This is a genomic window from Rhodanobacter sp. T12-5 (assembly GCF_008329435.1).
Classification (GTDB): Bacteria; Pseudomonadota; Gammaproteobacteria; order Xanthomonadales; family Rhodanobacteraceae; genus Rhodanobacter.
The window spans coordinates 112700-206809 of record NZ_NPKN01000009.1 but is presented as its reverse complement, the minus strand read 5'-3'; the positions used below and the strand labels follow the sequence as shown (position 1 = coordinate 206809).

Here is a 94110-nt window from a genome sequence, read left to right as displayed (position 1 = left end):
AGGCACGGTCCGACGTCTTTGACTACATCGAACGCTTCCACAATCCCCGAATGCAACGCAGAATCGAGGTTCGGGATCGGGCCTTCACGGCCTTAACTCAACTGTCCGCGAAAACGGGGTAGAACCCGCATTGGATGGCCAGACGGCTAAAGCATCGAGGAAGGTATCAAGGTCGTCAGTGTTTACCGCCGACAATTCCTTGTCACCGATGAGCGCCACAAAGAGGTTTAGGGTGAAGGTGGTATCGAGTAAGTTCGTGGCACTTCGGTCCTTGGCCTTCATCTGACTGAGGAAGGTTTGTACCCGACCAGACAGAAGGCCCGAAGGCAAGGAAGTTGGTGCGGGAGGCGCCGCCATGGCTGAGAGTTCGACAGCAAGCTCCTTGGCCTTGATGTAATCGACTTCACTGCCATCGGTGGTGATTTTCACACCGTTCGGCAATTCCAGCGTGTAATCACGACCAGAACGAGCACCAGCCAAGGCTGTTTGAAGAAGGTCCTTCGGGTCTGCCATCGGCGACAATCTCGATTGCTGAAATGCCTGCCCAAGAGCATACCCGAGGCGTGCAACGGCCAGCCGTGCAAGGTCTGCCCTTGCACCTCCAAGGCTCCGAACGATGTAACGGCAACCCCATCGGGCGTGCAAATCACTGGGCACGAAAAAGCGGACATAGAGTCCGCTTGGTCGTTGGAGCATTAGCGGTTTTGGCATTTTGATACCTCAAATGATACCCGAAGGGATCAAGTGAGGCCTCAAAATTCCCTTTAAAAACAAAGGGTTTGCCGCGTTTTTGGTGGAGGTGGCGGGAGTCGAACCCGCGTCCGAAGGTGTTAAATGCCCGGATCTACATGCTTAGCCCAACGTTCGATCTCGTTCCGCGACAAGCACGATGGGCAAGGCGCACCGCGGAACCAGCCTGATTGATTTAGCCTAGAACCGCCAGGCGGCAGCGTTCGGCGATCTCATGATAATGACCCTACACCGACGAGCATGAGCACAAGTGGGTTCGGGGCTTACGCCTTAAGCGGCGAGAGCGTAGTTGTCGTCGTTGGCAACTAGAAGTTTGCTGCTGGATTAACGAGGAAAGCTGCCCCCTCGGCATGCACCAAGTCATCTCACTACCCCCGTCGAAGCCAGGACACCCCCGGGGAGAACGATTTGACCAGTCGCAGTATATGGGTCGATGGCTGCAGCAGCAATGTCGCTTGCTGCATTCAGGTCAGGCCGTTCAGCGTCAAGGGGGACATGCGCTGCGCCATGAGTTCGTCATCCTGTCTGCCGACACCATGCGAAACGGCTTCGGACCTCGCAAATCACGACTGCCCGTTGCGCAGACACCGACCCTGCCCTCGTGAAGTGTTGTTCACGTGAGGAAGCAGCGTCTATACTTGCCGACTTAAATCACCCTGTACCCGCCGTACTCGTGGGAAATGATCTCGATGACTCGATTGCAATTGCTTGGCCTGGCTGTGACCACAGCCCTTTTCGCCGCCACCAGCGCTCACGCTGAAGGCGACAAGGCTGCCGGACGCAAACTGATTTATACCTGCGCAGGCTGCCATGGCGTGCCCGGGTACACCAATGCCTATCCGCAATACCCGGTACCGAAGATTGCCGGACAGAACGAGCAGTACATCGTCAACGCGCTGCATGGTTACCAGAGTGGCGATCGCAAGCATCCGACCATGGATGCGCAGGCGCAGAGTCTGTCCGACACGGACATTCAGAACATTGCCGCCTATCTCTCCAGCCTCGCCAAGTAGTTGCCAAGGATTCTCCGCATGAAACGTGTGCTAACCCTGCTTTCATTCGGCGCCGTGCTGGCGGTCGCCTCCACCTCATTGCTGGCCAACGGCAACGTCGAGAACGGCAAGCAGAAGGCGGCAACCTGCTTTGCCTGCCATGGTGTCGACGGCAATTCGGTCGACCCGCAGTATCCGCGCCTCGCCGGCCAGTACAACCTGTACCTGCAGCGCGTGCTGCACGAGTACAAGGATGGTCAGCGCAACAACCCGATCATGAAGGGCATGGTGGCCACCCTGTCCGATCAGGACATCGAGGATGTCTCCGCGTATTTCTCCAGCCTGCCGACCAAACTCGATACGCTGAAGGGTCATATCAGCGGCGAAAAGTGATCCGGCTGCCGCATTGAAAACCAAGGGCCCGCTTCGGCGGGCCCTTGGTTTTTTGCGCGATTCGGACCGGCTTCAGGCAATCGCCGACTTGCCTTCGGCCTTGCTGTAATACGGCTTTTCGCCGCCAGCGTGATCGGTGGCGTCGCGTACCGCGGTGATCTCCGGCACACGCTCGCGCAAGGTTTTTTCCACACCCTGCTTCAACGTCACGTCGACCATGCCGCAACCATGGCAGCCGCCGCCGAACTGAAGCAGTACCGCACCGTCAGCATCGATTTCGAGCAGACTGACCCGCCCGCCGTGCGAGGCCAGTTTCGGATTGATCTCTGCCTCCAGCACGTAACGCACGCGCTCGATCAGGCCCGCTTCCGACCCCGGCACGTCGCCCTTGATCTTCGGCGCGCGGATATTCAGCTGCCCGCCGGTGGCATTCGGCTCGAAGTCGATGCTGGCGTTGTCCAGCCAATCGGCACTGTCGCCGTCGACATGGAAGTCGAAGCCGGCACATTCGATCGTCCATTCCCCGCCGGCCAGGTCGGCCTTTTCGCAGAACTCGAGTTCGCAACTGGCCGCCGGCGTGCCAGCCGAGGTAACCCGCAGGCGGATGCCCAGGTCGTCGATGCCCTGCTGCGAGAGAAGCCGCAGAAAGTGCTGCTGCGCGCGTTCGGAAATGTCGATCATGCCTGCTCCGGTGTCACCATGCGGGTGCCGGCGAGTCTTGCCGGCGAAACAGCACCATTTTAGTCCTGTTTCAAGTTCGATGCGCGCTTTGACTTTTGCGCCCGCAACTTCGACGCTTCATCACTTGCCGCAACCCATGGAGTTTCACGATGAACACGACCGACCTGGCCACCCTGCATTGCCAGCCGCGCAAAGGCAGGGAGCACGCGCTCGATGCCGCACAAATGACCGATTTGCTGCGTCAGCTGCCGGGCTGGCAACTGCGCGACGATGGCACCGCCATCATCAAGGACTTCAAGTTTGCCGACTTCCACCACACGTTGGGCTTCATCAATGCCGTCGGTTTCATGGCCAATCACGAAGACCATCACCCGGACATCGAAGCCGGCTACGGCCATTGCCAACTGCTGTGGTCGACCCACGACGTCGGCGGCCTGTCGCTGAACGATTTCATCTGCGCAGCGCGGGTCGAGGCCCTGCTCGCGCGTTGATCGGATCAGAAGTCGGTGCGCGACTTGTCCCGTGAATAGATCAGTCGCTTGCCCTTGACCGCAAGCACGTCGAGAAAATCCTTCAGGTCATCCGGCAGCGGCGTGGAGAAGCTGTAGGCGCGGTCTTCCAGCTCGAAACTCATGTGCGCTGCGTGCAGGAACAAGCGCTGCAGGCCCATCTCCTTGAAGCGCTTGTTCATTTCCTTGTCGCCGTATTTCGGATCGCCGGCCAGCGGGTGACCGATATGCGCCGCGTGCACGCGGATCTGGTGGGTGCGGCCGGTACCCAGGGTGGCCTGCATCAGGCGCGCGCCGGGATACTGTTCCATCTCGCGAAAAAACGTCAGTGACGGCTTTCCGTTATCGGCCACCCGAACCATCCGCTCGCCGCCCTGCAATACCGACTTCAGCAACGGCGCATTGACGTCGAACTTGGCCTTGGACGGGTGACCCAGCATGAGGCACAGGTATTGTTTGGTGACTTCGCCGGCACGGATCGCCGCCTGCAAGCCGGTGAGGCCGGCGCGAGTCCTGGCAAACACCAGCACGCCACTGGTGTCGCGATCGAGCCTGTGCACCAGCTCGAGGTGTTCTTGCGGTCTTGCGGCGCGAAGCAGTTCGATAGCACCGTGGCTGACACCGCTTCCGCCATGACTGGCCACGCCGGACGGCTTGTCGATGACCAGGAAGTGCTTGTCCTCGAAAATGACCGCATCGGCCACCGAGGCCACCAAGCCACCGGCAGGCGCACGCCCTTCGGGTCGTTCAGCAACCCGAACCGGGGGGATGCGCAAAGTATCACCATCGGCGAGACGCGTATCCGGTTTGGCCCGCTTGCCGTTCACCCGCACCTGACCGGTCCGCAAAAGCCGGTAGATCATGCTCTTGGGAACTCCCTTGAGCAGTGTCACCAGCGCGTTGTCGATGCGCTGGCCATCCCGCTCGGGGCCGATCACGACTTGACGTACACCCTGAGGTGCGCCGGGGGAAGTTGCCGTCTGCATTGAAAAAAACCTGCTTAGATAGGATACTCGACAGGCGCTACATTCTGCCCATCGATGTCTGGATCGGGCCGAGTGCCCGCCCCGTAACGTCGGCGAGGATTGCACTGGTTGCCTTGGGGTGGCCGGTTGCGGCTCCCTTTCATCGTAACGGTTCGGGCTGCCGTTTGTCCGATGCGATGAGGTATCGGGCGGCAAGCGCAGTTGACCGAATCGTCCCGACGCCGGAAACGGTGCCGTTTTTTTGCCGCTTAACCGCAGCGGCGCGATCCCCGGCAGGCCGCCATTTCGGCGCCACCGCGGCACGCGACGCGCGGCCAAGCCGAGGATTACCACCATGAAACGTATGTTGATCAACGCGACTCAGCGTGAAGAGTTGCGCGTGGCCATTGTCGATGGCCAGACCCTGTACGACCTGGACATCGAAATCCCTTCGCGGGAACAGAAAAAGTCCAATATTTACAAGGGCCGAATCACTCGAGTCGAGGCCTCGCTCGAAGCCTGCTTCGTCGAGTACGGCGCTGAACGCCATGGCTTCCTGCCCATCAAGGAAATCTCCCGCGAGTACTTCACTCCGGGGCTCGATCCGCACAAGGCCAACATTCGCGAACTGCTCAAGGAAGGCCAGGAAGTGGTCGTCCAGGTCGAGAAGGAAGAGCGCGGCAACAAGGGCGCTGCCCTGACCACGTTCATCAGCCTGGCTGGCCGCTACATGGTGCTGATGCCGAACAACCCGAAAGCCGGCGGCGTCTCGCGCCGGATCGAGGGCGAGGATCGGCAGGCGCTGAAGGAAGCGCTCGACCACGTCACCGTGCCTGACGACGTCGGCCTGATCGTGCGCACCGCCGGCCTCGGCCGCGACGCCGAAGAACTCCAGTGGGACCTGGACTATCTGTTGCAGCTGTGGAAGTCGATCTCCGAAGCGGCCAGCAAGCAGAAGGCCCCTTTCCTGATCTACCAGGAGTCGAAGCTGTTCATCCGCGCCCTGCGCGACTACCTGCGCAGCGACATCGGGGAAATCCTGATCGACGACGAGCCGCTGTACAACGATGCCCGCGACTTCATGCAACAGGTGATGCCGAACGCGCTGCGCAAGCTCAAGCTTTACCGCGACGACACCCCGCTGTTCACCCGCTACCAGATCGAGACGCAGATCGAGAGCGCGTTCGACCGCCAGGTACGCCTGCCGTCGGGCGGTTCGATCGTGATCGACCAGACCGAAGCGCTGACCGCGATCGACGTCAACTCGTCCAAGGCCACCAAGGGCAGCGACATCGAGGAGACCGCGTTCAACACCAATTGCGAGGCGGCGGTGGAAATCGCCCGCCAGGCGCGCATCCGCGATGCCGGCGGCCTGCTGGTGATCGACTTCATCGACATGGACAGCCCCAAGCACCAGCGTGAAGTGGAAGATCGTCTGAAAGATGCACTGAAGCTCGATCGCGCCCGCGTGCAGATCGGTCGCATCTCGCGCTTCGGCCTGCTCGAGATGTCGCGCCAGCGGCTGCGTCCCAGCCTCGGTGAAGCTACCCAGATCACCTGCCCACGCTGCGAAGGCCACGGCCACATCCGCGGCGTGGAATCGTTGTCGCTGTCCACCCTGCGCCTGATCGAAGAGCACGCGATGAAGGACAACACCGGCCAGGTGCTGGTGCAGGCGCCGTCCAGCGTCGTCAACTTCCTGCTCAACGAGAAGCGTGCCAGCGTGGTCGAGATCGAACTGCGCCACAAGGTGCACGTGATGATCGTGGCCGACGAGAAGCTGGAAACCCCGCACATCGAAATCCAGCGCATCCGCGAAGCGGACATGGGCGAGCACAGCAAGCCCAGCTACGAGCGCCTGACCACGGTGGAAACGGCCGAACTGCCCAAGATGGGCCAGGCGCTCGGCAGCGGCGAGCAGCCGGCCGTCAGCGGCATCGTGCCGTCCAGCCCCGCCCCGTTGCGCGCGGAAGTCGCCGCGCCAGCGGCTCCGACGCCGCCCGTTGCGCGCCGCCAAACGGCGTCAACAGCCACTCCTGTACGCGATGTCCCCCCTACCGGGCTCATCTCACGCCTGCTTGGATGGTTTCGCAGCGCCGAAGCGGCAAGCCCCGCGCAAGCGCCCAAACGCGTCGAAAGCAGCGAAAGCAACGAAAGCAACCGCACCAATCGGCGCGACGAGCGCAGCGCTCGCGGCAACAATGCACGAACCGACTCCTCGCGTCCGGCTCGTCGCGAATCGACGCAACAAAATTCGCAAAAACCGGGCACGCAGCAACCACCGCGAAGCAGCCGCCAACGCAACAACGAAGGTGAACCTCGCCGATCGCCACAGGTCCAGACGCAGGCAGCAAAAGCGGAGCGTCAACCAAAGCCTGCCATCGCCGACGGCAACGCCGCCAAGGCCGAGCGCAAGCCGAACCTGCAACAACCGAAGGCAGAACGTCAGCCACGCGCAACCGTCAACGAGCGCCCGTCGGCTTCGTTGCCAAGTGATGCGTCCAAGGAAGCGGAGCTGCTGATCCAGCCGTTGGCCGAGTCCACGACCCCCGAATCCGAAGACAACACGCTCAACGCCGACGGCAGCCAGTCGCGGCGCCGGCGCGGTCGGCGCGGCGGTCGGCGCCGGCGGCGCCACGATGAAACCGCGTCCGGTGATGCCAGTCTCGACGCCGTGCAGGTGCAGGCGCTCGACGATGAAGACCGTGACGAGGGTGATGGCGATCCAGCCATTGCTGGCAAGCCTGCGAACCAGCGCGGACCGGTAGCTGCGGTGGCAGTGGCCGCGGTCGCGAACACCACGACGGCAGTGGCCATCGATGCTATCGGCGACGATGGCGTGGATGTGGTCAAACCCGAAGTTGCATCGGAATCCCGGGAGTCGACAACCCGCGAGAACACAGGCGAGGCTCCTTCGGCCATTCAGTCGAAGCCGTCGGCCCCCGCTGATGCCGTCAATTCCGCAGCGCCATCGCCCACGTCCTTCAACTTGCCGCCCCTGCCCCCCATCCCGGAACAGGTGAAAGCATCCGTGGAGACCAGCGAGCCGAACGCGATGGGCGTTGCCCCGATGCAAAGCCAGGCCGTCTCGCCTGCACCCGCTCCGGTCCCGGCCTCGCAAGAAACCTCATCGGTCACTGCTGCCAACGCGACAGATCACGCCATTGAACAAGCAGATGCTTCGCCCGCAAATGTGACCGTACATGCGTCGCCGACGACGCCAGCCAGTCCGCTGATGGATGAAGCTGCCCATGACGCACAGTCCTTGTCGGCCCGGCCAATGATCGTTCAGCCGACAGCTCAAACTGTTCCGGCTCCGACGGTACCTGCCGCCGAGCAGGATGACAGCAAGCTCGCGACCACCACCGGTACGATCATCCCCGAAGGCGAAACGGCCTCAGTCGCAAATCCGGGCGCTCCGCTCCCGTCGCCCAAGCAGGGCGATTTGCTGTCCCCGCCGAATCATTCGGGTCCATCGAGTACGTCCACCCCAGACGTCACGAAAAAGTCCGAAACGGCAAACCCGATGGCAAGCGGCCCGGATGGTGACCAGCACGGCGGCACGCACGGCTGATTCATTGCTGTCCCTGTCAGACGAAAAAAAACCGGATGAAAATCCGGTTTTTTTTGCGACTACGAGCACCCTTTTGTCACGGCTGCACTCAAGCACCGACCTGATGATTGGGCGTATCGATCAACCCATGCACAGTCATCAGATGTGCCAGTCCAAGTACGTGTTCCACCCGCAGCTTTTCCATCAGACGTTGCTTGTAGGTCGACACGGTCTTCGGGCTCAGGTTGAGTTGTTCGCCGATGATGGTCAACGGCTTGCCACGCACCAACATCATCGCGACCTCCAGCTCCCGGCTGGACAATACATCGAAAGGTGAGCTGCTGCCGTCGAGCGCAGCCATCGCCAACTGCTGAGCGACCGCCGGTGCCAGATAGCGCCTGCCGTCCGCCACCTGACGCACGGCGGAAATCAACTCTTCGGCAGTGCAACCCTTGGTCAGGTAACCCAGCGCCCCCGCGTCAAGCAGGCGCTTGGGAAAACGTGCGTCATCGACTACCGTCACGATGACGATATGGGTCGAAAGTTTCGAACGGCACACGCGTTCAGTGAGTTCGATTCCACTCATGCCGGGCATGTGCACGTCGACCAGGGCGATATGCGGGGTCAACGTGCGGATCAGTCGCATGCCCTCTTCGGCACTGTCTGCCTCGCCGATGACGCGAATATCCGATTGCTGCTGCAAGATCATCCGAAAACCAGTGCGCACCAGTTCGTGATCGTCGACCAGAACAACATTGATCACTTCAAGCCCCTCCTTGGTTGGGCAGCACGAAAATTAGGCTGCAAAGCCCCTTATTGCAAGCCGTTGTCCGTGCTTCCGTGAGCAACACGACACGATTGCCGCGTTGCGGTTACTCAGGCCGCCAACGCATCCCCGTCTGACGGCGCCGCGTCTTCGGCATAGCGGGCCAATACGATGGGCAGGTCCGGCCCCGGCATCTCCACCCTGATCCCTCGTCCCGAACGATGATATTCATCGCGAGCAAGCTCTCTGGCCAGCGTGATCGCCGGACCCAGTTGCATGTTGCTGAACAAGGTGATGCGGGAGCGACACACGCACCAACCGCCTGTAGGCAACACCTTGAGCGAAATGATCACCATGGCAATCGTTCCATCGAAAGGATAAATTCGGAATGTGCGCGTGCCAGGCCGTTCACAGGCTGACCTCCGCAATGTGCCATGACCGCGGAGGCTGATATGTCGGCCCTCGCCTACACTGGGTGTGCGGAAATACCGGATGTCCTTCTGCGGCGTGAACTCTCGATGTCGATTGCGCCGGAGCGAATCATCAGACACGAAAAAGCCCGCCAGAACGGCAGGCCTTTTTGTCTTTCGGCATTTCAGATTCCCTTCTGAAACCCTTCATTGGTGCCAAGAGGGGCAACAAAAAGCCTTTAACAACGGACCTTTCAGGGCCATATCTTCAATCATACCCCCAAAAATACCCCCAATTTAGCGGTGCTTACCTGCCAGGCACTGCTCGTCCGAAATCTCGAATGATTCCAGCGCGAACCTTGTAGCGAGATACAGGCCAATCACGCCCACCTCAGTGCTGCTGGTAGCACGCATCGCCTCAATCAGGTCTCGGTCGCTGCAACTGAAGCAACCGCACCAGTGCGCACGGCTCACTGAATCACCGGGGTTAATACGCTCGCCCGCCTTCACGCTGTAGCGCCCGTCCAAGTATCTTGTGACGTCTGGTAGTGGGCGAGCGGCACGATCACGTCAGCGCCGTGCATTTCGACCCGCGTCACTAGGCCGGACTCTAGGTGCTCACTCCGGGCAGCGTCCCGCGCATGTCGTATGGCGGCGCCGAGCTGCAGGCCATCGGTTAGCGTTGCGCCCGCTATCAGTACGCACCACTGGCCGAATTGGTTCGGCTTGACGGTATAGAGAATCATGAGCGGCACCCATGCAAGGGAAGTCGTCACGGTCGTCAGCAGGTGCTGACGGCGGGCGTGCATAGGTTGCTGGCGTGGCCGTGGAGATAGAATCAGAGGGAAGCCCGGCGATGTGTAGGCGTTCGCCCCGACCGTGTTAACAAAATAAGGGGCGAACGAATGAAGTACACCTTCATGGCCGCGTGCACGCACCAAATCCAAGTACGGCCATCGGCCAATCGGAATGGTAGTCCATGACATCGTCAATCGGAGAAATAGTGTGGACCCCCGTGCGGCTCGGTTTACGGAGATACCGCTGCGAGTGGGAAGTGAGAGAGTCGGGCGCGATTTTCCTCGCCGGTGCTACCCATCGCGGCCGCCGTGCCACAACCGAGAAACAGCGGGAAAAACTTCTCGTTCGGGGCCTGACGGGAAAATTTGAGCGCGAACTCTTGGACCGGGTGTTAGATGATCCTCAACGCGCAGACTTCTGGCGCAGACAAGCCGAAGTTAAACGGGCGGTGCGCCTCGTGTTCGGATGGCTCATTCTGGCAGCCCTCTTGGCCTCTACCCGGGCCCGATATCCGCTTTGGCACCGCTTGGGGCCGGAGCTCGGGGATGCTGCTTGGTTCGCTACGATGGGCGCGATCGTCCTATTGGCACTCCGTTTGCGGGCCATCACGCTGCGGGCCTTGCGGATCAAGCTGTAATTGACGCAGCAATTGGAGCCCGGCATCGGTTAGGCCTAGCGTCAATCAGCGTCCCGTTGCCGGCGTTTGCGGCACTCCCGGGTATGTCGGCGCCTGTCCCAACCCGGGACATTCATGGATCGCATGTCATCGCCTATGGGCATCTTTTTGCACGATGGCTCTTCCAGTTTGGTGGCCGCATTGATTACGGGCACCGGGGCGTCAGAGCTGCAGGGAGCACGGATGCAGCTAATCGAGCCTAGACACTGGTATATTGCCAAAACTGCGTTTTAACGTGCAATTCACTGTTTGCTGGCCGGGGCATACGTTATGGAAAACAATGGCTTAAAAGTGGTTGGCGTCTCGAAGCTGGCCGACCCAAAACAGGGTGAACTCAGCCTCGGCATCGAGAAACAGATTGAAATTGACGGCGTCGGCATGGGGGTTCTGTCTGACGGCACGCCTTTCCTCACCGGCCGCGGCCTTGCCAGGCTTTGCGGCATCCGCCACTTTGCCCTTCAAGAGCTGACTGGAGAGTGGTTAGACCAGGCCTCCAAACCAAGGGTTACACGGCTCAAGGAAATACTTGCCTCCCGCAATATTGTCTTGCAATCACCATATGTAGAAGTCATTCAAAATGGAGCCGCGGTTTATGCGTACCCAGAGACTTTCTGCCTAGCGCTCCTTGAATATTATTCACTTGATGCCGGCTCGAACGTCAAAGAGCAAGCAAAGCAGAACTATCGCCTGCTCGCCGGCAAGGCATTAAGAGACTTCATTTATAGCCAAGTTGGATACGATCCACGTCAAGACGTTCCTGATGCGTGGCGTCAATTCCATGATCGTGTTTCTCTTACTTATAACTCTGTACCTGCAGGCTATTTCGGCATATTCAAAGAGATGGCCGACATGATTGTGACACTCGGCCAATCAGGCCTGCACATAGACGAAAAATTTGTCCCAGACATTAGTGTTGGCATAAACTGGTCGAAGCATTGGGTGGCAAAGGACCTCAGCACATCGCTCGGGGAAAGGATTAAGTACGAACATAACTATCCGTCCTACTTTCCCCAAGCCATGTCCAATCCTCAAGAGCCGTGGTGTTATCCAGATGCCGCGCTAGGCGAGTTTCGCCGGTGGGTACGCTACGACTATATTGGTGATGGCCGCTTCGCAAAATATCTGGATGGCAAAGTGAAAGAAAGAGCTTTGCCTGCATCCTTCGCACAGCTAGCGATCTCAGCCTACACGGAAGAATAAGAAGAACCAGCACCGGCGGGCTTTGCTATTCCTCAGTCCGCTCTTTTCTATGCCACAGGTGCCTTGATGGGGGAGCCCCGGTCATCGGCTGGCATATATCACTGCAAACCTGTTGGACATGGTCCATGACACGCGGTAGTAAGCTTGCTCAGACTGTATGCCGTGAACCGCAGTGAGTCACTCGCCCCCAATCATCAAAGTGCATGCGCGGGTCAGCCCAAACCTGGCCGCGCGCGCGGATGCGTCCAGAAACTCCCAAAGGGCCGGTCATCCGATCACCTGACATGCTGGGACGGCTGCTGCCCGACTCCTAGCCCAATCGGGCAATACTCGCAGGGCACTCAAACAGTGCCCGTCGCAGATCGCACCGTCTGCCAGTCAAAGCCCACTCGTCCAGGCGGGGTTTATGGCGCGCCCGGTGCCACGCACCGAAAGTCCACCTCGGCACTGGCGCAGCGAACAAAGGGAACTCCATTTTTAGCAGCAGCATCGAGTGTCTCGATTTCCTTTCCTTGCTTGGCGCAAAATGCATTTGCCTCGCGCAGAAGGTCAGCCTTGGCCCCGTCGCCACCCGTGAAGCCGCAGCCCATGCTTTTTTTTGTCAGCATGTAGGCGCCATGCCCCGTGGACACGGGGCCGCCGCTTACGCATGCGCCAAGGCTAAGCGTCGCGACCACTAGAATTGCTCGTTTCATTTCACGCCCTCTGATTCCAATGGCCGTTTGGCTTCTTTTTGCGCGTCTACGCACATGAAATCCACTTCCGTTCGCGGGAAGTTACCCAAAATGTAGGGCGGCTGCGCCTCTTGAGTGCGGGTCACCTGCACGACTTTCGCTTCTTGTGCGCAGTAGGCGTTAGCTTGCCGCACAGCATCGGCCGTGAGCGTGCCCTCACCAGTAAAGCCTGTGGCCGCTTGACGCGTCACCATGTAGGCGTTCGGCCCTATCTTCACCACGCCGGAGTTTTCCGCGCATCCCGCCAATAAAAGCATGCTAAGTGCGAAAGCTATCCGCTTCATCCCTTACCCCTTGTCCGCTCACGTCCGGCGAGCATTTACGGATAGTGCTACTCAGTCGCCCACTTCGTCCAGCCACTCCCGCTGGCCACGCAGTGCCTCAGCGATCGCACGAAACAATGGCCTATGTCCGCCCTTCCATGCATTGCGGCTTGACGCTGCCTTTCCTTCGACCGTTCGCGGGCCGCTGGATCGCTCCCACGGCCTCCATTGCTTGATTGCTGCCGCTTGCTGCTGCCGCCGTTCCGGTGTCCAGCCGTTGCCCATGATCGTGCTCCATTAGTTTGCTTGGCTGATTTTCGATTTCCTCCGCGCGCGCGATGGCTGCGGAATCGTTGTTCACTTGTTGTGGCCCGTGCGCGATGTTGGCTTGCTTGGCGAACACGACAGGCGGGCTTTTGATCGCGGCCAATGTTTCAAGCGTGGCGCGGCATTGGCTTTGCGCGCGAAGGGCGAGCTTCAGATAGGTTTCCGCCGCGCCGATGTACTCGCCCATATTTACCGCGCCGCGTCGCGCCAGCTCGGCAAACATCGTATTGAGTGCGGCAGCCTGCCCTCCCAGCATCGCCTCGATGCGGCCCAGGTCGCCCCCTTTGATCTTGCCTGCATGCTCACTCAGCGAGCTGATAACGTCACCCAGCGAAACATCACTGATTAGACCCTTGGAAAATTGGGTGATGACCATGGCGGCGGGCACGCTGGCGGCGGTTGCCACACCTGCTATTTGCGCCTCGCGTGATTTGGCCGGTTCCGCCGCAACCTGCAAAGTGTTGGACTTCGATGCTACCGCTGGCGGGTTAGGCTTCTTCATGGGGTTTCCTTGTGGAGTGAGTGCCGCACGCGTGCCGCGTGATCGGCCAGTGCATGCCCATGCCAGCGCCGCAGGTGCCCATGCCGGCCGCTGGATTGATCGTGTCCGGAGTGAAGTGCGCGCAGCCCTCACATGTCACGGATGGACGTGGGATGTGGCCGCCTGCCTTGCGCACGAAACACCACGGGCAGCCCAGCGCACGCGGCCAGCCGTCGACCACGGGCAACACCGCCGCAATGTCGGGGTGTATCCAGACCGGGCCGCACTGTTCGCAGTGCATCGCCGCGGTGTCGCCAGCCGGCGCGCGTCCGGCATGACGTCCGGCAGTATCGGCCAGCATCGCCAGATAGCCGGCAAGCTGGAGCGCGTCCAGACTGACGCAGGCGGCAACGTCCAGATCATGCAGCCGGTGAACGTGTGCCGCGTCGATTCCCTCGGCAGCAGCCAGCGCCAGCAGGTGCGCGCGTATCGGTTTCAGTGCATCAGCAACGGGTGCCGATAGCACCGATAGTGCCGTTGGCAAAAAATGACTTTTCACCTCGACCCGTTGCGAATCTTGCGAATCCTGCGAATCGACCGCCCTTTGCCGCCCCTGATTCGCAGGATTCGCGGGATTCGCAGGGGTGCTTGCGCGTTTTCGTAACTCGGCCAGTGCGTTCATTGGTCACTCTCCGCCCGGATGCGCCAGACGCGCGCCCGGTGTTTGCCGTCCAGTTCCGCGCCGCCCTCGATCCATACCGCCCAGCTCGTGGACTCCAATAACTCGGCAGCGGCGTTGAACGCTTCCCCCGTGCGTATCGGGTTCGGGCCATTGCGCAGTGCATCGCTGGAATACAGCAGCGTGCGCCCCGTCTCCCAACACCACGCGCGCAGCAGCTCGGCATGCTTGATCGGTGCCGGTGCGCTGGCCGTGCCCACGATCCGCGCTGCTTCGTCCAAGTGATACATGGCGAGCGCCGTAGCGCGTTCGATAGCATCACGATGGATCACGCCCGCGTCTGGGTTCTCTGCAAGTGTCAGCACGCCCGCGATGCGCGCCACTTGAGAGCCGCCCTTGCTCGCCCATGCATGGATGCCGGCATAGTCGCCGCGCATGGCCTGTTCAATCGCATTCTTGACGTCGACCCAATACGCCATAGCGTCCGCGGCCAGTGTCAGTAACCGCGGCTGCAATTCGTTGCGGGTGCCTTGTCGCAGCGGTGCCGCCACCTCCAGCAGATCGCGCATGCGTTGCCAGTAACGGGCAAGCTCGGGATCGTGGCTCAGGTCGACGTCTTGATATTCGCGGGTGCCGATGGTCGACGCGGGCCACGCCAGCAGGCAGCGCGCAAGGAAGCCTTGCCCGGTCAGCACATCATCGGACAGCACCGACTCGGCAATGATCGGTTGCACCATCAAATGCAGCGCCAGCCGTCGACCGTAGTACTTTGCCGCACCATCGCCCGCGCGCACGCGGTCAAAGCGGCCGTTGTCCCATAACTTGGAAAAGCTCGCTGCGGACTTGGTGCGGTTGTCCCGGTTCATGGCGTGGCCGCCCAGAAAGTCGCCCGCATCGTCATTGAACAAACCGATGCCGGGACGGCCGTATTGATACGCCTTGTGCAGCCCTTCCATCGTCGGCTCGCTCAGCAGCAACCACGGCAGCAATGGCACTTCAGGTGGCGCGCCCAAATCCTGCAACGCCTTGCGGATCGCCTCCGCGCCGTGCCCCTTTTTCGATTGCGTCGCGATTCGTTCCGCCGCTTTCCACGCGCTCATTTCGATTTCATGCGCCACCATCGCCAGCCGCCAAGCCTCTGCCTGTTCGCGTTCAAACTCGACGTGTGCGGACAGTGCCCAATGATCGGCCGCGCTCTTTCGTTCGCCGGATGCACCGATGGATACGTGCCACAAGCTCAGCGGTTCCACGCTGCCTGAGATGGACACGTCCGCATGTGATTGCACCGCCAGCGATGCCGCCGCCAAGATGGATTGACCGCATAGACCGGCTGGCGCTTGCACAACGGCATGGATGCGCCTTGCCGCGTCACCCAGTAGCGAGCCGAGCGCATCTAGCGGGTATTCCAACGCGGGCGGCAGCGGACGGCGTAGCGGCTCCGGTGCGCTGGCGAACGCTTCGCCGCTCCCTTTGATTTCCGATGTTTGTTTTTCAACGCACGCGGCCAACCTCGGCAGCGCCAGCACGTCCGCTGCCGTAGCGTCCGGGTGCACTGCCAGCCAGTTCACGGCGTCGCCCTTGTCGGGCAATCCCAGCGGTTCAACGTCGATAACTTCCACGTCGCAATCCAGCGCGCACAGGATCGCCGCCACTTCGTCGGCATACTTGCTGCCCGGTGCGTCGTGGTCGGGCCACAGAAGGCAGTGACGGCCGCGCAGGGGTGTCCAGTCCGCACCGCTGGCGCTGGCCGCACTGCCGGACGTCGTGGCGAGCATGTTGAGTTTTGTTAAGGTGTCCGCGCACCATTCGCCCTCGACGATCAGCACCAGCGCAGCAGGATCAGCGGCCAACAGCTCGGGCAGGCGATACAGCGGCTTTCCTTCCGCTGGCGTTGGCGGCTCGCCTATCGCGTAGCCGGTGCCATTCCAGCACATCGGCCTAACCCACTTGTCGCCGGTGTCGGGATGCTTGCAGCGGATGCGCCAGTAAACCGGATCGCCGCTGGCGTCGGCATAGACGTGCAAGGCTTGCGGCTTGTATCCCTCGCGCAATGCACCAGCAGCCAGACGCGCCGCCGCTTGTTTCGGGGTCTCGACCTTCAGCACGGCGTTCATGCGCCACCGCCCAGCAGATCGCGCACCGCTGCCCGGAAGTCCAGGCCACGCAAGCGGGAATGGAAGCCGACAAGATCGCCACCGCCGCAACCGGCAAAGCAACGCCAGCCGCCACGCTCGCCAGTGATACAGACGCTCAGGCTTTTGTTGTGATCGTCATGGAAGGGGCAGACGCCTTGCGCCCAGCCGGTGCCGTTCGGCTTGCCCAGCTTGGCGACGTGCTGGCCGTAGTACGCGGCGGGATCGGGCATGCGGTCGCGCCAGTTGCCGGGAATGCGTGCCGGCTTGGCGCTGCCGTACAATGCCGAAAGGGAAGCCACATAAGCCGGGTTGCCCTTGCGCTCGATACTCGCCCCTTGCCTGCCAGCGGGGGCGTTCGTGTTTCTGGGATGCCGGATCATGCCGCGTGCCCCTGTTCGATCAAGGCGCGGATATCTTCAACACGCCACGCGGTGATGCGTTCGCCCAATTTGACGGGCTGCGGGTAGCGGCCGGCTTTGACACCCGCCCACCACGTCGACCGGCAGACGGGGAAGATGGCGGGGATCGCTGGCGCGGTGTCAGTGGCAGGTTTGCCGACAATCGCGGCCAGTCGGATGTAGCCCGTTTCGGGGAGTTTGTGCATTGCGATTTAGCCTCGTCGTTTAGGAACGAGGCAATCATCGGAATGACTGACGCGGCGATGCTGCTATTGCGGTCAGCATCGCTGCTATTGCAGCGGAAGCTATTTCACCTTGCGGCTGTCCATTGCTTCGCGGACTGCTTTCAAGTGTTCGCCGATGGTGCGGCCGGATACTTTCACCCCCTTCGAATCCAACATTGCAGCGACGGTTTCGCCGGCCTTGTTGTGCTGGCTCAGTTCAAGATTCGCGGCATCGGCTAGCGCACCGATTATCACTAGGAGTGTGGTGCGTTGGCGACTGTCCAGTGACATGTCTGGCCGCTCGCGGTCGCGCTCGCGCGCTCGCAACCTCTCATTTTCGAGCAGCAGCTCTACGACGTGATTCGGATCCATACCCGCAGCTCGCTTCACAATTTTCGCGTGTTCATCGGGTGCTGCCAAGCGTGCGCGATCATCGTTGATGCGTGACAGTGCGGACAGTGCTATCTCGGCTTCATCATCGACGTAATTAGCAAAAAAATCGCCGATTTCCAGTCCGTATATTTCCGCCCAATCGCGCGCCTTATCCACGTCCAGCAGCGTTTCGGAAGATACCAGCGCGCCGGTTAGGTCGCGGCGTTCGTTCAATATGGGCAGTTGTCCAGCGTCAATGGATCGAAAGAGCAGAGATTCGATTGCGTCCCGTGCGCGGCACATTGCACCGGTGAGTTTTAGCCGTTCCCAAGAATGCGGATTCGTCGCAGGGGGCTCTAGCTCTTTGTCCGTCGACGGTTCCAAGAATGGCTCAAACTCAGATTCGGGTATTTGCACCCCATTCCACTCACCAAGCTCAAAAGCGAAAATCGTAGCTGCCAGCCGCACGCTGATAACGTGCACAGGCAGAACGCGCTCGCCAACTAGAAAGTCCATCGCGCACACCCCTGCGCCCTTCAAAAGGTGCCGCGCCAGCCGGGGAAGGTGCCCGGTTTTCGGATGGCCGTCCTAGGCGCAGCGTTCAACGGTTGTCGATCAGCTTACCTTGCGATTGATCGCAATTACTTTGCCACCTGCGCGCAGTCCGTCCAGATAGTCGGCCCATGCCTGCATCATGCGGGTACGCTCGTCCAGATATTGCGCCGCGTGCGTGTATGCCTCGCGCACCTTGTTCGACTCGGCATGCGCCAGCTGGCGCTCGATGGCGTCGGCGTTCCAGCCCATTTCGTTTAGCCGGGTTGCGGCCATGCTGCGGAAGCCGTGCCCGGTCATTTCATCGCCGGAATAGCCCAGCCGCCGCAGCGCGGCGTTCACGGTGTTTTCCGACATGGGACGGGATGCCGTGCGCAGGCCGGGAAATACATAGCGATCGCCGCCAGTGAAGGCGTGCAGCTCGCGCAGGATCGCCACGGCCTGACTGGACAGCGGTACAAGGTGCGCGGCCTTCATCTTCATTTTCTCGCCGGGAATGCGCCAGATAGCGCCGTCCAGATCAAACTCGGCCCATTCCGCGTGGCGCAGCTCGCCGGGCCGCACGAAGACCAGCGGCGCCAGTTTCAGCGCGCCCAGCGTCACGGGTTGCCCGGTGAAGCCATCAATAGCCCGCAACAGCTCCCCCATGCGCGCCGGATCGGTCACGGCGGCATGGTGTTTGCCGCTGGGGGGCTTGAGTGCGCCGCGCAGGCTGGCGGTCGGGTCGGTGTTCGTCTTGCCCTCCAGCATGGCGTAGCGGAATACCTGCCCGGCCTTGATCTTGGCACGCTTGGCGCTTTCCAGCCTGCCGCTTTCCTCGACCTTGCGCAGCGCGTCCAGCAACTCGCGCGCCGTAACCTCGGCAATGGGTCGGCTACCGATTTCAGGGAACAGGAAGGTTTCCAGAATCCAGCGGGTCTTGTTGGCCGTCACTTCGGCCACGTCTTGCCGTGCCATCCATTCGCGTGCGACCGCCTCGAAGGTATCGGACGCCACCGCTGCCGCCTCGATCCGTTCGGCCTTGACCGCCTTGCGCACCTCGCCGGGGTCGGTGCCGTTCGCCAGCAGCTTGCGGGCGTCCGTGCAGGCATCGCGGGCAGCGATCAGGGAAACGTCCGGGTACGCGCCTAACGCCAGCAGTTTCTCGCGCCCGGTCAGTCGGTACTTCCAACGCCACAGCTTGGAGCCGGTCGGGTTCACCAGCAGAAACAGCCCGCGACCGTCCGCCATCTTGTACGGCTTGGCGGCTGGCTTGGCCTTGCGGATGGCAACGTCTGACAGGGGCATGATTGGGGGTATCCCTTGCTGGCCGGCAGCGCCTTTGCTGCCCATACCCCCAACTCTACCCCCACTTGTGGGGGTATTCCACTGCACACGGCTGGACGCAATTGGACGCTACGGGCACAAAAAAACCCGCAAGTTGCGGGTTTTGTTGTGTTTTTTGGACTCTATCGGACGTCCTCAAACGGTGTAATGGTGCCAAGAGGAGACCCGATACAATACTTAACTTATTGAGCACAATAGTAATACATTACGCCGAGGCGGTATTTGTACCCACGCTTGTACCCAAAAACGAAGCGCTGCCCAGCGAGCTCGCCTCGGTATCGAAGATCAGGCTACAGGGAAGAATGTGAGTCCGTGTTCGGGCATCGAACCGGCACGGCTTGAGACACGTCCCGCCTCCTGTCCAACCAACGCCCCCACCCCGATAAAAAGCAATAATCGCCCTGCCCTAGCGTCCGAAATCGGCCAAGAGCGGACGTTCGAACAATCGGGTATCGCACTGCTTGGTCTGCCGATGGCATGGGCGCGCATCTACCTGGGCGTGCATTACCCAGGAGACATGGTGGGAGCGTTTGCCGTCTTTGGGTTCGCCACCCTGAGCATCTGGATAGCGGCGACCACCAGATCGCGGAGCAGAGTCAACGCCCCAACAGCTTGACGGACAAGATTCGGCTACCGCTATCCGCAGCAGGATTTCTGTTGCTGGATCGGTGGACACGGCACCGTGCCGTAGGAGCAAAACACGCAGCAGTCACCCACTTTCGGTCGAAGCAGTTCACCGCAACTCACGCAGTCGTAGAAGAACTGGCAGGCATCGGTCGGCATGGTCTCGACGACCTGATGACCGCAATGCGGGCAGGTCAGCGTGCTTTGCAGAATGAGTTCAGTTGTCATGCGTTTCGTCGGAGAAATGGGGTGAAATGTCGGAGAAATCTTCGCGGGCCCCTTTTCTATCGGGGCGATTCAGTGGGCATCCACGGTATCGCTGGCCGTTCGGCAGGACGCGCTGGGTGCTGGCGCAAGCAGATCGCGGATGGATATCGCCACCATCAGCAGCAGACCCGGATAGAGCAGCCATCCGGTGCGATGGCCACTGGCCCGCATCACAAATACCGCCACCAGTACCAGCAGCGGGCCGAGCATACCGAGCGCGGCACGCGGCCACTGTCGATGGCTGAGCCAGCCTAGCGCGTTGGCGAGCAGCGCGATGGCGGCAAACGCCGGCAGCAGGATGCGGATGAACAGGCCTTCATACGGGCTCAGCACGCCCAGCCCGATCACCGCACCGAGGCTGGCCAAGGCGGGAAAGCAATTCACACAGGCCGCCGCCGAGACGACACTGCCAATCAGTCCGGCCTTGTCGGCCAACCGGGTAAGCAGGGACATGGGGTTCTCCTTTCGCGCGGGATGCCGGTGGTCTAAGGTATTCCCGTAGTCAAGTACGGAGTCAAGCTCATGCCATATACGCAGGATACGTTTTCCATCGGCGCCTTCGCCAAGGCAGCCGGGGTCAATGTCGAGACGATCCGCTTCTACCAGCGAAGGCGCCTGGTGGCGGAGCCCGCCCGTCCACCGGGCGGCATTCGTCGCTACGGAAACACGGAGGTAGCACGGGTGAAGTTCGTGAAATCCGCGCAGCGCTTGGGGTTCAGCCTCGATGAGGTGGCGCAGCTGCTGCAGCTGGAGGACGGCACCCATTGCACGGAAGCGGCCGGTCTGGCCGCGCTGCGGTTGGCTGATGTACGCAACCGGCTGGCCGACCTCACGCGGATGGAGACGGCCCTCGCTGCGCTTGTCGAACAATGCGGTGCGCGTCGGCGCAGCATATCCTGCCCGCTGATCGCCTCGTTGCATGCCTGTTGAAGTGGCAGCAAACCATTTCATGGTCGCTCTCCGAAGACGACAACCGCAACATATGCGGCCACGCGCACCATAACGTGCGTGGCTGCACCGCCTTCACGACCACCGGCGGCCCTAAACAGTGGGGGCCAGCGGCGATGGTGTCTGTTAACGGGCCGGATGGATCGCCGTCACCGTGCTGGCCATGCCGGCCGGATGCAGGGTGAATTGAACCTTGTCGCCGACTCTCACCTTCTGCAACAGCGCCGGCGGGTCGGCCTTGAAGGTCATTGTCATCGCCGGCCAGCCGATCGCAGCTATCGCCTCATGCTGTAGCGTGATGGTGCCCTTGGTCGTATCGATCGCCTTGACCACGCCCACGCCCTGCGCGTTAGCGGGTTGGGTGTCGTGCATACCGGCCATGCCCGGCATGTTGGGGTCCATCTGCTGGGCTGCCACGAAGGCGGGAGCGACCAACGGAGTGCAGGCTAAGGCGAGGGTAATGAAGTGCTTCTTCATAAATCAGTTTCCTTGTGGGTTGGTGTGAAAAGCGGTGGTCGTCCGATCGGTCCGACGTAATCGGTGCAAGATCAGCAGACGAAATGCGGCGGGAATGACCAGCATGGACAGCAGGGGTGCCGTGAGCATGCCGCCGATCATCGGTGCAGCAATGCGCTGCATGACTTCCGAGCCGGCACCGTGGCCGAGCAGGATCGGGAACAGACCAGCGAGGATCACGGCAACGGTCATCGCCTTCGGCCGCACGCGCTGCACAGCCCCCTCGCGGATGGCCGCATCAAGTTCATCAACGTCGGCGTGCGGATTCAAGGCAAGTTGGTGATCCCATGCCTGGCGCAGATACAACAGCATCACCACGCCGAATTCAGCGGCGACGCCGGCCAGCGCGATGAAGCCGATGATCGTAGCCACTGATACCGCGTGACCAAGTAGCCAGATCAACCACAGGCCACCGACCAGGGCCAGCGGCACGCTGGCCATGATCAGCAGCGCCTCGCTCACACGCCGGAACACGGCGTAGATCAGAAGAAAAATAATCACCAGCGCGATCGGCACCACCAGTTTGAGTCGTTGCATGGCACTGGCCAGATATTCGAACTGGCCCGACCAGGCCACAGTGGTACCCGGCGGCAATGTGATTTGCTGCGCCACCGCCCGTTGCAGGTTGGCCACCACCGTGCCCAGATCACTGCCGGCCGTATCAACGTAGACATACGTCGCCAACTGGCCGTCCTCGCTTTTCAGCATGGATGGTCCTGCCTCAACGGCGATGTCGGCGATCTGACCCAGCGTGATCTGTGCACCGTTCGCGGCGACGATCGGCAACTGCTGCAGCGCCTGGATCGAATCACGCTCGGCACGTGGGTAGCGCACCACTATGGGGTAGCGTTCGCGTCCCTCGACGGTCTGCCCGATCGGATCACCGCCGACGACGGTCGCGATCAGTTGTTGCACGCGCTGCTGGGTCAGCCCGTAGCGTGCAGCAGCGTCACGGCGGATCGCCACATCGACATAGCGGCCGCTGGTCGGACGCTCGGCAATCGCCGAACTGACACCGGGCACCGTCTTCGCCACTGTTTCGATGCGATCGGCCACGGCCTGCATCGTGGTCAGGTCGGTGCCCAGGACCTTGATGCCAATAGGGCTCTTGATGCCGGTGGACAGCATGTCGATGCGGTTGCGGATCGGTGGTACGAACAGGTTCGTCAGCCCCGGCACTTGCACGGCCTTGTCCAGCTCCGCCTTGATCTTGTCCATGGTCATGCCAGGCCGCCACTGGTCCTTCGGCTTGAAGGTGATGGTGGTCTCGAACATCTCCAGCGGCGCCGGGTCGGTGGCAGTTTCGGCACGTCCCGCCTTGCCGAACACATGTGCGACCTCTGGCACGGTCTTGATCATGCGATCAGTCAACTGCAGCAACTGCGATGCCTTGCCGGCTGACAAACCCGGTAGCGCCGTGGGCATGTACAGCAGCGTCCCTTCGTCCATCGCCGGCATGAACTCGCTGCCGAGTCGGCTCAGTGGAATGAGCGCGGTGAGCAGCAGCAAACCAGCCAACACCAACACCACCTTCGAATGACGCAACACGGCTTCGAGGATCGGCCGATAGCCCCGCATCAAGCCGCGATTGAGCGGGTTGTCGCGTTCGGCACGAATGCGACCACGTACCAGGTAACCCATCAGCACCGGCACCAGCGTCACCGCCAGTCCCGCGGCGGCGGCCATCGCATAGGTCTTGGTGAAGGCCAGCGGTTTGAACAGCTTGCCTTCCTGTCCTTGCAGCGCAAATACCGGCACGAACGACAGCGCGATGATCAGCAGGCTTACGAACAACGCCGGTCCCACTTCGGCAGCGGACTCGGCGATCAGCGACCATCGCTCCGCGCCCAGCGGTTCCCGTCCGTCGTTTGCCTCGCGCCAATGTTCCAGATGTTTGTGCGTGTTCTCGATCATCACGATCGCCGCATCGACCATCGCACCAATCGCGATCGCGATGCCGCCCAGCGACATCAGGTTCGCCGACACGCCTTGCAGGTCCATCACGATGAAAGCGGCCAGTACGCCTAACGGCAGCGTGATGACCGCCACCAGCGCCGAGCGCAGGTGGCCCAGGAACAGCACGCAGACCAGTGCAACCACCAGGAACTCTTCCAGCAGCTTGCTCCAGACGTTCTCCACCGCCGCGTCGATCAGCTGCGAGCGATCATAGGTCGGCACGATCTCGACACCGGGCGGCAGGCTGCGCTTGAGCTCGGCCAGCTTGGCCTTGACCGCGGCAATGGCAGCCTTGGCGTTCTTGCTAGTACGCAGCACGATCACGCCACCGGCGACCTCACCCTGGCCATCCAGTTCGGCGACGCCACGGCGAAACGTCGGACCACGGCGTACTGTGGCCACATCGCGCAGCAGCACCGGCACGCCGCCGACATTGGTGGTGATTGGCACGGTTTCGAAGCCCTCGCGGCTTTTCAGATAACCCTCGCTGCGCACCATCAGCTCCGCCTCGCCTTGCTCGATCACCGAGCCACCGTTGGCGCCGTTGGCGGAGCGGACCGCCTCGACCAACTGCGCCACGGTGATACCGCGCGCTGCCAATGCCTGCGGATCGGGCACGATCTGCCACGCGCGCTCCATGCCACCGATGCTGGCCACCTCCGCGACATCCGGCACCGTCTTCAACTGAAAGCGCAGGAACCAGTCCTGCAATGCGCGCAGTTGGCCGAGGTCGTGCTGGCCGGTGCGATCGACCAGGGCGTATTCGTAGACCCAGCCCAACCCCGTTGCGTCCGGACCCAGCGATGGCGTGACATCGGCGGGCAGACTGCCGCGCACCTGGCTGAGATACTCCAGCACGCGTGAGCGCGCCCAATACAGATCCGTGCTGTCGTCGAACAGCACGTAGACGTAGGAGTCGCCGAAGAACGAATAGCCACGAACGACCTTGGCGCCGGGTACCGACAGCATGGTGGTCGCCAGCGGATAGGTGACCTGATCCTCGACCACCTGTGGCGACTGGCCCGGATAGCTGGTACGGATGATTACCTGGGTGTCCGACAGATCCGGTAATGCGTCGACCGGTGTGTGCAGCGCCGCGAACACACCAGCCAGCGCGAGGACCAGCGCAGCCAACAACACGAAAACGCGATACGTAATCGCGGCACGAATGAGGGCGCCGATCATTGCCCGTCCTCCATGTGCATGCCTGACATCGGTGCACTCGTCGCTGGCGTCGGCCGTGTGACGTCACTGTTCAACCGTTCCAGCGCACCCGACAGACTTGCTTCGGAATCAATCAGGAACTGGCCCGAAACCACGACCTTTTCGCCGCCCGCGAGACCGTTGCGTATTTCGGTGTAGCCCCCGGCCGAACGCCCCGCATGCACGGCGACCGCCTGAAAGTGTCCATCCTTCTCAGCGACGATCACCCGTGTCTGGCTGCCCGTGGCGATCAGCGCGTCATCCGGCACCACCGGCACGGCTTCGCCTTGCGCTGGGTTGAGCTGCACGGTGGCGAACATGCCTGGGCTCAAGGCGCCATCGGGATTGGCGAGCACGATGCGCGCACGCTGTGTGCGCGTCATCGGGTCGATATCCGGTAGCAAGGTCTCCACGGTGCCGTGAAACGCGCGGCCCGGCAGCGCATCCACCGTGACGGTGACCGGCGTGCCGTTTCGCACCGCGCCGGCCGCTGCTTGCGGGAGTGCCGCTTCGATCCACACAGTGGACAGGCCGTTCAAGGTCATCAGCGTCTGGCCCGCACTGACCCGCTGGCCTTCACGCACGTCCAGTGTCGTGACGATGCCGGCCTGCGGCGCATGCAAGGTGATCGCCGCACCTGAGCCATGACGCGACGACTGAATATCTGTGGACGTCAGGCCCAGTACCTGCAGGCGTTCCCGCGAGGCGGCGCGCAAGTCCTTCGCGTCGGCCGACTGCGCCTGCTGAAGCGCACCGTATTCGGCCAGTGCGCTGTTCCATTGCGGAGCCAGTAGCTCAGCCAGGGGCGCGCCGGCGGCGACCGTCGTATACGGCGCACGCACGTCGAGCTTGGCAATGACCGCATCGACCCGCGCACTGACCGTGGTCGCCTGCCGCAAATCCCACGTGACCGTGCCCGGCACCTGGATCGCGGATGCCAATACGCGGCGCTCGACGGTGGCGGTTCTTACACCCAGGTTTTGCACGGTCGCCGGATCGATCCGGACCACATCCTTCGTGGCGCCTTCGTCGGCATATTTGGGCACCATTTGCATGCCCATCGGGGACAACCCCGGTTTGTCGAAGTGCTGCTGAGGCACCATCGTGTCGTACCAGTACAGGACTTTTTTACCGCCACCCTCCGGCGGGGATGCGGCAGTATTGTTTTGCGATTGCGACGACAGTGAATGATGGCGGCCGCCGAGATAGCCGATCAGCAGCAGCACGACCGCGAGCAACGCTGTGGTGAACATCATCAGTGCGCGCTTCATGGCGTCGTCTCCGAAGTGGGTAACAGATAGGCCAGTGCCGCCCAGGCACGGCCGTACTCCGCTTGCATACGGGCATAGTCGGTGTGGTGGGCAATCTCATCGCGGCGGGCATCCAGCAAGGGCTGGATGTCACCGCCTCCGCGATACGCAGCGAGCGCCAAGGCCACGCGGTCATTAGCCAGTGGGAGCAACTCATCGCGGTGCCGACGTACTTGCTGGCCCAGTGATTGCCATTGCGCCCAGGCGGACTGGATGGCCCCGGTCTGCTGACGGCGGGCGTCATCGTGCTCGTCGCGAACCGCATCCAGGTCGGCCGCACGGGCCGAAATGCCCCGATCCTGCCGGTTGCGGGTGAACAGCGGCAGGCTCACGCCGACCTGCAAGGACACCATGTCGGACAAGCCGCGCACACGGGAGCCGTAGCTCAGGCCCACGCTCCATTCGGGATGCTTGTCGGCGCGCGCTTCAGCAAGCGCTGCCTCGGCGGCCTGTTCGCGGGCCGGCCACCCCAGCAGATTGCCCTGACGATCGAGACTGGCCAGCAAGTCTGCTTCGTCATGCGGCAGAACGGCAAAGTCCGGTGCATCAGCCAGCGCTTGGTCGGCCGGTGAACCCAGCCAGCGCGCGAGCTTCGCGCGAGCTTGAGCCTCGCGCGCATTGGCTGCATCAATGCGATTTTCCAAGTCGAGAGAGTTCATGCGAACGGCGAGCACCTCCGCTGCGCTGCCGGTACCGCCACGCAGTCGTGCTTTCGCTATGGCCACGTCTTGCGCCCACGCTTGACGCAAGGACCGCAGCATCATGGCTTCGTGGTGCGCACCCCACGCGGTGATCCAGGCATCGGCCACTTGTTCCTGGATCGACAAGGCGGTCGCCACTTCCGACGACGCAGCTAAATCCGCATTGGCGTTGCCTATGGCCCGTTCGGCCTGACGCTTGCTGCGTGAAGGCAACACCTGGCTGATGCCGATGGTGCGCATGGTCATGGTGTCACCGCCGGCCGTAAGCGCCCCCGGTCCCTGGACATCCAGATTGTCGATTCCAGTGGTGAGCTGCGGATCGGGCAAGGCACCCGCACGGGCGGCTTCCTGCCGAGCCGATTCTGACTGAGCGCGACGTGCATCCAGGACGGGTGCGCGTTCGACCGCCTGATGTAAGGCTGCATCGAGCGTCAGCACGGCGGAGTCATCCGCCCATACCGGGGAAACGAAAAGCAACGCGGCAGCCAGCGGCAACCAACGCGCATATCGCGCCGAAGTGGCGCGAACAGCAAAGAGACGGGGAAACATGTTGAGCTCCAATCGAAAACCAACACACAGCCGTGCGCACACGGCCGATGAACGGCTAACGATCGGGGGCTAAATCAACAGGGAACAGAACCGCAAGGTGGGTGGTGGATCGGGGCGATGCAAGGCGGTGTTTGGCAACGCGACCTGATGAGGTGCGTGCGCGATGGTTCCCAGCAATGAAAGTGATACGGAGGCGAGCGGGAGGGGAGGAACCGTCGGCAGGTTTGCATCATGCGTCGACACGGTATTGCTGGCGCAGTGCTCGGCACACCGTGGGTCCGTGCTCATGTGATGTGAAGTCGGCGCCTTCGCCGTAGAGCTCATATCCATGCCCGCACAATCGCCCGTCATAACGATGTCTGCCGGTACCGTTGGCAACGTGCAGGCGTAGGCGGCCATGGCCAGTTGTTGGAACAACAGGCAAAACAACACAATCCCCGTCCAAAGGACGCGACGACGACGGCTGATATGGAGGCGCTTGAGCATGACGAGGTTATCTTAGCTCAGCTGGAGGTGGGTCCAGTCAAGTGGCAGACATAGGTCAAGTTGTGTCGCCGATTCATTGGTCCCCCGAAGGGCAGAAATGGGTCGGAAGCGGCCGTCCCTTACCCCGATAGCGCAGGGCCCAGCCCTCGGCCGATGTGCTTTTCGCGCCTCGGCGCTGCTGAAGGTTGCCGCTGATTGAACCTGAATGCGATAAGCGGCGTCAGTGAAAATCTCTCGATCGCACGTCTAGCTCGCCGAGCATAGACGTCATGTCGAGCAAGCGCGCGGCCACTAGATGCTGCACGCCGTCGAGCATTTCCCACCTGCCATCGACGCCAAGAAGCTTGGCCTCAAGCAACACCTGGCGTTGTCGATCGGCCACGTCGCGCCACACGATGACGTTGACCAGGCCGTGCTCGTCTTCCATCGTCAGGAACGTGACGCCACTGGCCGTCTGCGGGCGCTGGCGCAAGGTCACTAGGCCAGCCACTCGCGAAAAGCTGTTGTGCCGACGCGTGCGCAGGGTCTTGGAGTCGGTGCACTTGGCCGCGCGCAAGCGATCGCGGATCTGTGCCAGCGGATGCTTGCCCAGCGTGAGGCCCAGCCGAGCGTAGTCGGCCAATGTGTCTTCCGCTTGTGACGGGATGGGCAGAATGACCGCCCCTTCGGCCGGACTGACGTTGCCGAACAGCGGCAGCTGCTTTTCCACACCGGCCACTTCCCAGTGGGCGTGATGGCGGTGGTCGGACAACCCGCGCAAGGCGGCGGCCTGCGCGAGCAGGTCCTGGTGGCGCTTGTCCACCTGCCCACGGGCGCACACGTCCGCGATGTCGCGGAACGGCCGCACCGCTCGGGCGGCCATGATCCGCTTGGCGGCTTCTTCGCCAAAGCCGCGCACTTGGCGCAAGCCCAGACGGATGTCTTCCCCGACCAGCCTGTTGTCCCAATCGCTCCACTGCACATCGACCGGCAGCACGGTGATGCCGTGGCGTCGCGCGTCCTGCACGATTTGCGAAGGCGCGTAGAACCCCATGGGCTGACTGTTGAGCAACGCGCAGGCGAAGGCGGCCGGCTCATGGCATTTCAGCCAGCAGGAGGCATACACGATGCCGGCGAAGCTGGCGGCGTGGCTCTCCGGGAAGCCGTAGGAACCGAAGCCCTTGATCTGCTCGAACAATTGCAGAGCAAACTCGATCGAATAGCCACGCGCGAGCATGCCCTCGGTGATGCGGTCGCGGTGCTTTTCCATCCCGCCTCGGCGTTTCCACGCGGCCATGTCACGCCTCAGCGTGTCGGCTTCTCCAGGCGTGTAGCCGGCGGCGATCATTGCCAGCTTCATGACCTGCTCTTGAAACAGCGGCACGCCCAACGTGCGTTCGAAGACTGATTTCAGTTCTTCGGAGGGATACACCACCGGCTCCTCCTTGCGCCGACGGCGAAGGTAGGGGTGAATCATGTCGCCTTGGATCGGGCCGGGTCGCACGATTGCCACCTGGATCACGAGGTCATAAAAATTCTCAGGCCGATGTCGCGGCAACATCGACATCTGCGCCCGGGACTCGATCTGAAACACGCCCACGGTGTCGGCGCGCTGGATCATTTCGTAGGTCGCCGGATCCTCAGAGGGCAAGGTCGCCATGGAGTAATCCCGGCCGCGCTGGCTTCGCAAGATGTCCAGGCATTTCTGCACACACGTGAGCATCCCCAAAGCCAGGCAATCAACTTTCAAGAGATTCATTGTGTCGAGGTCATCCTTGTCCCACTGGATGATCGTCCGGTCTGGCATGGCCGCATTCTCGACGGGCACCAGCTCGCTCAGCGGCTCATTACAAATGACGAAACCGCCCACGTGCTGGGACAAGTGACGCGGCATGTCCAGGATCTCCGCGGTGAGCTTCATGACGCGTTTGATCACGGCACTGTCCGGGTCGAATCCGCGCTCACGCAAACATTCGTGGAGTGGGGTCACTCCGTCCCACCAGGAAAACACCTTCGCCAACAGGTCCACTTGTTCAGCGGGAAGACCCAGCGCTTTCGCCACGTCGCGGACCGCACTCTTGCCGCGGTAACAGATGACGGTTGCCGCCAGAGCGGCACGCTCTCGGCCATATTTCGTGTAGAGATACTGGATGACTTCTTCGCGCCGTTCGTGCTCGAAGTCGATATCAATGTCCGGCGGCTCGTTGCGCTCCACCGAGATGAAACGCTCGACCAGCAGGTTCATCTTCGCCGGGTCCACCTCCGTCACGCCGAGCACGAAACACACCGACGAATTGGCCGCCGACCCCCGGCCTTGGCAGAGGATGCCGCGGCTTCGCGCAAAGCGAACGATGTCGTGGACCGTCAGAAAATACGGCTCGTAGGACAGCTGAGCAATCAGGGCCAGTTCGTGTTCAAGCTGTTTTCGCACCTTGTCGGGCACACCCTCGGGATAGCGCCAACCCGCGCCTTGCTCCGTGAGCTCACGCAACCAGGTCGCCCCGGTGTGACCTTCGGGCACCAGCTCGCTGGGGTAGTGGTAGCGCAACTCATCGAGGGTGAACGTGCAGCGGGCGGCGATGCGCGTGGTCTCCACCAGCAACGCTTCGGGATAAAGCTTCGTCAGCGCCTCGATTTTCCGCAGATGGCGTTCGCCATTGCGGAAGATCAGCCCACCGGCTTCCGTGATCGGCACGCGGTGGTGGATCGCCGTGAGCGTGTGCTGCAGCGCCAACCGTCGGCGGATGTGCATGTGCACGTCGCCACTCGCAACCAAAGGCAAACCCAGCGACTGCCCCAGGGCGGTCAGTTCGCGTAACCGCCGCGCATCGTTCGGGCCGAGGTGCAGTTCCACCGTGAGCCACGCACGATCGCCGAACGTGTCGTAGATCCACCGCCCATGTTCGCGGTTCGGTTCGCGCTCGGGGATCCAGAGCACCAGTGTGCCGGGCAAGCCATCGCGCACGTCGGCGCGCGTCAGTTTGTAAGTGCCCTTTTCCGAGGCGCGCCTCCCCGTGGTGATCAGACCGCACACGGCGGTGTAGCCGGCCTTGGTTTCGCAGAGCACAACGAACTTCGGCCCATCCTCAAGTTGAAACTCCGCCCCCACGATCAGCGGCACGCCGGCCTCGCGCGACGCTTCCAGTGCGCGCACGATGCCGGCCAGCGAACACTCATCGGTGATCGCCAGCGCCGTATAGCCGCAGGCCTTCGCCCGCTGGAACAGCTCCTTCGCGCTGGATGCGCCCCGGCCAAACGAGAAATTCGAGAGGCAATGGAGTTCGGCGTAGCTCACGCGAACCACCCCTGGATCATCCAGCCGCTCTGCTCGTCCGGTGGGCAGAACGCCCACGCCTGCTGACCCAGCGAGGTCTGGACCACGTAGTAATCCCGGCACACCTCGGCGCCATCCCACCAGCCGGTTTCCAACCGCTCGGGACCGGTCAGGATCATCGGCGCCGGTCCACGTAGCGGGATGGGCCGTTCCAGTAGCCACGTGGGCCGCGGGTGCACTTCCTCGGGGCCTTCGGTCAGCCCTTCCGGGCTTTGCGCCCGTTCGGGCCGCGGGTCGGTCGTGCTGCCGAGCTGATACACGGCATCGTCACCCAGTCTGGCCCGCAAGCGTTCGCGCAGCTGTTCGAACGGCAACGCGTTGGCGGGCCGCTCATCGAACAGGTCGGTGCCCCCGGGCACGAACGCAGGCAGGTCCCGTGCGACCAGGCGCATGCCGAGCACGGGTTCGGTCAGCTGGACCGGTTCCAACCGGCCGCGGGCCAGCTCGAACAGCATGCCGGCGTCGCGCTCGGGCGACAGCAAGCCCACGACCACATCGGTCACCCGGTGCTCGCGGTGTTCCAGGTGCAATACGAAGCGCTGCACGCCGCCATCGCGCCCAGCCAGATACGCGGCCAGGTCGCCCGTCATCCGGCGTAAGGGGAAGATAAGCGAGGCGACGTTTTCCACTTCGTGGGTGAGTTCAATTTTCAGGTCGAACACGTCCGGTGGCCGGTAGGTGTCCAAGCCTGAGGGCAGCGCGCCACTCAGTCGATCCATCGTCGCCAGAAGCTCCGCCCCAAAGCGTCGACGCAGGCCATCGCGGGGCAAGGCCATCAACTGGCCCAGCGTGCGCACGCCCATGCTCGGCAACACCTCACTGGCCCGCTCCGGTAGCCGGGCACGCTGGATCGGCACCGTTCGCAGCGCCCCGCGCAAGGTTTGGTCATCAAGCACCGCTTGCCCGTCGCCGACTCCAGCGAGCACATAAGCGGCATGGGGTGTGGGCGCGGCCGTGATGCGATGGGCAAAACCGAGCGCGGTGAGGTCGGCGCGCAGCAGCCGTTCAAACCGCGGCCACGGGCCGAACAGGCCCATGCTCTTGCTCACTTCCAGGACGATGGCGTGCGGCAGCAGCGACACTTCGCCGCTATACCGATACGCCACTGCGGCCAGGAAGCGGTGCCAGCGATCGACCGCGGCTTGGTCGTAAGGCACCGCTTCGAATTGCGCCAGCAACGCTTGCGCGGCAGCGAGCTTCTGGCCCACGCGCAAGCCGGCTTCACGGGCGGCGGGATTGGCCGAGACGATCGTGCGCGCGTTGGCCGGGCCACTGACCAGCACCAGCGGACCCTCGGTGGGCCGGCGCCGGAGGACTCCGTCCAGCGCCAGGTGTGGCAGCAAAATACAAGCCCAAAGCATCGTGGCGGACCATCAATGCGCGAGCGCGGGGAAAGGGATGGCGTGGCTCGGCACTGCCCCACCGCGACATTTGCGCACCCAAACCTGTCCCGGGGTCGGCTCGACTTCCAGGCGCAGAGCGGCCGGTGAGGCATGGCCGACGTGTTGGCGATCGCGGAACACGATCCCCAGCGCTTTGCCGGTGTCGGCGGCCACCTGCAATCGACGCAGTGCGCGATCATCGGCGTGGTGCGGCCAGAGCAGCACAGCCGTGCAGCTGCCCGACCGCAAGCACTGCTCGGCTGCCCAGAGGGCATCCTTTTCCACGGTGCGCACGATCTGCACACGCCCCATATGCACGCCTGCCTGTCGCCAGCCGGCAACGCATGGCGCATACGGTGGGGCGATCAGCACCACCGGCCGCTTGCCGCCGGTCAGACGTTTGACCGTGGGCAACACCAGGCGCAGCTCACCGGTGCCGTCACTTGCCGACAGCACCTCGGACAGCGAGGCATCCGGCCAGCCACCCGAAGGCAACACAGCATCGAGCTCGGGCCACCCGGTGGGTTGATCGCCTGCCGGAATGGGCGCAGCGCGACCCCGCCAGACCTGCCGAGCGTCGAGCAAGGAAGAGAGGGCCACGACTGCTCCCATCAGCTGCCTCGCAAGAGGCCTGCGAAGAGACCTTCAATGGCAAAGTCTTCGGTCGGATCCACATCGATGGGTTTGAAACCGGGACTGTTGGGCATCAGGCGAATCACATCGCCTTTCCAGTGCAGGCGCTTGATGGTGAATTCGTTGCCCCGTACACGGGCGGCGACGACCTGGCCGTGCCGGGCCACCGGGGTGGCGTGCACCGCCACCAAGTCGCCATCGAGGATGCCTTCGTCGCGCATCGAATCGCCAACCACTTTCACCAGGTAATCCGGCCTCAGTCGAAACAGCGATCGGGACACCCGCAGGCTGCGGTCCACGCGTGCTTCCGAAAACAGCGGTTCACCCGCCGCAATGCGACCAATCAGCGGCAACTCCAACGCGTCCGCGTCCATGGGATCGGACTCACGCACGAGCCGGATGCTGCGGGCGCGGTTCGGTTCGATGGTCAGTCGGCCCTTCGCCTCCAGCGATCGCACGTGTTTGAGCACGGCGCTCACGTTCGCAATGCCCAATGCCTCGCCGATTTCCTCAAGCGTGGGCGCCTGACCATCGCGCTCAATCCGCGCGCGGATGAAAGCGAGGACGTTCGCTTGGCGGCTGGTGATCTGGATCGTCATGGCTCGCATAGTTTCACCAAAATAGGTGAAAGAAAAGAAAGAAAAAAGCCCCTCGGAACCACCCGAAACGGATCAAGGGGTTAGACCGGAAACCGCATCCCGTGTCGAGGGGTGGTTTCAACATCAGCGTCAACCGAACCGATCTCATGACCTGAGATAGGTTCGAGATCAACTGCTTCCGTCCGACGGCGTACTGGCTCGTCACATGTCGTCCGTGAAACTTACCGGTATCTTGTCCGCCAACTCCTGGGGTGGGGAATCCCATGTGCTACAGCGCGCAAATCTGGGCTGACTTCCGAAAATACGAACGCTTCGGCGGCAAGCTCAATATCAAGGAATTCACCAAGCTCGCCGGCTGGACGAAGAAAAAGGGCACCTGGGTGAAGGTCGTGCCGAAGGCCATGCGCCGGGCCATGATCGATGCCACGAGCGGTTTGCTGGACGTCGGCACCATCGAGATGGCTCGCGAGGCTGACGCGGAAGCGATCGCCCTGATCGCTGCCGAGATAGGGGTTCAGGAAGCGCGCCTGGTCGAGGCCAACGCCAAGTTGGCATCCGCCAAACCGACGAAGAAAGCCGAGAACGATCGCCGCGTTGCGACCAACAAGATTGACGCCGGCAAGAAGAAACTCGACGACATGGCCTCGCCCGCGCCGGCTGATGGCATCGACCGGATCTGGCCGGGCTACTTCGCCCCGGTGATGATTCGTGACCCGGATACGGGCGAACGCTCCGTGGTGCCCATGCGCTACCGGTGCCGCTTGCCTGGCTGGACGGAAGCCGACGAGATAGAGAAGCCCGGCACATACAACGCACGGCGAGACAAGCTGTCTACGGTGTGGCGCAAGGTTTTCGGCCACCAACACGGAATCATGGTTATCGACCGATTCTACGAAAGCGTTTACCTCCACAACTTGCAGGGGCGGCAGCTAGTGCCAGGGGAGCGCGAGCAGAGCGTCGAAATCCTGTTCACGCCAGCGACCCGTGAAAATCTCTTTGTGGCCTGTCTGTGGACCTATGTCGAGGCTACCGGCGACGATCCAGGCTTCTACACATTCGCAGCCATCACCGACGATCCGCCCCTGGAAGTCGTCGAGGCAGGTCACGATCGGTGTCCCGTTCCGATCCACGAGGACGACATCGACGCGTGGCTTGACCCGAATCCGAATGACCTCCCAAACCTTTACGCCATCCTCGACCGGCGTGTGCGACCGTTCTATGAGCATCAACTGGCGAAGCTGGAAACCTGATGCTCCGGGACCGCAACCATCGGGAGGGCGCGCTGGGCCAGCCTGGATGTCGCCATCGCCGGCGCCGTGAACGATCACCTAGATGAAGGCGACTTCCGGACGACACGGCGTGCGTCCGTTTGCGCGCGACGATGAAGTTGATCAGTAGTATCGATCGATCATGATCAGCGCATCGGCCTCCTGACCAGCGCGGCCACCGGCTGGAATCGGCCAAGAGCGGTCATTGTGGGATACCCGTGCAGAGACCAGCGAGATAAGGTCCTTCATCAGCAGCTAAAGCCGCCGGCTAATGGTCGTGGCGATGGTGCAGATCCGGGTAGTGCGGGTGGCTGTGGACCATGGGTTCATGCGTATGCGGATGGGTATGCGGTTCCTTGCCATCCCACGGAAAGTCGTGCGTGTGCTCGTGGTGCGCGTCGTGGTAATGGCGATGGTCGTGCGCCATGGCCTTGTGGCGGTGCTGGTGCTCGTGGCGTTCGCTGACGTGCAAACACACGCCCACGCCCATCAACCCGCCAGCCAGCCAGAACGTGAGCGCCGGGTGTTCGGGAAACAGCAGCAGCGAGAGCGCCGCGCCGACGAAGGGTGCCGTCGAGAAGTAGGCGCCGGTGCGCGCCGTGCCGAGTGCGCGCAGCGCGAGCACGAACAGCACTAGGCTGAGGCCGTAGCCGACGAAGCCGAGCAGGCCGGTGGCCAGCAAGGGCCACGCGCCAGGAAACCGGTAGCCCATCGCCAGCGCGACCACCACGTTGATCAGACCGGCCACGCCGCCCTTTATGGCGGCGATCTGCACCGGGTCGCCGCCGGACACCGGCCGGGTCAGGTTGTTGTCGATCGCCCAGCACAGGCAGGCGCCGGCGATCGCCAGCGCGCCCCACGGCACACCGCCGACCGGACGCTGCCACGACAGCAGCACGCTGCCGACGACGATGGCCAGCATGCCCAGCAGCACCCGTCGGTCGACATTTTCGCGAAACACCACCCAGGCCAGCACGGCGGTCAGCACGCTTTCGAGATTCAGCAGCAGCGAAGCAGCCGAGGCCTGCGTATGGGCCAGACCGGTCATCAGCAGGAGCGGACCCAGCACGCCGCCGAACAACACGGCGCCGCCCAACCAGCGCACGTCCTTGCGTGCGAGCGGCGCTTCCGGGGGCGCCTGTCCCCGCAGCCGGCGCAGCAGCAACCACAGCGACAGGCCGATCCCCGACCCGGCGTACAGCAGCCCGGCGAGCAGTACCGGCGGCACGGTGCCCAGCAGGGTTTTCGCCAGCGGGGTACTGAGCCCGAACAGCGCTGCCGCCGCCAGCGCCTGGACGATGCCCCGCCGTTGTCCGCGATCGGGAGAAGTCATCACCGCATGGTACGCATGCGCCGGATAGTGCGCACGCATGCGGCATTGCCAGCTTCGGGGTCACTGCCTGATTGGGCCGTTGGTGGCAAGGGCGGCCTCAGGAGCGCGGCTGCATGATGCGCAGGACCGGGTGCCCGTGCACGTCCTTCAGCGGAAAGTACGCGCGGTGCGTGAGCGGATCGACCGCGACCACGTGCGCGTTGCTGCCCAGCGACGCGCGGCCAAGCTCGCGTACTGCGCGGCCCTTGACCTCGAACAGCGCTACTACGCCGGACTCGCTCGCCACGTAGAGCCAGCCGAGCGCCGGATCGAAGGCCAGCACGTCGGGGGAGTGGCCCAGGGCGAAGGACGCGGTCACGCGGCGGGTCTGCAGGTCCAGCACCAGCAACCGGTCGTTATCCTCGCAGGCGATGAAGGCCAGTCGCGCCGGGGCGTCGATGTAGAGGCCGTGGTTGCCCTTGGCGCCCGGCAGCGCGATGCGCGCGACGATCTTGTCGGTGGCCGGGTCGATCTCGACCAGCTGCGCGCGGGTCTGCACGTTGGCGAAGATGCGCTTGGAGACGGGGTCGAACTGGGTGTTGCCCACCTCGCCACCGAGCGGGATGGTGGCGATCCGCTGGTTGCTGCGCACGTCGATGACCGTATCGCTGCCGCCGTGCTCGTCGGAGACGTAGAGCTTGTGCGCGTCCGGCGCGTAGGCGATGCCGTCGGGGTAATCGCCCGCCGGCATGCGGGCGATGATCTTCAGTGTTTTGCTGTCGATCGCCACGACCTGGTCGTCGCCGGTGGCCGAGGCGTAGACGCGACCGAGTTCGGGAATCGCGAGAACGCCGTGCACGTCGTTGGTCCCGGGAATGTCGGCCAGCACGCGCTGGCGGCGGGTATCGAACGCAGTCACCACACCATCGCCCATGTGGGCCAGGAACAGGACGTGTGTGCCCGGATCGAGACTCGCGTAATCCCAGCGCGTGGCGCCGCCACTCAGCGGTACGTCGGCGACCTTGGACAGCGGCAGCGAGGCGGGCGGGTTGTGGCCGCAGGCCGCCGTGGTTGCCGCCAACAGGGTAACGGCCACGGCCACGAGGGCGGACGAGTGTCTATTCCAACGAAACATCGCCATGCCTCCACTGGATTCCCACGTCAGGATTGCCTGTCGATCGTACTGCCAGCGACATGGTCGAGGGGGTTTTGGCGGACCGGTCGGCCTCGTCCCGCAGCCATCGCATCAGGGAGCGCCCAAAGCCCACCAACCTTCTTGTAGCGTTCACAACACATTCGTAGTATTCGCTACATGGCTGAGTCCTGGCTGATGTTGGTGGCCTCCTTGAGCGGACGCAGTCCGGCGTCGCGCATGCGGCTGTGGCGGGCGCTGAAAGGCGCCGGTGCGGCGGCCCTGCGTGACGGTGTGTACGTGTTGCCCGCCAGCGAGCCGGCTTGGGCGCTGTTCCGCGGACAGGCCGACGAGGTGGGCCGTGCCGGCGGCAATGCCCACCTGGTGCCCTTCACTGCGACGGGGCCGGAACAGGAGGCCGAACTGCGCGCGGCCTTCGATCGCACGCAGGCGTATGCGCCAGGGCTGGAACGCCTCGCCGCACTGCGTGCCGCGTTGCCGCAACTCGCCGAGATCGAAGCGCGCCGCCGGCTGGCAGGCATGCGGCGCGAGCTGGAAGGGATCGCCGCCACCGACTTCTTTGACGGCAGCGCACGCGAGCAGGTGGAAGCGGCGCTGGCCGACGCCGAGCACGCCTTGAACGCACAGTTCGCACCGGACGAACCGCACCCCGTGCAGGCACCGATCCCGCGCCGCAAGGTGGCCGATTACCACGGTCGCCTGTGGGCGACGCGCCGGCACCTGTGGATCGACCGCGTCGCCTCGGCCTGGCTGATCCGCCGCTTCATCGACCCGCAGGCGCGCTTCCTCTGGCTGGCGAAGTCGGCGGATTGTCCGCCGGACGCGCTGGGCTTCGACTTCGACGGCGCGGCCTTCACCCACGTCGGGCCGCGGGTGAGTTTCGAGGTGCTGGCGGCCAGTTTCGGTCTCGACCGCGATCCGCGGATCGCGCGGCTCGGACGGCTGATCGGTTACCTCGACATCGGCGGCGTACCCGTGCCGGACGCCGCCGGCTTCGCCAGTGTCATGACCGGCACCCGCGCCCGCCATGGCGAGGACGACGACGCGTTGCTCGACGACATGTCGATCGTGCTCGACAGCCTCTACGCGGCGTATCCCGAAACCCCAGGAGAGTCCGCATGAATGCTCGTGTTTCGCACACTTTGGCGCGTCCGCTGTGGACGCTGTTGGCCGCCGCGGGTCTGGCGATTGTTGCTGCGCCGACCGTGGCCGCCACGCTCGATACATCTGCCATCGGCAAGGCCGCCGGCGTACCGGCCAAGCGCCCGGACGATGGCGTGGTGAAAATCGGCTGGAGTCGCGCCGACGTGCCGGTCACCGTCGACGGCATGCCGCTAGCGCCGACCGCCGGCTTGGGTTCTTGGGCGGCGTTCACGCCGATGGGCAACCGCGCCATGGTGATGGGCGACACGGTGGTGTTCCAGGACGAGGTGGACGCGGCGATGGATGCCGCCTTCGCGCACGATCTCAAGGTGACCGCGCTGCACAACCATTTCTTCTTCGATCAGCCGAAGGTGTACTTCATGCACATCGCCGGCGAAGGCCAGCCGCAGGCGCTGGCTGCCGACGTCAAGGCGGTGTGGGATGCGATCAAGGCGGTGCGTGCAGCACGGGCCGAACCGGCCGACGGTTTTGGCGGTGCCACGCCCACGGCGGGCAAGCTCAATGCCGACGCCCTGGCGAAGATCGTCGGGCACAAGGCGGAGTCGAATGGCGGCGTGGCCAAGATCACCGTCGGCCGCATGGGTCACATGCACGGCCAGAGCGTCGGCGCCTCGATGGGCCTGACTTCCTGGGCCGCGTTCAGCGGAAGCGACGCGCTGGCCGCCATGGACGGTGACTTCATCATGACCGCGGCCGAGGTGCAGCCGGTGCTGCGCGCGCTGCGCCACGCGGGGGTGCATGTGGTGGCGCTGCACAACCACATGACGGACGACCAGCCGAATTTCTATTTCACCCATTTCTGGGGCAAGGGCAAGGCAACGGCATTGGCGCATGGATTCCGCGCGGCGCTGGATGCGCAGGCCGCTGTCGCGGCGCATTGAACGCGAGGCGCAGCCATGCTCGCGATCCTGGCGTTGGCGCTCACCGACCCGAATGCACGCGCCTTGCCCATCTCCAACATGCTGGTTGCCAAGCTTCGCTGGGACTTTTACCGATGAATGACCAAGCCCACGCTCCGAGCGATCAAACGCTATCGGTTTCGCTGCGCGAAGCTACCCGGGTGTGGGCCAAGATCGGCTTGCTCAGCTTCGGCGGGCCCGCCGGACAGATCGCGCTGATGCATCGCGAACTGGTGGACAAGCGGCGCTGGATCAGCGACGCGCGTTTCCTGCACGCCCTCAACTACTGCATGCTGCTGCCCGGGCCGGAGGCGACCCAGCTGGCGATCTACATCGCCTGGCTGATGCACCGCACGGTCGGCGGACTGATCGCCGGCGTGCTGTTCGTGCTGCCGGGCTTCGTCACCATCCTCGCCTTGAGCATCGTCTACGCGCTCTACGGCCAGGTACCGTTGGTGTTGGCCGTGTTCGTGGGATTGAAGGCCGCCGTGTTGGCGGTGGTGGTGGAGGCGGTCATCCGCATTGGCAGCAAGGCACTCAAAAACCGCACCATGGTGCTGATCGCCCTGGCCGCCTTCGTGGCGATCTTCTTCTTCCACGTGCCATTTCCGCTGATCGTGCTCGGTGCCGGGCTGTGGGGCCTGCTCGGGCGCTGGTGGGCGCCCGCCAGCTTTCCCGCGCCCGCTTCGGCAGCGGCCGATGCCTCGTCGGACTTTCAGATCGACCGCCTGCTCGGCCAAGGGGGGTTGACCCATACGCAGCCATCGGCATTGCGGGCGATCCGCGTCACGCTGATCTGGCTGGTCATCTGGTGGACGCCCGTGCTCGCGGTCATGGCGCTATGGGGCCGGCACAGCGTGCTGGTCAAGGAAGGGTTGTTCTTCAGCCAGACGGCAGTGGTGACCTTCGGCGGCGCCTATGCGGTCCTCGCCTACATCGCGCAACGGGCGGTCGCCACCTTCCACTGGATCACGCCCGGGCAGATGCTCGATGGCCTGTCCCTCGCCGAGACCACGCCGGGTCCGCTGATCATGGTGGTGCAATTCGTTGCCTTCCTGGGCGCCTACTACCATCAGACCGGCATGTCGGCCATGGTCGCGGGTATCGCCGGTTCCGTGCTGACCACCTGGGTGACCTTCGCCCCGTGTTTCCTGTGGATCTTTCTGGGCGCGCCCTACATCGAGGCGCTGCGCAGCAATCGCGCACTGCACGCGGCGTTGTCAGCGGTGACCGCCGCCGTGGTGGGCGTGGTGTTGAACCTGTCGGTCTGGTTCACCCTGCACACGGTCTTCGCCCGGGTGAACGAACGCCCATGGGGCTGGGCGCATCTGGAAGTCCCGGCGTGGGCCACGCTGCAATGGCCCTCCGCGGTAATCGCCGTGGCGGCCATGCTGGCGATGTTGCGCTTCAAGGTGGGTATGGGCCGGGTGCTGCTAGTCAGCGGTCTGGCGGGCATGGCAATCGAATGGTTCGGCATTGCCGCCCCAATGTAACGTTCGCATATCGAGGCGATTGCCGGTTGGAGTAGTACTTCGGAAACGGAAGCACAACAGCTCACATCGAGTCCGCTTTGGGTCGGAAGCGGCCTTCCCCAAACCTGAGTGAGTTCAGCTATCTGTGACGGCCGAGGGCTGGCTCTACATCGCAGTGGTGCTGGACTTGTACTCGCGACGTGCCGTGGGCTGGTCGATGCAGTCGCACATGACGACCGAACTGGTCACCGATGCCCTGATGATGGCGATCTGACGCCGTGGGCGAGCCGATGCGCTGTTGCACCAATTCCGATCAGGGCAGCCAATACACCAGCGATAGGCTTAAGCGCCTGCTCGGCGAACTGGGCATCACCTAAAGCATGAGCCGAGAGGGCAACTGCTGATCAACGCCGCGGCAACACGCACAACGCACGCAGCCACAGGCCCCCCGAAAGGCGATCTGGGCGAACTGCCCTGTGCAGGAAGTGCTGGGTCATTACACGTGAGGCCGCTTTCGCCCGAAGCTGGTCCGAGCATCGGACCCGTTGCGTGGCTCAAGACATTGAATTCAAGGAAGTCGCCTGGCGACGGTTCGACATTTATACCCATACTTGTAGCCATCTTGCGACGACTGGACGGGCCCAAACGAGGGCTCGTTAACGCCTGTAAAGTACTGTTTATGCTTGCATTTAAAAGAGCCACATGGAATTTGTACCCACTATATACGTCCATGTGACCGAAGAAGCGGCTGTGCGGGCCTTGCACACCAGTCGCACCAAACTTCGCCGAGCTATTCTGGGTGGCGCGACACGGTCGCGATCCGGTCGAGGTATTTGGTCACGAGCGCGGGTAAGCGACGGCGGCAGCCTTTAGCAGGCCGGCCTGTCGGGCGTGTTTGCTCTGGGTCAAAAGTAGCGTCGAGCGCCGAAGAGGCGACTTCGTCAATGCTTCGTGTTGTCCGACACCCCTCCTGATAGCGAGCGCCCCGAAGAATTCCCGGTTGAAGGCGTATGTCGGACAGCTCAGAACGATGAAGGATTGACGCAAACAGCCCGCTGCACTTAGCCTATAAGCGCCAGTTCCGCTGGCAGGCCAGCTAAGGTCTAGAGAGGCGGGAAGCCTACTTACGCAAAAGTGACGCAGTCTCCCGATTGCGTAACGCCGACCCCTGTTCGGCTCTTTTGTTAAGGGTATTCACCGCTATGGACACGAAGACTAACGTTCCTGCCTGCCTGCGTCTCGACGAAGAAGATGTGTTCTACCTCTCCGTCGCCCTCGCCTGGTATGAGGCTTTCCCCTCCGCGTTGCGCAAGCACACGCGACTCCATTTTGACCGCTTGCACTACTCTATTCGGTCTGGAGAGATCTCAGCATATGGCTTACTGAGCGCCGCCTACATCGGCTTCGCGCCGCTGCCAACCAGTTACCGCCGTTTCATAACCCATGCAAATCGCATCAACAAGCTGGAACCGCATGCGCAATCCGCGGCATTTCGGAAAAGCGCTGTTGCTCGCGAACACAGTGCGGCCGGCGAGTTTGGATTTCACCGCAATGAGCTCAAACGTCTGCTCGCGCGCGTCAACGAGCTAGCCGAGCACTTCATCGGCATCGCGAATTACGAAAAGACCTTCAACTGTAAGGACCTAATTCTCAAAGATCCGAGCCCCTTCGCACCACCAGACAGCGAAACCTTCGCCGAAGGCCCTCTCTATCTCTGGGATTTGGCCAAAGCCGTGAATGAGCACCAGCTCGCCGGCATGCACTTCGGCACCTTCAATGGCTGGGTCCTGTTCGTTCACCTGGAGGATGGTGTTGTCGCCGGACATGCGATCCATCCGGTCGCCCTCCGCAACGGCGACATGTTTGACAATCCGTTCGGCGACGAGATCTTGTACCGAATGGCGATGGGCTACCCTACTGACTGCATCGGCGTTCCCGACCAAGTGAGCATGGCGGTCGAGGAGCTGGCAAATCGCCGCTTTCCCGGCAACTCGATCAGGCTCGTACCGCCGCCGATGATTCATGCTGGTCTGGCCACGCCCTCGCGGAGCGGGCAGACCGTCCTTCGCCGCCAGTCGACGAAGGACTAACCCATGGACGCTTTGGAGAAGAATGCCCCGTGCGCAGGGGCATCGTCATCGTTCGTGCCATTCGGAGTGCTGTCGGAAGAGGAGCAGATCGATCAGCTCATCAAGCTCTACAACCTCCCGCCCGTACTGGGCAAGTCCAAAGTCCTCTGGGTGACCGGTGACACCAAGCACGACTTCTACGCATGGCAGGACGAGAGCAACGCTGATTTCGATCCAGCCTATCCCAAGGAGATTGGTGGCCGGCGCTCGCAGAGAGCGCCAAGACGCTATTGGACGGTAGATGTCCTGCGTTGGATGGTTCGCCGTGCAAGCCGGGCGAATAGGTGGGAGCAGCTACAGTGAATACTTCCTCCCAGTGCCCCGAGATCCCCTCGTGCGGTGAAGCGCGCTCCGGTGTCCCGGAACCGCGATCCGAGATACCAGCATCCTGCATTCGGCAAAGCGTTCCAGGCGCAGCAGGCGAGCCACCGACAATCGAGCGGCATACCGATGACCCTCACTGTCTCCGTGATGGGGCCCCCCTGGCTTTCGCATCGTACAAGGTAGCTATCGAGTGCTACCCGAGGCTTCTGAACCGCACGCTGGACGAGGCGGCAGTGCTCCAGCGCCTGCGGAAGCTGGCGCCCCAGTCGGCTTTTGAGATCGACTACGTCGCCCGCCAAGTCTTCAAGCTCATCAACCCACGTGGCCATGGCGCCAACAGGGCACGATTCAGCCATGAGACGCTGGGCTGGTTTCGGCAGACGTATCCCGAAGACGCCCATTTGACCGCTGGTATGAGCTTGCTCCTCTGCGCAGCGAAATGGTGGACCTCCGAACAGGGGCGCCGCTCAATCCAACCTCGCGTGAATCCGTTGACCACCTCGCACTTGGATCTGAAACTGAGGTCGTTCGGGTTCCTGTCCGGGGAGCGGCAAGCCATCTGCCGGCTGCTCCGACCTTATCCGCCGAGGAGGTAGGCCTCAACGACCACAACCGCGCCCCAAGAAAGCCGCTCGCTCACGCGAGCGGCTTTTTTTTGGCTGCAGTCATGTCCTCCTCGAGCGCTTCACTGTCGAACGGTCTGCAGCCTTCCATCCGAGCAAGATGCTTTCGGCAAGCGTTGTGTCGTTCCCGAACTTTCGAGGCGCCCCACGTCGGACATCACCTCCTGGTCGCTTTGGCGACTGGCCTTTGCGCAAGTTCCTGCCGAATCCCTCTGGAAGAAGAAAGTCTCCATCGGTCTTGGTGAGGTATCTGATCGCTTCGAGGACTCCCCGCAACATCGACTCATCCATGTAGTGGACAAGGCCAATCGCGTTGTAGCGATACTCATCCTTACGCAGGTAGCAATTGAAACCCGAGGCGAACTGCGGTGATCCGACGCACTGACGGATCCAGTACATCTTGAGCAACTCCGTAAGTTTGTACGATTGAAAATGCTTGTCACCATCGAGAATCGCCATCAGGTGCAGGTGGATACCTCGATCGTACCCGTGCTCGCGTTTGATGATGTAACCGAGAACGTCGGGGACGATACGGTCTTCTCGAAGGTTACGGATGAACTTCTCCACTGCCTGCTCGATCTTGCCCTCCTCTGCGGCCTTCCTCGCCTCGGCCTCGACGTAGAGGTCTGCTCGTAGCACCAACGGACGCGCATGTACCAGGAGGAGGGACACGAAGTACTTACAGCAACTCTCGAAATTTTCGCTCTCCTGACGCTCCAACCGCTCGATACGTTTTTTAAACTTTTGTGAACGACACACGCGCCTGATGACTTTCACCACGTGCGTCAGCGCCCGTCGAGGGTACTCTTCACCCACGAGCAACTCAGAGCTCGTGTTCGTGAAAAACCGCAGCCTAGGCTCCCACTTCCGAGCCAAGTGCACTCCGAGCCTGAGGTAAGGGTGCATCTCTTTTTCCCGGCCCCAAGCCTTCGGCGCACGACCAATACCTCGGATAGCGTGCCACAGTCGCTGCGCTTCCTGGGACATCGTGTACCGCGCCGGGTTGGCAGTACCCCACTGCTTACACGGTGGGGCCTTGCTCTGGGCAACTCTTTTAATCGCCGCCCTCAGGCTACGGAGATAATCCGTTGCCTGCTTATTTTCCCCTACTTCGTAACCGTATTTTTGATCGCCTTGATCGTCGTACCATTCGTGCGGGATCAAGATGCCGGATGAAACCAAGTTGTGAAAACGCTCGCCAACGATGGGATCACTCCCACCCCTAATCGAGACCATGTTTTCATCGGACATATAAACCTCCACGGGGATCCATTTCTGATTAAATAAGGCTTTTAACCATTATATCATTTATTAATATTAGGTTGAATTATAAAAATTATTAATTATCACTTAATTAATATCAAGTTATATTAAGTTCATCTTTTATATAGACTATGAACCGGAATTAATATTGATCAAATCCATGCGAAAATCCATTCGCACACGTGCAACCATGCGGGCGATCAGCGCCATCTAACAGCTCGGATCCATGTTGAGATAGCGCGAAAGACTTCAATAAATCAGGCATATCTGTGCCTATATGAACGCAAACTTCACAGACATGCCGCATAACCACCAATCGCGATGAACTGGCTGTTACAACGAGGTAAATGAATACCACGCAACTCCAGCCAGAGTTCACATTGTTATCTTGACTTTGGTTAGTAGGCGATGACGCGTCATGAGGGTCCATTCATATACGTCAACGACTTACGGTGGATTTGAGCCGTACTCAAAGTCAGCATCCCCCGGATGTCTGTCTTGTGACGCCTTGGCCAGGCGAGGCGCCGCTGCCCGAGATATTGGAGAAGAAATATTTTTCTTTTGTAAGCGTAAAAACCACAGTAAATCAAGAGTTTGCGGCAACAGAGCACCAAAACAAATATATAAATACCCATGATTGGCTGCGTAACACCGTGTTGCCCCTGTCCTTTCAACCTGACTTCGACCTCACGCAACTATTTGGTGTGTAAACATTTTTGGCATAAACGCCGTCACGTCGAAGCCAAACTGACGATTTTTGGTCAGCAAGAAATGAACCAACCATGGCAAGCTCTCCAGCATGCAGGAACCAAACCATTGATAACGCATTAGACGCGCCTGATGGTCCTGCGCACCACGCATTCCTCCAATCGCATAGCGAGACGCGATACGACGTTGCGCTTGGTGACATTCCACTATGGGGAGAAAACAAGTGGTCATGAATATATTCAGCCCCTGGTACAACCTGCTTCGGTGCTTGCCGTCCAGAATCGCGTCGGCCATCCTGGAAGTTCATCACAAAACCGGTGCACCGATCGAGATAGTCATTCTTGTTGCGTTATCCGCAATGTCTTCTGCCCTCCACGGCATGGCTATCCGTACGCCCAACGGCCGCTGGATGCCAACTTCGCTGTATTGCATTGGGATCGGTCCGCCCGTGTGCGCGAAGTCGGCGGCGATGTCAGAGTTCTACAGAGCCATTCGAGATTTCGATTCCAATCTCGCCGCGCGGCGCGCATCCGACGATGGGTGGCGGAATCACCCAGCCTTTCGTGACGTTTTGCAGGTAGATGCCACTTGGGCTTCGCTGCTCGAAGCACTGGATGGCAGGGCCAACGGTCTGACGATCGCGGACGACGACTGTTTTGACCTGTTGAAAAGCGATGTCATGAAAAGGCGCGGCAAACTCAACCGCGTCTATGATGGATCGGTGAAGGAGTCGCTGATCCGGAGGGACCACGAACCGCTCGTGGCCTATTACCCCTCAGTCGGAATTTGCTGCTTGACGCAACCGGAAATCTACGGTGATCACCTGATCGACACTCGTTTTACCGACCGCAAGTCTGGCCTGGCATCCAGATTTCTTTACGCCCATACCTTGGAAGGTCGATCGCCGGAGCTACCGAACCTGCCGACGCCGAGTCTCAACGAGATCCACTCGCTGGCCACCTGGTTTCTGGAGCAGCGGCTTCAGCGCCTGCTCGCTGGAAACCACGAACGCATGGAGTTGTGCTTGTCACCCGAAGCCCAGTCTCGCTGGGCGCAGATCAAGCAGAGCATCGACCTACGCATGACGGGTGATTTCCACTATGTCCAAGACTCGGCCGGCCGCGCAACGGAGAAGACGTGGCGGATCGCGGCCATCTTGCACTGCTTCCATTCCGTGCCTATCCCTGCCTCGCCCACTGAAGCACTCCCACCAATATCCCCGATCCCGCCTGAAGCTATCGATGCCGCTTGGAATATCGTGGACTGGTCAATGACTCAGTTCTACAAGGTTTTCCCGCCGCCAACGTTCAAATCACCCAAGCCTTCGCGGGTCAAAGAGCGCCAGCTTGAAGAGACGCGTATCGCCAAGAGCCATCTACACAACCATTTGTGCCGTAGTAGCAGCGACACCATGCCGTGGAGTCTCGCCCAAGAGCTTTCCTGGTTGAGCGCGCACAAGTTCAAGACGGTCATCGCGCACATGAAAAGCGGAAAACAGGTCGAGGTGCTCGACGGTAAAGACCCCGTCATCCGCTTTTTGTCTCCTTTCTTTGCTGAAATGGGGTATCTCAAGTCCGTCACATGCGAGACGTCTTCCCTGTAAGCCTCTCCGCCAGGGGATGTACCAGCCCCCCCCCCTGGCGGACCTCCTCGTGTGTGCCGCGATGATTTGACCGGACCGCAAAGCCATTTCGACGTCATCTGACGCGCCCCAGTCCCTAGATTGCTGCTGCCGGCTTCACCTTCGCCTCCAGACGCGCTCGTAATCCCCCTGCCATCTGCCGAGGTTGCGGGGCTTCTGCGCCCTCGGTTGGAAAGAATTCCTCCACGACCACCGCCCCGTCTTCTTCCAGCTCCTCGAAGGCCCCGTTCGCAAATCCCTGACCCGCCGCTTCCTCCAAAGCGCTCTGGTCGAATCCATTCGCCTGTCGTCGCTCGCCTAGCTCCCGCGCTTGCACGATGGCTTGCTCCAGGGTCAGGCCGGAACGCACCACGAGATCCACGTAATAGATCGGCGTGCCGTAGCTCATCGTGGTGGACTTGCCCCGCAGCTTCAGTTCCAGCGGCAGGCAGGCCAGCAGCCCACCCGACACTGCGCTGAAATACGCCAGCCGAGCCGCGAGGGTGCGGATGGTGTTGTACGACGTGGTACGCAGAACGAAGCTGCCCAGCGCATCGTCATCGCCCTCCCCCACCACCACGTTAAGCCGGGCGTAGGCCTTGCACGCTCCCTGCGCGAACGCGCAAGCATCCGGCCCAGGGCACGGCAGGCTCGACACGCCGTCCTTACCCATGCGCCGGCAGGTCTCGCCGTTGCCCACGCATGCCGGTCGCCCCGTGGTGCGATCGAACAGCGAGTAGTCCGCCCGCAGGTTGAGGTCCGGATTGTTGAACAGCATCCGCACCGGGATCGACCGCAGCTTCTGGCCCTCCGCTTCCTTGCGCAGCTTCTCGTCCAATGGGTGCAACAGCCAACCATCCCGAGTCTGCACTTGAGTGGTGAGGGTGAACTGGTCGTCCTTCTCGGGCAGGCGCTTGCCGTTGCGCTCGACCACCCGGCCAATGGAAATCCGCCCGATCACGGGCGGGGTAATCGCCAAGCCTTTCAGCATGTCGTTGTCCTCTGATCGTTGTCGGAAGTCCGCGACAGCACGAACCGGCGCGCGCCGGGGCGGGTCACGGCGTACATGGCGGCGACATCCGGACACTCGGCCACCAGTCGCTTCGTATCCAGCGCGTTGCTGTCCTTGGCCCGCTTGAACGTCACCTCGCCGTGGGCGAACACCGCCTTGCTGGCGTCCCCCATGGCTTGCTGGATCACCTGCTTGAGCGATTCGGCCTCGTCCTGCATCGCGTCCAGCTCTTCCTTGAGCTTCGCCAGGGTGTCGAAGGTGCGGCTAAGGTCTTCGTCGCTGGTGAAATCCGCCTTGGTGTCGTTGCCACGGTAGAGCTGCCGCAGCGCCTTGCCCGCCGACTCGCTGCCGTCCGCGGTGGGCTCGATGTCCTTCTCCACGTACTCCCAGAACCGGGTTTCCAGCACCACCAGACGGGCAATGATGTCGTCGTCCCGCTCGATGCGGTGAATTTCCAGTTGCTGCCCGCACAGGAGCACTGCCACATCGGCGGCGGCCTTGCCGGTGACGGCCAGCTGGTGCTGCACCTGCAGCTGGACATACTCGGGCACGCCGTCCTTCCACAGCCGTGAACCGAACTCGCCGGCGGTCTTGCACTCCAGCACCTGCACATCCGGCACGCCGACGATTTCCCGGTCGATGTTCGCCAACATGTAGGGGAACGTCGGGTGCTGGAGCACGGCGTTCAGCTTGCGCACCTTGTGGCCGGTGCGTTCCTGGTAGGCCATCGCCACCATCGGCTCCAGCAAGGTGCCCCAGTAGCGCGGGTCATCCTGGCCGGGGCGTACGTCTTCCGGCAGCGTGCGGCCGGTCTTTTCCATCCACAGTTCGAGCTGACTCTTGTACGGACACAGGCCGACAGCGGCGGCAGCGTCCGAGCTGCCAATGCCGTTGCGCCGCACATCCAGCCACTGCCCATAGGGCAGTTTCTTGGTATCGACCAGCCTCACGGCCGCGTTTTGCTTGCTCATCGGGATTCTCCAGGCATAAAAAAGCCCGGCCGATGCATAGGCATCAGCCGGGCGGTGGGTGGTGGGCTTTCCACGGGTCGTTACCCACTGGCGCGGTAATAGATGTCCCACCCGCGTTCCTGCAGCGTCTTGGCGTGCACCACGACTTTCAGGGTGTAGTCGATGTCGCTTTCGCTCATCGGTTCGTCGTCCTCGCTGACGAAGTGCTCGCTGGCACGCTGCGGATCGTCGCTGACCCAGTCAAGCCGTTTTTAAAGCTCGGCCAATACCTCCGGCGACACGTAAGCGGCCCGGCTATCGTCGTAGCCCTCCAGGACGTTGCTCACGAACCACTGGTGCAGGGGATCGCACTTCCGCCAATAGCCCACCCGGACGATGACATCGGTGATCTCCATGAGGGTCGCATCGTTGCCGGGCTTTTCCTTGGGCGGGGTGTAGCCCATGGTCCGTCCGATGGCTTCGCGGACAGGTGCAAGCTCCGCGTCGTAGGGCGGCAGGTGGCGCTTCGCCTCCAGGTACATGTCCAGTCCCATGACATGCTTCCCCTCAGGCCACCAGCTTCATGGCTTCGTCCCAGGCGCGCTGCTTGATCTGCGCCCCCTGGCCGAACCACGCAGCGTCGCGGCGGTGGTCGTTGCTCCTGGCGCGCCGGTGGTGATCGATGTACTCGGTCACGCTGTTGAGCAGGCCCCACGCCGAGCCACGACTGGACGCCATCTGCGCCCCCTGGCCGCCGCCCTCGTACAGCGCCCGCACCGTGGCGACGGCCTGCTCGTTGACCACCGTGGCCTTGGTGTCCGGCCCCTGGTAAGTCAGGACGCGGCGCAACAGGCCTTCGGCAGAATCCGGATCGACCGGACGATCCACCAGCGCCTTCATCCGCGCCACGAAGCCGTCCCACGACGACACGGTGATACCCAGCTGCCGCTTCACTGCCTCCGGGTCAAACGCGCTACGGTGTGGCACCTTGATGGCGCCGTTGGCCTGCCCCAAGGCAATCTGTAGCGTGTTGTTACAGACTACGCGGACGCTGGTGAACTGCGCCGTCGTCGCCAGGGTGCCGTCGCAGGCCGTTGCCAGCAGCAGGTAGCCATCGACCTTGTCCCGGCCCTTCAGCGTGGTGCTCTGGCCGGTGCGCGCCAGCGCCCAGAACTTGCGTCCCTGGCGCAGTACACCGGCCGTTTCCAGCTCAAAGCCGTTGCAGGCCGTCAGGTCGCGGTAGAACTCCAGGATCTCGCCCGGCTGGACGACCTGGAAGCGCTTGCTGACCACCGCCAACGGCGCCTTGGTGTCGGAGCGATACAGCACCTTCTGCTCCGGAAAGGCGTTGATGACGCCCACGTGGTTGTTCCCGCTGATGTAACGGACTTCGGATGCCTCAATCTGCCAGTCCATGCCGGCGTTGACCCTCCAGACCTCGATGGGTTGCTGGGCCTCAAGCTTATTTCCCAGGCCATGCCGGCGTTGACCCTCCAGACCTCGATGGGTTGCTGGGCCTCAAGCTTATTTCCCAGGCCATGCCACGGCTTCTCGCCGGCATAGGCCATCGTTTGGACCAGGTGCATGTGCATTTCCTCTTTGGTGGCGGCATAAACGCCGAAGGCCCGGGGAGTCCCGGGCCTTCGGTGTATGTCGCAGTGGTAGATAGTGGATCAGTCCGGCGTCGTGAGGCCGGTGCTGCAGCGGATAAAGCCCAACAGCAGGGCGACCGTCACGACAAGGACGCAAGTCACGACATCGTTCTTCTCAGGGATCATGCGAGTCCATCCCAGGAGGCGCTTCAGAGCGGAAACACCCAAACGCAAGACGGAATCGCCCCGTCTCATCAGGGTGATGTAGGTCTGAAACTTTTTTCAATCGACCACGCGCGCATATTCCGGTCGAAACCGGCCACCCGAAACGCCCTGAAAACGGCGCCATGATGAGTCCGGCTCGCCGCGGCCCATGTTGCCAGGAGGAGCTGCGCGCACCGGGGCGCTTGCAACACACCACCGATCGGCGATGACGAGCACGCCGACCCGTATGATCACTCTCAGGCCGACTCTGACCGGCAGAGACCACCCGTTTCTGTCCCTCGCGAACGGCCGCTGTTGGGATGGCCAGTGTGTGCAGTCGATGACCTAGCCGCGTGACTTGATCGAAATCAGGTCAAGCTACTAACCCTATCAGCCCGCTCCCGCCCGGCGTACCATTACGGCTCTCAGGAGGGGAAATCAATGACTGAAACAACCGAGGTCTCTGCGGCGGAGACAACTCGCTTCATACCTGACGTTGCATCAGACAGAGATTCCTTTGGCCCCCACGGGAAAGTTGCCTCTGCGATCGCTGAGGTAATTCGAGACAATCGCAACCTAAAAGTCGTTGGGCTTCTCGGGCCTTGGGGAAGCGGAAAATCGACGGTCGTCAACTTGGTGCAAGAGGCACTATCCAAAGACACCAAAGTGGAGACATGTTTTTTCACGTACGACGCTTGGGTTCATCAAAATGATCCACCAAGGAGAGCATTCCTTGACGCTCTCATCCACTTCCTTATCGGCAAGGAACTTCCAACAGAGATAACCGAAAAGCAATGGCGCGATCGATTAGACCGACTCAATAGGCGTGTCGAAGTCACCGATACAACTGTAACGCCGACACTAACGACTTCGGGTCGGGCTATAGTGCTGTCCCTCTTTCTCATTCCCCTTGGAATGCAGCTCATATCAAGGGATTGGTATAAAGCCGCCTTGGCGAAAGGGCACACGGCTGTTGACACGATTGCGTTTTTTGGTGGCCTCTCACTTGTGCTTATGCCCGGAATAATCGCGGCAATCGTCTATTGGTGCTGGAGGCCACACAGACTTCCAGCCTCGCTCGGCTTCTTTAAGGCTGCTAACTGGAGGACGCATAGAACGCCGCACGAGGACGAATCCATTCTTTCGCTCTTCATGAGCCGTCAAGTTCAGAGGAACAGGAATCGCGTCACGCGCGACCCCGACCCTACAACGATAGAGTTTCAAGACTTTTTTCGCGAGGTGATGGAGTCCGTCGCATCGCCCACTCGGCGAATAATTTTGGTAATCGACAATCTTGATAGGCTACCCCACGACGAAGCAATCAGTATGTGGGCGACGATCAGGGGATTCTTCCTTGGCGCCGTTGAGACTCAGCATGTCCGCAAGGCGGTCCAGCAGCCAACCGTCATACTTCCAATCGATGAAGAAGCGATCCGTAGGATGTACGCATCGCTCGACCCCGCGTCAGCTGACAGCCAGTCGCGCTCATTTATGGAGAAGACGTTTGATCTTTGCTTTCGCGTAACCCGCCCTGTTCTCACAGGATGGAATGCCTATCTCAAACAACAGATGTCCTATGTCTTCGGAGAGGAAATGCCGGAGGAATGGCCACATATTACGGGTCGATTCTACGACAGGTTCCTCGCTGCCCAGACTGATACCACCATTACTCCCCGAAGCATCAATACTCTCGTGAACAACATCGTCTTGTGCAGACTACAGTGGCGAGATTCAGAGATACCCTATGCTTCCATTGCTTACTATTGCGTTTTTCGCGGAACCATTGAAGCGAATATTATCCAGGCAATCGCCTCACCAGTGGCCGGCATCGAGGAACTGGACCCTAACTGGCAGAGATCCGTTTCTGCGGTACATTTCGGTGTCAACCCTGAGCTGGCTGAAGAAGTCATACTCGACCAACCTCTGCGAAATGCTATCCAGAGCCACGACAGTAAAAAATTCGATCAGCTTTCAACGGTGCCCAGTTTCAATCTCATTCTGACGCGCATTGTCGAGTGGTTCCGAGACCAATCATCGATAAACCCTGATGCAATCTTGAACACGGTGTCTCTGATGAATGAGCTCGCACCAGAGGATTCACCTGAAATTCGCCACATTTGGAAGACCCTCAGATCTTCGCTGCGGGTTACTAGCCCGTGGGCCACGTTTAGCAACGTCGAATCGGCAGCACTTCTATCCATCCTTCAAAAATGTGATGCGCGAGAGAGGCAATCTTTTGTCGATCTCATAGTCGACCGGACGAGTGCCCTGCCGGCACCCGTGACCTCGAGCCCAGGCTTCGCGGGGGTCTTCTCGAGCTTCTGGTTACAGGCATTTTCAGACATTCAGGCAGACGCATACCTTCCAGAGAAGATTGCGGTACCTGGAGCGGCTGACAACTTCATCGCTGTTGCCGTTGCTTGCAAGTCAGACACGAATCTTTTGAAGCGCCTTAAGAGCTTGGTAACGGAGGAAGACGTTAGAGCTCAGCTTACTAAAGATATCGCTTCACTTACCGACATGGCCACGGAGGAGCGTTTGCGCGCTGTTCTCGCGACCAGTGCGATTTCATCTTGGAGCAGCTTGGCGGAAGCGGCTGCTAAGTTCGTTCGAGAGCGAACTGCTGATGCGGTTGGCATGAGAGTTTCACTCATTTCACTTGGACTGCTACGAAACGTTGAGTCGAGGGCCGCAGATGAGCTTGCGTCTCTTTCGAACTCGGGAGTTCTGTCAGGGCGACTCGATGAAGCATTTAGCCAGAATAATTTTCTTGTGCTACCAATACTTGTGTCCCTGTTCATTCTGACCAAATCGACCCAGGCGCTACCTCAGCCTGGTGGCTGGACTGAATACTTTGCCAAGCAACCCGATCTCCGCGGGGAAATCAATCGTTACATAGATGAGTTTGGTAAGCCTAAATCCTCTCAGGTTACATCTTTTATTGACGCAACATCCGCTAATGCATCGCTGAAATTGCTCGCTCAGCTGCTTTTCTCAGCCCGAGTCCGAGAGGGATCAATCGGCAGACTGCCGATAGAAGACATTTTAGATAGGCTCGACGTTTACTTGGGCCTGCTCGATGCAGATGTGCATAAAGCTTTCATTGAAGGCTTTCCGCGTTACGAAGGTTTCTGGAATAAGTTAAAGGCCCACTCCTTTGATGCCACTGTGTCTCGAATCGTACGCATCTTGATTAAATCTGATGATTCGATCGCGTCTAAGGCGCAGTTGTTTGCTCGTGAAAAATTGAACGACGTGGCGACTGCTACCTGGATTGAAGCGATCTCAGAGAACGGGGAGCCACTTACCATCGCGATAGACCTCTCCGCTGATCTATCCGAAGCACTTGATATATCGTCGCTATTTGACCCTCTATCTGCCACGCTCCCGCAAGTTCTGTCGGTAGCCGATCCTGACTATCGCTCACGATGGTTCACGGGAGTTTCATTCCTTGGTCTCAACGCGAGACATGTGCTCCTTCAGAATATGCGAGACCAGATGAATGCGGGAGTCGCAGTCGCAGATCTTCCGTCGCTTCTTCTGGCAGGCAATGGCGCCCTCCTAGAAGCTGGAGATTTTGAGAGCAAGTCTGACGACTCAGTTCGCCACGTCGTGATACCACTTCTTTCGGTTGACGAAGGCGTAGCCCTGTTGAGTGGCCAGTCCCCGATGTTCAGACAGTGGATTAATCAAAGCTCAGAAACAACGGTAAAATTTCTACGGGAACGCCTCGATGAGGCTTCCGAAAGGTCGCCTGGAATAGCCAGCGCGATCGAAGCTCTTCGCTCGGCTTGGGGCCTGCCCTTGCCACAGAATGGCTCACAGGCCGGCCATGCATCATTGCCAGATGCATAACTAGTCGTCCAAGCGAATGCCGTACCGGCGTCGCTTAAGTCCAGCGTTCGATTCAACCGTGAAAAGCAACCTTCCGGCGGTACTCAGCGATTTTGAATGGCTGCTTTGCGGCATGCATTTACGGTAGCCGACCGGCCGTTGTTGGCCGGCCCCGTGCAGCCATTCGGCCTCTGGGGGATCCGAGTCACCGAAATCATGGAGTTCGAAAGCCCGCCCGGCCTGGAGCTGGCGCCGCGCCACAAACCCGCTGAGATGTGGGGCTCGCACTTCTTTGCAGGTGCCTGAGCGGGTGATCCTCACCCATGCCCCACTGGCGCGCGTCATGGGCGGCGGTGTAGGTCATCGCCTACACACCGCCACTTCCTGCCCCGATATCTCGTAGGACACGGCTGGACAATCTAGATGGGCCCCGCACGCCGCGACCCACCGACAGGAAGTCCGGAGGAACCGACGTGCGGGGCAACTCTTTTGCAGGGATGCCAGCATGATCGCCTACACCCTCAAGCAGGACGATGACGGGCAGTGGAGCATCCGCTGCATGGGCTCGACCTTGGCCAGCGGACTGCCGCTTGAGCCAGCCCGCAGACAGGCATACGAGATGGCCCACGCCGCGCACATGGCTTTGGGGCGACCGACGTGCGTCGAAGTCATCAGCGCCGGCGCCAACCTTCACGTGGCAATCGAAGCGCAGCCGCAACCCGTCTGCCGCTCGGCCACGGCATAGGCGATCGCGCATGGACGAGACCATCAATCTGCGCTCCTCGCTAAGCCGAGCGCACTTGTGCGGCAACTTCAGCTGCAGCGATGAAGAACTCATCGACGCGGTGCGCGCCACGCACAGCACGGAGGTCGGCGTGGTCGGCCTCTACCTCGCGACCCGGTACGCACTGGAATCCTTCGACGTGCCGAATGCGGGCTAACCCCTCTTGGGTCGGTAGATCGGACGGGGTGAAATAGGGGGTGGTGATCTTTTGCCCGTTGTCGTTCAGCGCGCTCCGCGCAACTTTTTGTGCGTGGCATGAGCGTGCCTGCTGAAATGGCCGCTGCGGCGTTCGCCCGTGTGGCGTCGGCCATCCGGAGATAGCCGACGCCATTCAAGCCTCATCCGGCGCCAAGATGCGACCGAGCCCAACCAGCACGACTTCCTCCACCTTCTCCCGGGTGAAGTGCTCGCACCGCTCGCGCCAGTCGTCTTCGTCCCACTCACACGACGCGACCCGGTCGTCATACAGCGCCTCGAACTCCGCCGCCCAGTCCTTCGCAAGGTTGTGGAACTCGTAGCTGTCGTTGGGCCGGAATCGGGCCAGCGCCATGTTCCAGGCGATCTCTACCAACGTCTCGATGACCTTGCCGTGGGCACGAAGCGCGGCGGTGTTCTCGGCCAGCCGTTCGCTGTAGGTGATGATGTGTACCCCGGCCTCCTCAACGGCATGTTTCGTGGAGGGCGTCTCCATCACATCAGCCCGCGGCCCGCCATGCTGACGCACTCAGCGCCCACCACGATGTGGTCCAGAATCCGAACACCAATCAAACGCAAGGCGTCACGGAGCTCGCTGGTGATGGCCCGGTCGGCTGCGCTGGGTTCGGCGATACCACTGGGGTGGTTGTGGGCAAAAATGGCCGCACTGGCATTGACGCTCAGTGCCGCCCGCACGACCTCGCGGGGATAGATGCTGGCGCCATCGACGGTACCGGTGAAGAGCTTTTGGCATGCGAGGATGCGGTGGCGGTTGTCCAGCCACAGGACGTGAAATTCCTCATGCTGCAAAGCGCCCAGTCGCATGCGCAGGAAGTCGGTGGCATCGGTCGGATTGTTGAGACTGCCCTGGCGTTCGAGCCTTCCTTTGAGAATGGCTTCGGCGGCGGCGAGCACGTCTTGCTCCGTCGTCTCGCTGCCGAGCTTGTAGCGGGTGTAGGCCATTGATCGAACAACTTTCATGAGTAGCTCCTTGTGAGCGGCACAAACGCATAGAGCCCGGCCAAAAGGCCGGGCTCTATGCGTGGTGGCGAGGGAAGTTGAGGAAAACGAGGGGATTTGAGCCGGGATGGCTCGATACGACTGACCCGGGTGGAGCTAGGTCAGAGCCGGATCAGCGCGGTTGGCGTCAAAGAAATTGCCGCAGGCGTGGCAACGAAAGCTATCGGGCAGAACTTGGTCAATCGGCGCACCGATGGCCGCTCCGGCGCTACAGCCTGCGGCGCCGCCGAGCAATCCACCGAGGATCGCACTGGCAACGACGTGCATGGGATCACCGCTTTTCGCCTCCGTCATCGCGCTAGAGACCCCCCTGGATTGCGCCAGCGACGCCACCGAGGGCGGCGGCCGTGGTTTGAGCGCGACGGCGCGGTACAACGAACGCAGCATGGCAACGCGGGCAGGCTAGGGTCATGCGAGCGCCAATCCCCGCTGTGCGGAAACGGCGCTGCTGTTGCCTTTGCTTCTGGCCGATAGAAAGCCGATCAGAAACACGATGGCAAACGCCACCAGACATTCGAGCACGGGATAGTGGGAAATCACGAGATATCTCCATGGGGGGTAGCGAAGCTGACGGTGTCAGCCGCTACGCGAGAGCGACCTGCTGCTCTCCATGGGGTGATATGGATTTGAAGTTATTTCCGTTCGCCGTTGCTAAGCCTTCGTTCGGTCATTGATCCTCGCGACGTGTGCCGTGGTAGGGCACTATCATCCGAGTCTTGAGACCCGCCACAGGTATGACGGTCAGAAGGCTGAGGCTGCGAAAATTGGCCCAGAATGTTCCTCAGTCTCGTCGGTATAGGCAGGGTTGAGCTGGCGTCGCCCACCGGCAGGTCTCCAGATTGTCGAGAAATCCAAGGAATCAAAGCACCCGTGATCACAGGCACCATCAAATCCCAAGTCGACCAAATCTGGAACGCATTCTGGAGCGGCGGTATCTCCAACCCGATGGAGGTCATCGAGCAGATGACTTACCTGCTCTTCATCAAGCGGCTGGATGAGATGCAGACGGTCAAGGAGAAGAAGGCCAACCGCCTCAAGCAGCCGGTGGAGAACCCCATCTTCAACACCCGCCAGCAGAAGCTGCGCTGGTCGAACTTCAAGGATCTGGGCGACCCGGGTCTGCTGTACCACATCGTGTCGGAGGAGGCGTTCCCGTTCATCAAGAAGCTCGGCGGGCACGAGGGCGACTCCACGTACGCCACCCACATGAAGGATGCCCGCTTCACCATCCCCTCGCCGGCGCTGCTGGCCAAGGTGGTCGACCTGCTCGATGCCATCCCGATGGAGGATCGCGATACCAAGGGCGACCTGTACGAATACATGCTGGGCAAGATCGCCAGCGCGGGGCAGAACGGCCAGTTCCGCACGCCGCGCCACATCATCAAGCTGATGGTGGACATGATGGCGCCCAAGCCGTCGGACACCATCTGCGACCCCGCCTGCGGCACCGCGGGCTTCCTGGTGGCAGCCAGCGAATACCTCAACACCCATCACCGCGACGACATCTACGCGGACAAGAAGTCCACCCGGCGCTTCAACCACGACACCTTCCACGGCTTCGACTTCGACAGCACCATGCTGCGCGTCGGCTCGATGAACATGCTGCTGCACGGCGTGGAAGACCCGGCCATCGAGAACCGCGATGCCCTGAGCGAAGGCCATGCCGGTGTCGAAGGGCAGTTTAGCCTGATCCTGGCCAACCCACCGTTCGCTGGCAGCCTCGATTACGAGAGCACGGCCAAGGACCTGCAGGCGATCGTCAAGACCAAGAAGACCGAGCTGCTGTTCGTCGCCCTGTTCTTGCGCCTGCTCAAGGCCGGTGGCCGCGCGGCGGTGATCGTGCCGGACGGCGTACTCTTCGGCTCCAGCAAGGCGCACAAGGAGCTACGCCGGATGCTGGTGGAGGATCACAAGCTGGACGGCATCGTCTCCATGCCCTCGGGCGTGTTCCGCCCCTATGCCGGCGTATCTACCGCGATCCTGCTGTTCACCAAGACCAACTCCGGCGGCACAAACGATGTTTGGTTCTACGACATGCAGGCGGACGGCTACTCGCTGGACGACAAGCGCAACCCGCTGGATGCGGAGAAGCACGCCAGCAACAACCTGCCGGACATCCTCACGCGCTGGCAGCACCGCGGCAAGGAGCGCAAGCGAGCCCGCACCGAGCAGAGCTTTCTGGTGCCCAAGGCCGAAATCGTCGGCAACGAGTATGACCTGTCGATCAATCGCTACAAGCAGGTGGTGTACGAGGACGTGCAGCACGTCTCGCCGAAGAAGATTCTGGCCGAGCTGAAGACGTTGGAGGCGGAGATCATGCGGGGGATGGTGGAGCTTGAGGGGATGATCGGTGCCTAATCTTTCCGAGGTTGCCGAAATCAATCCGCGACTCGATCGTTCCCTCATCGATGACATGAGCGAATCAGTCTCTTTTGTTCCGATGGCTAACGTTTCCGAATTACTCGGTGCCATCACCTCGGAAGAGGATCGAAAGATCTCTGACGTCATCAAAGGGTTTACGACGTTTCAGGACCGCGATGTTCTTGTGGCAAAGATCACTCCATGTTTCGAGAACGGAAAGATCGCACACGCACGTATAGGGAGACGATTGGGATTCGGCTCAACAGAGTTTCATGTCGTTCGGCCGAAAGCATCAAGACTTAATGACAGGTATCTCTATCACTTTCTCCGGCAGCCTGTGGTCAGGGAGGATGGCGAGCGTCGCATGACAGGAAGTGCCGGGCAAAAGCGTGTACCGAAGGCATTTCTCGAAGCGCTGGAGATTCCGCTGCCGCCGCTTGCCGAGCAACGTCGCATCGCGGCGATTCTGGACAAGGCCGACGCGCTGCGCGCCAAGCGCCGCGAAGCCATCACCAAGCTCGATCAGCTGCTGCAGTCCGTGTTCCTAGAAATGTTCGGTGACCCTGAGACAAATCCGAAGCGTTGGCCAATTGGCGTGATTGGCGACCTGCTGGAGTCTGTGAAGTACGGGTCTTCTGAGAAAGCAGCTTTGGAGGGTGATGTACCGATTCTTCGAATGAACAACCTCACGTATGCTGGCGAGATTGACCTGACCCATCTCAAGTACATCAGCGAAGAGAAGGCTGAAGAAAAGCATCAGGTGCGCTCTGGTGACATTTTGTTCAATCGAACCAATAGCAAGGAGCTCGTCGGGAAGACTGCTGTGTATGCGGGACCCACACCAATGGCTTACGCAGGATATTTGGTTAGGGGTCGCACCCGGCGAGGTCAGTCGCCTGAGTACATCTCCGGTTTCTTGAACTCCTCTTACGGGAAAACGACTTTGCAAGGAATGTGCAAAAGCATCGTTGGAATGGCCAATATCAATGCCCGTGAGTTCGCAGCAATAGCGATACCCCTGCCGCCTAGCGATTTGCAGAAGACGTTCCAGTCGCAAGTCTCGTGCATCCGTAGCCGACGTGACATGCTGAAGCGTCAGTCCGACCTTTTTGGTCATCTCTTCGCTTCACTGCAGCATCGAGCCTTCGCAGGGACGCTCTAACCCATGACCAACTTCCAGTTTCTCCTCCCCGAGTTCAAACCGCTCTACGAGCCGGCCAAGGGCGCGGAGCAACTGGTCCATTCCGATCCACGCGCCTGCTGCATGCGCACCCGCCATGCGCTGGAGCAGGCGGTGCACTGGCTGTACGAGTACGACACCAGCCTGCGTATGCCGTACGACACCGGCCTCAACGTACTGCTGACGGACAGGGATTTCGAGCGGCTCCCTCCGCCGCCCGTGCTGCAGAAGATGCGGCTAATCCAGCGTTTCGGCAACCAGGCAGTGCATGCCGGCCAACCGATCGGCTATCTGGATGCGTTGCGGCTGGTGCGCGAGCTGTTCCACGTGCTTTTCTGGCTGGCGCGCAGCTACACCCGTGCCAGCGACCCCAAGTCTCTGGAAGCGACTTTCGACGAGAAGCTCATCCCGAAGCTGGTGCGCGCCGATGAAGCGATCGCGCTGACCCGCGACGAGCTGAAGAAGCAGGAGGCGAGCTTCCAGCAGCAGATCGCCGCCCAGCACGCCACGCTGGAGGCGCGCGAGGCGGCAATCGCCGAGCAGGCCGCCACCCTGGCCGAGCGCGAGGCGATGCTGGCCGAGATGGATGCCAAACTGGCGGCCGTCCGCGCCGAGCTGGCCGAGGCCAAGGCCGCCAATATCGCGGTGCCAGATACGCACGATTACGACGAGGCGGACACGCGCCGATTCTTTATCGATGTGATGCTCCGCGAGGCTGGCTGGGAGGTGGGCGGCAACGCGGCCATCGAGGTGCCGGTGACCGGGATGCCCAATACCAAGGGCGAGGGCTTTGTCGACTATGTGCTGTGGGGGAAGGATGGATTGCCGCTCGCCGTGGTCGAGGCCAAGCGCACCCTGAAGGACCCGGACGTGGGCCAGCAGCAGGCCAAGCTGTACGCCGACTGCCTGGAAGCAGAGAAGGGCCGGCGCCCGCTGATCTTCTACAGCAACGGCAACCACACCTGGCTGTGGGACGACCGCCGCGCGCCGCCGCGCGAGGTGCAGGGCTTCTACTCCCGCGACGAACTGGAACTGACGATCCAGCGCCGCAGCCTGCAGGCAAACCCGCGAACGGTGGCGATCAACCACGCCATCGTCGAGCGCCCGTATCAGCACCGTGCCATCCGCGCGATGGTCGAGGCGCTGGCTGAAGGCCGCCGTGCCGGCCTGCTGACCATGGCCACCGGCAGCGGCAAGACGCGCACCGCGATCGCGCTGGTGGAGCTGCTGATGCGCGCCAACTGGGTCAAGCGCGTGCTGTTTCTGGCCGACCGGGTGGCACTGGTGAACCAGGCCACCGGCGCGTTCAAGGAGCACCTGCCGGATTCCAGCCCGGTGAACCTGGTGACCGAAAAGCACGGCCACGGGCGCGTGTACCTGTCTACCTACCCAACCATGATGGGTCTGATCGACCAGATGGAGGGCGACCAGCGCCAGTACGGCGTAGGCCACTTCGACCTGATCATCATCGACGAGGCACACCGCAGCGTGTACCAGAAGTACGGCGCGATCTTCCGCTACTTCGACAGCTACCTGTTTGGCCTGACCGCCACGCCGCGCGATGAGGTGGATCGCGACACCTATCACCTGTTCGGTCTGGAAACCGGTGTGCCCACCGATGCCTATTCGCTGGATGAAGCGATTTCCGATCGCTACCTGGTGCCACCCAAGTCGCACTCCGTACCGATCAAGTTCGTCCGCGAAGGTATTCGCTACGCCGACCTGACCGACGAGGAGAAGGAGCACTGGGAGTCGCTGGACTGGGGCGACAACGCGGGCAAAGGCGAGGAAGCCACGGCACCGACCGAGGTGCATGCCTCCGCGGTCAACAAGCAGTTGTTCAACGAGCACACCGTCGACCTGATGCTCAGGCACCTGATGGAGAACGGCCTGAAGGTGGACGGCGGCGACACGCTGGGCAAGACGATCATCTTTGCGGTCAACCAGAAACATGCCGAGTTCATCGCCCGACGTTTCAACCACCACTACCCCCATTACAAGGGTGAGTTCGCCCGCACGATCACCCATGCGGTGAATTACGCGCAGAGCCTGATCGACGACTTCAGCAGCAAGCAGGACAAGCTGCCGCAGATCGCCATCTCAGTGGACATGCTGGACACCGGCATCGACGTGCCGCAGGTGTTGAACCTGGTGTTCTTCAAGGCAGTGCGCTCGAAGGTGAAGTTTCTGCAGATGATCGGCCGCGGCACCCGGCTGTGCCCGGATCTGTTCGCGCCGGGCCAGGACAAGGAAGAGTTCGCCATCTTCGACTTCTGCGCCAACTTCGAATTCTTCAACGAGAACCCGCGTGGCGCGCTGGGTGGCATGGCCGAGCCGTTGGGCAAGCGCCTGTTCAAGGCGCGGCTGGATCTGTTGTCGCTGCTGCCGGATGGCACAGCCCCCGACCCTCACCCCCAGTCCGAAAGCCCCGAGACCTATGACAAGCTGTTCTTCCTGCGCAAGGAGCTGACCGATGAACTGCACGGTGAAGTGGCGGCGATGAACCTGGACAACTTCATCGTGCGCACGGAGCGCGAGCATGTGGCCCGCTTCGTGGAGCGCGAGCAGTGGGAGGGACTAGACGACTCGGCACTGGGGGACCTGCGCGCCCACGTGGCCGGCTTGCCCAGCGAGCGCGAGCCCGAGCACATCACCGCCAAGCTGTTCGACCTGATCTGCCTGAATCTCCAGCTGGCGCTGGTTCGCTCCACCGCTGATTTCGTGGGATACCGCGACAAGATCATCGACCTGGCCAGCGAGCTGGAAACCAAGGACACCATTCCCGCCGTGCGCGCCGAACTGGCTTTGATCCAGGACGTGCAGAGCGAAGAATTCTGGAAGGACATCACCCTGCCGCTGATCGAGCAGGTACGGCGCCATCTGCGCGGACTGATCCAGTTCATCGAGCGCCAGTCGATCAAGCCTGTCTACAGCATGCTGACCGACGAGATCGGCGAGGCGAAGGAAGTCACCCTCAAGGACTTCAGCACCGGCATCAACCTCGCCCAGTACCGCAAGAAGGTCGAGGCGTACATCCGCGCTAATGAAAACCACGTCGCGATCGCCAAGCTCAAGCACAACAGGCCGCTGACGCCGACCGACCTGAACGAGCTGGAGCGCTTCGTCTACGAATCCGAACCGGTGGAAAGCCGCGACCGCTTCGAGCAGGTTTTCGGCAACGACAAGCCGCTGACAGTGTTCATCCGCTCACTGGTGGGCCTGGACCGCAATGCCGCCAAGGAAGCGTTCGGCCAGTTCCTGGACGAGAAGCGCTACACCAGCCAGCAGATCCGCTTTATCGAGATGATCATCGACCGGCTGACCCGGTCGGGCGTGATGGACGCCGGGCAGCTGTACGACCCACCATTCACCAGCCTGCATCACGAGGGGCTGGACGGGGTGTTCGGGGACAGCGATGCCGAGGCCATAATTACTGCGCTTCGGGACATCAGTCTCAAGGCTGCTGCCTAGCGTGGATTCCCGCAATCGCGGCACGCCATGAGCGGCAGCCATTGCCAATGTCGTCGTCGCGGAAGCGCGTGGGGCTATTCCATCTGACTGATCTTGGCAGCTTGCTCGACAGGTTAGCCGGTAAGTGACGGTCAACTAAGTATTCGCGGATCCTAGTCCTGGCGACCAGTGTGGTCGTACCCGCTGCGGGTGCCAGAGATGTGAGCGGCTGCCGACGCATCAAAAATCATCACTTTTTCCGCAGCCATGGCTTATCGCGTTTCGAAAGACTCTCTCCTTGCGGAAGGCTCACTACTCGCATTTCGATGTCATCAACTGGTGCCGTGGTTTCTACTGGCCGAGCTTTCGCCGGGACGACAGACGCCTTTTGGACCTCTTTGCTAATCAGCCATGGCTTATGGCGCTGAGACAATTTCTCCCCGCCTAGAAAGCTCGTTCGTTCGCCAACGCCATCAGCTGTTGGCTGCACTGCAAAGGATTGAGCATCCGCCAACGCAGCAATCAACTTCTGTTCCTTTATGCCTTTTGATGCGAGCTCATTGCGGCCGGCCTTGAGCTGATCCAAGTAGTCAGCCCAGCCCTGCATGACATCTCGGCGCTTTTCACGGAACTTGACGCGCGCATAGGCAGCTTCGACCTCGTCCTTCGGGGCATGTGCCAGCTGGGCCTCAAGCACATCCACATCAATGCCGAGACGCTCGCGGCCAAGTGTCCGCAGTGATGCCCGGAAGCCATGGGTGGTGTGCTCGCCCTGAAAGCCCATCTCGCGCAAGGCCTTGCTCAAGGCATCTCGACTGAGGTGTGCCGATTTTTGGCGGGATTGAGGAGGAAAGACGTATTCACTGCCTATGTTCCGCTCGCGCATCTCACCCAAAACGGCAAGGGCCTGATTAGGCAGCGATGTGCTGTAGTCCTGCCCCGTCTTCATGCGATTTGTTCCGTCGGGATTCTTCCCCGGGACACGCCATTCGCCCGCCTCCAAGTCGATCTCAGCCCATCGAGCGCTGGCCACGACGCCCGAGCGCATCGCGGTTAGGGAAGCCAAGACCAGCGCGGCGCGCACAACACGGTTTTCATGGGAATCGATGGCCCGCATGATATCACCCAGCTTGCTGGCGTCGTCGGTGACCGCCGGCATATGGCCGCTGCGATGGGTCGGCAGAATGCGATCCAGTCGCAGCCGGCTGTCGTCGGGGCGTAGGCCTTCGTTGATGGCATGCTCCACGATGCTGGCCATGTACTGCCGTGCCTTCCGGGCAAGCTGAGGCGTTTCCCTGGCCATCTCGACCAGCAGAGGGCGGACATCCTTTGTCTCCATCGTGCGAACGTCCAGGTCGCCGATCTTGGGAACGAGATAGGACTCCACTACCAAACGGGCTTTGCGGTAAGTCTCCAACGCCCAAGTGGCACGTTTTTCCGCCATCCATCGCCCCGACACAGCACACAATGTCACGTGCTCCATGACAGATCGCTGTTGCGCTACAGCCTCCTGCTCGGCTCCGACGGCTGCCCTCGCCTCCTGCTGAGCTTTCCGGATACCCGCTGTGATCTTTCCCTGCTTGGCTGCGCGCTGTATCTCGATCGCCGTGATGCGGGCCTGGCTCAAAGACATCTCGGGGTAGTGCCCAATCGTCGCAGGGGCGGCCCTGGAGCCATCCGGGAGGCGGTAGCGCACGCGCCAAGACTTCAGGCCACCTGGCCTCACCCAAAGCACCAGCCCGTTGCCATCGGACATGGAGTAAGGAGTGTCGACCGGTTTGGCCCGACGAACCTGGAGCTCTGTCAGTGAGACGGCAAGGCGGGGCATGGCTTGGGACCTACTTGGGTACAAACAGTACGATTTGTACCCAACTATATACCCAAAACTCTCGGACAACCTCGGACAGGATCGGACGACCTCGGAAGGTCCGGGCACAAAAAACCCCGCAAATCGCGGGGTTATCTGTAATTCTGATCCATCACAAACAGTTCAGGATCTATCATTGGTGCCCAAGAGGGGACTCGAACCCCTACGACTTGCGTCGCTACCACCTCAAGGTAGTGCGTCTACCAGTTCCGCCACCTGGGCAGGTGTGTTGCTCAGTGCTTGGTCTGCGGCTTCGGTGCCGCCGGCACCTCGCCCTGACTCTTGGTCGGGGCGGGAGTCGCCGCCGGCGATGTAGCTGCCGGTACGACCGTGCTGGGTGCCGCGGCAGGTACTTCCGAACCAGCCGGTACGGCAGGTGCAGCAGCAGGCTTGTTGGCAACCGCGGCCATCACGCCAAGATCGTTGGCATTGTTGTGTGGCGCGCCATTGCCGTGCAGGTAAATCCCCATGCCGAGACTCAGCACGAAGAACAAGGCAGCGAGGACGCCGGTGGCGCGAGTGAGGAACGTGGCCGAGCCACGCGCACCGAACACCGTAGCCGAAGCGCCGCCACCAAAGCCTGAGCCGGCGTCCGCGCCTGCGCCGTTCTGCAGCAGGATCAGCACGATCATCGCCGCAGCGATCAGAATGTAAAACACGCTGAAAATGACGAACATAAGGTTTCTATTGAGCCTGTAGCGCCTGATGCGCCGCGGCGCAGATTCCAAGGAAGTCGGATGCGGTCAGGGAGGCACCGCCGATCAATCCTCCGTCCACATCCGCCTGCGCGAACAATTCCGCGGCATTGGCCGCCTTGACGCTGCCGCCGTAAAGCAGTCGGGTCAGACGGGCAATCATAGCATCTTCTTTTTCCAGTTGGCTACGAATGAAGGCATGCACCTGCTGCGCCTGCTCCGGGCTGGCGGTGCGGCCGGTACCGATGGCCCATATCGGTTCGTAAGCAATGACGGCCGTATCGAAACTGGCGATGCCATTGAGCGTCAGCACCGCCTGCAACTGGCGCGCAATGACCGTCTCGGTCTCGCCGGCTTCACGCTGTTCCAGCGTCTCGCCCACACACAGGATCGGGGTCAGGCCACCGGCACGCGCCGCCGCGAACTTGCGCGCGACCAACTCATCGCTCTCCCCATGATATTGGCGACGTTCCGAATGACCGGCCAGAACCCACTGCGCGCCGACATCCGCCAGCATGGCGGCCGACACCTCGCCGGTGTACGCACCCTGCCCTTCGTGCTCGCTGACATCCTGCGCGCCGAAGCCCAACCCGGTTTCGGCATGCAGCCCGGCCAACTCGGCGAGGTACGGAAACGGCGGGAATACGGCCATATCGATGCCGTCCAGTCCGGCCGCAACGATGTCGTTCACCAGGGCCGTGGCCATGGAACGGCTGCCATGCATTTTCCAGTTGCCTGCGACGAATTTCTTGCGCATGGTCTGCTTCCGCTGCGATCAAACCGCAAGCTTACCGACGGGCCGATGTCTCGGCAAACCGCTGGCGCGATCGGGCAACCCGGTCGAGAATGAGAGCCCGCCATCCGGAGTGAATCATGACGTCTCCCCGCCCACTCAGCCTGGTCACCGGCGCCTCGTCCGGCATCGGTGCCGAATTCGCGCGGCAACTCGCTGCAGGCGGCCATGACCTGGTGCTGACCGCCCGCCGAGCCGACCGGATGGAAACTCTCGCCACCGAATTGCGTGAACGCTACGCGACACACGTAACCGTGCTGCCACACGACCTTGCTGATCCGGCCGCGCCACAAATGCTTTGCGATACGCTGGAACAGCGGGGCCTGCAGGTGGACTGGCTGATCAACAATGCCGGCTATGGAGTCCCCGGCACCCTCGATGCGAATGACTGGACGACCCATGCGGATTCCCTGCAGGTATTGCTGATCGCTCCGACGGAGCTCGCGTGGCGACTGCTGCCCGGCATGCGCGAACGTGGCCACGGCCGCATCATCAACGTGTCATCGCTCGCCGGACACGTGCCCGGCCCGGCGGGGCATACCTTGTACGCCGCCACCAAGGCCTACCTGATCAAGTTTTCGCAATCGCTCGCGCTGGAGAACCAGTCCGCTGGCGTGAATGTCTGCGCGCTGTGCCCTGGTTTCACTGGTCGGAATTCCACGACGTCACCGGCACCCGCGACAAGATGAACAAACTGCCCGGCTTCATGTGGCTGAGCGCGCAAGAGGTGGTGCGCCATGGCATAGCGGCGGTGGAACGAGGTGTATCGGTGTACATCCCCGGCCGGGTCAATCGACTCATCAAGACCATCGTGCAGTTGATGCCGGACCGGTTGGCCATGTGGCTCTCCGCGCGCGAATCGAAGCGTTACCGCAATACCAGCACATAGGCGCGGATTCGCATTGCGGCATCGGCTGCTGCTTCCCGTCCACTCATCATTCCCGGCATCCATCAGCATGTCCCTGTTTCCGACCCAGATGCGCCCACTGCCCTATCGCAAACCCGTCGAAGGGCGCGATTACTGGGTGGTGGACGACGCCTTGCCGAACGCCGATGAAGTACGCGCCCGTTGTCTGGCCAAGACCGACTGGGAGTTCGGCTATCCCTACACCGGCGAGGTCTGGCCTGGCATGCGGGCAGTGCCTGCCCTGCTGGACGACGAACTGGCGGCACTGGATGCGAAAGTCTGCCGACTGACCGGCGCGAAAAAAGTGTGGGTCGAACAGACCGAAGCGGGCATCCGGCTCAATCACAACTGCGTGCAGGTAGTCGGATCCCTCGAAGGCGCAGCCAAGCCACATACCGATTCGACGAATCTGTGCCGTTACGCTGCCGTGTTGTATCTCAACCCGGACGTGCCCGAGCAATGCGGCACCAGTTTCTTTCGCCAGCGCATGCCCGGTGGTCAGCTCGGCGGCAACATCGTGATGCCACCGCACCGCAACCTGGCCGAAGCGCTGGGCAACCGGTTCGTGCAGCCGAATGCATTTGTCGAGGACGTGCGTGTGGCGCACCGCTTCAACCGGTTGCTCATCTACAAGGCCAACCTGATCCACAGTGCCAGCGCGTACTGGGGACAGGAAATGGCGGCCAAGCGGATGACCGCCGTGTTTTTCTGGATGGCTTGATCGGTGCTCGGGATTCGCCAGCTCTTCCGATTCCCGAACCCCCATTCCCGATTCCCGGCTAAATCAGCTTGATTTCGCGCAGGCGCTGCAGCAGGTATTCATGCGAGCTGATCGAGGTGTCGTAGCGGCGCGGATTGTCCGGCGTGATGCACGAGTCGAGCGGGTCGAGCATCACGTCCGGGTTCGGATGCAGGAAGAACGGCACCGAATAGCGCGGCTTGCGCGCGTTCTCGTTCTGCGGATTGACCACACGGTGCGAAGTCGACGGATACACATGGTTGCTCAGCCGCTGCAACATGTCGCCGATGTTCACCACGATCGCGTCGCCCTCGGTGGTGATCGGCAACCACTCACCATCGCTCAGCACTTCCAGACCTTCGGCGCTGGCGCCGACGAGGAGCGTGATGAAGTTGATGTCTTCATGCGCACCGGCGCGCACGTTGGGAATGTTCTCTTGCGCAATCGGCGGATAGTGGATGGGCCGCAGGATCGAATTGCCGACGTCGGTCTTGTCCTCGAAGAAGTTTTCCGGCTGATCGATATGCAGTGCCAGCGCGCGCAACACGCGGGTGCCGAGCTGATCCAGCGCTTCATACAAGCCGTAGCCGTACTGCTTGAAATCCGGCACTTCCTCCGGCCACAGATTCGGCGGCATCACGTCGGCGAACTTCGAGTCGCGCGGAATCTCCCGGCCGATATGCCAGAACTCCTTCAGGTCGGCGTATTGGCTGTCCTTGGCGGTCTCCACCTTGAACGGCGTGTAGCCGCGCGCACCGCCACTGCCGGCGACGTGGTACTTCATCTTGGTGTCGGTCGGCAGCGCGAAGAAGCGCTGGAACACGTCGTAGGAGCCGTCGATCAGCTCGCGCGAAATGCCATGGCCGCTGATGCAGCAGAAACCGAATTCGCGGTAAGCGGCGCCGATCTCGGCGACGAAGGCATCGCGATCGGTGTCGTAGCGGCGGATGTCGAGGGTGGGAACATTCTTCATGGCTGCAGTTCACTGGGTTTGGGGCGGGACACGTCGGGCCAATCCATGGCGACCCAGTACTGCTACAGGTTCACGAGCGTTCGGCTGCGGATCTTACAATCCCGGCGAGCTTCTCTGCCAACTGCTGCACTTCCGCCGCGTCTGCACCCTCGATGGTGACGCGCACCAGCGGCTCGGTGCCCGAAGCGCGCAGCACCACCCTGCCGCGGCCGTGCAGGACCTGCTCGACTTCGGCCAACGCCTGTTGCACCTCGCTGCCGGCCAGCGCCTCGCGGGCGCCATCGGCACGCACATTGAGCATGACCTGCGGCAATTTCCTCAAACCCTGGCGCGCCGAAACCAGATCCTCGCCGGAGCGCGCGAGTGCCTCCAGCACGGCCAGCGCGGCGACGATGCCGTCGCCGGTGGTGGCACGGTCCAGGCACAGGATGTGGCCGGAGGTTTCGCCGCCCAGCACGCCGCCGTGCTGCTTCAGTTGCTGCATCACATAACGATCGCCCACGTTGGCACGGAGCAGCGGCACCCCGAACTCGGCCAGCGCCTGCTGCAGTCCGTAGTTGCTCATCAAGGTGCCGACCACCGGGCCCTTGAGCATCCCGCGCGCATGCAGGCTGCGCGCCAGTATGTAGAGGATGTCGTCGCCGTCGGCCAACACGCCATGCCGGTCCGCCAGCACCAGCCGGTCGCCGTCGCCGTCGAACGCCATGCCCATGTCCGCGCCATGCGCCAGTACCGCCTGCTGCAAAGCCTGCGGGTGGGTCGAGCCGACCTCGCGATTGATATTGAATCCGTCCGGCTTGTCGCCGATCGCGATCACCTCGGCACCCAGTTCGGCGAATACCTTCGGTGCCACCTGGTAGGTCGCGCCGTGTGCACAGTCGAGCACCAGCTTGAGCCCGTGCAGGCTGAAATCCTTCGCCACCGTGGACTTGCAGTATTCCGCATACCTGGCCACCGCATCGTCGATCCGGCGGGCCTTGCCGAGACGCTCGGACGGCACCGTGACGAACGCGCCGTCGACCTCCTGCTCGATCGCAAGCTCGACCTCGTCGGACAGCTTCTCGCCAATGGCGGAGAAAAACTTGATGCCGTTGTCGTTGTGCGGATTGTGCGAGGCGCTGATCACGATGCCGGCCTGCGCGCGCATCGAACGGGTCAGGAACGCCACCGCCGGCGTCGGCATCGGACCGAGCAGGCCCACGTCGACGCCCGCAGCGACCAGACCGGCCTCCAGCGCCGCCTCGAACATGTAGCCGGAAACCCGCGTGTCCTTGCCGATCAGCACCTTCGGCCGTTCCCTGCTGTCGCGTGCCAGCACACTGCCGACCGCACGTCCCAGGCGCAGCATGAAGTCGGCACTGATCGGCCATTCGCCGACCGTGCCGCGGATACCGTCGGTGCCAAAATACCTGCGTTCGTTCATCGTCTATTGCGTTCCGGAAAGGGGATGTTCCTGCCGCGAGCCAGCGCCGATGCAACCTCGTCAATCGTCGTCCGGCCAGCGCACTGCGCCTGGCTTTTTGTCGTTCCGCTGGGGCACGTCGTCGACCGCGTGCACCGCCCGCCACACGGCGAGCGCGTCCACCGTCGCCGCCACATCGTGGACGCGCACCATGCGTGCACCGCGCTGAACCGCAATCAACGCAGCCGCCGCAGAACCGGCCGCACGATCGGCCGGTGCGGCGCGGCCGGTCAATGTGCCGATCATCGACTTGCGCGACAGCCCGACATACACGCCGCTGCCCAGATTGCCAAAGCGTTCCAGCGCGCACAGCAGCGCCAGGTTGTGCTCCAGTGTCTTGCCGAAGCCGAAGCCGGGATCGACCATCACCTTGCGCCGATCGATGCCGGCCAACTCGCACGCGAACAACCGGTCCGTCAGGAATCGGTGCACTTCGCCGACCACGTCGTCGTACGTCGGCTCGGCCTGCATGCTGCGCGGCTCGCCCTGCATGTGCATCAGGCACACCGGCACGCCCAGTTCGGCAACCGTGTCCATCGCACCTTCACGGCGCAAGCCATGGACGTCGTTGATCATGCCGGCGCCAGCCGCCACCGCCGCGCGCATCACCTCGGGCTTGGAGGTGTCGATCGCGATCGGCAGCGAGGTGCGCGCAATCAGCCGTTCGATCACCGGCAACACGCGATGAAGCTCCTCCTCGACGGATACCTCGGCAGCGCCCGGACGGGTGGATTCGCCGCCGACGTCGAGCATGTCGGCGCCCTCCTCCGCCATCCGCATGCCGTGCGCCACGGCGGCTTCGACATCCTCGCAGGCGCCTCCGTCCGAGAACGAATCGGGCGTGACGTTGAGAATGCCGACGACCCGTGCACGATCCAGTCGCAGCGGCCGCCCGGAGCAATCCAGCACCGGTGCAAAAAGATCCATCGACATGCGCATCACCTCACTAGTATTCGATCGCCTGAGGGCTCAAGCCTCGACCTGTCCACCCAGCTCGCCCATGTGCCGGCGGTAATGGCGCAGCTCCGCGATCGAATCGCGAATGTCCGACAAAGCGGTGTGCGCCGACTCCTTGCCGACGCCGCGGGCAATCTCCGGGGCCCAGCGCCGGGCCAGCTCCTTCAGCGTGGAGACGTCCAGGTTGCGATAGTGGAAATAGCGCTCCAGCCGCGGCATCTGCCGGTACATGAAGCGGCGATCCTGGCAGATCGAATTGCCGCACATCGGCGACTTGCCCGGCGGCACCCACGCGCGCAGGAAGTCGACGGTGGCCTGCTCGGCCATGGCATGATCGGTCTGCGAAATCAGCACCTGCCGCCACAGTCCCGACTTGTGGTGCTGGTTGGTATTCCAGCTGTCCATCGACTCCAGCCGATCGATCTCGTGGCGTATCGCGAATACCGGTCCGTCGGCAAGCACATTGAGGTTCTTGTCGGTGACCACCGTCGCGATCTCCAGGATGGAATCGTTGTCGGTGTCGAGGCCGGTCATCTCCAGATCGATCCAGATCAGGTTGTCTTCGTGGGCTTGGCTCATGGGCTCTCCTTGTGGGCGGAGTTTATCAGCCTTGCCGGCCGGCTCATGCCAGTCCGGCTTTTGGGCGTGCGATCATCACGCCATGCAGACATTTTTCTGGCACGACTACGAAACCCTGGGCGCCGACCCCCGCCGCGACCGGGCGGTGCAGTTCGCCGGCATCCGCACCACCCTGGAACTGGAGATCATCGGCGAGCCGGTGATGTTCTACGGCAAGCCGCCGCAGGAAATGCCGCCGCATCCCGATGCCTGCATGATCACCGGGATCACCCCTCAGCTGGCCCAGCGCGAGGGTATCGATGAAGCCGAGTTCGCCGCCCGCGTGCACGAGCAATTGGCCGCACCCGGCACCTGCGGCGTCGGCTACAACTCGCTGCGTTTCGACGACGAGTTCACCCGGCAGATGCTGTACCGCAATTTCTACGAGCCGTACGGGCGCGAGTGGGAAAACGGCAACTCGCGCTGGGACCTCATCGACCTCGTGCGCATGTGCCAGGCGCTGCGTCCGGAAGGCATCGTCTGGCCGACCCGCGACGACGGCTCGCCCAGCTTCAAGCTGGAGCACCTGGCCAGCGCCAACCAGCTCAAGCAGGAGCGTGCCCACGATGCGCTGTCGGACGTGTATGCGCTGATCGACCTGGCCCGGCTGATCCGTGTGCGCCAGCCACGGCTGTGGGACTGGTACTACGCATTGCGGCGCAAGCAGAAGGTGTTCGAATTGCTCGACGTGGTGAACATGACGCCGCTGGTGCATGTGTCGTCGCGCTACCCGGCCAGCCGCCATTGCCTCGCCGTGATCGCGCCGCTGGCAGCGCACCCCAGCCGCACCGGCGAAATCATCGTTTACGACCTCGACACCGATCCCGCCGAATGGCTGGCGCTGGACGAGGACGAGATCGCCGATCGCATCTTCACCGCACGCGCCGACCTGCCCGAGGGCGTCGCGCGCATTCCCCTGCGCACCGTGCGGGCGAATCACGCGCCCGCACTGGCGCCGCTGTCGGTACTGCAAGGCGTCGATCTCGGGCGGCTGCAACTGGACCTCGATCGCAGCCAGGCCCATCGCGACACCCTGCATGCGATGGATGGCCTCGCCGAGAAAGTGCGCCGCGTCTTCCAGCGTGCCGCCGAACTGCCGCCGCCGGAAGATCCCGAACTGGCGCTCTACGGCGGCGGTTTCCTGCCCGACGCCGACAAGCGCCTGCTGGCGCAGGTGCGCGCCACGCCGCCGGCACAACTGGGCATACGGGCGTTCCCGTTCCGCGACCCGCGCTATCCCGAGTTGCTGTTCCGCTATCGCGCGCGCAACTGGCCCGAAACGCTGGATGCCGACGAACGCACGCGCTGGGAAAACTTCCGCCGGACGCGACTGACCCGGCACACGCCCCTGACCGGCCTCACCCTCGACGACTATTTCGCCCGCCTGGGCGAACTGCGCCACGACCCGCAAGCGCAGGACAAACTGCCCCTGCTCGACCAATTGCAGGCCTGGGGCGAGCAACTCGCCGCCAGCATCGATTCACTCTGACCGACCCACGACCCGCCATGCCCAAGAGCTACTTCACTCCCGCCACCTTCCGCTTCCTGCGCGCGCTGGATCGCAACAACAGCCGCGACTGGTTCCATGCGCACAAGGACGACTACGAACGCCACGTGCGCGAACCGTTCCTCGAACTGATCACCGACCTGCAGGCACCGCTGGCGAAGATCAGCCCGCACTACCGCGCCGACCCGCGCAAGAACGGCGGCTCGCTGTTCCGCATCTTTCGCGACACGCGCTTCTCCAACAACAAGCTTCCGTACAAGCCCTGGCAGGGCTCGCGCTTCTTCCACGAACGCCGTCACGAGATCCCCGCACCGTCGTTCTACATGCACATCCAGCCCGGCGACTGCTTCGCCGGTGGCGGCATGTGGCACCCCGAATCGGATGCGCTCAAACGCATCCGCGACTTCATCGTCGACAACCCGGCGGCCTGGAAAAAGGCGACGCAGAGCAAGTCGTTCCGCGAGCACCTCGCGTTCTGGGGCGAGTCGCTGAGCCGGCCACCGCGCGGATTCGACGCCGCGCACGAGTTGATCGACGATCTCAAGCGCAAGGACTTCGCGGTCGGCGAAAATTTCGACGAGGCGCTGGCCTGCTCGGATGAACTGCTGCCGTGGACCGTGGCGACGTTCAAGCGCGCCGCGCCGCTGGTCGATTACCTGTGCGCGGCACAGGAACTGGAGTTCTAGCCGGCCGACAACGTCGTCTGTTCGACCCGCCGTGCGGCCAGCGACCAGGCCGCAACAGCGATCCCGATCAACGCGGCGAACGCCACGTAATGCGCCGGTGCCAGCACGCCGAAGCGCTTCACCAGCAACCCGATCAACGGTGGCGTGATGCCGCCGAACAATGCGTAGGCGATGTTGTACGAGAACGACAAGCCCGAGAAACGCACCGCCGGCGGAAACGCCACCACCATCAACGCCGGCACCACGCCGACCACGCCGACGGCAAATCCGGCCAACGCATACAGCACCAGGAAATGCGCCGCGCCGGCGCGCAGGTCGAAGTACAGCGCATAGCTGCACGCCAGCAGCCCGACCGCGCCGAACAGCAGCGCGCGCGCAAAGCCGATCCGGTCGGCCAGCCAGCCGTAGCCCAGGCAACCCAGTGCCAGTGCGAACGAAGCCAGGTTGTTGCCGAGGAAGGCCCGCGCCGGCGCGATGTGGAACACCGACTGCACCAGCGACGGCGTCATCAGGATGATCACCAGGATCGCCGCGGTAAGCATCCAGGTCACCAGCATCGACAGCAGCACGCTGGGCAGGTGTCGCTCGAACACGAGCCGCAACGGCAAACCGCTGGCCAGCTCCTTGCGCGCATGCATCGCCTCGAACACCGGCGTCTCGCTGAGCCAGCGGCGCAGCCACACCGCGAGGAACCCGAACAAGCCGCCGGCCAGGAACGGCAGTCGCCAGCCCCAGTCGAGCACCGCCGCCGGCGTCATCCCACGGTTGATCGCCGCCGCCACCAGCGAACCGATCACGATACCGACCGTGAGCCCGGAAGTGAGGCTGGCGCAGGCAAACCCCACCCGCCGCGCCGGCACGTGTTCGGCCACGAACACCCATGCGCCCGGCACCTCGCCGCCCACCGCGATGCCCTGCACCACCCGCAGCAGCAACAACAGCAACGGCGCCAGCATGCCGATCTGCGCATACACCGGCAGCAGGCCGATGGCCAGAGTCGGTACCGCCATCAGAAAAACGCTGAGCGTGAACATCTTCTTGCGCCCGCGCTTGTCGCCGTAATGCGCCATCACCACGCCGCCCAGCGGACGCGCCAGGTAACCCGCCGCGAAAATGCCGAACACCTGCAACTGGGCCAGCCAGGGCGCAGTATCCGGCGGAAAGAACAGATGGCTCAGCGGGATCGCGAAGAACACGAACACCACGAAGTCGTAGAACTCCAGCGCGCCACCGAGCGCCGCGAGGGTCAGCGTGCGTATGTCACGGCGACCGAGTGCCCGGTCAGGCTTGATATCGTGGTGCAACGCGGGGCTACTCTCGATCATCGATCGGTTCCTGTTGGCCGGCACGGCCGCCGCGGCAACATACCTCAAAAGCCGGGTTACTCATCAGTCCGGCGCCGACAGGCACGAATGGTTTCCGATTTGCCAGCCTTCAGCGGGACCGCGGCGCTGTGCGAGATGGTGATGGCCGGCTTTTTCATCTTCATCATCATGGGCGCGACGCAAAAGAGCGCACCCATGGGTTTCGCCTGCGTCGCGATTGGCCTGGCGCCGTTCCAGGGCGACTGGCCATGCACCAGTCGTGTTCCTTCCGGGTGATGCCGATCACGGGCGGCCTCATCGGCGGGCTGATTTGCCGCTATCGGTGGAGCGACCAGGCGACGCTGCCGGAAATCAGGGGCGACTCAGCCTGAGCCTTGCCGAACGACATGACGCGCAATCCACGTGGTCGCGCGTCATGACTCATGCCAGTGCAAACGGATACGCCAGCACGTCGGCGATCGCATCGGTGTCGGCCAGACACATCAGCAGACGCTCCACGCCAAGTGCCACGCCGGCACAGTCGGGCATCGCGTCGAGTATGCCCAGCAGGTTTTCATCGAGCGGAATTTCGCGCAGGCCGCGCTCGCGGCGCACGACATTGTCGCGCTTGAAACGTTCGCGCTGCTCGGCGGCATCGTTCAACTCGTGATAGCCGTTGGCCAGTTCGTAGCAGCCAAGGTACAGCTCGAAGCGTTCGGCCAACGGCGGCTCGCCGGGGCGGATCTTCGCCAGTGCGCACTGGCTCGCCGGGTAGTCGTGGATCACCGTGATGCGGTCGCGCGGAAACGCAGGCTGCAGCTTGTGCGTGATCAGCAGGTCCAGCCAGTCGTCGCGGCCGAGGCCATCCGGGCCGATGTTGTATTCGGCCAGCGGCGCACGCAATTCGTCGATCGAGGCATGCATCGGATCGATGCCCAGCCCGTCCAGGAACAGTTGCCGATAGCTGGTCACCACCACCTCGGCACGACGTTCGGCCATCGCCAATGCCGCATCGACCAGCGCGATCGTCTCCTGCATCAGACGGCGATGATCCCAGCCGACCCGATACCATTCCAGCATGGTGAACTCGGGATTGTGCCGCCCGCCCGCCTCGCCGTTGCGGAACACCCGGCCCAGCTCGTAGCAATCGCCGACGCCCGCCGCGAGCAGCCGCTTCAACGGAAATTCCGGCGAGGTGCGCAGCCAGCGCTCACGCGCGCCTGCATCGACATGCCCGCTGAAACGCGTGCTGAAACTCTCGATGTTCGGATCGGTATTGCCGGCCGCCGACAGGATCGGCGTCTCCACTTCCAGCACCTGGCGTTCGGCGAAGTACGCGCGGATCAGCGCGTAGAGCCGGGCGCGCAACTGCAGGGCGGCAAGCGCAGCAGAACCCATCAGCGGGTCTCGTGTTCGTCGAGCAGGGCCAGCAGCTGCGCCTCGTCCCACACCGGCACGCCCAGTTCCCGCGCCTTGTCCAGCTTGGAGCCGGCCGCTTCGCCGGCGACCACCACGTTGGTCTTCTTCGACACCGAGCCGGAAACTTTCGCGCCCAGCGCCTCCAGGCGCTCCTTTGCCTCGTCGCGGCTGAGCGTGGCCAGCGTGCCGGTGAGCACGAAGCTGTGTTCGGCCAGCGGAGCCCTGGTGATTCCTGCCGATGCGGGAATGGCGTGGAGAAGGCGGCGCATCGCCGTCTCGGCATCACGCAATTCGGCCAGTGCGACCGGATCGGCCAGGAAGCTTTCCAGGCCCGTCGCCGCGGCCTGCGGCACGCCGGCGGTGATCCAATGCGCCGCCCCGCCCGCCTGCAGTTGGGTCAGCGTCGGGAAATGCTGCGCCAGCAGCTTGCAGCTCTTGGGGCCGAGCTTGCTGACACCGGCCATGTCCAGCAGCACGCCGAGATTCAGGCGCTCGCGCAGCAGGGCCGAAGGTGCGGCCTCGTCGCTGAACGTGATGCCGGCGGCAAGCAGTGCGTCGACCACCTGCTGATTGCCCTCCTGCGCGAAGAAGCTGGCGATCGACGTGGCGACCTCGCCACCCACGTCCGGCAGCACCCGCAACACCGCCGCCGGCATGCTGCGCACGAAGTCGAGCCGGCCCAGCCATGCAGCCAGGGTCTTCGCCGTACTCTCGCCGATGTGCATGATGCCCAGCGCGAACAGGAAGCGCGCCAGCGTGGTGTGTTTGCTGGCCTCGATCCCGGCGACCAGGTTCTCGGCCCACTTGGTCGCCACCTTGCCGGCCTTCACGGTTTCCGGCGTGGTCCCGTCCCGCTCGTCCGCACGCCGCTTCATGTCGATGAAGTCGTCTACCGAGAGGCGATAGAGATCGGCCGGCGTCTTGACCATGTCGAACTCGACCAGCGCCTCGGCGAAACGCTCGCCCAAGCCGTCGATGTCCATCGCGCGACGCGAGGCGAAGTGGATGAGCGCTTCCTTGCGTTGCGCCGCGCAGATCAAACCGCCGGAGCAACGCCAGGCTGCAGCGCCCTCCTCGCGAATCAACGCCGAACCGCATACCGGGCAATGCCTGGGCATCGTCCACGGCACCGTGCCGGCAGGGCGCAGGTCTTCGACCACGCGCACCACTTCCGGGATCACGTCGCCGGCGCGGCGCACGATTACCGTGTCGCCCACGCGCGCGTCCAGCCGCGCGACCTGATCGGCGTTGTGCAGCGTGGCATACGTCACCGTGACGCCGGCTACCTGCACCGGTTCCATGCGCGCGCGCGGCGTGGCCGCGCCCGTGCGGCCGATCTGGACTTCGATGTCGAGCAGGCGCGTGGTTTGCTCCTGCGCCGGGAACTTGTGCGCGATCGCCCAGCGCGGCGCACGCGAGACGAAACCCATCTCGCGCTGGCCGGCGTAGTCGTCCAGCTTGTAGACCACGCCGTCGATGTCGTACGGCAGGCTGTCGCGCTTCCCGCCGATGCGGTGGAAGTAGGCAATCAGGCCATCGAAGCCGCGTGCGGTAGCCACTTCCGGCGACACCGGGAAGCCCCACTCGCGCAACTGCTGCAAGGTGGCCGAATGCGTCGGCGGCAGCTCGCCGCCCTCGACCACGCCGATTGCGTAGGCGAAGAAGCTCAGCCTGCGCTTCGCGGTAATCGCCGGATCGAGTTGCCGCAACGAACCGGCCGCGCCATTGCGCGGATTCGCCAGCGGCTTCTCGCCATTCGCGCGGGCACGCTCGTTGAACGCCTCGAAATCCTTGCGCAGCATGACCACTTCGCCACGCACTTCGAGCACCTCGGGCCAACCCTTGCCGCGCAATTTCAAGGGGATTGCGCGCACGGTGCGCAGGTTCGCGGTGACGTCTTCGCCGGTCTCGCCGTCGCCGCGGGTGGCGCCCTGCACGAACAGGCCGTGCTCGTAGCGCAGGCTGATCGCCAGGCCGTCGAGCTTGGGTTCGACCGAAAACACGGGGTTGCGCCGATCCAGCGTCTGCTCGATCCGCCGCTCGAACTCGGCCACTTCGTGGAAGCGCTCACGCGGTGTCTCACCGTCCTGCTCGAATGCATTGCCCAGCGACAGCATGGGAATCGCGTGGCGCACCTCGGCAAAGCCGCCCTGCGCCCGTGCGCCGATCTTGCGGGTCGGTGAATCGGGGCTTGCGAGCGCCGGATGCTCCGCTTCCAGCGCTTCCAGTTCGCGCATCAGCCGGTCGTACTCGGCATCGGTGATGTCCGCATCGTCGAGCACGTGATAGCGGTAATTGGCCTGCTCGATCTGCGCCCGCAGCGCGGCGGCGCGGGCGACGGTGTCGGCGGAGGCGGGGCGATCGGTCATGCAGGTCTCCTGGCTGCGGCCCAGTTTAGCGATACCCGTGCACGGCGAGCGGCCCCGCCGCCGGGAACGGGCTGCGCACGGCCGATGCCGTTCCGTGCAGCAGCGATCCGTTCGTGCAACGTCATTCGCGGTTGATCATCAGCTGGCTGCCGGGCGGACTTCAGGTCGGCTTCGCGCATCATTTCACGCCGAAACGTTTCAGCGATGCAGATGTCCGGCCGCTTCGGGCTGGTAGCTGATCTCCAGCACCTTCAGGCGACGCACGCGGCCGTCCGGCGTGGGCCAGTCGATCTGCTGGCCACGGGCCAGCCCGAGCAGCGCGCTGCCTACCGGCGCCAGAATCGACACCGTGCCGGGCGCACCGGCGGCCGCCGGATACACCAGGGTCAGGGTGAGCGTTTCGGCGTTGCCTTCGTCCTCGAACGTGACGGTAGAGTTCATCGTCACGATGTCCCGCGGCATCGCTGTCGGCTCAACCACGTCGGCACGGTCCAGTTCCGCGCGCAATGCGCCCAGCCGCTCGACATCGGCGGCCGGCAGACGCTCCAGCAAGGCTTCGATGCGATCGATATCGGTACGGGAAACAGTGATCGGTGGCTTGCTCATGGGCTTTCCTGATACTTGCGGCACAAGCCGCACAAAAGCACACGCCGGAACGAAGTCGCCCCGGCGCGTGTGGTCGTTGAGGCCGTCATGACTATCTGGGCATGACTGGCGGATGAAACAAGGTTCACCTTGCCGATGCTCGCCGCGGAAAGCAAGCTGTCGCAGCAGCTATCATCCGCCAATGTCCCCGCATGCCGCCGCAGATCCCCACGCTGCCGCCTCCCCTGGTTCATCCCCGACGCCGGTTGAAGCCGACTCGCCGGGGATTTCATCGCGCGAGCGCTACCGCGGCCTGCTGTGGCTGGTAGCCGCGGCCTTTTTCATGCAGGCGCTGGACTCCACCGTGGTCAACACCGCGGTGCCGGCCATGGCCGAAGCGCTCAGGGTGACCCCGCTGGGGATGCGTACCGCCCTGACCAGTTACGTGCTCACCCTGGCGATCCTGATCCCGGCCAGCCCGTGGTTGTGCGACCGGCTCGGCACGCGACGGGTGTTCGGCATTGCGATCGTGGTGTTCGGCCTGGGTTCGCTGCTGTGCGGCCTTGCGCAGACGCTGCCGCAACTGGTGGCTGCCCGCGTGCTGCAGGGTGTCGGCGGCGCCTCGCTGATGCCGGTGGGCCGCTATGTGCTGGTGCGCAGCATCGACAAGCGCGAATTCGTGCGCGCCATGAGTACCGTCGCCACGTTCGGCCTGCTCGGTTCGGTGCTGGGCCCTCTGCTGGGCGGCGCGCTGGTGCAGTTCACGTCGTGGCGGCTGATCTTCCTGATCAACGTGCCGGTGGCGATCGCCGGGGTGTGGATGAACAAGCGCGACATGCCCGACTACCGGCTCGATCATGCCAATCGTTTCGATCTGCCGGGCTTCCTGCTGTTCGCCGTCGCCTCGGCATTGTTGCTGACGGCATCCGAGCTGGCCGGCAGCAAGCCGGTGCCGTGGGAACGGATCGGCCTGTGCGGCATGGTCGCGTTGCTGTTGGGCGTCGTCTACGTGTGGCACAGCCGACGCACCGAGCACCCGGTGGCGGATCTCGCGCTGCTGCGCGTGCGCAGCGTATGGGTCGCGCTGGCCGGCGGCCTGTTCACCCGGCTGGGCATCTCCGGCATGTTCCTGCTGCTGATGCTGTTCCTGCAGATCGGCTGCGGCTGGTCGCCGTTGATGGCCGGCCTCATGATGGTGCCGCAGGCGCTTGGCTCGATCACCGCCAAGTGGGTGATTCATCGTGCCCTGGTGCATTTCGGCTATCGGCGCCTGTTACTCGGCAACACCGTGATCGTGGCGGTGCTGCTGGCAGCATTCGCCCTGCTCGGGCCGACCACGCCGTTCTGGGCGATCGCCTCGCTGACCTTCTGCTATGGCGCTTTCGCCGGCCTGCAGTACACCGCGATGAACACGCTGATCTACAACGACGTGGACATCCGGCACGCCTCGATGGTCTCCTCGATGGCCTCCACCGTGCAGTACCTGGCGATGAGCTTCGGCATTGCGTTGTCCACCTTGCTGATGGCGGCGATGCTGCAAGGCCACGCACACGAAGACTACGTGGTGGCGTTCCGCTGGACGGTGCTGCTGCTGGCCGCAATCACCGCCGCGGCCAGCCGCGTGTTCGGCCGCCTGCGCCACGATCGGCCGCTGCCCGGCGCCGCCATCACCGACTGATCGACGCGCATTGGCCAGCATGTAGCATGCATGCTCTCTGCCGAGCGTCCGGGTCCGCATCGCATGCATCACGCCAGCGACATCCTGTTCACCTTGTTCATCGTGTTCGTGGCCGCCCAGATCGGCGGCGAGATCGCGCAGCGGCTGAAGCTGCCCGGCGTGGTCGGCGAGATCGCCGCCGGCTGCGCGGTCGGCCCTTCCCTGCTCGGCTGGATCACACCCGAACAGATCGTCAGCGGCACGCCGCTTGACGTGCTGGCCGAACTCGGCGTGGTCCTGCTGCTGTTCGCCGTGGGCCTGGAGACGCGGCTGGAGGACCTGAAGAAAGTCGGCACCGTGGCCTTCGTGGTCGGCGTGGTCGGCGTGCTGGTGCCGTTCGGCATGGGCAGCGTGTGGGCCCACAGCAATGGCTTCAACTGGGATCGCTCGCTCTTCGTGGCCGCCGCGTTCGTGGCCACCTCGGCCGGCATCACCGCACGCGTGCTGCAGGAGCTTGGCGCGCTGCAGCGCATCGAGAGCAAGGTGATCCTGGGCGCGGCCGTGATCGACGACATCCTCGCCATGTTGCTGCTCGGCGTGGTGGTATCGCTGCAGGGCGGCGGCCATGTCGACGCCTCGCACCTGCTGGTCGTGCTGGGCGGCGCGGTCGGTTTCATCGCGGTGATCGGATGGGGCGGTGCGCGCATCATGCGCTGGAACTCCAGCTGGCTGGACAAGCCGCTGGGCCCGCATTCGCCGCTGATGATCGTGCTCGCGTTGTGCCTCGGGCTGGCCTGGCTGTCCACCCGGTTCGGTCTGGCCGCCATCATCGGAGCCTTCCTGGCCGGCATGATCGCCTCGGAAACCCGCCAGCAGCACACCCTGGAACAGCAAACCAAACCGCTGCTCGCGCTGCTCACGCCTTTCTTCTTCGTGGTCACCGGCAGCAAGGTCGACCTGCACGAACTGGCCAGTGCCGACACCCTGCTGATGCTGGGCGTGGTCACCGTGATCGCGATCATCTCCAAGTTCATCGGCGGCTGGCTGGGCTCGCTGTCGCTGGGCCAGCGCAGTGCCACCATCATCGGCTTCGGCATGGTGCCGCGAGGCGAAGTCGGCATCGTGGTCGCCACGCTGGGACTGGCCGCCGGCGTCTTCGACGGTCGCATCTACGCCATCATCGTGGCGATGTCGCTGCTGACCGCGATGGTCACGCCACCGGTACTGGCGTGGTTGCTCAGGCGCAGTGCGAGCGATGGCATCGAGATACCCGACGTGCGCGGTTGAACGCACTTGTTTGGGTCTATGCTGGGCGGATTCGAGAGAGCGAGGGTATAAACGTGGACACAAGCAAGGTGGTTCTTGTCGTCGACGACGATGCCCTGGTACTGGAATCCATCGACATTCACCTGTCGGCAGTCGGCGGCTTTCGCACGATCCTCGCGCTCGGCTCAGCCAGTGCCAACGCGACGCTGGACCAAAGCCGCATCGATGTGATCATCGCCGATGTCATCCTGACCGGCAGCATCACCGGCCTCGACCTTTGCCACAAGGCGATCACGCAGTATCCCGGCGTGGCTGTCGTCGTGATCACTGCCGACACCGAGGTCCAATGCGCCGAAATTCCCGAACGCGGCGTGTTTCTGCGCAAACCGTTTGGCGGGGAGCAGTTGGTTGAAGCGATCGAAGCTGCCTTGCGGACGGTGGAAAAATAGGCAACCTGAAGGGGCATGCCCGGCCGAAGCAAGTCGAGGCAATCGTGTGTGATGCACGTCATGCGGGGCCGATCGCGACGATGGCCGTGGATTGCGCCCTGTCGCCGCAGCACCTAGGCTCGGCGCTTCCATCCCCAGGGAATCGACCATGCGCCCGCTCCGCGTACTCACGCTGTCCGCTGTCGTCACTGTCCTCCTCTCCGGTTGCTCGCCCGACGCGCCGCCTCCCGCACAGACGACAGCTCCGGCCCCCACATCCACCGTCGCATCGGCGAAGCCTGCCAGTGACAGCGCAGCGCTGGCGTCGGCCGTGGACGCTTTCATCGACGGCATGTTCGAGCACAACCCGGTGTTCGCCGCCAACGCCGGCAAGCACGAGTTCGACGGCAAGCTGCCCGATTACAGCAAGACCGGCCTGAAGGCGACCGCCGACTGGCTGCACGCACAGCGCACCACGTTCGCCGCCTTCACCGATGACAAGCTCGACGCGCAAGGTCGCTTCCACCGCGACTACGTGCTGGCGGTGATCGACGGCCAGTTGTTCTGGCTGGAAGATTCCGGCGCGCCGTACAGCAACCCGGCTTTCTACACCGGCGACCTGTCGCCGAGCATGTACCTGACCCGGCCATATGCGCCGCTGGCCCAGCGCATGGCGGCGTTCGTCACCTACCAGGAGGCGCTGCCCAAGGCACTGGCCCAGATCAAGGCCAACCTCAAGCTGCCGCTGCCGGCGTCCTACATCGATGTGGGCGTCAACTCGTTCGGCGGCTACGCCACGTTCTTCAAGAACGACGTACCCGGCATCTTCGCCGACGTGAAGGACGACGCCCTGCAGGCGCGCTTCAAGGCCAGCAATGCCGCCGCGATCAAGGCCACGCGGGATCTGGCCGACTGGCTGAAGGCGCAGAAGCCGCACGCCACCCAGGACTACGCGCTGGGCGCCGAAAAATTCTCGAAGATGCTGCACGCCACCGAACTGGTCGACTTGCCGCTGGATCAGCTCAAGGCCATCGGCGAGTCGGACCTGAAACGCAATCTCGCCGCACTGAAGGCCGCCTGCGATCAATTCACGCCCGGGGAATCGCTCAAGGCGTGCGTCGCCAAGGAGAGCGCGGACAAGCCCGTGGGCGGTGCCGTCGAGGGTGCGCGCAAGCAGCTCGCCAGCCTGCGCCAGTTCATCGTCGACAAGGACCTGGTGAGCATTCCCGGCACCGAGCAGGCCAAGGCCGAAGAAGCACCGCCGTTCAACCGCTGGAACTTCGCCTATATCGAGATCCCCGGCCCGTACGAAAAAAACCTGCCCTCGGTGTACTACATCGCGCCGCCGGATCCGACCTGGAGCAAAGCCGACCAGGCCGCCTACGTGCCGGGCAAGGCCGCGTTGCTGTTCGTCTCCGCGCATGAAGTCTGGCCGGGTCATTTCCTGCAGTTCCTGCACGCCAACCGTGCGCACTGGAAGTTCGGCCAGCTCTTCGTCGGCTACGCCTTCGCCGAGGGTTGGGCGCACTACACCGAGGAGATGATGTTCGACGCCGGCCTCGACGGCGCCACCCCGGAAGTCCATATCGGCCAGCTCACCAACGCCCTCCTGCGCGACGTGCGCTACCTCTCCGCCATCGGTCTGCACACCGGCGGCATGACCATCGCCCAGTCCGAGCAGATGTTCCGCGACAAGGCCTTCCAGGATCCGGGCAACGCCCGCCAGCAGGCCGCGCGCGGCACCTACGACCCTGCTTACCTCAACTACACGATGGGCAAGCTGATGATCATGCAGCTGCGCCAGGACTGGATCGCCGCGCATCCCGGCCCGAACGCCCTGAAGGCCTTCCACGACCAGTTCCTCAGCTACGGCGGCCCGCCGATCCCGCTGGTGCGTCAGCAGATGCTGGGTGGCAAGTTGGAGGCGAAGCTGTGGACGAAGGATGCGGCGGGGACGGAAGCGGTTGCGCCGTCCAGGTAAACAGATGGCGACGGGGCGTTCGCCGGGTAGTCAGGTCCGTGGGAGACTTCCCGGCAACGCCGGGCGCGATTGTTGCCGTTGCGCTTTCAGGCCGCCGGGTTAATCGCGTGGCTTTTTGGTGCGTCGTACACATCCGTGCTTGCGATGCTCCGACCAGGGTTTTCGACGATCGTCACGTTCTTGATGGTGCGTTGGCATTTCGACCCAATCCCGATATCCGGCCCCGCTGCGTGCGCCTTCTTTGGACACAGCGTTCCTTCATCATGGAATGACGACCGGCCCGGTAGTGTCATCGCATCGACAGCGCCAGCGGAAATTCCATGGCCAAGGTTCGTATCGGTATCTCCGGCTGGCGCTATCCACCGTGGCGGGGCAAGTTCTATCCGGAAGATCTACCGCAACGGCTGGAACTGCGTTACGCCTCGCGACAGTTCGACACCATCGAGATCAACGGCTCCTTTTATTCGCTGCAGCATCCCGACAGCTGGCGCCGCTGGTACCGCGATACGCCTCGCGGTTTCGTTTTCGCCGTGAAGGCACCGCGCTTCATCACCCACATCCGCAGGCTGCGTGAGGTGGAAACGCCGTTGGCGAATTTTCTCGCCTCCGGCGTGCTGGAATTGCGCGAAAAGCTGGGGCCCGTGCTGTGGCAGTTTCCGCCCAGCCTGAAATACGACCACGAGCTGTTCGACGCGTTTCTTTCCTTGTTGCCAAGGGACAGCGAGACCGCGCTGTCCCTGGCCAGGCGCCACGACAGCCACATCAGGCACGTCGGCGACCTGTCCGGCGATCGAAACCGGCGCCTTCGCCATGTCATCGAAATTCGTCACGAGAGTTTCGAGGATCCGGCGTTCATCCGTCTTTTGCGCCGGCACCGCGTCGGGCTGGTGGTCTCCGATGCGGCGTCGAAATGGCCAAAGCTGCAGGATGTGACCGGCGGATTCGTCTACATGCGGCTGCACGGCGACAAGGTGATTTATGCAAGCGGCTACACCGACGCCGCCCTGCGCGACTGGGCACGGCGGATCCGCGCATGGATGAAGGGCAAGCAGCCACGCGGCACCGGGAATCGCGCCAGCCGCCAACCTCCACCGGCGCGCAAATCGCGCGACATCTATTGCTACTTCGACAACGACGCGAAGGTGAAGGCGCCCTTCGACGCGATGCGATTGCGCGCCAGGCTTCCATCGTGATCTGCTCGCCCAACCACGCGACCAGGCCAGTACACGGTTCCTCACCGCAGCAGGAATCGCTCTCCGTATTTGGCGTGGACGATGATTAGATGAACGTTGCTGCTTCGTCCCGACCCATGTTGTTCATCGGCTGCGCCGGCTGGTCGATCCCTTCCGCGCAGGCAAGCCGCTTTCCCGAAGGGAACAGCCACCTCGAGCGCTACGCGCAACGGTTCAACTGCGTCGAGATCAATTCCTCGTTCTATCGCGCGCATCTGACGGCCACCTACCGCCGCTGGGCGGCCAGCGTACCGCCAGCGTTCCGCTTTGCGGTGAAGATGCCGCGCGCCATCAGCCACGAAGCCCGCTTGCGCGACTGTGAACCGGCGCTGCGAATCTTCCTGGGCCAGGTCGGCGAACTGGGTGCAAAACTGGGTTGCCTGCTGCTGCAGCTGCCACCCAGCCTTGCCTACGCGCCATCGGAGGCACTGCCCTTCTTCGATCAGTTGATACGGCTGCACCAGGGGCCGGTGGCCTGTGAGCCACGCCACCTGTCGTGGTTTCAACCGGCCGTCGACCGCGCGCTGCGTGAGCGGGGTATCGCGCGGGTGGCCGCCGATCCGGCGCGGATCCCACGGGCAGCGGTTCCGGCGGGAGATCCCCGTTTGCAGTATTTCCGCCTGCACGGCGCACCGCACATCTATTACGACGCCTACTCCAACGCCGCGCTACGCAGCATCGAACGCCGGCTGCAGCGCGTGCGCCACGGCTGCGCCCAGCGCTGGTGCGTGTTCGACAACACGGCGCTCGGCCACGCCGTGGCGAACGCACTGGACCTGATCGAACGTATCGGCTGACGCACTTCACTTCACGTGGTCGTTCCGCGACGCACAGTAGCCATTCCACGAATGCCCGGGAAGTATTGATGCCGGAAGGCCCCTCCATCGTCATCCTGCGCGAAGAAGCCGCGGCCTTTGCCGGGCGAACCATCCTGCACGCGAAGGGCAACGCGAAAATCGACATGCAGCGATTGCCAGGCCGCCGCGTACTTGCCTTGCGCAGCTTCGGCAAGCAGTTCCTGATCGAGTTGTCGAACGACCTGACCGTACGCGTCCACCTGCTGATGTTCGGCAGCTACCGCATCAACGAGGGATGGGATATCGCGCCGCGGCTCAACCTTGTTTTCGATGAGGGCGAACTGAACTTCTACAACGGCTCGGTGCGCCTGCTGGAGGGCAGCCTCGACGCGCTGTACGACTGGCGCAGCGACGTGATGTCGGACCACTGGGACCCGAAGCTGGCGCGCGCAAAACTGCGCAAGATGCCGCATGCCCTGGTCTGCGACGCCCTGCTCGACCAGACCGTCTTTGCCGGGGTCGGCAACATCATCAAGAACGAGGTGCTGTTCCGGATACGCGTGCATCCGCTGTCGAAGGTCGGCGCGCTTTCTCCGTACAAGCTGCGCGAACTGGTGCAGCAGGCCCATGTCTATACGTTCGAGTTCCTGGCCTGGAAGAAGGCGCACGTACTGGCCAAACACTGGCTGGTGCACAACCGCGGGCGCTGCCCGCGCCACGACATCCCGCTGCAGCGCGCGTATCTGGGCAAGACGCATCGCCGAAGTTTCTTTTGCCTGCATTGCCAGAAACTGTATACGGAGGATTGATCCATGCCCGGCTCCGGTTCGCACAAGGTGGTCTATGTCGCGCTTGGCGGCAATCTGATGATCGCCATCGCAAAATTCGTGGCAGCCGGGCTCTCGGGCAGTTCGGCGATGCTCAGCGAGGGTGTGCACTCGCTGGTCGACACGGTCAACGAACTGCTGCTGTTGTACGGTTTGCACCGCGCCGGCATGCCGCCCGACCGCACCCATCCGTTCGGGCACGGTCGCGAACTGTACTTCTGGAGTTTCATCGTCGCCTTGCTGGTGCTGGCGATGGGTGCAGGCGTGTCGTTCTACGAGGGCGTGATGCACATCCGCCAACCGGAACCCATCGAACGCCCGCTGATCAATTATCTGGTGGTGGCCGTATCGCTCCTGTTCGAAGGCACGTCATGGTTCGTGGCGCTGCGCGAATTCCGTGCACGCAAGGGCCGGCTCGGGTACTTCGAGGCGTTCCGCCTGAGCAAGGACCCCAGCACCTTCACCGTCCTGCTGGAGGACAGCGCCGCGCTGCTCGGCCTGCTGGTGGCGCTGGCCGGCCTGATCGGCGCGCAGTTGCTCGATCAGCCCGTGCTCGACGGCGTCGCGTCCATCGGCATCGCTGGCGTGCTGGCTGTATCCGCGATGCTGCTGGCACGCGAAACCAAGGGCTTGCTGATCGGTGAAACTGCCCATCCGGCGGTGAGCGAAGCGATACTCGCGATCGCCGCAGGCGATGATGGCGTGCGCTGCGCCAACGGCGTATTGACCGTGCAGATGGGACCGAATCAGGTGGTGGCTGCGCTGAGCGCCGAGTTCGAGGACGCATTGAACACCACGCAGATCGAAGCCTGCATCAACCGCATCGAGAAACAGGCCAAGGTCGCCCATCCGGAAATCATCTCGCTGTTCGTCAAGCCGCAGACCGCCGAGGTCTGGCGTGCACGGCGCAAGCTGGTGGAAACGAGCGCGAAGGAACTGAACCCGTGAGCATGTATTTGCCGGCATTCCTGCCGCCATGGCACAGCTGAGCCTGTTCGACAACGGACCGCAACGGTTGCTGGACGACGCCAGCGGACGCATCGTGCTCGTGCCGGACCTGGTGGAAGATGGCACCGCACAACGCTGGTTCGAGCAACTGCATGCCGGCATCGCATGGAAGAGCGGGACGCGACTGATGTATGAGCGCGAGGTGGAAGTGCCGCGCCTGCGTGCGCATTTTCGTGTCGACGATCCGGATCTGCCGGTCGCCTTGCGCGAGGCGCATGCCGCAGTGGCCGCAGCGGTGGCTGCTCCGTTCGACAGCATCGGACTGAATCTCTATCGCGACCAGCACGACAGCGTCGCACCGCACAACGACAAACTCGCCGACATCATCCGTGGTCAGCCGATCGCCCTGCTCTCGCTCGGTGCCACCCGGCGCATGACGATACGCGCGAAGCACCCGCCACGCCGCGTGCTGCAACTGGACCTGGTGGCCGGCAGCCTGCTGCTGATGAGCTGGGAGACGCAACTGCACTACGACCACGCCATACCCAAGCAGCGTGCGCCGGCAGGGCCGCGCATCAGTCTGGCGTTTCGCGTGCGTGGCGACTCGGGCCTGAGATGACGGGTTTCCACCGGCGTTCGCTCGCATGCGCGCCATGGCGACGGGCCGAAGCAGGTTCCGGGAACTCGGACTATGGAGCGTCCATTGCCTGAGCCCGGGCCCTATCCGACACGAGGATCCTTCGCCCGCCTTGTTGTTCGTCCGAGGCCATGCTTGGCCGAGGCTTCCCGCTGCGGCTCGGTGTTGGCCTGCCCCGTGTTCGCGTAGGCTTCGGCCGGAGACGGCATCGGGTCGTAGGAGGTGTCGCGCGCCGCGCCGGGATCGCCGGTGTGTCCCGGTTGCGGTGACGCCGGGGTGGCGGCGCGGTCGACTGGTTGATACTGGCCGTCGTCACCGCTTGATCCGCTGTGCACCCGACCATCATGCGGATCGTCCGCCACGGGCGAGGACGCCGGATTCCCGTCGGTGGTGGATCGCTCTCTCTGCGGGGGCGCAGCAAGAGCCTTCTGTTTGACGCCGTTTTTCGGCATTGCCTGTGTATTGCGCATCTCATCCCCTCCCTGCATGGAAGGACCGGGCCAACGAATGCACGGTCATCGAAACGGTGGACACGCCGCCGGTTGGACGGTTCCGGGTTGGCACCTGTGCTCCGGCGGATGTCGCCGCCATCCGTACCCGTTTCCATGGCGATACCGCGCCGCATGGTCGTCGAACACATTCGAAGCACAGGCATACAAAACATGAAAGTCGTATTCACACCGGTCCCTTTCAACTCGAAAACCGCAAAGCCCATTGCGCCGTCCGTACGACGTGGAAACCGTGCCGTCGAGTTCGACCGATCGATGCACAAGGCATGTCGTGAATGGATTCGCGTTCGATCTTCAGAAGACCTTCACTGAATGCAGAGTTTCAGCACGCGATAGTCCGATGCTTCTGGGCAGCGGCATTCCCATTGCGTCCGTTCCCACAGATCTTGTTCGTCGATTTCCACTTCGTCGACATCGCTGCGCCGACGGCAGGTCGATCAAGCGATGAAGCTGCAGACCCATGATGTGCGCGTCCAGCGCCGCGGCAGCCTCAAGATCGATCCGCACATTTACGAGTTGCTGGCGCAAATGTCATTCTGAGCCTGTCGCCGCAACTTCAAGCCCGAACCCCGCATGCAGCGAGACACATGCCCCTGCACCTTTCCAAGGGACCGACGAAACGACAGGCGGGGCGAGAGCGGCATGGACACCTGAACAACCGGAAGGTACGCATGCATTTGGCCATCCACACTCACCGGTTTCGCTGCATGGGCAACTCCCGATGATGCGAGGCCGTCCCGTTTGCCGGGCGATGATGCAGATAGCGGCGATCGGCCTGGTCCTGCCGGCATTTCCTGCGCTGGGGCAGAACGGATCGACCACCTTGCCGGATATCGTGGTGACGGCGACCCGAAGTGCACGGAAGCCGTTCGATCTGCCCTCGTCCATCGATGCAGTAAGCCTGCAGAACCTCCAGGCAGATCGCGTGTCGATCAACCCGTCCGAATCCCTGCGCGAAGTGCCCGGCGTGCTGGCACGCGACCGCCAGAATGCAGCGCAGGACGAGCAGATTTCGATCCGCGGCTTCGGTGCGCGCACCACGTTCGGCGTGCGTGGCGTGCGCCTGTACGTCGATGGCATCCCCGCCACCATGCCGGACGGTCAGGGTCAGTTGTCGAATTTCAGCCTCGGCGCGTCCGACCGCATCGAGGTATTGCGCGGTCCGTTCTCGGCGCTGTACGGCAATTCCTCCGGCGGCGTGATCCAGTTGTTCACCGCCGACGGCACCGACCCGCCCGAATGGCGCGCGATGTTCGGCGCGGGGCGCTACGCCGGTCAGCGTGTCGAACTGGGCACGCGCGGCATCGCTGGTGGTCTCGACTACAACGTCGACCTGTCGCGTCTGCGCAGCGACGGCTTTCGTCGGCACAGCCGCTCCGAGCGCGACAACGGCAACGCCAGGCTGCGCTTCACGCTGGGCGATGGCAGTCGGATCACGGTGGTGGCCAACAGCGTATTGTTGCCGCACGCGCAGGATCCCAAGGGGCTCACCCGCCAGGAATACCTGGTCGATCCGCGCCAGGCCGCGCCCTCGGCGCTGCTCTACGACACGCGCAAGAGTGTGCGCCAGAACCAGGCCGGCCTCATCCTCGAACACGACGACAATCACGGCGGCCAATGGCGTGCGATGGGCTACTACGGCGAGCGTGGAGTGCAGCAGTTTTTGTCGATACCGCCATCGGCACAGGCCAGCCCCTTGAGTGCCGGCGGCGTGGTGGACCTCGACGGCGATTACGGCGGAGTCGATCTGCGCCGAGGTTGGGATGGCCAGCTCGGCGGACGTCCGTTCGAGTGGGTCGTGGGCAGCAGTTGGGACCGGCAGAGCCAGCTGCGCCACGGCTACGAAAATTTCGTCGGCGACGCGCTGGGCGTGATCGGGGCGTTGCGGCGCAACGAACGTGACACGGTGTGGGACTTCGACCAGTACGCCCAGGCGAGCTGGCACCTGTCGCCACGCTGGTCGCTCAGCGGCGGCTTGCGTCACAGCAGCGTGCATTTCGTTGTCGACGATCGCTACATCACCGCCGGCAATCCCGATGACAGCGGCCGGCGCAACTACGCAGTGACCACGCCGGTCGCCGGTGTGCTGTACCGCGCCGGCCGCAACTGGCATCTGTACGCGTCGTGGGGACACGGTTTCGAAACGCCCACCTTCAACGAACTCGGTTACCGCAGCGACGGCGGCAGCGGGCTCAACCTCGGTCTGCAGGCGGCGCGTTCGGACAACTTCGAACTGGGTTCGAAATGGCGTTGGGCCAGCGACAACAGCGTCGAGCTGGCGTGGTTCCAGGCCGATACCCGCAACGAACTGGCGGTGGACAGCAACACCGACGGGCGCACCACCTACCGCAACCGCGGTCGCGCGCGCCGCCGCGGTGTCGAAGCCGAGCTGCAACTGTCGCTGGCTCCACGCTGGCAGGCCCATCTCGCTTACACATGGCTCGACGCACGGTTTGCGCAACCGGTGGAGGGAACCACCGGCACGCGCATCGCCGGCGTGCCGCGCTCGGCGCTCGATGCGAGCCTGCGCTGGGGCGGCAACCGCGGCTGGCATGCGCAGCTGCAACTGTCGGCCATCGGTGCCGTCGTTGCCGACGACGCGAACAGCGCACGCGCGCCGGGTTACGCGCTGGTCGACGCAAGTCTGGGCTACGTCATTGACGATGCCGGCATGCAGATCGCGCCCTTCCTTCGCCTGGACAATCTGTTCGACCGTCGCTACATCGGCTCGGTCATCGTCAACGAATCCACCGGCCGC

Annotated in this window: 82 protein-coding genes, 1 tRNA gene, 1 other RNA gene and 3 pseudogenes (1 of these 87 running past the window's edge); 36 read left to right on the top strand and 51 right to left on the bottom strand. The window is 62.6% G+C overall.

Annotated features, from left to right (window positions below; all coding sequences use genetic code 11):
* Window positions 1–122 (top strand): annotated as a pseudogene (locus tag CIW53_RS18000) (IS3 family transposase); the annotation flags it as partial.
* Here CIW53_RS18000 and CIW53_RS16720 read toward each other — a convergent pair.
* Together CIW53_RS16720 and ssrA are read right to left on the bottom strand one after the other, a co-directional pair.
* The gene (locus CIW53_RS16720) at window positions 85–513 is read right to left on the bottom strand and encodes a hypothetical protein (protein WP_149365848.1); all 429 of its coding nucleotides are present in this window, start codon (window positions 511–513) and stop codon (window positions 85–87) included. The pseudogene CIW53_RS18000 and the gene CIW53_RS16720 overlap by 38 nt on opposite strands.
* 278 nt (window positions 514–791) lie before the next feature.
* Window positions 792–1146, bottom strand: a transfer-messenger RNA (tmRNA) gene (gene ssrA / locus CIW53_RS16715).
* 293 nt (window positions 1147–1439) lie between these two features.
* On the opposite strand from ssrA, the gene CIW53_RS16710 reads away from it, so the two are divergent.
* Both CIW53_RS16710 and CIW53_RS16705 read left to right on the top strand, forming a co-directional pair.
* The gene (locus CIW53_RS16710; RefSeq protein WP_149365847.1) at window positions 1440–1763 is read left to right on the top strand and encodes a cytochrome c; all 324 of its coding nucleotides are present in this window, start codon (window positions 1440–1442) and stop codon (window positions 1761–1763) included.
* A gap of 18 nt (window positions 1764–1781) precedes the next feature.
* On the top strand, window positions 1782–2135 hold the full coding sequence (locus CIW53_RS16705) for a cytochrome c (protein WP_149365846.1): 354 nt from the start codon (window positions 1782–1784) through the stop codon (window positions 2133–2135).
* A 72-nt stretch (window positions 2136–2207) separates the two neighbouring features.
* Here CIW53_RS16705 and CIW53_RS16700 read toward each other — a convergent pair whose 3' ends face one another.
* Window positions 2208–2816, bottom strand: a complete 609-nt coding sequence (locus CIW53_RS16700; RefSeq protein ID WP_149365845.1) for an NfuA family Fe-S biogenesis protein — start codon at window positions 2814–2816, stop codon at window positions 2208–2210.
* A gap of 149 nt (window positions 2817–2965) precedes the next feature.
* Here CIW53_RS16700 and CIW53_RS16695 point away from each other — a divergent pair, with 149 nt between their 5' ends.
* Window positions 2966–3307 carry a 4a-hydroxytetrahydrobiopterin dehydratase gene (locus CIW53_RS16695; RefSeq protein WP_149365844.1) on the top strand — a complete coding sequence of 114 codons (342 nt, stop codon included), beginning with the start codon at window positions 2966–2968 and terminating at the stop codon, window positions 3305–3307.
* 5 nt (window positions 3308–3312) lie between these two features.
* Here the strand turns inward: CIW53_RS16695 and CIW53_RS16690 are convergent, their stop codons facing one another.
* Window positions 3313–4311, bottom strand: a complete 999-nt coding sequence (locus CIW53_RS16690) for an RluA family pseudouridine synthase (RefSeq protein WP_277949646.1) — start codon at window positions 4309–4311, stop codon at window positions 3313–3315.
* 334 nt (window positions 4312–4645) lie between these two features.
* Between CIW53_RS16690 and CIW53_RS16685 the strand changes: the two genes are divergently transcribed.
* Window positions 4646–7864, top strand: a complete 3219-nt coding sequence (locus CIW53_RS16685; RefSeq protein ID WP_149365843.1) for an Rne/Rng family ribonuclease — start codon at window positions 4646–4648, stop codon at window positions 7862–7864.
* A gap of 88 nt (window positions 7865–7952) precedes the next feature.
* Here the strand turns inward: CIW53_RS16685 and CIW53_RS16680 are convergent, their stop codons facing one another.
* Complete coding sequence (locus CIW53_RS16680; RefSeq protein WP_149365842.1) at window positions 7953–8606, bottom strand: response regulator; 654 nt, start codon at window positions 8604–8606, stop codon at window positions 7953–7955.
* Window positions 8607–8719: 113 nt separating this feature from the next.
* A complete protein-coding gene (locus CIW53_RS16675) occupies window positions 8720–8965 on the bottom strand; it encodes a hypothetical protein (protein WP_149365841.1) in 246 nt (81 codons plus the stop codon).
* Between the two features lie 1798 nt (window positions 8966–10763).
* Between CIW53_RS16675 and CIW53_RS16670 the strand changes: the two genes are divergently transcribed.
* On the top strand, window positions 10764–11693 hold the full coding sequence (locus CIW53_RS16670) for a hypothetical protein (protein ID WP_149365840.1): 930 nt from the start codon (window positions 10764–10766) through the stop codon (window positions 11691–11693).
* Between the two features lie 404 nt (window positions 11694–12097).
* Here the strand turns inward: CIW53_RS16670 and CIW53_RS16665 are convergent, their stop codons facing one another.
* The 11 genes from CIW53_RS16665 to merC form a co-directional block, all read right to left on the bottom strand.
* Complete coding sequence (locus tag CIW53_RS16665) at window positions 12098–12301, bottom strand: hypothetical protein (RefSeq protein ID WP_149365839.1); 204 nt, start codon at window positions 12299–12301, stop codon at window positions 12098–12100.
* 83 nt (window positions 12302–12384) lie between these two features.
* Window positions 12385–12711 carry a hypothetical protein gene (locus CIW53_RS16660; RefSeq protein WP_197736688.1) on the bottom strand — a complete coding sequence of 109 codons (327 nt, stop codon included), beginning with the start codon at window positions 12709–12711 and terminating at the stop codon, window positions 12385–12387.
* Window positions 12712–12832: 121 nt separating this feature from the next.
* Window positions 12833–13519, bottom strand: coding sequence for a hypothetical protein (locus tag CIW53_RS16655; protein WP_149365838.1), 687 nt, complete (start codon window positions 13517–13519; stop codon window positions 12833–12835).
* On the bottom strand, window positions 13506–14180 hold the full coding sequence (locus tag CIW53_RS16650) for a hypothetical protein (RefSeq protein WP_149365837.1): 675 nt from the start codon (window positions 14178–14180) through the stop codon (window positions 13506–13508). The genes CIW53_RS16655 and CIW53_RS16650 overlap by 14 nt, the downstream gene beginning before the upstream one ends.
* On the bottom strand, window positions 14177–16291 hold the full coding sequence (locus tag CIW53_RS16645; protein ID WP_149365836.1) for a YfjI family protein: 2115 nt from the start codon (window positions 16289–16291) through the stop codon (window positions 14177–14179). Before CIW53_RS16645 ends, CIW53_RS16650 begins: the two co-directional genes overlap by 4 nt.
* Window positions 16288–16611 carry a CHC2 zinc finger domain-containing protein gene (locus CIW53_RS16640; protein WP_172969711.1) on the bottom strand — a complete coding sequence of 108 codons (324 nt, stop codon included), beginning with the start codon at window positions 16609–16611 and terminating at the stop codon, window positions 16288–16290. Before CIW53_RS16640 ends, CIW53_RS16645 begins: the two co-directional genes overlap by 4 nt.
* Window positions 16612–16688: 77 nt before the next feature.
* A complete protein-coding gene (locus tag CIW53_RS16635; RefSeq protein WP_149365834.1) occupies window positions 16689–16916 on the bottom strand; it encodes an AlpA family phage regulatory protein in 228 nt (75 codons plus the stop codon).
* Between the two features lie 99 nt (window positions 16917–17015).
* Window positions 17016–17822, bottom strand: coding sequence for a hypothetical protein (locus CIW53_RS16630; protein ID WP_149365833.1), 807 nt, complete (start codon window positions 17820–17822; stop codon window positions 17016–17018).
* A 99-nt stretch (window positions 17823–17921) separates the two neighbouring features.
* Window positions 17922–19145: an integrase arm-type DNA-binding domain-containing protein gene (locus tag CIW53_RS16625; protein ID WP_149365832.1), complete on the bottom strand. Its 1224-nt coding sequence runs from the start codon at window positions 19143–19145 to the stop codon at window positions 17922–17924.
* A gap of 675 nt (window positions 19146–19820) precedes the next feature.
* Complete coding sequence (locus CIW53_RS16615) at window positions 19821–20036, bottom strand: GDCCVxC domain-containing (seleno)protein (protein ID WP_149365831.1); 216 nt, start codon at window positions 20034–20036, stop codon at window positions 19821–19823.
* A gap of 69 nt (window positions 20037–20105) precedes the next feature.
* Window positions 20106–20528, bottom strand: a complete 423-nt coding sequence (gene merC, locus CIW53_RS16610) for an organomercurial transporter MerC (protein ID WP_149365830.1) — start codon at window positions 20526–20528, stop codon at window positions 20106–20108.
* A 69-nt stretch (window positions 20529–20597) separates the two neighbouring features.
* Here merC and merR point away from each other — a divergent pair, with 69 nt between their 5' ends.
* Window positions 20598–21005: an Hg(II)-responsive transcriptional regulator gene (merR, locus tag CIW53_RS16605; protein ID WP_149365829.1), complete on the top strand. Its 408-nt coding sequence runs from the start codon at window positions 20598–20600 to the stop codon at window positions 21003–21005.
* Window positions 21006–21149: 144 nt separating this feature from the next.
* Here the strand turns inward: merR and CIW53_RS16600 are convergent, their stop codons facing one another.
* From CIW53_RS16600 to lexA, 9 genes are all read right to left on the bottom strand, one after another.
* Window positions 21150–21500 carry a copper-binding protein gene (locus CIW53_RS16600; RefSeq protein WP_149365828.1) on the bottom strand — a complete coding sequence of 117 codons (351 nt, stop codon included), beginning with the start codon at window positions 21498–21500 and terminating at the stop codon, window positions 21150–21152.
* Window positions 21501–21503: 3 nt separating this feature from the next.
* Window positions 21504–24680, bottom strand: coding sequence for a CusA/CzcA family heavy metal efflux RND transporter (locus tag CIW53_RS16595; RefSeq protein WP_149365827.1), 3177 nt, complete (start codon window positions 24678–24680; stop codon window positions 21504–21506).
* Window positions 24677–25969: an efflux RND transporter periplasmic adaptor subunit gene (locus tag CIW53_RS16590; protein ID WP_149365826.1), complete on the bottom strand. Its 1293-nt coding sequence runs from the start codon at window positions 25967–25969 to the stop codon at window positions 24677–24679. The genes CIW53_RS16595 and CIW53_RS16590 overlap by 4 nt, the downstream gene beginning before the upstream one ends.
* Window positions 25966–27258, bottom strand: a complete 1293-nt coding sequence (locus CIW53_RS16585; protein ID WP_149365825.1) for a TolC family protein — start codon at window positions 27256–27258, stop codon at window positions 25966–25968. The genes CIW53_RS16590 and CIW53_RS16585 overlap by 4 nt, the downstream gene beginning before the upstream one ends.
* Before the next feature lie 69 nt (window positions 27259–27327).
* Complete coding sequence (locus CIW53_RS16580; protein WP_149365824.1) at window positions 27328–27744, bottom strand: hypothetical protein; 417 nt, start codon at window positions 27742–27744, stop codon at window positions 27328–27330.
* Between the two features lie 220 nt (window positions 27745–27964).
* Window positions 27965–31018 carry an error-prone DNA polymerase gene (locus CIW53_RS16575; RefSeq protein ID WP_149365823.1) on the bottom strand — a complete coding sequence of 1018 codons (3054 nt, stop codon included), beginning with the start codon at window positions 31016–31018 and terminating at the stop codon, window positions 27965–27967.
* Window positions 31015–32418 carry a DNA polymerase Y family protein gene (locus tag CIW53_RS16570; protein WP_149365822.1) on the bottom strand — a complete coding sequence of 468 codons (1404 nt, stop codon included), beginning with the start codon at window positions 32416–32418 and terminating at the stop codon, window positions 31015–31017. Before CIW53_RS16570 ends, CIW53_RS16575 begins: the two co-directional genes overlap by 4 nt.
* 12 nt (window positions 32419–32430) lie before the next feature.
* Entirely contained in the window at window positions 32431–33051 is a 621-nt protein-coding gene (imuA, locus tag CIW53_RS16565) for a translesion DNA synthesis-associated protein ImuA (protein ID WP_149365821.1), read from the bottom strand.
* The gene (lexA, locus tag CIW53_RS16560; protein ID WP_149365820.1) at window positions 33051–33671 is read right to left on the bottom strand and encodes a transcriptional repressor LexA; all 621 of its coding nucleotides are present in this window, start codon (window positions 33669–33671) and stop codon (window positions 33051–33053) included. The genes imuA and lexA overlap by 1 nt, the downstream gene beginning before the upstream one ends.
* Before the next feature lie 263 nt (window positions 33672–33934).
* Here lexA and CIW53_RS16555 point away from each other — a divergent pair, with 263 nt between their 5' ends.
* Window positions 33935–34921: an SOS response-associated peptidase family protein gene (locus CIW53_RS16555; protein ID WP_149365819.1), complete on the top strand. Its 987-nt coding sequence runs from the start codon at window positions 33935–33937 to the stop codon at window positions 34919–34921.
* A 286-nt stretch (window positions 34922–35207) separates the two neighbouring features.
* Here the strand turns inward: CIW53_RS16555 and CIW53_RS16550 are convergent, their stop codons facing one another.
* Both CIW53_RS16550 and CIW53_RS16545 read right to left on the bottom strand, forming a co-directional pair.
* On the bottom strand, window positions 35208–36311 hold the full coding sequence (locus tag CIW53_RS16550; protein WP_277949645.1) for a DMT family transporter: 1104 nt from the start codon (window positions 36309–36311) through the stop codon (window positions 35208–35210).
* A gap of 58 nt (window positions 36312–36369) precedes the next feature.
* Window positions 36370–37392 carry a YncE family protein gene (locus tag CIW53_RS16545; protein ID WP_242451953.1) on the bottom strand — a complete coding sequence of 341 codons (1023 nt, stop codon included), beginning with the start codon at window positions 37390–37392 and terminating at the stop codon, window positions 36370–36372.
* Window positions 37393–37587: 195 nt separating this feature from the next.
* Between CIW53_RS16545 and CIW53_RS16540 the strand changes: the two genes are divergently transcribed.
* The 6 genes and pseudogenes from CIW53_RS16540 to CIW53_RS16515 all read left to right on the top strand — a co-directional run bounded on the left by CIW53_RS16540 (window position 37588) and on the right by CIW53_RS16515 (window position 43371).
* The gene (locus tag CIW53_RS16540) at window positions 37588–38526 is read left to right on the top strand and encodes a chromate resistance protein ChrB domain-containing protein (protein ID WP_242451958.1); all 939 of its coding nucleotides are present in this window, start codon (window positions 37588–37590) and stop codon (window positions 38524–38526) included.
* A complete protein-coding gene (locus CIW53_RS16535; protein WP_149365817.1) occupies window positions 38523–39449 on the top strand; it encodes a DUF1259 domain-containing protein in 927 nt (308 codons plus the stop codon). The genes CIW53_RS16540 and CIW53_RS16535 overlap by 4 nt, the downstream gene beginning before the upstream one ends.
* Window positions 39450–39562: 113 nt before the next feature.
* Window positions 39563–40960, top strand: coding sequence for a chromate efflux transporter (gene chrA, locus CIW53_RS16530; RefSeq protein ID WP_149365816.1), 1398 nt, complete (start codon window positions 39563–39565; stop codon window positions 40958–40960).
* A 127-nt stretch (window positions 40961–41087) separates the two neighbouring features.
* Window positions 41088–41313 (top strand): annotated as a pseudogene (locus tag CIW53_RS17995) (DDE-type integrase/transposase/recombinase); the annotation flags it as partial.
* Between the two features lie 828 nt (window positions 41314–42141).
* A complete protein-coding gene (locus CIW53_RS16520) occupies window positions 42142–43029 on the top strand; it encodes a hypothetical protein (RefSeq protein WP_149365814.1) in 888 nt (295 codons plus the stop codon).
* A gap of 3 nt (window positions 43030–43032) precedes the next feature.
* Window positions 43033–43371, top strand: coding sequence for a hypothetical protein (locus CIW53_RS16515; protein ID WP_149365813.1), 339 nt, complete (start codon window positions 43033–43035; stop codon window positions 43369–43371).
* A gap of 686 nt (window positions 43372–44057) precedes the next feature.
* On the opposite strand, the gene CIW53_RS16510 is transcribed toward CIW53_RS16515, so the two are convergent.
* Entirely contained in the window at window positions 44058–45266 is a 1209-nt protein-coding gene (locus CIW53_RS16510) for an inovirus-type Gp2 protein (protein ID WP_149365812.1), read from the bottom strand.
* Window positions 45267–45965: 699 nt separating this feature from the next.
* Entirely contained in the window at window positions 45966–46217 is a 252-nt protein-coding gene (locus CIW53_RS17740) for a hypothetical protein (RefSeq protein ID WP_172969710.1), read from the bottom strand.
* Between CIW53_RS17740 and CIW53_RS16500 the strand changes: the two genes are divergently transcribed.
* Entirely contained in the window at window positions 46216–47589 is a 1374-nt protein-coding gene (locus tag CIW53_RS16500) for a DUF3987 domain-containing protein (RefSeq protein WP_172969709.1), read from the top strand. The genes CIW53_RS17740 and CIW53_RS16500 overlap by 2 nt on opposite strands.
* Before the next feature lie 115 nt (window positions 47590–47704).
* Here CIW53_RS16500 and CIW53_RS16495 read toward each other — a convergent pair whose 3' ends face one another.
* From CIW53_RS16495 to CIW53_RS16480, 4 genes are all read right to left on the bottom strand, one after another.
* Entirely contained in the window at window positions 47705–48598 is an 894-nt protein-coding gene (locus tag CIW53_RS16495) for a hydrolase or metal-binding protein (RefSeq protein WP_149365809.1), read from the bottom strand.
* Window positions 48592–49590, bottom strand: a complete 999-nt coding sequence (locus CIW53_RS16490; RefSeq protein ID WP_149365808.1) for a lambda-exonuclease family protein — start codon at window positions 49588–49590, stop codon at window positions 48592–48594. The genes CIW53_RS16495 and CIW53_RS16490 overlap by 7 nt, the downstream gene beginning before the upstream one ends.
* Before the next feature lie 251 nt (window positions 49591–49841).
* The gene (locus CIW53_RS17990) at window positions 49842–50123 is read right to left on the bottom strand and encodes a hypothetical protein (RefSeq protein ID WP_242451952.1); all 282 of its coding nucleotides are present in this window, start codon (window positions 50121–50123) and stop codon (window positions 49842–49844) included.
* A gap of 13 nt (window positions 50124–50136) precedes the next feature.
* Entirely contained in the window at window positions 50137–51012 is an 876-nt protein-coding gene (locus tag CIW53_RS16480) for a DUF932 domain-containing protein (RefSeq protein ID WP_242451957.1), read from the bottom strand.
* Between the two features lie 794 nt (window positions 51013–51806).
* Here CIW53_RS16480 and CIW53_RS16475 point away from each other — a divergent pair.
* The 3 genes from CIW53_RS16475 (at window position 51807) to CIW53_RS16465 (ending at window position 56140) form a co-directional block, all read left to right on the top strand.
* Window positions 51807–55220 (top strand): P-loop NTPase fold protein, encoded by a 3414-nt coding sequence (locus tag CIW53_RS16475; protein ID WP_149365807.1) that lies wholly within the window; start codon window positions 51807–51809, stop codon window positions 55218–55220.
* A gap of 484 nt (window positions 55221–55704) precedes the next feature.
* Window positions 55705–55944: a hypothetical protein gene (locus CIW53_RS16470; protein WP_149365806.1), complete on the top strand. Its 240-nt coding sequence runs from the start codon at window positions 55705–55707 to the stop codon at window positions 55942–55944.
* Window positions 55945–55954: 10 nt separating this feature from the next.
* Window positions 55955–56140 carry a hypothetical protein gene (locus CIW53_RS16465; RefSeq protein WP_149365805.1) on the top strand — a complete coding sequence of 62 codons (186 nt, stop codon included), beginning with the start codon at window positions 55955–55957 and terminating at the stop codon, window positions 56138–56140.
* Between the two features lie 174 nt (window positions 56141–56314).
* Here CIW53_RS16465 and CIW53_RS16460 read toward each other — a convergent pair whose 3' ends face one another.
* The 4 genes from CIW53_RS16460 to CIW53_RS18105 form a co-directional block, all read right to left on the bottom strand.
* The gene (locus CIW53_RS16460; protein ID WP_149365804.1) at window positions 56315–56674 is read right to left on the bottom strand and encodes a hypothetical protein; all 360 of its coding nucleotides are present in this window, start codon (window positions 56672–56674) and stop codon (window positions 56315–56317) included.
* The gene (locus tag CIW53_RS16455) at window positions 56674–57159 is read right to left on the bottom strand and encodes a JAB domain-containing protein (protein WP_149365803.1); all 486 of its coding nucleotides are present in this window, start codon (window positions 57157–57159) and stop codon (window positions 56674–56676) included. The genes CIW53_RS16460 and CIW53_RS16455 overlap by 1 nt, the downstream gene beginning before the upstream one ends.
* A 135-nt stretch (window positions 57160–57294) precedes the next feature.
* Window positions 57295–57585: a hypothetical protein gene (locus CIW53_RS16450; protein ID WP_149365802.1), complete on the bottom strand. Its 291-nt coding sequence runs from the start codon at window positions 57583–57585 to the stop codon at window positions 57295–57297.
* A gap of 21 nt (window positions 57586–57606) precedes the next feature.
* On the bottom strand, window positions 57607–57738 hold the full coding sequence (locus CIW53_RS18105) for a hypothetical protein (RefSeq protein ID WP_277949644.1): 132 nt from the start codon (window positions 57736–57738) through the stop codon (window positions 57607–57609).
* Window positions 57739–58068: 330 nt separating this feature from the next.
* Between CIW53_RS18105 and CIW53_RS16445 the strand changes: the two genes are divergently transcribed.
* The 3 genes from CIW53_RS16445 to CIW53_RS16435 are packed head-to-tail and all read left to right on the top strand — an operon-like array spanning window position 58069 to window position 64210.
* Complete coding sequence (locus CIW53_RS16445) at window positions 58069–59556, top strand: class I SAM-dependent DNA methyltransferase (protein ID WP_149365801.1); 1488 nt, start codon at window positions 58069–58071, stop codon at window positions 59554–59556.
* Window positions 59549–60721, top strand: coding sequence for a restriction endonuclease subunit S (locus CIW53_RS16440; RefSeq protein ID WP_197736686.1), 1173 nt, complete (start codon window positions 59549–59551; stop codon window positions 60719–60721). Before CIW53_RS16445 ends, CIW53_RS16440 begins: the two co-directional genes overlap by 8 nt.
* Window positions 60722–60724: 3 nt before the next feature.
* Window positions 60725–64210 (top strand): DEAD/DEAH box helicase family protein, encoded by a 3486-nt coding sequence (locus CIW53_RS16435; RefSeq protein WP_149365800.1) that lies wholly within the window; start codon window positions 60725–60727, stop codon window positions 64208–64210.
* A 229-nt stretch (window positions 64211–64439) separates the two neighbouring features.
* Here the strand turns inward: CIW53_RS16435 and CIW53_RS16430 are convergent, their stop codons facing one another.
* The 4 genes from CIW53_RS16430 to tpiA form a co-directional block, all read right to left on the bottom strand.
* Window positions 64440–66017, bottom strand: a complete 1578-nt coding sequence (locus tag CIW53_RS16430; protein WP_149365799.1) for an integrase arm-type DNA-binding domain-containing protein — start codon at window positions 66015–66017, stop codon at window positions 64440–64442.
* A gap of 176 nt (window positions 66018–66193) precedes the next feature.
* Window positions 66194–66278 (bottom strand) — tRNA-Leu (locus tag CIW53_RS16425).
* 11 nt (window positions 66279–66289) lie between these two features.
* Window positions 66290–66733 (bottom strand): preprotein translocase subunit SecG, encoded by a 444-nt coding sequence (gene secG / locus CIW53_RS16420; RefSeq protein ID WP_149365798.1) that lies wholly within the window; start codon window positions 66731–66733, stop codon window positions 66290–66292.
* Between the two features lie 7 nt (window positions 66734–66740).
* On the bottom strand, window positions 66741–67508 hold the full coding sequence (tpiA, locus tag CIW53_RS16415; RefSeq protein WP_149365797.1) for a triose-phosphate isomerase: 768 nt from the start codon (window positions 67506–67508) through the stop codon (window positions 66741–66743).
* Between the two features lie 116 nt (window positions 67509–67624).
* Here tpiA and CIW53_RS16410 point away from each other — a divergent pair.
* Window positions 67625–68433: pseudogene (locus CIW53_RS16410) on the top strand (SDR family oxidoreductase).
* 67 nt (window positions 68434–68500) lie between these two features.
* Window positions 68501–69172: a DUF6445 family protein gene (locus tag CIW53_RS16405; RefSeq protein WP_149365796.1), complete on the top strand. Its 672-nt coding sequence runs from the start codon at window positions 68501–68503 to the stop codon at window positions 69170–69172.
* 58 nt (window positions 69173–69230) lie between these two features.
* On the opposite strand, the gene CIW53_RS16400 is transcribed toward CIW53_RS16405, so the two are convergent.
* From CIW53_RS16400 to orn, 4 genes are all read right to left on the bottom strand, one after another.
* Window positions 69231–70163, bottom strand: coding sequence for a 2-oxoglutarate and iron-dependent oxygenase domain-containing protein (locus tag CIW53_RS16400; RefSeq protein ID WP_149365795.1), 933 nt, complete (start codon window positions 70161–70163; stop codon window positions 69231–69233).
* 70 nt (window positions 70164–70233) lie between these two features.
* Window positions 70234–71586, bottom strand: coding sequence for a phosphoglucosamine mutase (gene glmM / locus CIW53_RS16395; protein WP_149365794.1), 1353 nt, complete (start codon window positions 71584–71586; stop codon window positions 70234–70236).
* 60 nt (window positions 71587–71646) lie between these two features.
* On the bottom strand, window positions 71647–72552 hold the full coding sequence (gene folP, locus CIW53_RS16390) for a dihydropteroate synthase (protein WP_172969713.1): 906 nt from the start codon (window positions 72550–72552) through the stop codon (window positions 71647–71649).
* Between the two features lie 42 nt (window positions 72553–72594).
* Window positions 72595–73161 (bottom strand): oligoribonuclease, encoded by a 567-nt coding sequence (gene orn / locus CIW53_RS16385; protein ID WP_149365792.1) that lies wholly within the window; start codon window positions 73159–73161, stop codon window positions 72595–72597.
* An 82-nt stretch (window positions 73162–73243) separates the two neighbouring features.
* On the opposite strand from orn, the gene sbcB reads away from it, so the two are divergent.
* Window positions 73244–74689, top strand: coding sequence for an exodeoxyribonuclease I (gene sbcB / locus CIW53_RS16380; RefSeq protein WP_149365791.1), 1446 nt, complete (start codon window positions 73244–73246; stop codon window positions 74687–74689).
* Between the two features lie 17 nt (window positions 74690–74706).
* The gene (locus CIW53_RS16375; protein WP_149365790.1) at window positions 74707–75393 is read left to right on the top strand and encodes a DUF2461 domain-containing protein; all 687 of its coding nucleotides are present in this window, start codon (window positions 74707–74709) and stop codon (window positions 75391–75393) included.
* On the opposite strand, the gene CIW53_RS16370 is transcribed toward CIW53_RS16375, so the two are convergent.
* On the bottom strand, window positions 75390–76718 hold the full coding sequence (locus tag CIW53_RS16370) for an MFS transporter (RefSeq protein WP_149365789.1): 1329 nt from the start codon (window positions 76716–76718) through the stop codon (window positions 75390–75392). The genes CIW53_RS16375 and CIW53_RS16370 overlap by 4 nt on opposite strands.
* A gap of 141 nt (window positions 76719–76859) precedes the next feature.
* On the opposite strand from CIW53_RS16370, the gene CIW53_RS18100 reads away from it, so the two are divergent.
* A complete protein-coding gene (locus CIW53_RS18100; RefSeq protein WP_277949643.1) occupies window positions 76860–76994 on the top strand; it encodes a hypothetical protein in 135 nt (44 codons plus the stop codon).
* Between the two features lie 144 nt (window positions 76995–77138).
* Here CIW53_RS18100 and epmA read toward each other — a convergent pair whose 3' ends face one another.
* The 3 genes from epmA to rnk form a co-directional block, all read right to left on the bottom strand.
* Window positions 77139–78095 carry an EF-P lysine aminoacylase EpmA gene (epmA, locus tag CIW53_RS16365; RefSeq protein WP_149365788.1) on the bottom strand — a complete coding sequence of 319 codons (957 nt, stop codon included), beginning with the start codon at window positions 78093–78095 and terminating at the stop codon, window positions 77139–77141.
* Window positions 78095–80485, bottom strand: a complete 2391-nt coding sequence (ligA, locus tag CIW53_RS16360) for an NAD-dependent DNA ligase LigA (protein ID WP_149365787.1) — start codon at window positions 80483–80485, stop codon at window positions 78095–78097. Before ligA ends, epmA begins: the two co-directional genes overlap by 1 nt.
* 198 nt (window positions 80486–80683) lie before the next feature.
* Entirely contained in the window at window positions 80684–81091 is a 408-nt protein-coding gene (rnk, locus tag CIW53_RS16355; protein WP_149365786.1) for a nucleoside diphosphate kinase regulator, read from the bottom strand.
* Between the two features lie 181 nt (window positions 81092–81272).
* On the opposite strand from rnk, the gene CIW53_RS16350 reads away from it, so the two are divergent.
* From CIW53_RS16350 to CIW53_RS16310, 9 genes are all read left to right on the top strand, one after another.
* Window positions 81273–82748: an MFS transporter gene (locus CIW53_RS16350; protein WP_149365785.1), complete on the top strand. Its 1476-nt coding sequence runs from the start codon at window positions 81273–81275 to the stop codon at window positions 82746–82748.
* A 63-nt stretch (window positions 82749–82811) separates the two neighbouring features.
* Window positions 82812–84014: a cation:proton antiporter gene (locus CIW53_RS16345; RefSeq protein ID WP_149365859.1), complete on the top strand. Its 1203-nt coding sequence runs from the start codon at window positions 82812–82814 to the stop codon at window positions 84012–84014.
* A gap of 68 nt (window positions 84015–84082) precedes the next feature.
* Window positions 84083–84442: a response regulator gene (locus CIW53_RS16340; protein WP_172969708.1), complete on the top strand. Its 360-nt coding sequence runs from the start codon at window positions 84083–84085 to the stop codon at window positions 84440–84442.
* A 148-nt stretch (window positions 84443–84590) separates the two neighbouring features.
* On the top strand, window positions 84591–86402 hold the full coding sequence (locus CIW53_RS16335; RefSeq protein ID WP_149365783.1) for a DUF885 domain-containing protein: 1812 nt from the start codon (window positions 84591–84593) through the stop codon (window positions 86400–86402).
* A gap of 320 nt (window positions 86403–86722) precedes the next feature.
* The gene (locus tag CIW53_RS16330; protein WP_149365782.1) at window positions 86723–87595 is read left to right on the top strand and encodes a DUF72 domain-containing protein; all 873 of its coding nucleotides are present in this window, start codon (window positions 86723–86725) and stop codon (window positions 87593–87595) included.
* Window positions 87596–87684: 89 nt separating this feature from the next.
* Entirely contained in the window at window positions 87685–88431 is a 747-nt protein-coding gene (locus CIW53_RS16325) for a DUF72 domain-containing protein (RefSeq protein WP_149365781.1), read from the top strand.
* Between the two features lie 68 nt (window positions 88432–88499).
* Entirely contained in the window at window positions 88500–89240 is a 741-nt protein-coding gene (locus tag CIW53_RS16320; RefSeq protein ID WP_149365780.1) for a DNA-formamidopyrimidine glycosylase family protein, read from the top strand.
* Between the two features lie 3 nt (window positions 89241–89243).
* On the top strand, window positions 89244–90206 hold the full coding sequence (locus CIW53_RS16315) for a cation diffusion facilitator family transporter (RefSeq protein WP_149365779.1): 963 nt from the start codon (window positions 89244–89246) through the stop codon (window positions 90204–90206).
* Between the two features lie 28 nt (window positions 90207–90234).
* A complete protein-coding gene (locus tag CIW53_RS16310; protein ID WP_149365778.1) occupies window positions 90235–90825 on the top strand; it encodes an alpha-ketoglutarate-dependent dioxygenase AlkB in 591 nt (196 codons plus the stop codon).
* A gap of 101 nt (window positions 90826–90926) precedes the next feature.
* Here the strand turns inward: CIW53_RS16310 and CIW53_RS16305 are convergent, their stop codons facing one another.
* Window positions 90927–91313, bottom strand: a complete 387-nt coding sequence (locus CIW53_RS16305; protein ID WP_149365777.1) for a hypothetical protein — start codon at window positions 91311–91313, stop codon at window positions 90927–90929.
* A 790-nt stretch (window positions 91314–92103) separates the two neighbouring features.
* Here CIW53_RS16305 and CIW53_RS16300 point away from each other — a divergent pair.
* Window positions 92104–94110, top strand: partial view of a TonB-dependent receptor gene (locus tag CIW53_RS16300; RefSeq protein WP_149365776.1) — the 5' portion only. The gene runs 60 nt beyond the window's last position; 2007 of the gene's 2067 nt are visible here — the first part of the coding sequence; its start codon is at window positions 92104–92106; the stop codon falls past the right edge of the window.

What these genes read in the sequence shown, in the direction of transcription:
- CIW53_RS16700 (WP_149365845.1), bottom strand. Translation starts at nt 2,816, where the DNA reads ATGATCGACATTTCCGAACGCGCGCAGCAGCACTTTCTGCGGCTTCTC.
- CIW53_RS16685 (WP_149365843.1), top strand. Translation starts at nt 4,646, where the DNA reads ATGAAACGTATGTTGATCAACGCGACTCAGCGTGAAGAGTTGCGCGTG.
- CIW53_RS16460 (WP_149365804.1), bottom strand. Translation starts at nt 56,674, where the DNA reads ATGGAGACGCCCTCCACGAAACATGCCGTTGAGGAGGCCGGGGTACAC.
- CIW53_RS18100 (WP_277949643.1), top strand. Translation starts at nt 76,860, where the DNA reads ATGGCCGGCTTTTTCATCTTCATCATCATGGGCGCGACGCAAAAGAGC.
- tpiA (WP_149365797.1), bottom strand. Translation starts at nt 67,508, where the DNA reads ATGCGCAAGAAATTCGTCGCAGGCAACTGGAAAATGCATGGCAGCCGT.
- CIW53_RS16600 (WP_149365828.1), bottom strand. Translation starts at nt 21,500, where the DNA reads ATGAAGAAGCACTTCATTACCCTCGCCTTAGCCTGCACTCCGTTGGTC.
- CIW53_RS16710 (WP_149365847.1), top strand. Translation starts at nt 1,440, where the DNA reads ATGACTCGATTGCAATTGCTTGGCCTGGCTGTGACCACAGCCCTTTTC.
- merR (WP_149365829.1), top strand. Translation starts at nt 20,598, where the DNA reads ATGCCATATACGCAGGATACGTTTTCCATCGGCGCCTTCGCCAAGGCA.
- CIW53_RS16490 (WP_149365808.1), bottom strand. Translation starts at nt 49,590, where the DNA reads ATGAGCAAGCAAAACGCGGCCGTGAGGCTGGTCGATACCAAGAAACTG.
- folP (WP_172969713.1), bottom strand. Translation starts at nt 72,552, where the DNA reads ATGGATCTTTTTGCACCGGTGCTGGATTGCTCCGGGCGGCCGCTGCGA.
- CIW53_RS16645 (WP_149365836.1), bottom strand. Translation starts at nt 16,291, where the DNA reads ATGAACGCCGTGCTGAAGGTCGAGACCCCGAAACAAGCGGCGGCGCGT.
- CIW53_RS16595 (WP_149365827.1), bottom strand. Translation starts at nt 24,680, where the DNA reads ATGATCGGCGCCCTCATTCGTGCCGCGATTACGTATCGCGTTTTCGTG.
- CIW53_RS16630 (WP_149365833.1), bottom strand. Translation starts at nt 17,822, where the DNA reads ATGGACTTTCTAGTTGGCGAGCGCGTTCTGCCTGTGCACGTTATCAGC.
- CIW53_RS16450 (WP_149365802.1), bottom strand. Translation starts at nt 57,585, where the DNA reads ATGCTGCGTTCGTTGTACCGCGCCGTCGCGCTCAAACCACGGCCGCCG.
- CIW53_RS16670 (WP_149365840.1), top strand. Translation starts at nt 10,764, where the DNA reads ATGGAAAACAATGGCTTAAAAGTGGTTGGCGTCTCGAAGCTGGCCGAC.
- CIW53_RS16550 (WP_277949645.1), bottom strand. Translation starts at nt 36,311, where the DNA reads ATGCGTGCGCACTATCCGGCGCATGCGTACCATGCGGTGATGACTTCT.
- CIW53_RS16585 (WP_149365825.1), bottom strand. Translation starts at nt 27,258, where the DNA reads ATGTTTCCCCGTCTCTTTGCTGTTCGCGCCACTTCGGCGCGATATGCG.
- CIW53_RS16555 (WP_149365819.1), top strand. Translation starts at nt 33,935, where the DNA reads ATGTGCTACAGCGCGCAAATCTGGGCTGACTTCCGAAAATACGAACGC.
- CIW53_RS16345 (WP_149365859.1), top strand. Translation starts at nt 82,812, where the DNA reads ATGCATCACGCCAGCGACATCCTGTTCACCTTGTTCATCGTGTTCGTG.
- CIW53_RS16470 (WP_149365806.1), top strand. Translation starts at nt 55,705, where the DNA reads ATGATCGCCTACACCCTCAAGCAGGACGATGACGGGCAGTGGAGCATC.
- chrA (WP_149365816.1), top strand. Translation starts at nt 39,563, where the DNA reads ATGAATGACCAAGCCCACGCTCCGAGCGATCAAACGCTATCGGTTTCG.
- CIW53_RS16315 (WP_149365779.1), top strand. Translation starts at nt 89,244, where the DNA reads ATGCCCGGCTCCGGTTCGCACAAGGTGGTCTATGTCGCGCTTGGCGGC.
- CIW53_RS16495 (WP_149365809.1), bottom strand. Translation starts at nt 48,598, where the DNA reads ATGCTGAAAGGCTTGGCGATTACCCCGCCCGTGATCGGGCGGATTTCC.
- CIW53_RS16590 (WP_149365826.1), bottom strand. Translation starts at nt 25,969, where the DNA reads ATGAAGCGCGCACTGATGATGTTCACCACAGCGTTGCTCGCGGTCGTG.
- CIW53_RS16625 (WP_149365832.1), bottom strand. Translation starts at nt 19,145, where the DNA reads ATGCCCCTGTCAGACGTTGCCATCCGCAAGGCCAAGCCAGCCGCCAAG.
- CIW53_RS16500 (WP_172969709.1), top strand. Translation starts at nt 46,216, where the DNA reads ATGAATATATTCAGCCCCTGGTACAACCTGCTTCGGTGCTTGCCGTCC.
- lexA (WP_149365820.1), bottom strand. Translation starts at nt 33,671, where the DNA reads ATGACGATCCAGATCACCAGCCGCCAAGCGAACGTCCTCGCTTTCATC.
- CIW53_RS16335 (WP_149365783.1), top strand. Translation starts at nt 84,591, where the DNA reads ATGCGCCCGCTCCGCGTACTCACGCTGTCCGCTGTCGTCACTGTCCTC.
- CIW53_RS16660 (WP_197736688.1), bottom strand. Translation starts at nt 12,711, where the DNA reads ATGAAGCGGATAGCTTTCGCACTTAGCATGCTTTTATTGGCGGGATGC.
- CIW53_RS16405 (WP_149365796.1), top strand. Translation starts at nt 68,501, where the DNA reads ATGTCCCTGTTTCCGACCCAGATGCGCCCACTGCCCTATCGCAAACCC.
- CIW53_RS16705 (WP_149365846.1), top strand. Translation starts at nt 1,782, where the DNA reads ATGAAACGTGTGCTAACCCTGCTTTCATTCGGCGCCGTGCTGGCGGTC.
- CIW53_RS16510 (WP_149365812.1), bottom strand. Translation starts at nt 45,266, where the DNA reads ATGTCCGATGAAAACATGGTCTCGATTAGGGGTGGGAGTGATCCCATC.
- CIW53_RS16310 (WP_149365778.1), top strand. Translation starts at nt 90,235, where the DNA reads ATGGCACAGCTGAGCCTGTTCGACAACGGACCGCAACGGTTGCTGGAC.
- CIW53_RS16520 (WP_149365814.1), top strand. Translation starts at nt 42,142, where the DNA reads ATGGACACGAAGACTAACGTTCCTGCCTGCCTGCGTCTCGACGAAGAA.
- CIW53_RS16695 (WP_149365844.1), top strand. Translation starts at nt 2,966, where the DNA reads ATGAACACGACCGACCTGGCCACCCTGCATTGCCAGCCGCGCAAAGGC.
- CIW53_RS16545 (WP_242451953.1), bottom strand. Translation starts at nt 37,392, where the DNA reads ATGGCGATGTTTCGTTGGAATAGACACTCGTCCGCCCTCGTGGCCGTG.
- sbcB (WP_149365791.1), top strand. Translation starts at nt 73,244, where the DNA reads ATGCAGACATTTTTCTGGCACGACTACGAAACCCTGGGCGCCGACCCC.
- CIW53_RS17740 (WP_172969710.1), bottom strand. Translation starts at nt 46,217, where the DNA reads ATGACCACTTGTTTTCTCCCCATAGTGGAATGTCACCAAGCGCAACGT.
- CIW53_RS16475 (WP_149365807.1), top strand. Translation starts at nt 51,807, where the DNA reads ATGACTGAAACAACCGAGGTCTCTGCGGCGGAGACAACTCGCTTCATA.
- CIW53_RS16535 (WP_149365817.1), top strand. Translation starts at nt 38,523, where the DNA reads ATGAATGCTCGTGTTTCGCACACTTTGGCGCGTCCGCTGTGGACGCTG.
- CIW53_RS16580 (WP_149365824.1), bottom strand. Translation starts at nt 27,744, where the DNA reads ATGCTCAAGCGCCTCCATATCAGCCGTCGTCGTCGCGTCCTTTGGACG.
- imuA (WP_149365821.1), bottom strand. Translation starts at nt 33,051, where the DNA reads ATGGGAGCAGTCGTGGCCCTCTCTTCCTTGCTCGACGCTCGGCAGGTC.
- CIW53_RS16515 (WP_149365813.1), top strand. Translation starts at nt 43,033, where the DNA reads ATGGACGCTTTGGAGAAGAATGCCCCGTGCGCAGGGGCATCGTCATCG.
- CIW53_RS16720 (WP_149365848.1), bottom strand. Translation starts at nt 513, where the DNA reads ATGGCAGACCCGAAGGACCTTCTTCAAACAGCCTTGGCTGGTGCTCGT.
- CIW53_RS16690 (WP_277949646.1), bottom strand. Translation starts at nt 4,311, where the DNA reads ATGCAGACGGCAACTTCCCCCGGCGCACCTCAGGGTGTACGTCAAGTC.
- epmA (WP_149365788.1), bottom strand. Translation starts at nt 78,095, where the DNA reads ATGGGTTCTGCTGCGCTTGCCGCCCTGCAGTTGCGCGCCCGGCTCTAC.
- CIW53_RS16615 (WP_149365831.1), bottom strand. Translation starts at nt 20,036, where the DNA reads ATGACAACTGAACTCATTCTGCAAAGCACGCTGACCTGCCCGCATTGC.
- CIW53_RS16650 (WP_149365837.1), bottom strand. Translation starts at nt 14,180, where the DNA reads ATGAACGCACTGGCCGAGTTACGAAAACGCGCAAGCACCCCTGCGAAT.
- CIW53_RS16455 (WP_149365803.1), bottom strand. Translation starts at nt 57,159, where the DNA reads ATGAAAGTTGTTCGATCAATGGCCTACACCCGCTACAAGCTCGGCAGC.
- secG (WP_149365798.1), bottom strand. Translation starts at nt 66,733, where the DNA reads ATGTTCGTCATTTTCAGCGTGTTTTACATTCTGATCGCTGCGGCGATG.
- CIW53_RS16435 (WP_149365800.1), top strand. Translation starts at nt 60,725, where the DNA reads ATGACCAACTTCCAGTTTCTCCTCCCCGAGTTCAAACCGCTCTACGAG.
- glmM (WP_149365794.1), bottom strand. Translation starts at nt 71,586, where the DNA reads ATGAACGAACGCAGGTATTTTGGCACCGACGGTATCCGCGGCACGGTC.
- CIW53_RS17990 (WP_242451952.1), bottom strand. Translation starts at nt 50,123, where the DNA reads ATGGGACTGGACATGTACCTGGAGGCGAAGCGCCACCTGCCGCCCTAC.
- CIW53_RS16665 (WP_149365839.1), bottom strand. Translation starts at nt 12,301, where the DNA reads ATGCTGACAAAAAAAAGCATGGGCTGCGGCTTCACGGGTGGCGACGGG.
- CIW53_RS16655 (WP_149365838.1), bottom strand. Translation starts at nt 13,519, where the DNA reads ATGAAGAAGCCTAACCCGCCAGCGGTAGCATCGAAGTCCAACACTTTG.
- CIW53_RS16400 (WP_149365795.1), bottom strand. Translation starts at nt 70,163, where the DNA reads ATGAAGAATGTTCCCACCCTCGACATCCGCCGCTACGACACCGATCGC.
- CIW53_RS16320 (WP_149365780.1), top strand. Translation starts at nt 88,500, where the DNA reads ATGCCGGAAGGCCCCTCCATCGTCATCCTGCGCGAAGAAGCCGCGGCC.
- CIW53_RS16305 (WP_149365777.1), bottom strand. Translation starts at nt 91,313, where the DNA reads ATGCGCAATACACAGGCAATGCCGAAAAACGGCGTCAAACAGAAGGCT.
- orn (WP_149365792.1), bottom strand. Translation starts at nt 73,161, where the DNA reads ATGAGCCAAGCCCACGAAGACAACCTGATCTGGATCGATCTGGAGATG.
- merC (WP_149365830.1), bottom strand. Translation starts at nt 20,528, where the DNA reads ATGTCCCTGCTTACCCGGTTGGCCGACAAGGCCGGACTGATTGGCAGT.
- CIW53_RS16330 (WP_149365782.1), top strand. Translation starts at nt 86,723, where the DNA reads ATGGCCAAGGTTCGTATCGGTATCTCCGGCTGGCGCTATCCACCGTGG.
- rnk (WP_149365786.1), bottom strand. Translation starts at nt 81,091, where the DNA reads ATGAGCAAGCCACCGATCACTGTTTCCCGTACCGATATCGATCGCATC.
- CIW53_RS16675 (WP_149365841.1), bottom strand. Translation starts at nt 8,965, where the DNA reads ATGGTGATCATTTCGCTCAAGGTGTTGCCTACAGGCGGTTGGTGCGTG.
- CIW53_RS16375 (WP_149365790.1), top strand. Translation starts at nt 74,707, where the DNA reads ATGCCCAAGAGCTACTTCACTCCCGCCACCTTCCGCTTCCTGCGCGCG.
- CIW53_RS16465 (WP_149365805.1), top strand. Translation starts at nt 55,955, where the DNA reads ATGGACGAGACCATCAATCTGCGCTCCTCGCTAAGCCGAGCGCACTTG.
- CIW53_RS16325 (WP_149365781.1), top strand. Translation starts at nt 87,685, where the DNA reads ATGAACGTTGCTGCTTCGTCCCGACCCATGTTGTTCATCGGCTGCGCC.
- CIW53_RS16350 (WP_149365785.1), top strand. Translation starts at nt 81,273, where the DNA reads ATGTCCCCGCATGCCGCCGCAGATCCCCACGCTGCCGCCTCCCCTGGT.
- CIW53_RS16430 (WP_149365799.1), bottom strand. Translation starts at nt 66,017, where the DNA reads ATGCCCCGCCTTGCCGTCTCACTGACAGAGCTCCAGGTTCGTCGGGCC.
- CIW53_RS16635 (WP_149365834.1), bottom strand. Translation starts at nt 16,916, where the DNA reads ATGCACAAACTCCCCGAAACGGGCTACATCCGACTGGCCGCGATTGTC.
- ligA (WP_149365787.1), bottom strand. Translation starts at nt 80,485, where the DNA reads ATGACCGATCGCCCCGCCTCCGCCGACACCGTCGCCCGCGCCGCCGCG.
- CIW53_RS16570 (WP_149365822.1), bottom strand. Translation starts at nt 32,418, where the DNA reads ATGCTTTGGGCTTGTATTTTGCTGCCACACCTGGCGCTGGACGGAGTC.
- CIW53_RS16370 (WP_149365789.1), bottom strand. Translation starts at nt 76,718, where the DNA reads ATGATCGAGAGTAGCCCCGCGTTGCACCACGATATCAAGCCTGACCGG.